The organism is Streptomyces sp. NPDC015171 (assembly GCF_043079545.1).
Classification (GTDB): domain Bacteria; phylum Actinomycetota; class Actinomycetes; order Streptomycetales; family Streptomycetaceae; genus Streptomyces.
Genome location: NZ_JBIBUO010000010.1, coordinates 171,760 through 287,102, shown reverse-complemented (window position 1 = coordinate 287,102; position 115,343 = coordinate 171,760). Strand labels below are relative to the sequence as shown.

Sequence of the window (115,343 nt, the reverse complement as noted above, 5' to 3'; positions counted from 1 at the left end):
CGCCTGTGTGCACGGCCCGGTGCGCGACCTGCCCGGTGCGCGCCGGCTGCTCGCCAGCGCCGAGCCCGCGGTGCGCCGGGCCCCGTACGAGGCCGTGGCCGCCGGGCGGTTCGGCCGTACGGTGGTGACGGCGCTTGAGCGGTTCGTCGCGGCCATGGCCGAGGAGCGGGTGCCCGCCGTGGCGCCCTGGCTCGTGTGCATCGGCGCCAACACCTCGATGCCGCGCGCCCTGTGGCAGCGGTCGGGCGGCTACGACGAGGAGTTCGGCACCACCTGGGGCTGCGAGGACCTGGAGCTCGGCCGGCGGCTCTGGTCGCTCGGCACCCGTATGCGGCTCGAACCGGGGGCCGCCTCGGTGCACCTGACCCATGAGCGGACCGACCGCTGGGAGCAGCACGCCCGCACCTTCGCCCGGTTCGCCGCCAAGCACCCCGAACCCGCCGTGCTGGCCCTCGACGCGCTGCTCGGCCCGTCCGGGGCCCCGGACCGCTATCTCGAAGCCCTGCGTTCCCTGGAAGGAAGCACCACCCCATGACCTCCCCCGTCCTCTCGTCCAGCGGCCCGGACACGGTGCCCGGCGGCCCCGGGGCGCCGGACCCCGGCGCCCTGCCGGCCTCCTCGCGGCAGGACTGGTGCTGGCACTGGGTGCGCAGCCACACGGAGGACTCGACCCCGCTCGAATCCCCTGAGGTCCTGCGGCTGCGCGGGCGCCTCGACACCGGGGCCCTGCGGGACGCCCTGGCCGAGATCGAGACGCGGCACGAGGCGCTGCGCCTGCACCTGGCGGGCGACGGGGGGCCCGCCGCCGACGCCGCCTGGCCGGGGCAGCGGCTGCGGGCCGCCCCGGGCGGCCTCGATGTCGTGCCGGTCCGCCCGGGTGACGAGGAGGCCGAGGTGACGCGGACGCTCGACCGGCGGCTCGATCCGACGGACCGGATGGCCCGTATGACGCTGCTGCGCTCGGCCGACGACGACCACGTCCTGGTGGGGCAGTTCCATCACCTCGTCATGGACGCGACCAGCCATGACGTGTTCCGCCGTGAACTCGCCGCCGGCTACGCGGCCCGGACCGGCGCCGCCGGCGGCACCCCGGCCGAGGGGCCCGCGCCGTTCGGCTATGTGGACATGATCCGCCGGGAAGGGTCCGCGCGGGCCGGCGAGGACCGCCGGGACCGGGCCGCCGCGGTCGCCCGTACCCTGCGCGCGCACGGCGCCGACCAGCCGCTGCCGGCCGGGCCCGGTGCGGAGGTGACCCACCGGGCGCGGTTCGCCGGGATACCGCTGGCACTCTCCGCCGAGCACGGCGAACGCCTGCTGCGGTGGTGCCGCGAGCAGCGGACCACCCCGCACAACGCGCTGCTGGCCCTGCTGGCCCGGGGGGTGGCCGAGGTGTACGAGCGGGACCGGCTCGTGGCATCGGTGTACATGCACGGCCGGACCACTCCCGCAGCGCGCGGGGCGGTCGGTCTGCTGTGCAATGTGCTGCCGGTGCCGCTGGACGTCGCGGGCGGGAGCCTGTCCGCTCTGGCCCGGCGCACGGGCGAGCGGGTGCTGGCGGCGTGGGACGGTGTCGACCTTCCGCTCAGCGCCGTGGCGGACCACGCGGCGGCGCGGACCGGGACGGAGGCGGTCTTCCGTACCGCCATGTCGCATCTGGAGTTCCGGATGACCGGCGGCGCCGGCCGCAGCGGCAGGGAGGCCGGGGCGCCGCTGCCGTTCGGCGCGGGGCTGTCGGCGGAGCACATGGCGTACGAACCGCCGGACCGCGGGCTGCGCTTCTCCGGCCGGCGCCAGGCCCTGCAGTGCGCGCGGACCCTCTACGCCGACGCCCATGTGACGGAAAACGGAGTCACCGGTTCACTCTGGTACGACGAGCAATACCACGACACCGTACGTCTCACCCGCGTGTCGGACATATTCCACGCGTACGTCGGTAACCTCCCTGTGAGCTGAGCGATTTCGCCCGCCCTTCCCGATTCGACGAACGCACCCTCCCTCAAACTCCCTTTACCCAAAGGACGTTGACTCGCCACCGGGCCGATGCAAGGATTCTGTCCGGGCCGCCGTCACCGGCCGGTCTAGACCATTTAAAGGATGGGAGACAGAAATGACGAAGGTCAGCTCCGTCAGCACCCTGCTCGCGAACGCCGAGAAGCTCAAGAAGCAGGCTGCCGCGAAGTAAGGCGATATCTCGCACATCATGCGCCGCCCGGAGGGATGCGACTTTCCGGGCGGCACATCCTTTGTTCGGGATGAGGGTATGCACCTGACATCGTTGACGGCCTATCAGCAGCGCATGTGGGAAGCGGAATGCGTGGTACGGGGCTACCCCATCCTGCATACGGGCATCACCCTGCAGGTCGAGGGCGCCCTGGACCCGGACCGGCTGGCCCGCGCCGTCGAGAACGCCTTCGGCCGCCATGAATTGCTGTGCACCGGCTTCCGGGCCGACGGCGATACGCTGCACACCGGGCCCGCGCCCGCGCACACGCTCCGCGTCCTGCACCACCCGGAGCTGTCCCTGTCCGCGCCGGATCAGGCCGCCGTACGCGAACGTGTCGAGGAACTCTCGGGCGAGCTGTTCCCGTTCACCGGCGAGGCGGCAGCTCGCGCGTTTCTCCTGCTGCCGGCCGGGGACCATGCCCTGCTCGTCCTGAGTTTCCACCGTCTGGTGATGGATCTGCATTCCCTTCACCAAGTGGTCACCGACATCACCGACGCCTATCGGACCGACGAGCCGTTGCCGCCCGCGCAGCCGTATTCCGAGCTGCTCGCGCGCCGAATGCGCCGGCGCACGGAGGACCTGGAATTCTGGCGCACGGAATTGACCGGATGCCCGGCGCCCTGGCTCGGGAACCTGCGGCCCGAGGACGACTGGACGCCCCGCGGTGCCGAGGTGCGCCGCACCCTGGGCGCCGAGTTCGCCTCCGTGGTGCGGGCCAACGCCCGCGCGGCCCGCTGCACCCCCGTGGTCCACGTCATCGCGGCGGCGGCCACGGCGGCGCTGTCGCTGTCGGGCACCGCCGATCTGACGGTCGCCACCATGGCGGACCGCCGGATGGCCTCCGACGCGGTGGGACCGCTGGCCCAGGCGCTGCTCACCCGCGTGGGCGGCGCGGCGCCGCACGGAGCGGAGGGCGTGCTCGCCCAGGTACGCCGGGGTCTGCGGGAGGGAATGGCGCATCAGGGCGTGGAGTTCGAGGAGATCGCCGCGATGCTGGCCGAGGAGATGGGGGTCGAGCGGGACGGCGTCGCACCCCTGACGGTCGGGGTGAGCCCCCGCCCCTGCGCGGTGTCCGCCGGAGCCGTGTCCTTCACCGAGTTCGACCCGTACCCCGAGGACGCCCGGATCCTGGTCGGCGGCGGCCAACTGGACGTGGACGTACGCCTCGACGACGACGAGCCGCTCCTGACCGTCCAGTACGACCAGGAGAGCTACACCCCCGAGTGGTGCGAGACGTTCGCGGACGAACTGCTGAAGGAACTGGAACGGCCCCCCGGCACCCGGCTCAGGAGCCGGCCCGGGACTCGTCGATGAACTCCTGCCCGAGCCGCACGACATCGGCCAGCCGCTCCTCGTTGAGCAGCGCGGTCATGAGGTGCACGTCGAGGTCCTCCACGTCCGGCAGCGCCGCCGCCGTGGCGGAGGCCATCCGGGCGGCGTCTATGGACTCCCCGCCGGCGTCGTAGAAGTTGCTGTCGCCGTCCGGCTGAACGCCGAACGTGGTGTGCCACGCCTGTGCCAGATGCGTCTCGAGGGCGTCGGCCGCATGGCCGGCGGGTTCCTGGAGCGGTGTCTCGTCTGCCATGGGCAGCAACATAGCCCAAGGCCTCGCGGAACGCTCCTTTCCTGTTCAGGGCGGGGGACCTTATCGTGGACGCCGCGACGCGGGAGGCCGGCCGGAACTCGCCGTGGGGGATCGGAGAAAGGGCGCATCATGGCGGTCTCGTTCAAGGAGCGTCTCGGCCTGCTGCGGGAGCGCGATCCCCGCCTGCTGTTCCTGGCCCAGGCCACCTCGGTGCTCGGCAGCAGCATGATGCCGGTGGCCCTGGCCTTCGCGATCCTCGACGCCCACGGGAACACCAGTGACGTGGGCTGGGTGATGGGTGCGCAGACCGCGCCGCTCATCGCGTTCCTGCTGCTGGGCGGCACCCTCGCGGACCGCTGGGGCCGCCGCGCGACCATGATCGGCAGCGATCTGGTGCGCGCGGTACTGGACGCCGCGGTGGTGGTCCTGCTGCTGACCGCCCAGCTGCCGCTGGCCGGATTCGTGGTGTTCGTGGTGCTGCGCTCCGTCGCCGCCTCCTTCTTCGTCCCCGCCCTCTACGGCTTCATCCCCGAGGTCGTCCCCGAGGAGCGGCTCCAGGAGGCCAACGCGCTCAACACGACGCTGAACTCCGTCGGCTCGCTGGCCGGGCCGGCGCTCGCGGGCCTCCTGGTCACGGTCACGGGGCCGCCCTGGGTCATCGTGATCGACGCGGCGACCTTCATGGTCAGCGCGCTGCTGCTGCTGGCCGTCCGGGTGCCGTCCGCGCCACGGGACGAGACCGAGCGGCAGACGCCCGTACGCCGGCAACTGCTGGAGGGCTGGCGCGAGTTCAGCTCGCGCACCTGGCTGTGGTCCCTGCTGCTGTACACGTCCCTGTCCACCGCGCTGGTGCTGTGCCCGGCGATGGTGCTCGGCGTGTCCCTGGTCGGTACCGAGCACGGGGCCTCGCAGTGGGGTCTCGTGCTGGCGGCCGAGGGCGCGGGCGCGGTGCTCGGCGGACTCGTGGCCCTGCGCCTGACCTTCACCAGGCCGCTGCTGGTCTCGGTGTTCTGCACCTTCGGCCTCGGCGCGTTCGCGGCGCTGATGGCCCTGGACGTACCGCTCGTCCTGCTCATGGCCGGTGCCGCCCTGTCCGGCGGCGGCTTCGCCCTGCTGCACGTGCTGTGGACCAGCAGCCTGCAGACCCAGGTGCCGGCCAAGGCCCTGTCCCGGGTCAGCGCCTACGACGGAGTGGCCACGGTCACCTCCATGACCGTCGGGTACTGGTGGGTCGGACCCGTGGCGGCGCGGACGGGACCCGAGGCGGTGCTGTGGGGCGGTGTGGTGTGGATCGTGCTGAGCGCGGCCGTCATGGCGGGGGTGCCGGACCTGCGCCGCGTGCGGCCGGACACCGGCGCCGGGGAGCCGGAACCGCAGCCGGTGGCCGGGCTGTCCCAGCGGTCCGAGTAGCCGGAGCGGTCGGAGCGGCCGGGCGGCGAGCGGAAAAAAATCCCCCCTGAACCGCGTCACCGCAGGTCAGAGGGGATTTTTCGGTGGAGCCTAGGGGAGTCGAACCCCTGACATCCGCCATGCAAAGACGGCGCTCTACCAACTGAGCTAAGGCCCCGGAAAGCAGCGACCGGCCGGAGAAAGCTGGTTCCGACGGCGCCGCAGACCAGAATACCGGGTCACCCCCCATATCCCGCAAAAAGATTGGGGGTCCCCGCCGATGACCACGCTCCGTAAGATGCTCGACGTGGTTCGCTACAGCGAACCGCGGTATTCAGGGGAAGCGATGGGGAGACGCAATGGACGCCGCACAGCAGGAAGCCACCGCCAGAGCGCGGGAGCTGCAGCGGAACTGGTACGGGGAGCCGTTGGGGGCGCTCTTCCGTAAGCTCATCGACGATCTCGGGCTGAACCAGGCACGGCTCGCGGCGGTTCTCGGCCTGTCCGCTCCGATGCTCTCGCAGCTGATGAGCGGCCAGCGCGCGAAGATCGGCAACCCGGCGGTGGTCCAGCGGGTGCAGCTGCTGCAGGAGCTGGCGGCCCAGGCCGCCGACGGCAGTGTCAGCGCCGCCGAGGCGACCGAGCGCATGGACGAGATCAAGAAGTCGCAGGGGGGCTCCGTGCTCAGCAACACCACCCAGACCACCAGCGGTTCGGGTGCGCCCACGGTCAAGCGCGTGGTCCGCGAGATCCAGTCGCTGCTGCGCTCGGTGGCCGCCGCGGGCGACATCATCGACGCCGCGGACACCCTCGCCCCGAGCCACCCCGAACTCGCCGAGTTCCTCCGTGTCTACGGCGCCGGCCGCACCTCCGACGCCGTCACGCACTACCAGTCCCACCAGAACTGACCCACGGGCCGGCCCACCGGAGGGGCCGGCCGGGGCGCGGCGGCGGGGGGGCCGCGCGAATCTCAGGGGCGTATCGCTCTTCTCCGGAGTGGGGCGTATCGCTCTTCTCCTGGGTAGGGAGGGGAGCGAGGGCCGGGAGGGACTGCGTCGGGCCAGGGGCTAGGGGGAGGAGCGGCGGCTGCCATGGGTGAGGTCTTCGCCGGCCGGTACGAGCTGGCCGACCCGATCGGACGCGGTGGGGTGGGCGCCGTGTGGCGTGCCTGGGACCATCGCCGACGGCGTTATGCGGCCGCCAAGGTCCTCCAGCAGCGGGACGCCCACTCCCTGCTCCGGTTCGTCCGGGAGCAGGGGCTGCGCATCGACCACCCGCATGTGCTCGCGCCGGCCAGCTGGGCCGCCGACGACGACAAGGTCCTGTTCACCATGGACCTGGTCGGCGGCGGCTCCCTGGTCCATCTGGTCGGCGACTACGGCCCCCTGCCGCCGGCCTTCGTGTGCACGCTGCTCGACCAGCTGCTGTCCGGGCTCGCCGCCGTCCACGCGGAGGGGGTCGTCCACCGGGACATCAAGCCCGCCAATGTGCTCCTCGAAGCCACCGGCACCGGCCGGCCGCGGCTCAGGCTGTCCGACTTCGGCATCGCCATGCGGCTCGGTGAGCCCCGGCTGACGGAGACCAACCTGGTGGTGGGCACGCCGGGTTACCTCGCCCCGGAACAGATGCTGGGCGCCGAGCCGGACTTCCCCGCCGACCTGTTCGCCGTGGGCCTGGTCGCCCTCTATCTCCTCGAAGGCGCCAAGCCCGACGCGAAGGCGCTCATCCAGTACTTCCTCGAACACGGGACGCCCGGGCCGCCCCAGGGCATTCCGGAACCGCTGTGGCAGGTCGTCGCCTCGCTGCTCCAGCCCGATCCGGCGGACCGTTTCCGCACCGCCACGGGGGCGCGCAAGGCGCTCGCCGCCGCCGCGGAACTCCTGCCGGAGCCGGGCCCCGACGACGAACTCATCGAGGTCTTCGACCAACTCGGGCCGCTCCCGCCGGGCTTCGGCCCCGACGGCCCCCTCCGGCGGGCCTCGGGCGTGGCCCCGGAGCTGCTCCCGGCCACCCCCGCGGAACCGGCCCCCGGCGGGTTCCCGGCGGTGCCAGGGGAGGGGCCGGGGGCGGACCCGCGGACGGGCACGGGCGGGACAGGCCCCCATACGGGCACGGGTACGGGTACGGACACAAGTAGGGGTACGGGTACGGGCTCGGGTTCCGGGCCGGGTGCGGGCCCCGGCGAGTCCACCGGCACCGGCTCCATGTCGGACACCGGAAGTTTCCGGCTGCCGCCGCCCGGGCAGCCCCTGTTCCCCGGCCCGCCGGCCTTCTCCGTCCCGCCCCAGCCCCCGAACCCCCTGGCGGGCCCGCTCCCGGGCCCGATGCCCGATCCGCTGCCGACCCCGCTGCCGCACCTGCCCGCCGACACCACCACCGCCGCGTACACCACCCGTGACCCGCACGGCCTTCCGTACACCCCGCTGCCGTCGGCGGCGCCGCCCGCTCCCGTCCCGGCGGCCCCGCCCGGAGCGCGCGGACGGGGCCGCCGGGCCCGCCGCGCCGCCCGCCGCCCGGGTCCCCCGGCCAAGGCCGCGATCCCGATCCTGCTGCTGGCGCTCGCCTGCTACGCGGTGGGTTTCTGGGCCCTGACCCGGGTCTGACCCCGACGACCCGGCCCGCCGCCGAAGCCGCCACCGACCCGCGGCCGAAGCCGTCACCGACCCTTCGGCCGCCCCGTCGGCGGACCCTTCGGCCGACCCGTCGGCCGCCCCGTCGGCCGGCCCGTCACCGAGCCCGCGCGTGTGCTCGCCGGGCCGCCGCCGTCCACCCGCCGAGGACCAGCAGCAGCGCGGTTCCCGAGCCGATGCCGGCGACGGCGACCAGCCTCATCGTCCGGCTGCCGCCCCCGCCCGCGCCCCCGGGGCCCCCGAAGCCGCCGGGGCCGCCGGCCCGCGTGGCCTCCCGGTCCTGCTCGGTGATCGTGAAGACGTCGTCCGGAACGGGCCGGCCGGCGTACCCGGGTCCGGCGTGCGCCCGCCCGTCCACCCGGACCCGCAGGGTGACCTCGAACGGCCCTTGCCCGAAGACGCCGGCCAGCTGGGCGCTGAGGTGCAGGACGAGGTAGTAGTCGCCGGCGAAGCGGACCGAGGTCACCCCGGCGGGGACGGCGTACCGGTTGGCGTACTCCACCGGCGGGAGCGCCGCGAGGGCCGCCGACTTCGCGGTGCCGGTGTAGCCGAGGGCGCTCTCGTCCACGTGGCCGCGGACGGGGTTGTAGAGGGACAGGCTCAGGGCGCCGCCGACATAGCCGTGGCCCGGGGCGGGGCCCAGATCGGCGGTGGCGTGCAGGCGCCGGCCCCAGTCGAGGGGCACCTTGTAGAACCGGGTCTCGCCGGGGGCGAGCGCGGTCCGCCAGACCCCCTGGCCCAGCGGGCGTGCCGCGGCGAACCCGGTGCCGCCCGAGCGGTCGCGGGGCCGGCCGGAGAGGGGTTCGGGGGCGGCGGAGTCCGGGGTCCGGGGCGCGGTGGTGGGCCCGGACCGGGCCAGGCCCGGCTCCGTGGCGGGCGCGATCTCCAGGTCCCACCGCCCGGCCGGGGCCGCCGCGCCGGAGCCCTCCGTGTCGAGCCGTTCGACGTACAGGTAGTAGGTGCCCCCGCCCTGGCACAGCGCCTTGCCGGTCTCGCGCTGCGCCAGGGCGGTCACCGGGCGCGGGCTGAGCCCGGCGCCGAAGCGGGCGGAGGCGTAGGAGCAGGAGGTGCCGTGCGCGTCCCGGAGCGAGACCCGGATGCCGTCGGTGGCGGAGACGGCGGCGTCCGCCGGCGGTACGGCGGTGACGGGGACGTACGCCGTGTCCGCGGCGGTCAGACGCAGGCGGTAGAAGAGGCGTCCGCCGGGCGGGAGGGAGCCGCGGTAGGTGCGGCCGGCGTCGAGCAGGGCGGCGTCCGCGGTGCCGGCCGTGCCCTGGACGGTGCGGGCACCGGGTGTGAAGGCGTACGACCCGGGCCGCGGTTCGGCGGTGGCCCCGGCCGGCCGGGCGAGGGCGGCGCAGAGTCCCAGCAGGACGATCAGGGCGCACCGGGCGCCGCCGAGCCGCCGCGTCCGTGCCGCCGTACCGCCTCGCCCCCGCACGCGCCCCACCCTCCGTCGTCGGACAACCGCACCGGACCGTGGGCCCGTGCCCGGGCCCCATCCTGCCCTGAGCGCCCTTGCGCCATCAGGGCAACGCGTACGGCCGTCCGAAACGCCCGGCTCGTCCGGCGCCGCCGCCGCACCGCCCGGCGGGCCCGGCTAGCGCACCCCGCGGAAGGCCGCAACACGAGGCGCGCGCGGGACCGGCGGGGGCCGCCCGGGCAACACAAAACCCCGGCCGCAGAGCGACCGGGGCCTGTTCAGTTTCGGTATCAGCCGGTACCGGGACTCACGAACCCGTGGGCACGGAGTCAGTCGCCTCCGTCCACAGGTCCTGCTCGGCGCGATCCGCCTGGATCTGCCGGTACACGAGGAGCCCGCCGATGGCGGCCAGTGCGACCAGGAGCAGCTTCTTCACCGCGCGACCTCGTCTTTCCTTGACGTAGGGGACCTCTGGCGCCCGACTATACACACCGACCGATATCGATCGGTGACCTGCGCCGGGGCCCAACTCCCGCCCCCGTCAGCGCAATAGGCCAGGTCAAAAGCGGTTCGGGCCGGAGGGTGACCGCGCCTCCACGGACGGTTACTTTGCTCCGTCTTCGCTCGCCCTCACCGGGATTGGGGACTTTTCGCCGGTCTTGCGCCCATTCGAGTGGTGTTCATCTGAACATCGCCGCGCCACGGCCGGAGGTCCACCACTTCGCGAACCTCATACACATCATGAGGAAAGTACGCAAATCGCCCAACCCGAAAGTGAGGGGCCATGACCAAGAACAAGGTCATGAAGCTGTGGACCGCCATCGTCACCGCCTTCCTCGCGCTGTGCACGGCGCTCGGATTCGCCTCCGCCGCGACCGCCGCTCCGGCCGGTCCCCGGACCGAGAGCCGCACCGGCACCGCGCTGCGCACGATCCCGACGGTCCCGGCGGCACACCACTGGGTCTGGTCCCAGGCCAGGGCACTGCCCCCCACGATGAAACAGCGGATCCGGGCCGAGGCCCACGGGAAGTCCCCCAGCTGCCGCCACCGCCCCCTCAACGAGAACGAGCCGCAGGTACCGGCACAGACCCGCGGCCAGTCGGAACCCCAGGCCCCCGGCCAGCACCCCACGGACTCCCTGGACTGCTGACCCCCGCGGCAGCTGTACCGCAACGTCTCGACTTCACGGCGACTTGCGTACGCACCAGTCGACACGGAAAGACCCCCGGCCGGGTACGGCCGGGGGTCTCGCGCTTTTCCGGCGGCGCCGCCCTCGTACGGCGGCGCCGCCGCCCCCTCTGCTCAAGCGGGTCGCCCCCTCTACTCCAGCGGGTCCCGCTCCGCCAGGACGATCGCCTGCGAGGGACACTTCTCGGCCGCCTCCCGTATCGCCTCGCGGACCCCCGGCTCCCCGGCGGCCTCCGCGCCGCCGGGGCGTACGACGCCGTAGCCGTCCTCGAACGCGAACACGTCCGGCGCCCGGTGCGCGCACTCGGCCGAGCCGTAGCACAGGGAGCGGTCGACGGAGACCTTCATACGTCCTCCAGCCGTCAGCGGTGACCTCCAGGGCGACCCTGCCCCGCCGGCCCCCCGGCGAACCGGCCCCGGGACCGCTACCGCCTGGAGCCCGCCGCCGAGAGCCAGTGCGCCACGCGGCGCACCGTGGGCTCGTCGAGCCGGTCGGCGAGGGCGCGGACCGCCTCGCCGTCCTCGGGACCCAGGTCGTACAGGCCCGCTTTGCCCAGACCGGCCAGCAGCACCTGGTGCCGGCGGTCCGTCATGCGCTCCGTGAGCCGGGCCGGCTCCGCGGCGCCGGGCGCGGCCCGCTCCGCGGCGGGCTCGGCGGACGGGGCCGACCCGCCGTCGAAGAGGTGCCAGTCGCCGCCCTCGGGCCCCCAGAGCGCGACCGTCCCCTCGCCCCCGCGCGCCCGGACGGTCCGGGTCATGTCCCCGACGGCGTACAGCACCGGGTCCCGGTGCGGGGACTCGGCGGCCACGGTCCAGGTGTCCCGGGCGGGGTCGTGGAACATCGCTACCCAGCGCGGATCACCGGGCGGTCGCGGGCTCCGGGGACGCTGCTTCTCCATCGCACTCACCCCTTCGGGAACGGCTGCCGGCCAGGGCGACCGTAGCTGACGACCCGTCAGATTTCCAGGGCGGCGGCGCGGTTCCGGCCCGGGCGGCAGCGCCGTTCCGTCCGGAGAAGCCCCTCTGCTTCTGGTCTCTTCGCGCCCGGCGTGGCACCCTGCCCGCGCCCGGCGCCGAACGGCGGGGCACGCGGTGTCGTCCCGCGAGAGGGAGGCCGGAGGATGAGCGGACGGGAATCGGCGGCGGCCGGAGCGGACCCGCGGGCGAAGGAGCTGCGCCTGCTGCACGGCGCCCGCGCCCGCAGCGCCCACGACCGCGCGGTCGCCGCGTGCCGGCACGCCGGCGTCGGCCAGGACGCGGCCGCGACCGTACCGAAGGACCCCGCGGGCCGCGCCGCCAACGCGCTGCGGCTGTCGGCCCGGTCGCTCACCGCGCTGGCCGGGAGCGCCCCGGACCCCGCGGCGGACGCCCGCTGCGCCCGCAACGCCGCGGCCACCGCGGCCCTGGCCGCGCAACTGGCCGCGACCCGGGACGAGAGCCCGGCCGCGGCGGCGGCTCTGCGCGCGGCGCTCACGGCGTCCCGGACCGCCGCGGCGGCGGCCGGCGGCGGCGCGCAGGGACGGGACGCGGCCCTGAACGCCGCGGCCGAGGAGGCCGAGGCGCGCGCCGTCGGCTCGGCCCGCGCGGCGGGCTGGTTCGACCGGGGCTTCTGATTTCCGAGGCTTCCGGAGGCTTCTGATTCCCGAGGCGTCCGGAGGCTTCCGTTTCCCGAGGCGTCCGGAGGCTTCCGTTTCCCGAGGCTTCTGAATTCTGGATTCCCGCCCGCCCGGCACCGGTCCCTCCCCTCGTGGGGACCGGTGCCGAACGGTGCGGGGCCGTCGACCCGCGTCGTGTCGGCGCAGCGGCGCGGGTCGAAGTAGAGGTCCGGATTCCGGCTGCGCGCGGGCTCACTGGCCGGGCGCGACAGAGGCCGGCGACTTTGACCGAGAACGTTCGGCGCCCTGGGCTGTCGCTCCGAGCGCTGAGCCGGTGGCCTGTCCGGACGGGTAGGTGATGGATCCGCTGACGGGTTCGGATCCTGCCATCTGTCGCCCTCGGCGAGGAGGTTCCGGTCTCCGGACCTCCCCTTATCCGCAGGTCAGGCGTATAGGGTGAGTTTTCCGGTCCGGACGTCCGCAGCGGGGGAAGTAAGGGGTGGAACCTTGAGTTCCGACTCAGGGGCACGCACAGCCTTCGCCGAGCGCCTCGCACTGCTGTACAAGGAGGCTGGAAATCCTCCCCTGAAGAGCGTCGCCGAGGCGGTCGTACGACTGCAGCGGGTGGACGAGCGCGGCCGGCCCGTGCGCGTCTCCGCGCAGCGGATCAGCGACTGGCGCCGGGCCAGGAACGTACCGGCGCAGTTCGCCGCCCTCGCCGCGGTCCTGCAGATCCTGATACCGGAGGCCCGGCGGCTGCGCCCCGCACCGGTCTCCACCGGGCTGTACGACCTCGCGCACTGGCAGCGGCTGTGGGAGCTGGCGCTGGCCGGCCCGGCCGCCGACCGGCCCGCCCCGCCCGAGGAGGAGAGCCGGCGGCCGCCCGCCCCGGCTCCGCCCGTCGCCGGCGGTGTGTGCCCCTACCGGGGGCTCGCCCCGTACCGGCACGAGGACGCGCGGTGGTTCTTCGGCCGCGAGCGGAGCACCAAGACCCTCGTCGGCCAGCTCAGCGCGGCCGAGCACGCGGGCGGCCTGATCATGCTGGTCGGCGCCTCCGGGGCCGGAAAGTCCTCCTTGCTGAACGCCGGACTGGTCCCCGCGATCCGCGCCGGCGCCCTGAGCACGGAGACGGCGGCCCCGGCCGACCCGGCGCAGGCCCGGCAGACGCCCGTCGCCCACCAGCCCCCGCAGCCCCCGCACACCCCGCAGCCCCCGCGACCGGCCCCGGCCGCCGACCCCGCCGACCCCGCCGATCCGGCCGCACCCGCACCCGCACCCACGCGCGCGCCCGCCACCGACCCCGTCCTCCAACTCGTCCCGGGTGCCGATCCGCTCGGTGAGCTGGTCCGCCGGATCCCGGAGCTGGCCGGGGTGGCCGCAGACGCGCGCGAGGCCGAACGGGAGGCATCGAAGAACCCGGCGCTGCCGGGCTGCGACGCCCCGCACCTCACCCGGGCCGTGCGCGAGGCGGTCGCGGCCTGGGCGGCCCGGGTCACGGTCCCGGGCACCCGGCCGGTGATCATCGTGGACCAGTTCGAGGAGGCGTTCACCCTCTGCGCCGCCGAAGCGGACCGGCGTACCTTCATCCAGCTCCTGCACGCCGCCAGCACCCCGCCCGCCGGCTCCTACGGGCCCGCCCCCGTCCAGGTCGTCCTCGGCATCCGCGCCGACTTCTACCAGCAGTGCCTCGGCTACCCGGAGCTGGCCGACGCCCTCCAGCACCGGCACATGGTGCTCGGCCCGCTGACCAGCGCCGAGCTGCGCGAGGCGGTGACCGGGCCGGCCAAGGCCGTGGGCCTCGAACTGGAGCCGGGGCTCGCCGAACTGATCGTGCGCGAGGTGAGCGCCGACGGACCGCGCGGCGCGCACGACGCGGGCGTGCTCCCCCTGCTGTCACACGCCCTGCTGGCCACCTGGCAGCGGCGGAAGGCCGGACGGCTGACCCTGGCCGGCTACCGCGCGGCCGGCGGCATCCAGGGCGCGGTGGCGGCGACCGCCGAACGCGCCTGGTCCGGCCTCGACCCGGCGGCCCGCACCGCCGCCCGGCTGCTGCTGCTGCGCCTGGTCAGGCTCGGCGAGGACACCCAGGCCACCCGCCGGCGCGGCACCCGGCGGCAGCTGGCCGAGGAGTCGACGGACCCGAACAAGACGCAGGAGTCGCTGGAGGCCCTGGTCCGGGCCCGCCTCGTGACGCTCGACGCGGACACCGTGGAGATCACCCACGAGGCGCTGCTGCACGCCTGGCCGCGGCTGCGGCACTGGATCGACGAGGGCCGGGGCGACCATCTGGTGCGCCAGCGGCTCGAGGAGGACAGCCGGGCCTGGGAGAGCACGGACCGGGACAGCTCGCTGCTGTACCGGGGGACCCGGCTGGAGAAGACGCGCAACTGGGCGCAGGAACTCGACGGCACCCAGCTGACCCGCAGCGCGGTGGAGTTCCTCGCCGCCTCGGACCGGCTGCGCAAGCGCACGGTGTGGCTGAGCCGGACCGCGGTGGCGCTGCTGGTCGTGCTGGCCGTCCTCGCCGCCGGCTCCGCGGTGATCGCCTGGAAGCAGCGCGACGACGCCGTGTTCGCGCAGGTGCTCGCCGAGGCCGACCGGGTCCAGCACTCGGATCCGTCCCTCGCCGCCCAGCTCGACCTGGTCGCGCACCGGCTGCGCCCCGACGACGAGGGCACCTACAGCCGCCTGATCTCGATCGTGAACACCCCGCTGGCCACCTCGCTGTCCGGCCACACCGGTGCCCTCTACCTCACCTCGTTCAGCCCCGACGGCAAGACCCTGGCCACGGCCAGCTACGACCGCACGGTACGGCTGTGGAACGTGTCCGACCCGCACCGCCCGACCCCGCTCGGCAAGCCGCTCACCGGTCACGGCAGCTGGGTGAGCAGCGCCGTCTTCAGTCCGGACGGGCGCGTCCTGGCCGACGCCGGGGACGACGGAACGGTCCGGCTCTGGGACGTCGGCGACCCCGCGCACGCCGTCCCGATCGGCAAACCGCTCACCGGCCACCAGGGCACGATCTACCTGGTCGCCTTCAGCCCCGACGGCAAGACGCTGGCCACGGCCGGCGAGGACCGCACGGTACGGCTGTGGGACGTGTCCGACCCGCGCCGGCCCGCCGAGCTGTCCACCCTGCGCGGGCACACCGCGGCGGTGCGCAGCGTGGCGTTCGGTCCGGACGGTCGGACCCTGGCGACAGCCGGCGACGACACCACGATCCGGCTGTGGGACCTGTCAGCGAGGCGCCGGCCCGAGCCGGTCAGGACACTGCGCGGGCACACGGACCTGGTGCACTCGGTGGCCTTCAGCCCCGACGGGCGCACCCTGGCCAGCGGCAGCGCGGACGACACCATCCGGCTCTGGGACGTCAGCGACCCGCGCCGGGCGGCCCTGATCGGCTCGCCGCTGACCGGCCACACCGGGCCGGTCTGGTCGGTGGCGTTCAGCCCGGACGGTGGCCGGCTGGCCGCCGCGAGCGCGGACAGCACGGCCAGCCTGTGGAACGTCAGCGACCCGCGGTCCCCGTCCCAGGTCGGCGAGCCGCTCACGGGCAGCAGCGGGGAGATGTACGCGCTGGGCTTCAGCCCGGACGGCCGTACCCTCGCCACCGGCAGCGGGGACGGCAAGATGCGCCTGTGGTCGGTGCCGACCTCGGACCTGATCGGCCGGACCGGGGCGTTCCGCCCGGACGGCCGGGTGCTGGCCACGGGCGCCCGGGACGGCAGGCTGCGGCTGTGGAACGTGGCGCGGCCGGACCGGCCGGTCGCGCTCGGCAAGCCGTTCATGCCCGCCGACGGCGACGAGCACTCGCTCGTCTTCTCCCCCGACGGCGGCACCCTCGCCGTGCTCACCGGCGTACGCAAGGTGTACCTGTGGAACGTCAGCGACCCCGCCCACCCGGTACCGGCCGGCCCGCCGCTGTCCCTGGGGACCCGTTTCATGGGCCCCGACGCGCTGGCCTACAGCCCGGACGGCCGCATCCTGGCCACCGCCAACGACGACCGCACCATCCGGCTCTGGGACGTCAGCGACCCCGCGCACGCCGCCCCGATCGGCAAACCGCTCGCCGGCCACCGGGGCTACATCAACGCCCTCGTCTTCAGCCCGGACGGCAAGACGCTGGCCAGCGGCAGCGCGGACAGCACGATCCGGCTGTGGGACGTCGCCGACCCCGCGCACACGGCTCCGCTCGGCGGGGCGCTCACCGAGCACTCCGGCCCCGTCAACACGCTCGCCTACAGCGCCGACGGGAACACCCTGGCCAGCGGCAGCGACGACGACACGGTCCGGCTGTGGAACGTCACCCGCCCGGCGGCGGCGAGCGCGCTGGGCGATCCGCTCACCGGTCACAGCGAGGCGGTCACCTCACTGACGTTCAGCGCCGGGGGGCGCACCCTGGCCAGCGGGGGCAACGACAACACGGTCCGGCTGTGGAACGTCACCGACCCGGACCGGGCGACCCCGATCGGCCAGTCGATGAGCCCCAACGCCAAGACCGGCAACTTCCTCGCCTTCAGCCCCAACAGCCAGGTACTCGGCGTCTCCAGCGGCGCGGACACGCTGCGCCTGTGGAGCCTGGACGCCGACGCCGCGATCCGGCACATCTGCGCGGTCACCCGGGGCGTCCTGACCCCGCAGCGCTGGCACGAGTACCTGCCCCGCCTCTCCTACGACCCTCCGTGTGGTCGATGATCGGCCAACCTGCCTGACATCTCGCCGACTTGCCCCCACGGAACCGGCAACCTTGTTACCCTTGGCCATAGCCCGATCGCTGGTGCATCCCCCGTCGCCAGCGGTCGGGTTCTGACGTTCGGCCCCGCTGTGGGCCCCGCTGCCCGCGTCAGGCGGCGAGGGCGTGACCCGGATGCAGGACCACCTTGGTGTATCCCTCGATCCGCTTGTCGAACTTCTCGTAGGCCGCCGGCGCGTCCTCCAGCGGCAGCTCGTGCGAGACCACGAAGCTGGGCCTGGCCCGCCCGGCGATGATCATGTCGCGCAGCTGGCGGTTGTACCGCTTCACGTTGCACTGGCCGGTGCCCATCTGCTGGCCCTTCTCGAACATCCGGCCGATGGAGACCAGCAGCTGGCCGTGCTTGGCGTGCTCGTCGGGACCGCCCGGGTCCGAGGGCACGTACAGCCCCGGCACACCGAGCATGCCGGTCGGCCGGACCGTCTCGACCAGCTCGTTGAGGACGATCGCGGGCTCCTCGTGGCTCGCGTCGTGCGCCTGGGCCTGGTACCCGACGGCGTCCACTCCCTTGTCGGTGCCCTCTCCGTCCGTCTGCTCCTTGATCTGCGCGGCCGGGTCGCCCTTGGTGAAGTCGATGGGGATCGCCCCGATCTCCTCCGCCTTGGCCAGCCGCTCGGGCACCCGGTCCACCGAGAACACCTTGGCGGCCCCGCGCAACAGCGCGGAGTAGGCGGCCATCAGGCCCACGGGTCCGGCGCCGTAGACGGCCACGCTCTCGCCGGGCGAGACCTGGGCCAGCTCACAGCCGTGGTACCCGGTCGGGAAGATGTCGGCGAGCAGCACGAAGTCGGTCTCGAACTCCTCGCCCGGCGGCAGCTTCAGGCAGTTGAAGTCGGCGAACGGCACCCGCAGCAGCTCGGCCTGGCCGCCCTCGTACGGGCCCATGGCCACATAGCCGTAGGCACCGCCCGCGAAGCCCGGGTTCACCGTCAGGCAGAACGCGGTCTTTCCGGCGAGGCAGTTCTTGCAGAACCCGCAGGCGACGTTGAACGGCATGACGACCCGGTCGCCCACCGACAAGGACGTCACACCGTCGCCGGTCTCCTCGATCACACCGAGGTTCTCGTGCCCGAAGACGATGCCCGCCTCGGCCGCCGTGCGGCCCTCGTACATATGCAGGTCGGACCCGCATATCGCGGTCGACGTGACCCGTACCAGCACATCGTTCGGGTGCTGGATGCGCGGATCGTCGACGTCCCGCACCATCACGCTGAACGGCTTCTCATACACGACGGCTTTCACCTCAGCCACCTCCGCATCGAGCGCTGGATGACGGCGGCGAGAGCGGCCGCGGCCGGGAGAACGCACAGGGAATGTGCTCGCCTCACCGCCGCTACTTCAAGAGAACGCCCGCCGCCGACCGATGTCAAAGGGCCTTTGGTCCCCTGCCCCTCGGCGACAGCGAAGGGCACGACAGGTGCCATCTGAGCCCTCCACAGCACTGGGTGTCAGCCGCCGCATGCGGCCTAGCCGAGGCTTGCTTCGACGCTCTCCCGCAGCCGCCCGGCCTACTCCTCCGGCTCCCACGCGCGGAGGAGGTCGAACAGACCCGCGTCTCCCTCGATCCGCACGGAGTTGGCCGGGATGCGGTCGTACACGAAGAGGACCAGCTCGCTGGCGGTGCCGCGAACGGAGACGCCGGCCGGGTCCGGGCCCTCGCCGGCAGCGGCGGCGGGCGTCGTGCCGGGCGCGGGGATACGGGTGGAGCGTGCGCCGTCGCCGTCGACCGTCAGGCGCCAGGAGCGGCCCTCGGTGGCGTGGAAGTCGAAGGCGATGGGCTTGTGCGGCCAGGCACCCGTCGTTGCGACGCAGGTGAACAGGAACTCCTCGACACCGTCGAGTGCCACCTCGACCGGCAGCGGCTCCGGGGCACCCACCGTGACCTGGGCGTCGTAGGTGTGCACCGCCATCTGCTGGAGCTGGTGCCGGGCGACGGCACCACAGGTCGGCGGCGACTGCGACGCACCCCACCACGTCCAGCAACCGCGATCCGGGCCGGCCTCCCGCAGCGCGTCCAGCAGCTCCTGCGTCGACGCGGCCAACCAGGCCGACTGCGCCTCACGCTCCCGAGGCGCGGCCGGGGCGCCCTCCGGGACGGACTTGGCCGGAGCGGCAGGACCTGCGGCGACGGTCGCGGCCCAGGCGCGGCGCCCCTCGCCGATGTGCTCCACCAGATCGAACAGCGTCCACTCCGGGCAGGTCGGCACCTGCACGTCGAGGCTGGGCGCGGAGGCTACCGCGGCGCGGAAGGCGGTCGACCGTTCGTCGATCAGTCGCAGCAGAACGGGGAACGCGAGTGTCGTCGTCACAGGGACTCCCTATCACCGCGTTCAGACAATCGGACAGTGATTTTCACAGCCGAGGCGGCGAGCGCGCGGCACCGGCCGGGCGGGCCCGAACGGTTGCTGTCAACCGGGGATGACAAAAGACCCCCGGTCCTGTGGACCGGGGGTCTTCTCGCTGGTGGGGCTAACAGGATTTGAACCTGTGGCCTCATCCTTATCAGGGATGCGCTCTAACCAACTGAGCTATAGCCCCGCCCGCGCTGTGCGGTGTATGTCCCGCGCGCTGACTCCTGAAGATTAGCGCACGACCACGTCAGTCCCAAAATCGGTTGTCGGGGCACCATCGGGCCGGTGACCGCCGAGGTCACTCGTCCTCGGCCAGGGTCAGCTCGATGCCGCCCACGAAGCCCGCGGAGAGGTTGTAGATGAACGCGCCGAGCGTCGCGAGCGCCGTGGCCAGGACCACGTCGATGACCGCGATGATCGTCGTGAACATCAGCACGTGGGGGAGGGAGAGGAACGCCTGGAGGTCGAAGCCGTTGGCCTCGTTCGAGCCGGTCGCCTCCGAGATCGTGCCGCCGACCGTCGAGAACACGCCCATCGCGTTCATGACCATCCACAGCACCGCCGCCGCCACGATCGTGCAGATGCCGAGCGCGATGGAGAGCAGGAAGCTGACCTTCATCACCGACCACGGGTCGGCCTTGGCCACCCGCAGCCGCGCCTTGCGGGTGCGCGGCGCCGTCCGCGCGCCGGTCCGCGGCTTGCGCGTCGCACCGGTGGGAGCCTGCGCCGGATAGGCCTGCGGCGGGTGGTACGGCCCGCCGGCCTGCTCCGGGTGCCGCTCGCCGGGGAGCGGCGACGCCGACCGCACCTCGCCGGCCGCGCCGGGGCCTCGGGTGTCCGTCACAGTCCCCCCCTGGGATCCAGACCTACGGGAAGAGTCCTTCTCGGACCCCTTCACCGGCTTCAGGTTGGTCGTGTGCGGGTCCGTCGTACTCCCCGCACCCGAGCCGTTCGCGGCGGAGCCACGGCCGCCGCCGTCCGTCTCCGTACCCGTGGAGGTACCGGCCGATCCGGCGCCCGTGGCTCCGCTCACGATGACTCACTCCTCGTGCTACTCGGCCGAGGGCGACTCACCCTCGTCCGTGCCGGCGGTCCCGGCACCCTCGGCGGGCTCGTCCACGGCGATGTCGCCGTCGACTTCCTCCGCCTCGCGCCCGGCCTCGGCGTTACGTGCGATACCGACCACGGCATCGCGCTTGCCCAGGTTGATCAGTTGGACGCCCATGGTGTCACGGCCCGTCTCCCTGACCTCGTTGACTCGCGTACGAATCACACCGCCGGAGAGGGTGATCGCGAGGATCTCGTCGTTCTCCTCGACAATCAGCGCGCCGACGAGCGAACCGCGGTCCTCCACGATCTTGGCGGCCTTGATACCGAGGCCGCCGCGGCCCTGGACGCGGTACTCGTCGACGGCGGTCCGCTTCGCGTACCCACCGTCGGTGGCAGTGAACACGAACGTACCGGGTCGAACAACATTCATCGAGAGAAGCTCGTCGCCCTCCCGGAAACTCATCCCCTTGACGCCCGAGGTGGCGCGGCCCATGGGGCGCAGGGTGTCGTCCGAGGCGGTGAACCGGATCGACTGGGCCTTCTTGCTGACCAGCACCAGGTCGTCGTCGGCGGAGACCAGCTCGGCGCCGATCAGCTCGTCGTCCGAACCGTCCTCGCGCTCGCGCAGATTGATCGCGATCACGCCGCCGGAGCGGGGCGAATCGTAATCCTTCAGAGGCGTCTTCTTGACCAGGCCGGCCTTGGTCGCGAGGACCAGGTACGGCGCCGCCTCGTAGTCGCGGATCGCGAGGATCTCGGCGATCGCCTCGTCCGGCTGGAAGGCGAGGAGGTTCGCGACGTGCTGGCCGCGCGCGTCCCGGCCGGCGTCCGGCAGCTCGTACGCCTTCGCCCGGTACACCCGGCCCTTGTTCGTGAAGAACAGCAGCCAGTGGTGGGTGGTGGAGACGAAGAAGTGGTCGACGATGTCGTCTTCCTTCAGCTTCGTACCCCGCACGCCCTTGCCGCCGCGCTTCTGCGCCCGGTAGTCGTCCGTCTTGGTCCGCTTGACGTAGCCGCCGCGCGAGACGGTGACCACGATGTCCTCCTCGGCGATCAGGTCCTCGATGGACATGTCACCGTCGTAGGGCACCAGCATGGTCTTGCGGTCGTCGCCGTACTTCTCGACGATCGCGGCCAGCTCCTCGCTGACGATCCCGCGCTGGCGGACCGGCGAGGCGAGGATCGCGTTGTACTCGGTGATCTTCGTCTGGAGCTCGTCGTGCTCCTGGACGATCTTCTGCCGCTCCAGGGCCGCGAGGCGCCGCAGCTGCATCTCGAGGATCGCGTTGGCCTGGATCTCGTCGATCTCCAGGAGGCCCATCAGGCCCGTACGCGCGATGTCGACGGTCTCACTGCGCCGGATCAGCGCGATGACCTCGTCGATGGCGTCCAGGGCCTTCAGCAGGCCGCGCAGGATGTGCGCGCGCTCCTCGGCCTTGCGCAGCCGGAAGCGGGTCCGGCGGACGATGACCTCGATCTGGTGCGTCACCCAGTGGCGGATGAACGCGTCGAGCGAGAGCGTGCGCGGCACGCCGTCGACCAGCGCCAGCATGTTGGCGCCGAAGTTCGTCTGCAGGTCGGTGTGCTTGTACAGGTTGTTCAGCACGACCTTGGCGACCGCGTCCCGCTTGAGGACGATCACCAGGCGCTGGCCCGTACGGGACGACGTCTCGTCGCGGACGTCCGCGATGCCGCCGATCTTGCCGTCCTTCACCAGGTCGGCGATCTTCTGCGCCAGGTTGTCGGGGTTCACCTGGTACGGCAGCTCGGTGACCACCAGGCACTGGCGGTTCTGGATCTCCTCGACCTCGACCACCGCGCGCATCGTGATGGAGCCGCGACCGGTGCGGTACGCCTCCTCGATGCCCTTGCGGCCGACGACGAGCGCACCGGTCGGGAAGTCCGGGCCCTTGATCCGCTCGATGAGCGCGTCGAGCAGCTCCTCGTGCGAGGCCTCGGGGTTCTCCAGGTACCACTGGGCGCCGGCGGCGACCTCGCGCAGGTTGTGCGGCGGGATGTTGGTCGCCATACCGACCGCGATACCGGCCGAGCCGTTGATCAGCAGGTTCGGGAAGCGGGACGGCAGGACGGTCGGCTCCTGCGAGCGGCCGTCGTAGTTGTCCGTGAAGTCGACGGTCTCCTCGTCGATGTCGCGGACCATCTCCATCGACAGCGGCGCCATCTTGCACTCGGTGTAGCGCATGGCCGCCGCCGGGTCGTTGCCCGGAGAGCCGAAGTTGCCGTTGGAGTCCACCAGCGGCATCCGCATCGACCACGGCTGGGCGAGGCGCACCAGCGCGTCGTAGATCGAGGAGTCGCCGTGCGGGTGGTAGTTGCCCATGACGTCGCCGACGACACGGGCGCACTTGTAGAAGCCGCGCTCGGGGCGGTAGCCGCCGTCGTACATCGCGTAGAGCACACGGCGGTGGACGGGCTTGAGGCCGTCCCGGACGTCGGGCAGCGCACGGGACACGATGACGGACATCGCGTAGTCCAGGTACGAACGCTGCATCTCCGTCTCGAGCCCGACGGGCTCGACACGCATGACGGTCTCGCCGCCCTCGGTCTCAGGGGTGACTGGAGTGTTCTCGTCGGCCATTGCTGGTGAAGATCCTTCCTGGTGCGGTCAGCTGAGACCGACTCAGATGTCGAGGAAGCGGACGTCCTTGGCGTTGCGCTGGATGAACTGGCGACGGGCCTCGACGTCCTCGCCCATCAGGACCGAGAACAGGTCGTCGGCCTGGGCGGCGTCGTCCAGGGTGACCTGGCCGAGGACGCGGTGCTCCTGGTCCATGGTGGTCACGCGCAGTTCCTCGGCGTTCATCTCGCCCAGACCCTTGAAGCGCTGGATCGAGTCCTCCTTGACGCGCTTTCCGCGCTGGCGGCCCATCTCCAGCAGGGCGTCCCGCTCGCGGTCGGAGTACGCGTACTCGACCTCGTCCCGGCCCCACTTGATCTTGTAGAGCGGGGGACGGGACAGGAACACGTGCCCGGCCTCGACCAGCGGCCGCATGAAGCGGAACAGGAAGGTCAGCAGCAGGGTGTTGATGTGCTGGCCGTCGACGTCGGCGTCCGCCATCAGGATGATCTTGTGATAGCGGAGCTTCTCGATGTCGAAGTCCTCGTGCACACCCGTGCCGAAGGCGGAGATCAGCGCCTGGATCTCCTGGTTCTGCAGGATCTTGTCGATCCGGGCCTTCTCGACGTTGAGGATCTTGCCGCGGATCGGGAGGATCGCCTGGTACTGCGGGTTGCGGCCGGACTTGGCCGAACCGCCGGCGGAGTCACCCTCGACGATGAAGATCTCGCACTTGATGGGGTCGTTGGACTGGCAGTCCGAGAGCTTGCCCGGCAGGGACGCCGACTCCAGCAGCCCCTTGCGGCGGGTCAGGTCACGGGCCTTGCGGGCCGCCACGCGCGCGGTGGCCGCCTGGATGCCCTTGCGGACGATGTCCGCGGCCTCGACCGGGTTGCGGTCGAGCCAGTCGTTGAGGTGCTCGTAGACCGCCTTCTGCACGAAGGTCTTGGCCTCCGTGTTGCCCAGCTTGGTCTTGGTCTGGCCCTCGAACTGCGGCTCGCTCAGCTTGACCGAGATGATCGCGGTCAGACCCTCGCGGATGTCGTCACCCGTGAGGTTGTCGTCCTTCTCGCGCAGCAGCTTCTTGTCGCGCGCGTACTTGTTGATCAGGCTCGTGAGGGCCGCGCGGAAGCCCTCCTCGTGCGTACCGCCCTCGTGCGTGTGGATGATGTTCGCGAACGAGTACACGCCCTCGGTGTAGCCGCTGTTCCACTGCATCGCGACCTCGAGGGACAGGCTCTTGTCCTTGTCCTCGGCCTCCAGGTCGATGACCGTGGGGTGCACCGCCTCTCCCTTGCGGGAGTTGAGGTACTTCACGAAGTCGACGATGCCGCCTTCGTAGTGGTACGTGACGGTCTTGACCTCGTCCTTCTCGTCCGCACCCGCCTCGTCCGCCCCGGCCGTGGCCTTCGCCGACTCGCGCTCGTCAGTGAGTTTGATCGTCAAACCCTTGTTGAGGAACGCCATCTCCTGGAAGCGCCGCGACAGCGTCTCGAAGGAGTACTCGGTGGTCTCGAAGATGTCGCCGTCGGCCCAGAAGGTGACCGAGGTGCCCGTCTCGTCCGTCGCCTCGTGCTGGACCAGCGGAGCCGTCGGGACGCCCATCTTGTACTCCTGCGTCCAGCGGTGGCCGTCGGTCTTCACCTCGACCGAGACCTTGCTGGAGAGGGCGTTCACGACGGAGACACCGACACCGTGCAGACCGCCGGAGACGGCGTAGCCGCCGCCGCCGAACTTGCCGCCCGCGTGCAGCACGGTCAGCACGACCTCCAGGGCCGGCTTGCCCTCGGAGGGCACGATGCCGACCGGGATGCCGCGGCCGTTGTCGACGACGCGCACGCCGCCGTCGGCGAGGATCGTCACGTCGATGGTGTCCGCGTAACCGGCCAGCGCCTCGTCGACCGAGTTGTCGACGACCTCGTACACCAGGTGGTGCAGACCGCGCTCGCCCGTGGAGCCGATGTACATGCCGGGCCGCTTGCGGACCGCGTCCAGCCCTTCGAGCACGGTGATGGCGCTGGCGTCGTAGGAGGCGGAGGCCGCTGCGGGCTCCGCTGCCTCGCCGTTCACGCCGGCGTCGGTGGACGGGATGTTCTCGTTGGGGTTGCCGGAATCGGCCACGAAGCGCCCTTTCTGGCACAGCACGAGCCGGGCTCGGCGGCAGGTTGCCGGAGCGGCTGCGGCATGTTGCGTTGGTAAGCCTTGATCAGCGTTGCTCAGCTTTTCCCGGGCGGTCCCCACATTGGGGCGGGATTGGCTTCCAGTCTACCGGTAGCGCTGACATCGATGGGGGTTTGCCGGTACCTGAGTCCCCATGTGCCGCCCTCAACCGGTCTCCGCCGGGTCCCGATATGTGGATGGGGGCTCCGAGGGGCTCACAGCGGCACTCAGCGCTTCGGGCCGTCAACCCTTGGCTACTGGGGGGTCAGAAGGCGATCCGGAGCCGTTCCGGCGGAGATCCACACCGGTGCACGCAGGTACGACGGCACGGCCGGGCCGGGGCCCGACGTGAGGTACGTCACCCGTAGGTATCGCCGGGCCCGGTGCTCCCCGGAGCCCGCAGCGGGCCGTAGCGGCGGGGCTGGCCGCCCGGATTGAGCACCTTGATCATCCGTACGCTGCCGTGCCCGAGATCCTCGTTGAGCCGGGCCACCAGCGTCGGCGCGAGCACCCGCAGCTGGGTCGCCCAGGCCGTCGAGTCGCAGCTCACGGTCAGCACCCGCTCGTCCTCGTCGTACCGCTGCGGGACACAGTGCTTGGCCAGGTCCTCGCCGACGATCTGCGGCCAGCGGCCCATCACGCCGCCGACCGCGGCCGGCGTCTCCCAGCCGCGCTCGTTGATCAGCCGGTTGATCGCCGCGCCCAGCGCCATCGGATCGCGGCCGTCGGCGCGCGCGCCGGAGCGCAGCCCGCCGCCGCGCCGCGCCTGCTTCTTCTGCCGCGCCGCGTCCCCACGCGCGCGTGCCTGCTCCTTCGCGGCCCGCAACGCCACGCGCGCGAGGTCGACACCGGAGGGCTCCTGCTTGCCGCGGGCGCCGTCCGGGCCGCTCTTCCTGCCGTTCGGGGCGGGTTCCTCGGTGCTCATACGCGCTCCACCGTCCCACCGGTCACCTCGTAGCGCGCGCCGGCCAGCACCTCGGGCACGTCGTCGTCCACGGCGGCGGTGACCAGCACCTGCTCGCCGGGCGCGACCAGCTCGGCCAGCCGCTCGCGGCGGCGGGCGTCCAGCTCGGCGAAGACGTCGTCCAGGACCAGCACCGGCTCGTTGCCCTCGGCGCGCAGCAGGTCGTACGAGGCGAGCCGCAGGGCGAGGGCGTAGGACCAGGACTCGCCGTGCGAGGCGTATCCCTTGGCGGGCAGCTGACCGAGTTTGAGCACCAGATCGTCCCGGTGCGGGCCCACGAGGGTGACGCCCCGCTCGATCTCCTGCTTGCGCGCCTCGCCGAGGGCGTCCATCAGCTGGGCGCAGAGGTCCTCGCGCGTGTGGGCCTCGCCGGGCGCGGACGGCTTGTACTCCAGCGCGAGGGGGCCGCCGCCGGGGGCCAGCTGCTCGTACGCCTTGTCGGCCAGCGGCTGCACGGCGGCGATCAGGTCCAGCCGCTGGGCGAGCAGCTCGGCACCCGCGCGCGCGAGGTGCTGGTCCCACACGTCGAGGGTGGACAGGTCCATGGACCGTCCGCCGTGCCGGCGGGCCAGCGCGGCCGTCTTCAGCAGGGTGTTGCGCTGCTTGAGGACCCGCTCGTAGTCGGAGCGCACACCGGCCATGCGCGGCGCCCGCGCGGTGATCAGCTCGTCCAGGAACCGCCGCCGCTCCCCGGGGTCGCCCTTCACCAGCGCGAGATCCTCGGGCGCGAACAGCACGGTCCGTACGATCCCCAGCACGTCCCGGGGCCTGACCTGCGAGGACCGGTTGATGCGGGCGCGGTTGGCCTTGCCCGGGTTCAGCTCCAGCTCGATCAGCTGCTGCCGGTCGCCCTGCCGGACCTGCGCCCGGACGATCGCCCGCTCGGCGCCCATGCGCACCAGGGGCGCGTCCGAGGCGACCCGGTGGCTGCCCAGGGTCGCCAGATAGCCGACCGCCTCCACGAGATTGGTCTTGCCCTGCCCGTTGGGGCCGACGAAGGCGGTGACGCCCGGGTCGAGCGGGACCTCGGCCCGGGCGTACGAGCGGAAGTCGGCCAGCGAAAGATGCGTGACGTGCATGGTCGTTCGCCGACCTCCCCCAGGGTTGTGGATCGCTGGGCGACCCTGTGGATTACTTCTTGGCTACGGCGTGGCCGCCGAACTGGTTGCGCAGCGCGGCGATCATCTTCATCTGCGGCGAGTCCTCCTGCCGGGAGGCGAACCGCGCGAAGAGCGACGCGGTGATCGCGGGCAGCGGCACCGCGTTGTCGATGGCGGCTTCCACAGTCCAGCGTCCCTCACCGGAGTCCTGTGCATAACCGCGCAGGCCGTCCAGGTGCTCGTCGTCGTCGAGGGCGTTGACCGCGAGGTCCAGCAGCCAGGAGCGGATCACGGTGCCCTCCTGCCAGGAGCGGAAGACCTCGCGGACGTTCTCCACGGAGTCGACCTTCTCCAGCAGCTCCCAGCCCTCGGCGTAGGCCTGCATCATGGCGTACTCGATGCCGTTGTGGACCATCTTGGCGAAATGGCCCGCGCCGACCTTGCCCGCGTGCACCGCGCCGAAGTCGCCCTCCGGCTTCAGCGCGTCGAAGACCGGCTGCACCTTGGCGACGCTCTCGGCGTCTCCGCCGTACATCAGCGCGTAGCCGTTCTCCAGGCCCCAGACGCCGCCGGAGACGCCGCAGTCGACGAAGCCTATGCCCTTGGCGGCCAACTGCTCCGCGTGCTTCTCGTCGTCCGTCCAGCGGGAGTTGCCGCCGTCCACGACCACGTCGCCGGGCTCCAGCAGCTCGGCCAGCTGGTCGACGGTCGACTGGGTGGGCTCGCCGGCCGGGACCATCACCCAGACCACGCGCGGACCGCTGAGCTTGCCCACAAGCTCTTCCAGGCTGTGGACATCCGCGACGTCCGCGTTGCGGTCGTATCCGATGACGGTGTGGCCCGCGCGGCGGATCCGCTCGCGCATGTTGCCGCCCATCTTGCCGAGGCCGACGAGACCGAGCTCCATCAGTTGTGTTCCTTAGGTCGCTGTGTGGCGTGAGAGGCACCTGAGTGCCGAGCCGAGCCTAAACCCGGACGCTCGTGCACAGCTGTGGGCATAGGCGCTCACCTGCGGAGACACCGGAGCTGTGGGCGGCGGTGCGGTCCTGGCACCGTCCACGGGCCCGGCGGGCGCAAGCCCGCCGGGCGGCAGTGCCCGGTATCCACACAGGACACCCGGCGCTGTCCACACCTGTGGAGAACGATCAGCCGCTGAGCCGCACCGGCATGATCAGGTACTTGTAGGCGTCGTCCGCCTCGGCGTCCAGCGCGGGCTTGCCGCTGAGCAGCGCCGGCTTGGTGGACGTGGTGAACGACAGCTGGGCCACCGGCGAGTCGATCGCGCTCAGGCCGTCCAGCAGGAAGGTCGGGTTGAAGGCGATCGAGATGTCGTCGCCCTCCAGCTGCGCGTCGACCCTTTCCACAGCCTGTGCGTCGTCGCTGGAACCGGCCTCCAGGATCAGCACGCCCTGCTCGAAGCTCAGCCGCACCGGGGTGTTCCGCTCGGCGACCAGGGCCACACGCTTGACCGCCTCCACGAACGGCGCGGTCTCGATCACGGCGACGGAGTTGAACTCGGTCGGGAACAGCGTCCGGTACTTCGGCAGGTCGCCCTCGAGCAGGCGCGTGGTCGTACGCCGGCCGGCGCCCTCGAAACCGATCAGCCCCTCACCGGCACCGGAGCCGGACAGCGCCAGCGTGACGGTGTCACCGGCCCCCAGCGACTTCGCGGTGTCCAGCAGCGTCTTGGCCGGGACCAGGGCGACGGCGGAGGCGTCCGGGTTCTCCGGCTTCCACAGGAACTCGCGGACCGCGAAGCGGTAGCGGTCGGTGGAGGCCAGCGTGACCGTGTCGCCCTCGATCTCGATGCGCACGCCGGTCAGCACCGGCAGCGTGTCGTCACGGCCGGCGGCGATGGCCACCTGGGAGACGGCGGCGGCGAAGACCTCGCCGGGGACGGTGCCCGTCGCGTTCGGCATCTGCGGCAGCGCCGGGTACTCCTCCACAGGCAGGGTGTGGAGGGTGAACCGCGAGGAGCCGCAGACCACGGTCGCCCGTACACCGTCTGTGGAGATCTCCACCGGACGGTTGGGGAGGGCGCGGGAGATGTCGGCGAGCAGCCGGCCGGAGACGAGGACGGTGCCGTCCTCCTCGACCTCGGCGTCGACGCTGACGCGAGCGGAGACCTCGTAGTCGAAGCTCGACAGGCTCAGCTGGCCGTCCTCGGCCTTGAGCAGCAGGCCGGCGAGGACAGGCGCCGGCGGACGGGCCGGGAGGCTGCGTGCTGCCCACGCCACTGCCTCCGCGAGTACGTCGCGTTCCACCCGGATCTTCACCGTAAGCCGCCTCCTGCTGTTGCTACTGAGTCCTCCGACTCGGTGTCGCCGCCCCCTGAGACGGGGAGGACACCGGGGACCAGTCTGACGCACCGCACTGACAGTAGGTGCCCGTCGGGGTCAAATCGGTCCGGGCGGCAGCCGGGCGCGAAACGGCGAGTTGTGCACAGGCCCCGCTTCAAAGCGATTCCCGGACTCTCTCTAGTCGGGAGTAGTAGTAGGGCCTGTGGATACCGTGGATAACCACGTTTTCCCAGCTCAGCGGGTGTTTTTTGTCCACCGGGCCTGTGGGTGAAGGCGGTGGACAACCCGGGCTGTCTGTGGAGAACAGAAAGTTCTGCACACGTCGCCCACAGGCTGAGGGCAGTTCTCCCCAGCTGTGTCCCCAGGAATACCCAGGTTTCCCACACCCCAATCCGGCAGCTTCCTGTGACGCCTTTCACTCGACGCGGTGATCCGGTGCGCCGGGTTGCCGAACAGTGGACAGCCATGTGGAGAAGCTGGGGATCGCTGGGGACAACTGCCCTCAGCCTGTGGGTTGTCGGTGGACAACTTCGTGCACAGCCTGTGGATCATCAGCTTGTCCACAGGCTGTGGAGATCGTTCGTCCACGATTCCACAGGCCCTTGAGCTGGGCGGAAGCCCAGGGACCAGCTTCCCTGTGGACACAGTTCGGGACAACTCCCCAGTCCCCAGGATGTGGACGGAAGAAAGTCAGCGAATCTGTGGAGAGTGGCCGTAACCAGGCAAGTAATCGAACACCGGATGACAGGGGAGAAACGGTCCACAGCCCGGTGCGCGGCCTCCGGGACGCCCGGAACGGCCGCTGAGCGCCGCGAAACGCCCGCCGGAGGGGACTCGGGGCGGGCCGGGATGGGCTTCCGGGGGCCGGGAGCCCATCCCCCCCGGGGGGCCTTCCTGGGACCGGGAGCTGACCCCGGACCGCCCTGGGGACGCCGGCTCCCGGACGGACCTGGGGGGCGGGGGCCGCGGATTCGGACGCGTGCCTGCGGGTTGGTGCACGGGGACGCACGGGTCCCCAGCAAGCGCACGGGTCCCGGAGGAACGCACGGGTCGCACGGGTCCTGGGGGAACCCACGGGCCCCAGGGAACGCCGGAGGGCGCCCCAGGGACGGTGTGGCTCCCTGAAGCGCCCTCCGCGCCGGCCTGCGGCCGGGCTCAGCCGTTCTTGATGCGGTTGGTCAGCTCGGTGACCTGGTTGTAGATCGAGCGCCGCTCGGCCATCAGCGCACGGATCTTGCGGTCGGCGTGCATGACGGTCGTGTGGTCACGGCCGCCGAACTGCGCGCCGATCTTCGGCAGCGACAGGTCCGTCAGCTCGCGGCACAGATACATGGCGATCTGCCGCGCGGTGACCAGCGCGCGCCCGCGCGAGGTGCCGCACAGGTCCTCCACCGTGAGACCGAAGTAGTCCGCGGTGGCCCCCATGATCGCCGTGGCCGTGATCTCCGGCGCGCTGTCCTCGCCGCCCGGGATCAGATCCTTCAGGACGATCTCGGTCAGGCCCAGGTCCACCGGCTGCCGGTTGAGCGAGGCGAACGCCGTCACCCGGATCAGCGCGCCCTCCAGCTCACGGATGTTCCGCGAGATCCGGGAGGCGATGAACTCCAGCACCTCCGGCGGCGCGTTCAGCTGCTCCTGCACCGCCTTCTTCCGCAGGATCGCGATGCGCGTCTCCAGCTCGGGCGGCTGGACGTCGGTGATCAGACCCCACTCGAAACGGTTCCGCAGCCGGTCCTCCAGCGTGACGAGCTGCTTGGGCGGCCGGTCGCTGGAGAGCACGATCTGCTTGTTGGCGTTGTGGAGCGTGTTGAACGTGTGGAAGAACTCCTCCTGCGTCGACTCCTTGTCCGCGAGGAACTGGATGTCGTCGACGAGCAGGATGTCCATCTCGCGGTAGCGCTTGCGGAAGCTGTCGCCCTTGCCGTCGCGGATGGAGTTGATGAACTCGTTGGTGAACTCCTCCGAGCTGACGTACCGCACCCGGGTGCCCGGGTAGAGGCTGCGCGCGTAGTGCCCGATGGCGTGCAGCAGATGCGTCTTGCCGAGGCCCGACTCCCCGTAGATGAACAGGGGGTTGTACGCCTTCGCCGGCGCCTCGGCGACCGCGACCGCCGCCGCGTGCGCGAACCGGTTGGAGGCGCCGATGACGAACGTGTCGAACAGGTACTTCGGGTTCAGCCGCGCCGTCGGCTCACCGGGTCCGCTCGCCGGCGCCGGCTGCGCGCCCAGCGGGCCCGGACCGCCCGCCGAGGGCATCTCCGGGCGTCCGGTACCGCCGCGGTGCGCCGGCGGTTCGGGCAGCTCACGGCGGACCGGGTCGCGCTGGTCGTACTCGGTCCGGGACGGGTCGTACTCGGGACGCGCCGACTCGTAGTCCGGGCGGGACGGTTCGTAGTCCCCGCGCGGGGACTCGTAATCGCCGCGCTGCCGCTCGTACGACGAGCGCTCCCGGTCCCGCTCGCGCTCGCGCTCCTGCGGTCGGTAGTCCTGGGACGGCGAGCCGTACGAGTCCGGGCCGTAGCCGTCCTGGGACGACGGCGAGGCGTACGGGTCGCGCTCGGGGAAGCCGAGCCGCGGCTGCTGCCAGCCGTAGTCGTCCTGCGTGCCGCGCGGCCAGGCACCGGGCTCCGGGCGCTGGTACTCGGACGGGTAGGCCGGCCGGACGGTCGGAAGCTGGTCCTGGCGCGACGGCGGGCGCTGCTCCTGGCGCGAGGGCGGGTGCTTGTCCTGCCGCGAGGGCGGGAGCTGCTCGGTGCCCGGGAGCTGTTCGGCGCCGCGGTGGCGGCCGTAGCCCTCGTACGGCCCGGAGGGCAGTTCCGGCTCCTCGTAGCGTCCCGTGGGCTGCTGCGCGGGGGGTGCCGACGGCGCCGGCGGTTCGCCCGCCGAGTCGTCCACGGTGATCGCGATCCGGATGGGCCGGCCGCACTCCCGGCTCAGGGTCTCGCTGACGATCGGTGCGAGACGGCCCTCCAGCACGTTCTTCGCGAATTCGTTCGGTACGGCGAGCAGGGCGGTGTCCGCGACCAGCGCGAGCGGCTGGCAGCGCCGGATCCAGTGCTCGTCCTTGCCCTCCACACCCTGCCCGCGACCCTCCCCGAGGAGCTGCTCGAGTACTCGTGGCCACACTGCGGCAAGATCGGCAGGTACGTCAGCCACAGGGCACGCTCTCTCACAGGTCCCACGAACGTGTGGTTCGGGAACGGGTCGGGATGAAATCCGGGTTCGGTGAGCGGGGCAATCCCGCTCGGGTGGGGACAAGGGAACGAATCGGAGTCCAGCCACGGTAGTCAGCGCGGCCGGTAGGGTTCAAGTTGTTGTCCCCAGCCTGTGGACAGTGTCTCTCGGCGACCGCCGGTTTGACCGGATGGCGTAGCCCCGCGTACCGTAACCAGGTCGAGTTGTCGATGGCTGCTGCCGCCTGCCTCCGATGGGCACACATCACTACAGGTGATGGGGAAGCGGTGCACTCGGGCGTGACGCGAGCTACTCGTGGGCGCACGGTGACAGCCAGGACGGCACCCGCCACACCGATTTGATTTCTGGAGCCCCCGAGTGAGCAAGCGCACCTTCCAGCCGAACAACCGTCGTCGCGCCAAGACCCACGGCTTCCGCCTGCGGATGCGCACCCGTGCCGGCCGCGCGATTCTGGCGTCCCGCCGCAGCAAGGGTCGCGCCAGCCTGTCCGCCTGATCCCGATCAGGTCATGACATCGTGCTGCCCACCGAGAACCGGCTGAGGCGGCGCGAGGACTTCGCGACCGCGGTACGACGAGGTCGTCGGGCCGGACGCCCGACCCTCGTCGTCCACCTTCGTAGCGGTGCCACGGACCCGCACGCGCCTGGGGAGAGCGCTCCCCCGACGCGTGCGGGTTTCGTCGTGAGCAAGGCTGTGGGTGGCGCGGTCGTGCGCAACACAGTGAAGCGCAGACTGCGCCATCTGATGCGTGACCGAGTCGCCCTCTTGCCCCCCGGTAGCCTGGTAGTCGTACGAGCGCTGCCCGGAGCGGGCGACGCAGACCATGCACAGCTGGCCCGAGACCTGGACGCCGCCATCGAGCGGCTACTGGGAGGGGGCGCGCGATGAAGTACCCGCTGCTGGCTCTGATCAAGCTGTACCAGTGGACGATCAGTCCACTACTGGGGCCGGTGTGCAAGTACTACCCGTCGTGCTCCCATTACGGCTACACGGCCATCGACCGGCATGGTGCGATCAAGGGAACGGCACTGACCGCCTGGCGCATCCTCCGGTGCAATCCGTGGTCGCTGGGCGGTGTGGACCATGTCCCGCCGCGCAAGCGTCCGCGGTGGCACGAAATGCTGCGCAACGCTTGGCGCGCACGCAGGGGCGGGCCCTCCGCCGCCGAACCGGCCACCGAAGCGAAGCCTGTCGCAGGGCCTCCTTCGAGCCCGGCCGCAGAGACCTCGTCCCATGCCCAAGGAGCATGATTAGTGGACACGATTGCCAGCCTTTTCAGCTTCATCACGACACCCGTCTCATGGGTCATCGTCCAGTTCCACTCGGTGTACGGCGCCATCTTCGGCCCCAACACCGGATGGGCCTGGGGCCTGTCCATCGTGTCCCTCGTGATCCTGATCCGTATCTGCCTGATCCCGCTCTTCGTGAAGCAGATCAAGGCGACCCGGGCCATGCAGACGCTGCAGCCCGAGATGAAGAAGATCCAGGAGCGCTACAAGAACGACAAGCAGCGCCAGTCCGAAGAGATGATGAAGCTGTACAAGGAGTCGGGCACCAACCCGCTCTCCTCGTGCCTTCCCATCCTGGCGCAGTCCCCGTTCTTCTTCGCCCTGTACCACGTGCTCAACGGCATCGCGTCGGGCACGAAGATCGGCGTCATCGACGATCAGCTGCTCGAGAGCGCGCGGAACGCGCACATCTTCGGCGCCCCGCTGGCCGCCAAGTTCTTCAGCAGCGAGAGCCAGATCACCGCGCTCGGTGCCTCGCTGACCGATGTCCGCATCGTGACGGCGATCATGATCGTCATGATGTCTGCGTCGCAGTTCTACACGCAGCGCCAGCTGATGACGAAGAACGTCGACACCACGGTGAAGACGCCGTTCATGCAGCAGCAGAAGATGCTGATGTACGTCTTCCCGGTCATGTTCGCCGTCTTCGGTGTGAACTTCCCGGTCGGTGTCCTCGTCTACTGGCTGACCACCAACGTGTGGACCATGGGCCAGCAGATGTACGTCATCCGCAACAACCCGACCCCGGGTTCCAAGGCTCAGGCCGCCTACCTGGAGCGCCTGGGCAAGCACGTCACGCAGCACGGCAAGGTCCGCCGGCGCAGCGAGAAGGCCATCGTCAAGGCGATCGTCACCAAGGGCCGTGACCGCAACGAGTTCGAGCGGAAGTTCGTCAACGCTCTGAACAAGGCGGGCCTCGCCGCGCAGGCCGACGGCACCGTGGCGAAGAGCACGGCCCAGGCCGCGACGCAGACCGAGGACGGTGTGACCGACACCACCGCGGCCGCCGCCGGCCGGCGCCAGCAGCCCAAGCGCCAGAGCAAGGCTCAGCGTCAGTCCGGCGGGACCAAGCAGGCGGACGACTCCCTGTCGCTGGAGAAGTCCGACGAGCCGCAGGACGCCAAGCCCGCCGCTGCCAAGCAGCCCCAGAAGCCCGGCTCCGGCACCCGCAGCAAGGCCCAGTCCGGCCAGCGCAAGGGTGGCCCGCAGCGGCCCAAGTCCCCGTCCAAGAAGTAAGAAGGAGCCCATCCCGTGACGGAAGGCACCACCTCCGCCGCTGCCGAGGGTGCAGACACCCTCACCCGCCTGGAGCAGGAAAGTGAGATCGCGGCGGACTACCTGGAGGGTCTGCTGGACATCGCCGACCTCGACGGCGACATCGACATGGACGTCGAGGCAGACCGTGCCGCCGTGTCGATCATCAGCGACAGCGGCGGCCGCGACCTGAACAAGCTGGTCGGCCGGGACGGCGAGGTGCTGGAGGCCCTTCAGGAGCTGACGCGCCTGGCGGTCCACCGGGAGACCGGCGACCGCAGCCGGCTGATGCTGGACATCGCGGGGTACCGGGCCAAGAAGCGGACCGAGCTCTCCGAGCTGGGCGCCAAGGCCGCGGCCGAGGTGAAGAGCACCGGCGAGCCCGTGAAGATGAAGCCGATGACCCCGTTCGAGCGCAAGGTCGTGCACGACGCGGTCAAGGCCGCGGGACTGCGCAGCGAGTCCGAGGGCGAAGAGCCCCAGCGCTTCGTCGTCGTGCTGCCCGCCTGATCGGCCTCACGTTCTACCGGCCCCGTCTGTTGAGCAGGCGGGGCCGAATTTTGTCAGCCTGGTAGTTCTGGTGGCCGGTGCGCGAGGCGCCGGCGCTGTACGGAAGGACGGTCCCCGTGACGGAGGCTGCGGAGCTTCCCCCCGCGCCCGAGCAGGCGCGGGAAGTGTTTGGTGATCGCTTCGCCGATGCGGTCCGCTATGCGGAACTGCTCGCCGATGCGGGTGTGCGGCGTGGCCTGATCGGCCCGCGGGAAGTCCCCCGCCTGTGGGAGCGACATCTGCTGAACTGCGCGGTGCTCTCCGAAGCCGTTCCGGAGGGAGTGACGGTCTGCGACGTCGGCTCCGGTGCCGGGCTGCCGGGCATCCCGCTGGCCCTGGTCCGCGGCGACCTGAACATCACCCTGCTGGAGCCTCTGCTGCGGCGCACCAACTTCCTCACCGAGGTCGTCGAGCTGCTCGGCCTCGACCATGTCACCGTCGTGCGTGGCCGTGCCGAGGAGGTCATGGGCAAGCTGCCGCCGGTCCATGTGGTGACCGCGCGGGCCGTGGCTCCGCTGGACCGTCTGGCCACCTGGGGCATCCCTCTGCTGCGGCCGTACGGCGAGATGCTCGCGCTCAAGGGAGACACCGCAGAGGAGGAGCTGAAGGCCGCGGCCACGGCCCTCAGCAAGCTCGGCGCGGTGGCGACGTCCATCCTGCATGTGGGTGAGGGCGTGGTCGATCCGCTGTCCACCGTGGTGCGGGTCGAGGTCGGGGAGAGCCCGGGCGGTGTGCGGTTCGCCGCGAAGCGTGCCAAGGCGGCTCGTACCGGCCGAGTCCGTCGTCGACGGTGAGTCGCTGGACGGGCGTCGCTGATCCGTCCTGACGACGAGACGTACTCCACACAAGCTTCCAAAACTACGCAAGCCGGAGTGTCGCGAAGGTCCGGTCGCAGCCGCTGTGCATCGTGTTTCACGTGAAACGTCGCTCACTGCTGCACGGCATCATCAGTCGTGGCCGCGCTGCGGCCGAACCTCGCGACCGGAAGCCTCTCGGTTCGCTGGGAGAGGATCGCGTTTTTCCGGCTCCGCCGTCCCCCTCAAGAGGCACGGAGTTGTCCACAGAGGTGGATTTCTCCACAGAACAACAGGCCTCACTGGTTCACGACCCCGAAGACATGGGAGGCTCTGTTCATTGCGAGCCTGAAGTCGAGGAGAGTGAATCCTTGCGGTCCGACGCCAACATCGCGGGACCGATGACCGATCCGGTCCCCGGTCCCCGTACCGAGTCGATGGGGGCGGATGTTTCACGTGAAACACCGCCTCCGATGGACGACACTCCCATCGGTCGTGCGGCCCAACTGGCGGTGGAGGCTCTCGGCCGCGCCGGCGAAGGTCTGCCACGACCGGAGCAGACCCGAGTCATCGTGGTCGCCAACCAGAAGGGTGGCGTGGGCAAGACGACGACGACCGTCAATCTTGCCGCTTCGCTGGCTCTGCACGGTGCCCGCGTCCTGGTCGTGGACCTCGACCCCCAGGGCAACGCATCCACGGCCCTCGGGATCGACCACCACGCGGAAGTGCCCTCCATCTACGACGTACTGGTGGAGAGCAAGCCTCTCGCCGAGGTCGTCCAGCCCGTCTCCGACGTCGAAGGTCTCTTCTGCGCCCCCGCCACCATCGATCTCGCCGGTGCGGAGATCGAGCTGGTGTCCCTGGTGGCCCGGGAGAGCCGGCTGCAGCGGGCCATTCAGGCATACGAGCAGCCGCTGGACTACATCCTCATCGACTGCCCGCCCTCGCTCGGCCTGCTGACGGTCAACGCGCTCGTCGCGGGCGCCGAGGTACTCATCCCGATCCAGTGCGAGTACTACGCGCTGGAGGGCCTCGGTCAGCTTCTGCGCAACGTCGACCTGGTGCGGGGCCACCTCAACCCCCACCTTCATGTGTCGACCATCCTGCTCACCATGTACGACGGCCGGACGCGTCTTGCCTCCCAGGTCGCGGAAGAGGTGCGCAGTCACTTCGGCGGCGAGGTGCTGCGGACGAGCATTCCCCGCTCCGTCCGTATCTCCGAGGCGCCGAGCTACGGACAGACGGTGCTGACTTACGATCCAGGATCGAGCGGCGCCCTCTCGTATCTTGAGGCGGCCCGAGAAATCGCGCTGAAGGGCATTGGCATCAGCTACGACGCGAGCCAGGCCCATATCGGCGCTCAGAACGACCCAAGCATGGTGGAGGGGATCCAGTGAGTGAGCGACGGAGGGGTCTGGGCCGTGGTCTCGGCGCACTGATTCCCGCTGCCCCGACCGAGAAGACTCCGGCTCCGACGACGATGGGGGGCGGAGCATCCATCTCCCCCGGAGCCGTCCCGGTGCTGACGACCGACCGTGGCGTGGCCGCGGCCAAGGTGGCCACGCTGCCGCCCGTGGTCCAGGAAGCCGAGGTGGTACCGGTCAGCCCGGCCGCCGAGGCGCCCGCGCCTCCGATGGGTGCCCACTTCGCCGAGATCCCGCTCGACGACATCACGCCGAACCCGCGTCAGCCGCGTGAGATCTTCGACGAGGACGCCCTCCAGGAGCTGGTCACCTCCATCCAGGAGGTCGGTCTTCTGCAGCCTGTCGTGGTGCGGCAGCTGGGACCCGCCCGCTATGAGCTGATCATGGGCGAGCGGCGGTGGCGTGCCTGTCGCGAGGCCGGCCTGGACGCCATCCCGGCCATCGTCCGGGCCACGGACGACGAGAAGCTTCTCCTGGACGCGCTGCTGGAGAACCTGCACCGCGCGCAGCTGAACCCGATCGAAGAGGCGGCTGCCTACGACCAGCTGCTGAAGGACTTCAACTGCACGCACGACCAGCTGGCCGACCGCATCGGGCGGTCCCGGCCGCAGGTCTCCAACACCCTGCGTCTGCTGAAGCTGTCCCCGACCGTCCAGAAGAGGGTGGCCGCCGGGGTGCTCTCGGCCGGCCATGCCCGCGCTCTGCTGGCCGTCGAGGACTCCGAGGAGCAGGACCGCCTGGCGCACCGGATCGTGGCCGAGGGGCTGTCGGTGCGGTCCGTGGAAGAGATCGTGACCCTCATGGGCTCACGGCCGCAGAAGTCCTCGCGCGCCCGGGGCCCCCGGGCCGGTTCCGTGCCTTCGCCGGCGCTGAACGAGCTGGCCACGCGGCTCTCGGACCGCTTCGAGACCCGGGTGAAGGTCGAGCTGGGGCAGAAGAAGGGCAAGATCACCGTCGAGTTCGCCTCCCCGGACGATCTCGAAAGGATCCTCAGCACGCTCGCTCCCGGCGAGAAGCTGGCCCTGCAGAAGAGCCTCCAGGACATCGAGGGCGAGGAACTGGAGGACTGATCCTCGGGCGATACCGCCCGTTGGTCCAGCAAGAGCGGGCCGTGTCCGGTGTGTACCGGAACACGGTCCGCTCTTTGCTTTGAGGCGGTATCGAGTGAATCCCATCGTGGATACGATGCGATCAGGTATGGCACATCCACTGGGCAGCATCTGCATCTGTGAGTGGGGAGACGGGGAGCCATGCGATCGATGAGCCGCACCGGACTGGTGAGTGCCTGCCTGAGCCTCGGAGCGGTCGGCGGATTCGTCGGCGGCCTGCTCAGGGAACGGAGCGCTCTGACAGCCGCTCGCGATGCGGCGGCCGAAGGAAGCGAGGATCAGCCTTCATGGGGCGTCGGCTCGTGCCGCTCACGCTGGACAACCTTCAGGACCTCCCCCACCGTTGTCGCTCGTGCGTCTTCTGGGAACTGGACCCTGTCAGCGGCGAAGCGGCGGTGAAGGCGGGCACCACCGCGCGGGAGAAGGAAGGCTGGATCTCCGCCGTCCTGCTGGACTGGGGGTCATGCGGCCGGGTGGTGTACGTCGATGACGTACCGGCGGGCTTTGTGCTCTACGCTCCGCCGGCCTATGTGCCTCGCTCGACGGCCTTCCCCACGAGCCCGGTCTCGCCGGACGCGGTCCAGCTGATGACGGCGTTCATCATGCCCGGCTATCAGGGACAGGGACTGGGTCGCGTGCTGGTCCAGGCGGTGGCCAAGGACCTGCTGCGCCGGGGATTCAAGGCGATCGAGGCGTTCGGTGACGCCCGTTGGGAGAGGCCCGCCTGTCTGCTGCCCGCCGACCATCTGCTCGCCGTGGGCTTCAAGACGGTCCGGCAGCACCCCGTGCATCCCCGGCTGCGGCTGGAGCTGCGCTCCACGCTGTCCTGGAAGGAAGACGTGGAGATGGCCCTCGACCGGCTCCTGGGCGCGGTCCAGAAAGAGCCTGTGCTGAGACCGCTCTAACTAAAGGGCCGACCCCCGAAGGGGTCGGCCCTTTCATGTTTCACGTGAAACATCACTCGGCGATGAACTCTTCGAGGTCACGGAGGAGCGCGGCCTTGGGCTTGGCGCCGACGATGGTCTTGGCAACCTCGCCGCCCTGGTAGACGTTCAGGGTCGGGATGGACATGACGCCGTACTTGGCGGCGGTGTCCGGGTTCTCGTCAATGTTGATCTTGACGATCTCGAGCTTGTCGGCGTGCTCGGCGGCGATCTGCTCCAGGGCCGGGGCGATCTGGCGGCACGGGCCGCACCAAGCCGCCCAGAAGTCCACGAGGACAGGCTTCTCGTTCTTGAGGACTTCCTGGTCGAAGTCGGCGTCGGTCACAATCTTCAGGTTGCCGGCCACGGTGGGCTCCTTATGCGGTGGGGCGGGGGGAGAGGGAGAAGGTCAGACGGCGGTCTTCTCGGGCTCCGCCTGCTCCTCGTCCGCCAGAGCGGCGAGGAAGCGCTCGGCGTCCAGAGCGGCGGAGCAGCCGGTGCCGGCCGCAGTGATCGCCTGACGGTAGGTGTGGTCGACCACGTCGCCGGCGGCGAAGACACCGGTCACGTTGGTGCGGGTGGACGGAGCGGCGACCTTGAGGTAGCCCTCCCCGTCCAGATCCAGCTGGCCCTTGAACAGCTCGGTGCGCGGGTCGTGGCCGATCGCGATGAACAGACCCGTCACGGGCAGCTCGGACAGCTCGCCGGTCTTGACGTTGCGCAGCTGCAGCCCGGAGAGCTTCTGGTCGCCCTGGACCGCCGCGACCTCGCTGTCCCAGACGAACTTGATCTTCGGGTCGTTGAAGGCGCGCTCCTGCATCGCCTTGGAGGCGCGCAGGGTGTTCCGGCGGTGGACGATCGTCACGGACTTGGCGAAGCGCGAGAGGAAGGTGGCCTCCTCCATCGCGGTGTCGCCACCGCCGATCACGGCGATGTCCTGGTCCTTGAAGAAGAACCCGTCACAGGTGGCGCACCACGAGACACCACGGCCGGAGAGCGCGTCCTCGTTCGGCAGGCCCAGCTTGCGGTGCTGAGAGCCGGTGGTGACGATGACGGCCTTGGCCCGGTGGACCGTGCCCGCGGTGTCGGTGACGGTCTTGATCTCGCCGGTCAGGTCGACGGAGACGATGTCGTCCGGGATCAGCTCGGCACCGAAGCGCTCGGCCTGGGCGCGCATGTTGTCCATGAGATCGGGGCCCATGATGCCGTCACGGAAGCCCGGGAAGTTCTCCACCTCGGTGGTGTTCATCAGCGCACCTCCCGCGGTCACGGCGCCTTCGAACACCAGGGGCTTCAGCGAAGCACGGGCGGTGTACAGCGCCGCCGTGTAGCCTGCGGGCCCGGAGCCGATGATGATCACGTTACGGACGTCGCTCACGGCTTGATTCCTCGTCTCTGGTCTGCTTCGGTCGACCGGGGGAAAGTCCCTTTCGGGACTCTCACCCCACCCAACGGATCCTACGGGGCGCGCATTCCCGGTGTGTCCGGGCACACGCACCCGTCGAAACGACTGTCGGAGCGGGGCGGCACGCTGGTGAGCCCGGCAGGGGCGGCCGGTCCGCACACCAAGATCATTCTTGTCTTACAATGGCAAATGTGTTCGAAATGAACCATGACCATGTAGGGGGAAGAATGCGATTCCGTCAGATGGGATCGGCGGCCGCGCTCGCTGCCGTGGTGGCCAGCAGTTCGCTCGTGTTCGCGGCCACGTCCGCGTCCGCGGCTCCTGCGCCGCGGGCGAACCAGGTGGCTGCCGCCAAGACCTGCCACATCACCAACATCTCCGGTGAGACGCTCAACGTGCGGGGCGGGGCGGGGACGAAGTATTCGGTCGTCGGCACCATCGCCGTCCGTGGCAAGGTGCCGTGCGGCAGCCTGGGTGAGGGCTCGGTCCGCGGCCAGAAGTACACGGCCTGCGGGGCAACGGATTCCGACTGGAAGACCGTCCGGATCGGCGGCCGTGACGGCTGGGTGGCGGCGGAGTGCGTCGCCCTCAGCATCTGAGTATCTGAGGTGAGAGGCCACGAGGCTCGCGGCTCGTGGCCTCTTGTTGTCGGCAGCCCCTCGGCCAAGCACCTTCAGGAGCGGGGGTAGGACTCCTTCAGGAGAACAGTGCCCGAAGCCGGGGAAGACTGACCGGTGCAGGCCGCGTCGACGACATAGGCCGTGACCCGGCTGCTGTCGCGAGTGTCGGGCACGACGATGAGGTAGGCGCTCTTACCGCCGTAGGTGCCCACCTTCGACGCCAGGGCGCGGTCGCTGCGGGGGATGACCCGCCGGACACAGTCGGGTACCGCGACCGCGGTCTGCATCAGCGTGTTGGCGTTCTCCGTGGCCTCTGGCGTGTCCCCTCCGGTGCCGGCGCCGGAGCGTGGCCGCTGACCGGTGTCTCCGCGCTTGGTGTCCTCGCCTGCGGCCAGCAGGTCCCGCACCTGGCTCTGCACACTGACACCGGAGAAGGCGCTGCTGGCCGGACTCGGCTTGCTGTGAGCCGTCGTGGTCGACGTCCCACTGCCGATCGCCTGGACGACCAGCGCCCCGGCCCCCAGTACGGCCGCGGTCAGAACACCGCCCAGGACAACGGTCCTGCGACGGCTGCGTCCGCTCTTCTTCCGGCCGGGTCCGGTTGCCCCCTGCGGGCGCCCGGCAGGGCGAGGGGCCGTCACCGGTGTTTCACGTGAAACATGACCGCGGTCGCCGTGGGAGTCGCCCGGCGGCGCCTCGGCGGCCAGAGCGGCATCGACACGAGCGGCCACATCGGCCGGCATGGGCTCCGCTTCGAGGCCGGATCCCAGCAGGCCGCGGATCTCCTCCAACGAGGCATGGACGTCCGCGCACGATGCGCACGAGTCGAGGTGCTGTCGTACGTCCCTGCTGCGGTCCGTGGAGAGAAGGCCTTCGGTGAGATCGGCGATCTCCTCGACGTCCGGGTGCCCGGCCGTGTCTGTCGTGGCAGTCACGCTCGTCCACCTCCGCCCTTCACTACGGCTGAATCGCTCGGTCCGGCGTTCTCACGGTCCTCTCCAGGAGATGCCGCTGCTGGTGGGACGGATGTCCTCTCCACCCGGTTCCGTCCCGCGGCGGGTTCTTTTCTGTCCCCGGAACCATCGGGTCGCAGGTGGGCCAGCAGGGGCAGCAGCCGCGCCCTGCCCCGGGCGCACCGGCTCTTCACCGTGCCCGTCGGTACATCGAGGATCCGGGCGGCCTCGGCCACCGGATAGGCCTGCATGTCCACAAGGACCAGGGCGGCGCGCTGCTCGTACGGCAGGGTGCCGAGGGCTTCGAGGAGCTGGCGGTGCACATCGTTGCGCTCGGCCGGCGCCGAGGCCGCCTCGTGCGGCTCGATGAGCTGCTCCAGCCGCTCCGCGTCATCGACCGGTGAGGTCTTGCGGGAGGCTGCCTTGCGGGCCCGGTCCAGGCAGGCGTTCACCGTGATCCGGTGCAGCCACGTGGTGACGGCCGACTGGCCTCGGAAGGTATGGGCGGCCCGGTAGGCGGACACCAGGGCGTCCTGGACCGCGTCAGCGGCCTCCTCACGATCCCCCAGCGTCCGCAGGGCGACCGCCCAGAGGCGATCCCGATGCCGACGCACGATCTCACCGAAGGCATGCGGGTCGCCTTCCGCGTGGCGAGCGAGCAGGTCCTTGTCGCTCACGCCGTCGTATCCGGCGCCCTCCGTCATCTGCCCCCTCCGGTCCGGGTGAGACGTCAGCCCGTGAACTTCACTTCGCCGATGGCCTGCTTCCACCCGGCACTGGCGTACAGGGTGGAGTCGTACCCCGAATTCGGCACGGCTGTCAGCCAGACGAGAACGTACTGCGTCTTGACCGGCTTGGTGACCTTCACGGTCGCCTTCGTGCCGGTCGTCGTGGCCTGGCCGATCTTGTCCATCGAGTCCAGCGACGCCGGCGTCAGCGAGTCCGCGGCGTACAGCTCGACCGTCGTGTGGTCACCGGCCCAGCGCAGGTCGATGGTGGCCGTGCTGAGCTTCTTGGCCGAGCCGAGGTCGTACACGATGCCCACGCCAGGCTTGATGGACGTGATCGTCGGACCCTGCTTGAAGCTCTTGGTCTTCCAGTACGTCGACGCGTCGCCGTCGTAGGTCTTGGGTTCGGCACCGGAGTTCTGGGGGTCGCCCTCGGCGACGAACTCCTGACCGTTGCGAATGGCTATCGGCTTCGGCTTCGCGTCGGGCTTCGCGGCGTTCTTGTCCCCGTCGTCCGTCTGGCCCTTGTGGGTGTCGTCCGACTTGCCGCTCCGGTCCATCAGGGCGTCGGCGAGCTGCCAGCTGCCCAGACCGAGGGCGGCGATGAGCAGCGCCGACACCGCCCACTTCAGCGCCTTGCCGGTGCGGCTCTGCAGCGGGGGCGGCGGGGCCGCGATCGGCTGGGCGGCCCCGGCACGGGGCGCCTGGCGGCCGTACGTGCCCTGCTGGTAGGTCGTGCGCTGGTACTCCGGCGGGGCCGTGAAGGCCGGCTCCGGCGGGCGGATGCGCGGCATCTCGCCGATCGCCTTCACCAGCTCCTCCGGCGTGGTGCAGGGAGCCTCGTGACGGGATGCCGTGGCGCCGTCGTTGACGAGGGCGCGCATGGCCAGCTCGGACAGGCCGCGGTGCACACCGGCCCGCACCTGGTCAGGGGCGATGAGGCCGATGGTCTTGGGGAGGCCGGACAGGCCGTAGGCGTCGCTCTCGTACGGCCAGCGCTGGGTCAGCGCCGCGTACAGCAGGGCGCCGATCGCCTCGGTGTCGGCACGCTGCGGGGTGTCGGAGGTGATGCCCCGCAGTGCCGCGTTCACGGCGAGGCCGCGGATGCGCCACTGGCCGGTGGAGGCGCGCAGCACGGCGTTCGGGTTCAGCCGCAGATGGGCGAGCCCTTCCCGGTGCGCGGCGGCCATGGCCGAGGCGATCTGACTGACCATCTGGTAGGCGTCGTGCGGCTCCAGCGGGCCGCCGGTGAGCAGGGTGGACAGCTCGGTGGCGTCGGGCAGCCATTCGTGGACGACGTAGACGAGGTCGTTCTCCTCGACGGCGTCGAGGACCTGGACGAACCGCGGATCGCCGAGCAGCGCCGAGGAACGGGCGGCGGCGAGGACGGAACGGGCCCGGGCGTGGTCCGCGGGCAGCACATGGACGCCGACGGCACGACGGAGTTTCTCGTCGACCGCACGCCAACTGCTGAATCCGTCCAGACGGGTGAGGCACTCCTCCAGCCGGTAGCGCCTGGCGAGCTTGTGACCGCTGTGCAGTTCTGGAGGTGAGGCCTTCCGTGCGGGCCCTTCGGTTGCGCCGCTCCCCTGTGCCTGGTCGCTGTCCGTGTCCCGCTCCGGGTTCTTGGCCACCCCGTCGGCCGTGGACTGGTCCGCCTTGGCGGTCAGCGGCTGCTCGCCGCTGTTGTCTGCCACGTCGACGGCAGCCGTGCTCCGTTCCGCCACCGTCGTCCCTGCCTCCCCATCCGTTGCACGCTGTCCGACGCCGAAACCAATTGTGCCCACAGTCTGCCGCTATGCACGACACACGACGGCGGACGATGGTTGTGCGCCTACCCCCGCCTCATCGCCCCAGACGCCCGCGGACCATTCCCACGAGCGAGTTGAGTTCCTCGATGCGCATCCTGCGGGCGGCCACGAAGAAGACACCGAAGAGGACGGCACCGCCGACGAGCAGCGCGGCGAAGGATCCGACGACGCCCTGGCCGAGGGTGTGCCCGATGCCGTAGCAGGCCGCGCCGCTGAGCAGGGCCGCCGGCACGGAGGCGAGGCCCAGCCGCGCGTACGTGCGCATCACCCGGGAGCCGTCCAGGTCCCCGCCCAGGCGCTTGCGCAGCCGGCGCCAGGCGACGCCCACGCCGATGGCGTAGGCGAGGCCGTAGGCGGCGGCCATGCCGACGACCGCCCAGCGGGCCGGCAGCAGGAAGTAGCACAGCGCCGCGGCACCGGCGTTGACCGCGGCCACGATGACCGTGTTGTAGAACGGCGTGCGGGTGTCCTCGTAGGCGTAGAAGGCACGCAGGACGACATACTGCACGGAGTACGGGATCAGGCCGAGGGCGAAGGCCATCAGCATGTAGCCCATGTTGACGGCCGAGCTGGTGCCGGCGGAGCCGAAGACCAGCGTGCACATCGGGATGCCGAGCGAGATGAAGCCGAAGGCGATGGGCACGATGGCGACCGCGGTGGTGCGCAGGCCCTGGGAGATGTCGTCGCGGACGGCACCCGAGTCGCCCTCGGCGGCGGAGCGGGAGATCCGGGGCAGCAGGGCGGCCATCAGGGACACGGTGATGATGGCCTGCGGCAGGCCCCAGATCAGCTGGGCGTTGGCGTAGGCGGCGAAGCTGGTGCCCGAGACGCCGGAATCCTTGCCCGCGGCGATGGACAGCTGGGTCACCACCAGGGCGCCCGCCTGGTTGGCGAGGACGAACAGGACCGTCCACTTGGCCAGCATCGCGGCCTTGCCCAGGCCGTGGCCCTTCCAGTCGAAGCGCAGCCTGATCCGGAAGCCGGTCTCGCGCAGATAGGGGATCATCGCCAGCGCCTGGACGACCAGGCCCAGCAGTACGCCGACGCCGAGCAGCCGCTGGCCCTCCAGCGGGATGGTTTCGACCTTCAGGTGGGAGTCGGCGGCGGTGCCGTACACCCAGATGAACATGCCGAGCGTCACGATGATGACGATGTTGTTCAGGACCGGGGTCCACATCATCGCGCCGAACTTCCCGCGCGCGTTGAGGATCTGGCCCATCACCACATGGACGCCCATGAAGAAGATCGAGGGCAGGAAGTAGCGGGTGAAGGTGACCGCGACCTCGTTCGCCGCCGGGTTGTTGGCCACGGGGTTGGCCAGCGCCCGCACCAGCAGTGGCGCGCCGAGCATGGCGAGCCCGGTCAGCGCGGCCAGGGCCACCATCACCAGGGTCAGCAGCCGGTTGGCGAACGCCTCGCCGCCGTCCTCGTCCTCCTTCATGGAGCGCACCAGCTGCGGTACGAACACGGAGTTCAGGCCGCCGCCGACGGTGAGGATGTAGATCATGGTCGGCAGCTGGTAGGCCACCTGGAAGGAGTCGGCGAGGAAGCCGAGGCCCAGCGCGGCGGCGATCAGCGCGGAGCGGACGAAACCGGTGAGCCGGGAGACCAGCGTGCCCGCCGCCATGACCGCACTGGACTTCAGCAGCCCGCCGGCTTTGCCGCCCTTCTTGGCGGGAGCGTCACCGGCCGTGGCGGTCTCCGGCGCGAAGGCCGCCTGCGGGCCGGAGGGCTCCGGAGCGGCGGCCGGCGACGGCACCGGGGACTGAGCCGGGTGCCCGGCGGCCAGCGGGCCCGCCTGGTACGCGGCACCGGCGTAGGGGCCCTGCTGCGGGTTCTGGCCGTACGGCTGCTGGTAGGGGCCGGCGAGGCCGTGGCCGCCGCCCGGCGCGACGGCCGGGGGGTCCATGGGCGCGGGCCCGCTGCTCTGCTGCTGGTCCTTGAAGAGATGAGCGAAGGCGTCCGGCTCGTGGTACTCCTCGCCGGAGTGCGAGACCAGGTCGTCCACACCCACGAACTGGGTGGTGCGCGGGTCGTCGCCGTAGGGCAGGTACGGGGCGGGAGCGCCCGGCTCCGGCGCGGGGGTCTGCGCCCACACCTGAGGGTCGGGGGCGTAGGGGGACTGGGCGGGCGGAGCGTAGAGCGGCTGCTGCGGGTCGTACGTGCCCGGGGGCGGCGGCGGGTGCGCGGCACGGTCGTACAGCGCCTCGGCGACCGGGTCCTGGGCCGCGAGATCCTGCGCCCGGTACGGGTCCTCCGCGTAGGCGTCCTGGAGATACATGTCCGCCGCGTGCTGCGGCGGCACCTGGCCGGGCTCGGGCGGCGGCTCGGGGTAGCCCGAGCCTGCCGCGCCCTGACCACGGTCACCGTCGTACGGCGCGTTCATGCTTACCCCACCTCATCGTCCCGGGCCCACCGGCCACGACATCGCTCAACGGTCCACTCTCTCACCCGTCCCGGACGGGTCGGCGCTTTCCGGTGCGGTGTCCGGCGCAGGGTCACTCGGCTGCTCCGGCTCGTCTGCCCCGGGGGCGGAGTCGGATTCTTCCGGGAGACGGTCTCCGGGGGCCTCGGGGTTCCCGGGTTCTTCCGGGCCCTGCCCCGCGGTGCCGGGGCCGTCGTCGCCGGACTGCCGGGCGGCGGCGCGCTTGCGCTGCGTGTACATCCGGAAGCCGGCCAGGACGAGGAGCAGGACACCGCCGCCGATGACCAGCATCACCGTGGGCGTGACCTCGGTGACCTTCACGTCGAAGGTCACGGGCTCGCCGTACTTCTGGCCGTCCTGGGTGTACAGCTGCGCGAGGACGGTGACCCGGCCGTTGGCGTTGGCCGAGGTGGTGAACTTCACCGACTGGCTGTGCCCGCCGGAGACCTCCACGGGCTGTTCGTAGTAGGCGTTGCCGCCGATCTTCAGGCGGGTCGGCTGGGTCGAGGTGAGACGCAGCACCAGATGGCCGACGGGCTGGACGAGGTTGTTCTGGACCGTGACCGGGATGGTGGCGCTGCGGCCGGAGAGCTTGGTCTCGGACTTGTCGATCAGGTCGACCTGCCGGGCCAGCTCGTCGAGCCATGCCTCCACGCCGCCCCGGTAGCTGTCCGCCTCACCGCCGCGTCCGCGCCACGACGTGGACATCTCCCGGTTTATGGCCCGGCCGAACGGCGTGACCACGCGGGACTGGTCGGTGAGGATCACCCGGAAGTTGTCGAGCTTGTCCTGGGTGCGGGCGATCTGCTCGAAGGCCGCCCTCGGCAGCTCCTGCCGGCGCAGGGAGGAGGGGTAGACGGACGTCGACGGGATGCGCGTGGTGGCGCCCGGGTCGGGCTTGTCCTCGGCCGCCGCGGTGAGGTCCTGCGGTTCCGCCCAGGTGCCGCCCTGGAGCGCCTTCAGCGCCGCCGCCATCGCCTGCGCCTGGCTCGCCGTGGGGATGCGCTGCGGGGCGACGACGATGCTGCGCTGCTTGTCCGTCTGCGTGTTCAGCTCCAGGCTCTGGGCCAGGAATCGCTGCACGGCGAGGGTGGCCGAGCCCGCCTTGGTCAGATCGCCCTCGAACGCCGTGGACAGCCGGGCGTCGGCGACCACCGCCGTGGTGCCGCCGCCGACCGGGCGGGCGGCGGACGGCGTGTACGGCAGTCCGGAGGTGTCCTGGAGGCTGTCGCTGCGGGCGATCACCCGGTCCGCCCCGGCGGAGGTCGCGACCTTCATGATCGACGGATCCACGGCGCCGTTCACGGGCCAGGCGAAGTCCGTGCTGGGTGTGACGTGCAGCACGGTCTTGACGGTCGTCGTGGCGACGTCGGTGGCGTCCTTGAGATGACTCAGCGACCCGGTGACGCTGGTGCCCCGGTGTGCCAGGGAGGCCAGGTCCGGGTCGGCGAAGGGCAGCGCGACGACCTCCTTGCCGGCCACCGCCTTCTGCAGCCCGGCCAGCCACTGCTTGGCGAGCGCCTGGTGCTCCCGAGAGCCGGGTGTGCTGGTGCCGTCGGGTCCCTGGATCCGGTAGTTGCCCACGGCCATCGCGTCGACCGAGGCCAGCAGGTCCGGGTCGATCACCCAGGTGACGTCGAGGTCCTTGCCCAGGTCCACCATCTGGGCCAGCCGGCCGCCGGGGGCCAGCTCCTTGGCCAGGTCGTCATCGCGGAACTCCGGCGTCTGCAGCTCGCCCGCGCCCGTCTTGGCCGTCATGTGGACCGTGGAGAGCAGCGGCCACAGGTACGTCGTCCTCGTCTTGGTGTCGGCGTCCGACGGCTGCCACGGCAGGAACGTCCGCTGGACGCCGAGCACGTGGTCCCACTGCTGGGCGGAGGTCTGGCCGGACAGGGCGACCGCGAACTCGTAGACCCCTTGCTCGCCGAGGTCGAGCTTGTCCATGGGGACGGAGATGCTGAAGTGCTCGGCGACGCCCGGGGCCAGCTTGTCGAAGTTCTCCTCGTACTTGTCGCCGACGTCGGAGCCGGAGACGGCCTGCGGTTCGTCGGAGTGCTGGGCCACGGAGTCGATGGCCGAGCGGCTGGTCAGCGGGGAGCCCACCCGCAGGCCCACATGCGCGTCGGTGACGGCCCGCCTGCCGGTGTTGGTCACCGTGCCGGACACGGTCAGCGTGTCGCCGTCCGTGGGGGCACTGGGGCTGAGCGAGTCCAGGGAGACGGACACCGTGCCGGAGGAGGCGGCCTGGGCCGGCGCGGCGGCGGGCAGCTGGAGCAGGCCGGCCAGCACGGGCGTCGCGGCGAGAAGTGCTCCCGCGCGGCGCAGCCACCGGCGGGCAGGTGAGGCACTGGTCCCCTGGAAGTCAGCCGCCTCGGCCACGCGCTCGCCCGTCCCTCGTCGTCGTCAGTGGTCGTCGGAATGTGCGTCCACGCATGGTAACGATGCGCGCTGAACGGAAGTGCCGCGGTCTCCTTCACAAGATCGAGGAACGGCCACGACCCGTCCCCTATATCCAGTATCGAGGGGAGAGCTGCCGTACGCCGCAAGAGCAGCGCTTGCGGGGGTATGCCGGGAGCCGTCCGCACGGGCTTGACGGGGGCGCTCCGGGCGGCGCGAGGCACGTACCCTTTTCTGTTGTGCCGAACCCCAACGAAGACACCCCCTCCGCTCTGAGCCAGGCGCAGCAGCGCGCAGTCACCGAACTACTGCGAGTGGCGCCCGTCGCCGACGATCTCGCCCGCCGATTCCAGGAAGCCGGGTTCTCGCTCGCCCTGGTCGGCGGGTCGGTCCGCGACGCGCTGCTCGGCCGGCTCGGCAACGACCTGGACTTCACCACCGACGCTCGTCCCGAGGACGTGCTGAAGATCGTCCGACCATGGGCGGACGCCCTCTGGGAGGTGGGCATCGCCTTCGGCACGGTCGGCGCGCACAAGGACGGTTACCAGATCGAGATCACGACCTACCGGTCGGAGGCGTACGACCGCACCTCGCGCAAGCCCGAGGTGTCGTACGGCGACTCGATCGAGGAGGATCTGGTCCGCCGGGACTTCACGGTCAACGCGATGGCCGTGGCGCTGCCGGAGAAGGAGTTCATCGATCCGCACGGCGGCCTGGGTGATCTCGCGGCGCGGGTGCTGCGGACACCGGGCACACCCGAGGAGTCCTTCTCGGACGACCCCCTGCGCATGATGCGGGCCGCCCGCTTCGCCGCTCAGCTGGACTTCGAGGTCGCCCCCGAGGTCGTCGCCGCCATGACGGACATGGCGGAACGCATCGAGATCGTCTCGGCGGAGCGGGTCCGGGACGAGCTGAACAAGCTGATCCTCGCCGCGCACCCCCGCGGGGGCCTGACCCTGCTCGTCGACACCGGGATCGCCTCCCATGTCCTGCCCGAGCTGCCGGCGCTCCGCCTGGAGAGCGACGAGCACCACCGGCACAAGGACGTCTACGAACACACGCTGATCGTCCTGGAACAGGCGATCGCGCTGGAGCAGGACGGCCCCGACCTCACGCTCCGCCTGGCCGCGCTGCTGCATGACATCGGCAAGCCGCGTACCCGCCGCTTCGAGACGGACGGCCGGGTCTCCTTCCACCACCACGAGGTGGTCGGCGCCAAGATGACCAAGAAGCGCATGACCGCCTTGAAGTACTCCAACGAGCTGGTGAAGGAGGTCTCGCGGCTGGTCGAACTCCACCTGCGCTTCCACGGCTACGGCACCGGGGAGTGGACGGACTCGGCTGTCCGCCGGTACGTCCGTGACGCCGGCCCGCTGCTGGACCGACTGCACAAGCTGACCCGCTCCGACTGCACCACGCGGAACAAGCGGAAGGCGGCGACGCTGTCCCGGGCCTACGACGGCCTGGAGGAGCGCATCGCCCAGCTGAAGGAGCAGGAGGAGCTGGACTCCATCCGCCCCGACCTCGACGGCAACCAGATCATGGAGATCCTGGGGGTCGGCCCGGGGCCGGCCGTCGGCAAGGCGTACAAGCACATGCTGGAGCTGCGCCTGGAGCACGGCCCGATGGAGCACGAGGCCGCGGTGGCGGCGCTGAAGGAATGGTGGGCCACGGAGAGCTGAGCCGGCCAGGCCGGATGTTTCACGTGAAACATCCGGCCCGGACGACGACACCAAGGGGCGATGTTTCACGTGAAACATCGCCCCTCGCTCTGTCCGGCCGGCCCTTACTCCGTCCCGCTGTTTCCCACGGTGATCTCGCCCGCGCGCCGACGTTCGAAGCGGGCCAGGGTCACGGCGATCACGCCGTAGAGGGTGGCGACGAGCACCACCAGTGCCGGCGAGCGGCCGTCCGGCGGAAGGATCAGGGCCGCCACGCCCGCCGCGCCGACGAAGGCGACATTGAAGAGGACGTCGTACACGGAGAAGATCCGGCCGCGGAACCCGTCGTCGACGCGGGCCTGGACGACCGTGTCCGTAGCGATCTTGGCGCCCTGGGTGATCAGCCCCAGGACGAAGGCCGCGATCATGAGCGGCCCGGTGGAGAACGGAAGGCCCAGGGCGGGCTCCAGCACCATGGCCGCACCGGAGCACACCACGATCCAGCGGCCCGGGCCGAGCCGTCCCACGGCCCAGGGCGTCACCGCGGCCGCCGCGAAGAATCCCGCGCCGGAGAGCGCCAGCGCCAGTCCGAGCAGCCGCAGCCCCTCCTCCGGGGTGTCGGCGAGGGCATAGCGGCAGAGCATGAGCAGCAGGACGAGGAGCGCGCCGTAGCAGAAGCGCATCAGCGTCATCGCGGCCAGCGCCCAGGCCGCCTCCCTGCGTCGGGGAGCCGTCAGATGCCGGACGGCCGCGAGCAGCTCGCGTGCCGTCTCGGCGAGCGCCGTGGCGAGCCGGGGCCGGGCGGGGTGCCGGTCGGGGCCGAGCAGGCCGGGAGGCAGGCGCAGGGACATCATGCTCGCGCAGAGATAGAGGAAGGCTCCGAGCAGCACCACTGCCGCGTCCGAGTCCGATGCCACGATCCGTACGCCGAAGGCCAGCCCCCCGCCCGCGGTCGCGGCCAGGGTGCCGGCCGTCGGGGAGAGCGAGTTGGCCACCACCAGGCGCTCGGTGTCGACGACTCGGGGCAGGGCGGCGGACAGCCCGGCGAGGACGAACCGGTTGACGGCGGTGACACACAGCGCGGAGACGTAGAAGAGCCAGTCGGGAGCGTGGCCGAGCATCAGTACGGCGGTGGCCGCGGCCAGCAGGGCACGCAGCAGATTGCCGTACACGAAGACCTGCCGGCGCCGCCAGCGGTCCAGCAGGACACCGGCGAACGGGCCGACCAGTGAGTAGGGGAGCAGCAGGACCGCCATCGCCGAGGCGATCGCGGCGGCCGAGGCCTGCTTCTCCGGGGAGAAGACGACGTACGCGGCGAGCGCGACCTGGTAGACGCCGTCGGCGCCCTGGGACAGGAGGCGGACGTACAGCAGGTGCCTGAAGTGCCGCAGGCGCGACAGCAGGCGCAGGTCACGTACGACGGGCATGGGCGACAGCCTCACATATGCGGAAGGTCCCCGGGTCGGGAAACCCGGGGACCTTCACTGCCCTGGCAGGAGCGTTCTCGTGCGAGCGGTGCGCGGCGCGTCAGCGCGCGCCGCGCCGGGTCGAGCTAGCGCTCGACGTCACCGCGGATGAACTTCTCGACGTTCTCGCGGGCCTCGTCGTCGAAGTACTGGACCGGCGGGGACTTCATGAAGTACGAGGAGGCCGACAGGATCGGGCCGCCGATGCCGCGGTCCTTGGCGATCTTCGCGGCGCGCAGGGCGTCGATGATGACACCCGCGGAGTTCGGGGAGTCCCAGACCTCGAGCTTGTACTCCAGGTTCAGCGGGACGTCACCGAAGGCGCGGCCCTCGAGGCGGACGTAGGCCCACTTGCGGTCGTCCAGCCACGCGACGTAGTCGGACGGGCCGATGTGGACGTTCTTCTCGCCGAGGTCCCGGTCGGGGATCTGGGAGGTGACGGCCTGCGTCTTGGAGATCTTCTTGGACTCCAGGCGCTCACGCTCGAGCATGTTCTTGAAGTCCATGTTGCCGCCGACGTTCAGCTGCATCGTGCGGTCCAGGATGACACCGCGGTCCTCGAACAGCTTCGCCATGACGCGGTGCGTGATGGTGGCGCCGACCTGGGACTTGATGTCGTCACCGACGATCGGCACACCGGCCTCGGTGAACTTGTCCGCCCACTCCTTGGTACCGGCGATGAAGACCGGGAGGGCGTTGACGAAGCCGACCTTGGCGTCGATGGCGCACTGGGCGTAGAACTTCGCCGCGTCCTCGGAACCGACGGGCAGGTAGCAGACCAGGACGTCGACCTGCTTGTCCTTGAGGATCTGGACGACGTCGACCGGCTCGGCGTCCGACTCCTCGATGGTCTCGCGGTAGTACTTGCCGAGACCGTCGAGGGTGTGGCCGCGCTGGACGGTCACACCGGAGTTCGGCACGTCGCAGATCTTGATGGTGTTGTTCTCGGAGGCGCCGATCGCGTCCGCGAGGTCGAGGCCGACCTTCTTCGCGTCGACATCGAAGGCGGCGACGAACTCGATGTCACGCACGTGGTAGTCGCCGAACTGCACGTGCATGAGGCCGGGCACCTTGGACGCCGCGTCGGCGTCCTTGTAGTACTCGACTCCCTGCACCAGCGACGCGGCGCAGTTGCCCACGCCGACGATGGCTACGCGAACCGAACCCATTCCGGTTGCTCCCTGTGTGTACGAGTGAGGCCCTGAGTTGGGTCTCACGAGGCGGTGTCGCCGGGCGGATCCGTCCGGGGGGTGTCCCCGGGACGGGGCAGGCCGCCCGTCGATCCAGTGGTGGTGTCCTGCTGAGCGGATTCCCCGGAAGCCGAACCTCTCAGGTCCCGTCCGGCCCGCTCGCTCTCGATCAGCTCGTTCAGCCAGCGCACTTCGCGCTCCACGGACTCCATTCCGTGGCGCTGGAGCTCGAGCGTGTAGTCGTCGAGGCGCTCCCGGGTGCGTGCCAGGGAGGCGCGCATCTTCTCCAGGCGCTCCTCCAGGCGGCTGCGCCGGCCCTCCAGGACGCGCATGCGCACATCGCGCGACGTCTGTCCGAAGAAGGCGAACCGCGCGGCGAAGTGCTCGTCCTCGTACGCGTCGGGTCCGGTCTGGGAGAGCAGTTCCTCGAAGTGGTCCTTGCCGTCCGCCGTCAGCCGATAGACGATCTTGGCGCGGCGTCCGGCGAGGGGGGCGGCGACTGCGTCGTCCGGGGTGTTCCCGGATTCCTCGATCAACCAGCCGTTGACGACCAGCGTCTTGAGGCAGGGGTAGAGCGTCCCGTAGCTGAACGCTCGGAACACACCCAGCGAGGTGTTCAGCCGTTTGCGCAGCTCGTAGCCGTGCATCGGGGACTCCCGCAGCAGGCCGAGCACGGCGAACTCAAGGATGCCGGAGCGCCGGCTCATCGTCGCCTCCTCTCGGTCCCGCAGGTCGTCCCGCAGGTCTCGCAGTGCCTGTCAGCGCCTTTATCTCGCGCTGATGTATCGACTCGATACATCACGACGATAGAACGGCCGTCCGCGAGCGACAAGAGGGACAGCGGTGAACGGGATCACATCACCGATTCGTTGCAGGCAAGTTGCCTGTTTTGGGGTGAACTTCGGGGCTCGGAGGGTTTTGGTGGTGCGTAGTCTGTGCGGCATGCACACCACCGGGAACCGCGTGACGCCTGGGGAGCGTCATGGTCCCCGGTGCAGTACGGGTGAATGCAGAACCGACCACATCCGTACTTCGGGGGGACCGGAAACCAGCCGCCGTTCCAGGCGCGCACGGGTGCGCCTGCCCGAGGAGTAATCGTTCGATGAGCGAGCACCGTCGCAAACCGCCGCCGCCGCAGGGAGGCGGACGTGCCGCGGCCCGACGCGGCCAGTCCGGCTCGTCCTCCGGCCGCCGTGCGGCACCGCGAGGCGCCACCGGATCTCCTGCCGACTCCTATGAGTCCAGTTCCCATGGGTCGGAGTCCGCTGGCCCGGGAGGTGAGGAGCGTTCCTACGGCGGCCGTGCCGAAGCCCGTCGTGCGGCGCAGAAGGGCAGCCGCCGCAGAGCGGCCGAGAACGCCGGTCCCGGCGGCCGGCGGGGCGGCCCGGGCGGGCCGTCCGGCCCCGGACGCGGCAAGGGCCGCGCGACGACGGCGCCCGGCAAGAAGAGGTTCATCGACTACCCCAGGGCCGGCAAGTACGGCTGGCGGCGCTGGATGCCGTCCTGGAAGCTGGCCAGCGGGCTGTTCATCGGCTTCGTCGGCAGCCTGGTGGCGATGGTCGGCGTCGGCTACGCGATGGTCTCGATCCCGAACGAGAACGACGCGGCCAAGTCGCAGAACAACGTCTACTACTGGGCCGACGGCAAGCAGATGGTGGCCACCGGCACCGGCGTGAACCGGCAGAACGTCAGCATCGACCAGATCCCCGAGGCGATGCGGTACGCGGTGATCTCCGCCGAGAACAAGTCCTTCTACCAGGACTCGGGTGTCGACCCCACGGGCATCGCGCGCGCCGTGGTGAACATGGCGCGCGGCGGCCAGACGCAGGGTGGCTCGACCATCACCCAGCAGTACGTGAAGAACACGTATCTGAGCCAGGAACAGTCGGTCAGCCGGAAGTTCAAGGAGATGTTCATCTCCATCAAGGTGGGGGCGAAGCTCAAGAAGAACCAGATCCTGCAGGGCTACCTCAACACCTCGTACTTCGGCCGGGGCGCGTACGGCATCCAGGCCGCGGCGCAGACCTACTACGGCAAGAACGCGGTCGACCTCCAGCCGAGCGAGTGCGCCGTCCTCGCGGCGCTGCTGAAGGGCCCGACGTACTACGACCCGGCGGGCAACCAGGACCTCGACAAGTCGGCGAGCCCGCAGGCCAACGAGAAGCGCTCCCAGGACCGCTGGCGCTGGATCCTCGGCGAGATGCACAAGGACAAGCGCCTCACCGACGCGCAGTACCAGAAGGCGATCGCGAAGTACCCCAGGCCCGACGGCCGCAAGGCGACCAGGGGCATGACCGGCCAGATCAGCTACCTGGCCGACACGGCGAAGAAGTACGTGCTCGCCCACTCCGACATCACGGAGGCGCAGTTCGACCGGGGCGGCTACCAGATCTACACGACGTTCGAGAAGAGCAAGGTCGACGCCCTGACCAAGGCCGTGAAGAACGTCCAGAAGGAGAACATCGACCCGAAACACCGTGATCTGGACAAGTACGTCCAGTTCGGTGCCGCGTCGGTGAAGCCCAAGGACGGGGCGATCGTGGCCCTCTACGGCGGCGACGGCTACGAGAACGGCCACTTCACCAACAACGCGGACACCTCCGGTGTACCCGTGGGTTCGACCTGGAAGCCGTTCGTGCTGGCCGCGGCCATGGAGTACGGCACCGTCAACTCCAAGAGCGGCGAGGGTGTCTCCCCGCTGAGCAAGTACAACGGCAACGACCACCTCAAGGTCCGGAAGCCGGATGGGTCGTACTACCTCAACAAGGACAACTCGTACTTCTTCCAGGAGAACGAGAGCAATCACCCCTGGGGCTACATCACTCTGCGCAAGGCGATGGAGCAATCCGTCAACACGCCGTTCGTGCAGCTCGGTGTCGATGTGGGCATGACGCACGTCCGGGACGTGGCCAAGAAGGCCGGCATCCTGGAACAGAGCATGTCGCAGGACCTCAACCCGTCCTTCGCCATCGGTACGTCCACGCCCAGTGCGATCCGCATGGCCGACGCCTACGCGACCTTCGCTGCGTCCGGCCAGCAGACGGACCCGTACTCCGTGACCGCGGTGAAGGCCAACGGCACCGACGAGCCCAGCTTCGCCAAGCCGAAGCCGAAGCTCACGACGGCGATGGACGCGAACATCGCCAACAACGTCACGGACGTCCTGCAGAACGTGATCCAGAACGGTACGGGCAAGAAGGCCCTGGCCCTCGGCCGTACGGCGGCGGGCAAGACCGGTACCACCGACGAGAACAAGTCGGCCTGGTTCGTCGGCTACACCCAGCAGCTGTCCACGTCGGTGGCGATGTTCCGCGAGAACCCCAAGGACCACAAGCTGCTGTCCATGAACGGCACGGCGGGCGTGGACTCCATCCATGGTGGTGACATCCCGACGCAGGTGTGGACCGAGTACATGCAGGCCGCGCTCAAGGGCAAGAACGACAACGGCTTCCCGAAGGCCACCGAGATCGGCTCGGTCCAGAACGAGGCGGGTGCCCCGACCCCGACCCCGAGCGCGACCATCAAGCCGAGCCCGACGCCGAGTGACACGCCGAGCCCGACGCCGACCGAGACGACCCCCTCCCCGACCCCGTCGGAGAGCGAGTCCTGCGACTTCGGCTGGGGCAACAACTGCAATGACGTCGGCGGTGGCACCGGTGGCATCGGAGGCACGGACACGGGCGGCAATACCGACGGAGGCACCACGCCGACGCCCACGGGTACGGAAACCACCGGACCCGGGACCACCCGGGGCAATGGCAACGGCACCGGCAACGGCACCGGAGGCTTCTTCGGAGGCGGGACCGGTTAGCCCGGCGATCCGACCGGTTGGCGACCATATCGCCCGCCAGGGGTGTTTCACGTGAAACATGGGCCGCCGCACCCACCAGGTGCGGCGGCCCTCGGTGTATTCCCAGACAGGTACGGCAGGATGTGCCCCATGCCCAGTGCAGAGATGACGCCCGCGAGCACGCACGCGCCCGAGCCCGTGCGGCCCGCCGCTGCGGAGCCGGTGCAGCCGACCCGGGAGGACGAGGTCGCCGCCGCCGGCAGTGAGCTGATCGGTGGCCCCCTGGGGCGCCGCGCCCTGCTCGGAACCTCCTGGTGGACGCCCGTACGGGTCGTGGCGCTCGTGGCGATCGGCATGTTCGCCCTCGGCCTCGTCCAGAAGGCGCCCTGCTACGACGGTGCCTGGTTCTTCGGCGCGAGCAGCCAGTACACGCACGCCTGCTACTCGGACATCCCGCACCTCTATCAGGGCCGCGGATTCGCCGACCATCTCGTGCCGTACTTCGACAAGCTCCCCGGGGACATGGACTACCTCGAATACCCGGTGCTCACCGGTGTGTTCATGGAGGTGGCGTCCTGGCTGACCCCGCACAGCGGCAGCATCCAGCACCAGGAGCAGTGGTACTGGTTCGTCAACGCCGGGATGCTGATGGTGTGCGCCGCCGTCATCGCCGTCTGCGTGGCCCGTACGCACCGCAGGCGCCCCTGGGACGGCCTGCTGGTCGCCCTGGCACCCGCCTTCGCGCTGACCGCGACCATCAACTGGGACCTGCTGGCGGTGGCGCTGACAGCCGCCGCGATGCTGATGTGGTCACGGGGCAGGGCGGTCGCCTTCGGTGTCCTGCTGGGGCTTGCCACGGCCGCCAAGCTGTATCCCGTCCTCTTGCTCGGCCCGCTGCTGGTGCTCTGCTGGCGGGCGGGCAAGTGGCGCGAGTTCTTCCAGGCCGCGGCCGGCGCGCTGGGCGCCTGGCTCGTGGTGAACCTGCCCGTGATGATCACGCACGACGCCTCAGGCTTCGGTATCCGCGAGGGCTGGGCGAAGTTCTACACCTTCAGCAAGGAGCGCGGTGTCGACTTCGGCTCCTTCTGGCTGATCTGGGCGCAGAACTCCAGCAACCCGCCCACCACCGGCTTCGTCAACAACGCGGCCACGGTCCTGGTGGTGCTGTGCTTCCTCGGCATCGCCGCGCTGACGTTCACCGCCCCGCGCCGGCCGCGCTTCGCGCAGCTGGCCTTCCTGATGGTGGCGGCCTTCGTCCTCACCAACAAGGTCTACTCGCCGCAGTACGTCCTGTGGCTGGTGCCGCTGGCGGTGCTCGCCCGGCCCAAGTGGCGGGACTTCCTGATCTGGCAGGCGTGCGAGGTGGCGTACTTCCTGGGCATCTGGCTGTACCTCGCCTACACGACCAGCGGAGACGCCCACAAGGGCCTGCCGACACAGGGCTACCACTGGGTGATCGCGGTGCATCTGCTGGGCACGCTGTACCTGTGTGCCGTGGTCGTACGGGACATCCTCATGCCCGAGCGGGACGTGGTGCGCCGGTCCGGTGACGACGATCCCTCCGGCGGGGTGCTCGACGGCGCTGAGGACGCGTTCGTCCTCGGTGCGGCCGCCCATCCGCCGCGGCACGCCGTCCACTTCGAGGGAGCTCAGGTGGACTGGGGACGGCCGGAGGCGCTGTCCTCCGACGAGCGTTCGCTCTGAGCGAACGCCCTCCTCGCGAACGCAGAAGGCCGTATCCGGCACCCCGGATACGGCCTTCTCGCTGTCCTGGCGGGACTCAGCGGTCCATGATGCGGTCGAACTGGGTGGTGGTGTGCCGCAGATGGGCCACCAGCTCGTCGCCCACCGTCGGCTCGGGGGCGTCCGAGGGCACGAACAGGATCGACACCTGCATGTGCGGCGGCTCGGCGAACCAGCGCTGCTTGCCGCCCCAGACGAACGGAGAAAGGTTCCGGTTGACCGTGGCGAGCCCGGCCCGTGCGACGCCCTTGGCGCGCGGCATGACGCCGTGCAGGGCCTTCGGGGCCTCCAGGCCCACCCCGTGCGACGTACCGCCCGCCACGACGACCAGGTAGCCGTCGGAGGCCGCCTTCTGCTGCCGGTAGCCGAACCGGTCGCCCTTCGCCACGCGCGTCACGTCCAGGACGGCACCGCGGTACTCGGTGGCGTCGTGGTCGCCCAGCCACAGCCGGGTGCCGATGCGGGCGCGGAACCGGGTCTGCGGGAACTGCTGCTGGAGCCGGGCCAGCTCGTCCGCCTTGAGGTGGCTGACGAACATCGTGTGCAGCGGCAGCCGGGCCGCGCGCAGCCGGTCCATCCAGCCGATGACCTCCTCGACGGCGTCCGAGCCGTCGGTGCGGTCCAGCGGCAGGTGGATGGCGAAGCCCTCCAGCCGGATGTTCTCTATGGCCTGGTGCAGCTGCGGCAGGTCCTGCTCGCTGATGCCGTGCCGCTTCATCGAGGACATCACCTCGATGACGACCCGGGCACCCACGAGGCCGTACACGCCGTCGATGGACGACACCGAGCGGACGACCCGGTCGGGCAGCGGCACCGGCTCCTCGCCGCGCCGGTACGGGGTCAGCACCAGCAGGTCACCGCTGAACCGGTCCTTGGTGCGTGCCGCCTCGTAGGTGGTGCCGACGGCGAGCAGGTCCGCACCGAGCCGCGTAGCCTCCTCCGAGAGGCGGTCGTGCCCGAAGCCGTAGCCGTTGCCCTTGCAGACCGGGACGAGTCCCGGGAACTGCTCCTGCACGTGCTTGTGGTGCGCCCGCCAGCGCGCGGTGTCGACGTAAAGCGTGAGCGCCATGGCCGGACCCGGAACCTTTCTCGTGGCTGCGGTAGATCAGAGGTGTGAGAGCTGTGAAGGCTATGGAATCAAACGCCCGCGCGGCTCAGCGACGCGACATGTAGATGTCGAGCGCCTTGTGGAGCAGCTTGTTGAGCGGGAAGTCCCATTCGCCGAGGTACTCGGCGGCCTGGCCGCCGGTGCCGACCTTGAACTGGATCAGGCCGAAGAGGTGGTCGGTCTCGTCCAGCGAGTCGGAGATGCCGCGCAGGTCGTAGACGGTGGCACCGAGCGCGTAGGCGTCGCGCAGCATCCGCCACTGCATCGCGTTCGACGGCCGGACCTCGCGGCCGATGTTGTCGGAGGCACCGTAGGAGTACCAGACGTGCCCGCCGACGATCAGCATCGTCGCCGCGGACAGGTTCACGCCGTTGTGACGGGCGAAGTACAGCCGCATGCGGTTGGGGTCCTCGGTGTTGAGGGCCGTCCACATGCGCTGGAAGTACGAGAGCGGGCGGGGCCGGAAGTGGTCGCGGACGGCCGTGATCTCGTACAGCCGCTGCCACTCGGCGAGGTCCTGGTAGCCGCCCTGGACGACCTCGACGCCGGCCTTCTCGGCCTTCTTGATGTTGCGGCGCCACAGCTGGTTGAAGTTCTTGTGGACCTCTTCCAGGGAGCGGTTCGCCAGCGGCACCTGGTAGACGTACCGGGGCTGCACATCGCCGAAGCCGGCGCCGCCGTCCTCGCCCTGCTGCCAGCCCATGCGGCGCAGCTTGTCGGCCACCTCGAAGGCGCGCGGCTCGATGAAGTCGGCCTCCAGGTCGCGCAGCCGCTTCACGTCCGGGTCCTGGATGCCTCTCTTGATGGTGTCCGCGTTCCACCGGCGGATGATCACCGGCGGACCCATCTTCACGGAGAAGGCGCCCTGCTGCTTCAGGTGCGCCAGCATCGGCTGGATCCAGTCGTCCAGGTTCGGCGCGTACCAGTTGATGACCGGGCCCTCGGGCAGATAGGCCAGGTAACGCTTGATCTTGGGCAGCTGGCGGTAGAGGACCATGCCCGCGCCGACCAGCTCGCCGGTGCGGTCGTCGAACCAGCCGAGGCTCTCCGAGCGCCACTCCGCCTTCACATCGGCCCAGGCCGGGACCTGCATGTGGCTCGCCGACGGCAGGCTCTGGATGTAGGCCAGATGCTGCTCGCGACTGATGGTCCTCAGGGTCAGGGTCATTCGGGGCGCTCCTCGGGCTGGTGTGTCCCCATGGGTACAGGGGCTCCGGCTCTCGCGCCGAAGCCTACTGCGCCTTTCGAGCGCCCCGACTGGGCGTACGGGCCTTGAACCCGGCGAGGTCAGCCGAAGAGCCCGCCGAACAGGCCGCCGTGGGCCATGCCGATCAGGAATCCGACCCCCGCGGCGCCGAGGCCCAGGATCAGCCCGAACCGCTCCCGCGTGGTCACCGAGATCCACTGGCCCCAGATGCCGGTGGCGAGCGCCACCAGGCCTGTCCACGAGGTCAGCAGGTGCAGGCTGTGGAAGAAGGACGTGATGAAGGAGAGCACGCCCAGGGCGAGCGTGATCGCCGTCAGAGCGTCCTGGAGCGGGCGGCTCTTGCCGTCCGTGGCGAAGAGGGAACCGGCGATGTTGGGATGCATTGCCTGTGCCATGGGCACCTCCTGCGGAAGGCGGCGCATAGTAGCGCCGCGCACACCCGATGTGTACAGATTGTGGGCCCTGGCGGGCGGATTTCAACCGGAAGCGGGTGTGCAGGTAGTCTGTACCGTCTGCACCGGTGTCTGCCCAGACCCATACAGGTCACACCACCGTCACACGGCCGGCTCCCTCGAGGGACCCCGATTGTCAGTGGTGGCCGATACCGTTGCGCACGCATAACAACCCTCCTGCCACGGAACGACCGTGGCCGCTGAGTCCAAAGGAGGTGGGTTCCACATGCGTCACTACGAGGTGATGGTCATCCTCGACCCCGATCTGGAGGAGCGCGCTGTCGCCCCCCTGATCGAGAACTTCCTCTCCGTCGTCCGCGAGGGCAACGGCAAGGTGGAGAAGGTCGACACCTGGGGCCGTCGTCGTCTCGCGTACGAGATCAAGAAGAAGCCCGAGGGCATCTACTCGGTCATCGACCTGCAGGCCGAGCCTGCGGTCGTGAAGGAGCTCGACCGCCAGATGAACCTGAACGAGTCGGTCCTCCGGACCAAGGTCCTCCGTCCCGAGACCCACTGAGCCTCCGGCTCAGCTGATCTCGGGATTCGAGTAGCAAGCAAGCAGCCAGAGCAAACCCGCCGAGAGGTTCCCCATGGCAGGCGAGACCGTCATCACGGTCGTCGGCAATCTTGTCGACGACCCCGAGCTGCGCTTCACCCCGTCCGGTGCGGCGGTCGCGAAGTTCCGCGTCGCGTCCACTCCCCGCACCTTCGACCGCCAGACGAACGAGTGGAAGGACGGCGAGAGCCTGTTCCTGACCTGCTCGGTCTGGCGTCAGGCGGCGGAGAACGTCGCCGAGTCGCTCCAGCGAGGCATGCGCGTCATCGTGCAGGGCCGGCTGAAGCAGCGGTCCTATGAGGACCGTGAGGGCGTCAAGCGCACGGTCTACGAGCTGGATGTCGAGGAAGTCGGCGCCAGCCTGCGCAACGCCACGGCCAAGGTCACCAAGACCGCCGGTGGCGCTCGCGGTGGCCAGGGTGGTTACGGCGGCGGTGGCGGCCAGGGTGGTGGCGGCTGGGGCGGAGGCTCCGGCGGCGGCCAGCAGGGCGGCGGCGCTCCGGCCGACGACCCCTGGGCGACCGGCGCTCCCGCCGGCGGCGGCCAGCAGGCCGGCGGCCAGCAGGGCGGCGGCGGCTGGGGCGGAGGCTCCGGCGGCGGTGGCGGCTACTCGGACGAACCCCCCTTCTAAGCCTTCGGGCCGAAGGCGGGTCGTACCCCAACTTCTTGATCACACAGGAGATACACCATGGCGAAGCCGCCTGTGCGCAAGCCGAAGAAGAAGGTCTGCGCTTTCTGCAAGGACAAGGTCACGTACGTGGACTACAAGGACACGAACATGCTGCGGAAGTTCATTTCCGACCGCGGCAAGATCCGTGCCCGCCGCGTGACCGGCAACTGCACGCAGCACCAGCGTGACGTCGCCACGGCCGTCAAGAACAGCCGTGAGATGGCGCTGCTGCCCTACACGTCCACCGCGCGATAAGGGAAGGGTGACCGACTAATGAAGATCATCCTCACCCACGAGGTCTCCGGCCTCGGTGCCGCGGGCGACGTCGTCGACGTCAAGGACGGCTACGCTCGCAACTACCTGATCCCGCGGAAGTTCGCTATCCGCTGGACCAAGGGCGGCGAGCAGGACGTGGCGCAGATCCGCCGCGCCCGCAAGATCCACGAGATCCAGACCATCGAGCAGGCCAACGCTGTGAAGGCCCAGCTCGAGGGTGTCAAGGTCCGTCTGGCCGTCCGCTCCGGCGACGCCGGTCGTCTCTTCGGTTCCGTCACCCCGGCCGACATCGCTTCCGCGATCAAGGCTTCCGGTGGCCCCGAGGTCGACAAGCGCCGCATCGAGCTGTCTGCCCCGATCAAGACCCTGGGCGCCCACGAGACGTCCGTGCGTCTGCACCCCGAGGTTGCCGCCAAGGTCAACATCGAGGTCGTCGCGGCCTGATCGCCGCGTGATCGCTGTGCTCGCTTGAGCCGGTGAAAGGGGCCGCACCCTTCGAGGGTGCGGCCCCTTTCGCATGCCCGAGGCGGCGCGCGTCGTCAGAGCGGGTTGATCGCCGCGGCATGTTTCACGTGAAACGGTCAGCGGGTCGCGCCCGTCACGATCCAGCGGCCGGAACGCGTCCGCAGCCACAACGTCCCCATGCGGATCGCCATCATCAGCGTCATCGCTGCCCAGAGCGCGGTCAGGCCACCGCCGAAGGTGGGGACGAGCAGGGCCGCCGGGGCGAACACAGCCAGGGTGACAACCATGGCCCCGGCCAGATACGGGCCATCGCCCGCGCCCATCAGCACCCCGTCCAGAACGTAGACGACCCCGCAGAGGGGCTGTGCCAGCGCCACCAGCAGCAGAGCGGGCAGGGCGGTGTCCTTCACCAGGGAGTCGCTGGTGAACAGCGGCAGGAAGAGCGGTCGTGCGGCCACCACGAGCACGCCGAGTACGACGCCGGCCGCGATGCCCCACTGGATCATGCGACGGCAGGCTTCGCGTGCCCCTCGGGCATCGTCCGCGCCGAGATAGCGGCCGATGATGGCCTGGCCCGCGATCGCTATCGCGTCGAGCGCGAAGGACAGCAGGCTCCACAGGGACAGGATGATCTGGTGCGCGGCGATGTCGGCGTCACCGAGACGTGCCGCGACCGCCGTGGCGATCATGAGGATCGCGCGCAGGGACAGGGTGCGGACCAGGAGGGGGACGCCGGCCTGGGCCGAGTCGCGGATGCCGGCGGCGTCCGGCCTGAGGGAGGCGCCGTGCCGTCGCGCCCCGCGTACGACCACGGTCAGATAGACGGCCGCCATCCCGCACTGCGCGATGACCGTGCCCCAGGCCGAACCGGCGATGCCCAGTCCCGCGCCGTAGACGAGTCCTACGTTGAGTACCGCGTTGGCGACGAAGCCCGCGATGGCGACATAGAGCGGGGTGCGGGTGTCCTGCAGGCCGCGCAGCACTCCGGTCGCGGCCAGCACGATCAGCATCGCCGGGATACCCAGCGCGGAGATGCGGAGATAGGTGATGGCGTAGGGGGCCGCGGTCGGGGAGGCGCCGAAGAGGTCCACGATGCCGGGGGCCAGGGGCAGGACGATGGCGATGACGGCACCGCCGAGCAGCAGGGCCAGCCAGATACCGTCCATGCCCTGGCGGATCGCCGCCGGGAGATCGCCGGCGCCGACCCGGCGGGCCACGGCGGCCGTGGTGGCATAGGCGAGAAAGACGAAGACGCTCACGGCGGTGGTGAGGAGTGCCGAGGCGATGCCGAGACCGGCGAGCTGAGCGGTTCCGAGATGGCCGACGATCGCACTGTCCGCCATGACGAAGAGAGGCTCGGCGACCAGAGCACCGAAGGCCGGTACGGCCAACGCGACGATTTCTCGGTCGTGCCGCCGGCGGGTGGCCTCGGGTATCTCTGGAGCCTGTGTCATGAGCATCAATGTAATCGTCCACAGGTAAGAGATGCAATGCAGTACTGATCCTTACTCTCGGTCTCGGGCCGTGTCCATTCGGGCGCCGTTCGAAGTGATCTTGGCCCGACTGGGAAAGTTTTTCTTCTGCACAGCCGGTGGATCACAAAGATGCAGGTCAAGAGCCTGACGCTGGGGAGATCGAGGGCTTGTTCACAGGGCTGTCCACCGGGTCGTGCACAGGTTTCGCCGAGTTCTCCACAGCATCGGGGCGGTCGTCCACATGGCCTGTGGATAACCAGATTGGCTGACGGTGCCGACGGGCCTACCGTGGTCCGGCGCCCGCTCCTTCCCGCGGCCCGGCAAGCGTCCTCGTTCCGGCCTGGGAATCGTCATAAATCCGACGTGCCAGAACCGGAGTTGGGCCCGTTATTTGTCAGTGTCGTGCCGTACAAAAGAGGACACGGCGAGGTCCGCCGGGCGGACGGGAGGAGGTGGCTCGGTGAGCATTTCCGAGCCCTTGGACGATCCGTGGGCCGATGCCGGACCCAGTGATCGTCTGCCGGCCTCCCGTCGGCGCGGTGACGGCGGCCGGGGTCGTGACGAGCAGCACGACCGGGGACGGGAGAGCGGCGGCTGGGACGGCGGCGGGTCGTCCTTCGAGCGGGTGCCGCCGCAGGACCTGGACGCCGAGCAGTCGGTGCTGGGCGGCATGCTGCTGTCCAAGGACGCCATCGCCGATGTCGTCGAGATCCTCAAGGGCCACGACTTCTACAAGCCCGCGCACGAGACGATCTACCAGGCCATCCTGGACGTCTACGCGAAGGGCGAGCCCGCCGACCCGATCACCATCGCCGCCGAACTCACCAAGCGCGGCGAGATCAACAAGGTCGGCGGCGCCGCCTATCTGCACAGCCTCGTCCAGACGGTGCCGACGGCGGCCAACGCCGAGTACTACGCCGAGATCGTCCACGAGCGGGCCGTCCTGCGTCGCCTCGTCGAAGCCGGCACGCGCATCACGCAGATGGGATACGCGGCCGACGGAGACGTCGACGAGATCGTCAACAGCGCCCAGGCCGAGATCTACGCCGTCACCGAGCAGCGCACCAGCGAGGACTACCTCCCGCTCGGCGACATCATGGAGGGCGCCCTCGACGAGATCGAGGCGATCGGCTCGCGCAGCGGCGAGATGACCGGTGTGCCCACCGGGTTCACCGACTTCGACTCCCTGACGAACGGCCTCCACCCCGGGCAGATGATCGTCATCGCGGCCCGTCCCGCCATGGGTAAGTCGACCCTCGCGCTGGACTTCGCGCGGGCCGCCTCCATCAAGAACAACCTGCCGAGCGTCATCTTCTCGCTCGAGATGGGCCGCAACGAGATCGCGATGCGTCTGCTGTCCGCCGAGGCCCGGGTCGCCCTCCACCACATGCGCTCCGGCACGATGACCGACGAGGACTGGACGCGGCTCGCCCGCCGTATGCCGGACGTCTCGGCCGCTCCGCTGTACATCGACGACTCCCCGAACCTGTCGATGATGGAGATCCGGGCCAAGTGCCGGCGCCTGAAGCAGCGCAACGACCTGAAGCTGGTCGTCATCGACTACCTCCAGCTGATGCAGTCCGGCGGCTCCAAGCGCGCCGAGAGCCGTCAGCAGGAGGTCTCGGACATGTCCCGTAACCTCAAGCTGCTCGCCAAGGAGCTGGAGGTCCCGGTCATCGCGCTCTCCCAGCTGAACCGAGGTCCCGAACAGCGCACGGACAAGAAGCCGATGGTCTCCGACCTGCGTGAGTCCGGCTCCATCGAGCAGGACGCCGACATGGTCATCCTGCTGCACCGCGAGGACGCGTACGAGAAGGAGTCCCCGCGCGCGGGCGAGGCCGACCTGATCGTCGCCAAGCACCGAAACGGTCCGACGGCCACCATCACGGTCGCGTTCCAGGGCCACTACTCGCGTTTCGTGGACATGGCCCAGACCTGAGACGGCCGGGGGACCCGGACGGTGGGGGAGCTCGCCGGCGGGTGAGCGGCCGCGGCGCGGGCCGCACACGTCCCTCGCGCTCGACCCGCACGGTCCTGGTCATGTGTGCACCGCAAATGGATTCGACGCCTGCCGCCGTAACCGGTGGACTGGGCGCATGACGACACCCCAGCAAGCGCTGCTCCCCGGCACCCGCCGTGCCCTGCTGCACCGGATCGCGGTCGCGCAGACCGATGGACGTGCCCCGTCGCTGGTCGCCGCCGTAGTCCGGGACGGGCAGGCCGTATGGCACGGGGCGCGGACCTCGGTGGACGGCCATGCACCGGACGACACCGTGCAGTACCGGATCGGGTCCATCACCAAGACGTTCACCGCCGTACTGGTGATGCGGCTGCGCGATGAGGGCTTGCTCGATCTCGGAGACCCCCTGGAGAAGCATCTGCCCGGCACCGGCGCGGGGGAGGCGACGATCGCCGAACTGCTCGCCCACACCGCGGGACTGGCGGCCGAATCGCCCGGGCCCTGGTGGGAACGGACGCCCGGCTCGCTGCGGCCCGAGCTGCGCGATGTGCTCGGGGAGCAGCCCCTGCTGCACCCCGTCGGCCGGCGGCACCACTACTCCAACCCTGGCTACACCGTGCTCGGTGCCCTGGTGGAGGAGTTGCGCGGCGCCCCCTGGGAGGAGGTGCTGCGCGGCGAGGTCCTGGAGCCGCTCGGCCTGCACCGGACCAGTGGCCAGCCCGAGCCCCCGCACGCGGGTGGCTGGGCGGTGCACCCGTGGGCCGACGCGATGCTGCCCGAGCCGTCGGAGGACCTGGGCCGGATGGCTCCGGCCGGTCAGCTCTGGTCGACCACCGGGGACCTGGCCCGGTTCGCCGCGTTCCTGGCTCGGGGCGACGACCGCGTCCTGAGCGCGGAATCGGTGCGGGAGATGTGCACTCCGGCGGCACCGGCCGAGGCCGCGGACGTGGTGGACGGGGTCACCTACGGCCTGGGCCTGCAGATCCAGCGCCGTGACGGCAGGCTGCTCGTCGGGCACTCCGGTTCGCTGCCGGGCTTCCTGGCGAACCTCACCATCAGCGTGGCGGACGACGTGGCCGCGGTGGTGCTCGCCAACTGCACCAGCGGACCGCTGCTGGGCGCCGTCGGCGCGGACCTCGTCCGGATCGTCGCCGAGGCGGAGCCCCGTATCCCCGAGCCCTGGCGGCCCCTGCGCGAGGTGGATCCGACGGTGCTGGACCTGGTGGGGCAGTGGTACTGGGGTACCCACGCCTTCGGTCTGCGTGCGACGGCCGACGGGCTTCTCGCACTGGCACCGCTGGCCGGCGGCGGTCGCAGGGCCCGCTTCCGGACGAACGGCGACGGCACCTGGACAGGGCTGGAGGGGTACTACGCCGGTGAGCTGCTGCGTCCCGTGCGGCGTCCGGACGGGACGCTGAGCCACCTCGACCTCGGCTCGTTCGTGTTCACACGGCAGCCGTACGATCCCCAGGCCCCGGTGCCCGGTGGCGTCGACCCGGAGGGGTGGCGGGGTATCGGCTAGCCCGCAGACGCGCCCGGGTGCGTTTCACGTGAAACACACCCGGGCGGTCAGAAGTTCAGCCGGTCAGAGCTTCAGCTTGAAGCCCTCGTGGGTGGCCGCGAAGCCCAGCCGCGCGTAGAAGCGGTGGGCGTCGGTGCGGGACTTGTCGGACGTCAGCTGCACCATCTGGCAGCCGAGTTGCCGGGACGTGTCGACCGCCCACTCGATCAGCCTGCCGCCCAGCCCGCTGCCCCGCTCATCGGCGTGGATGCGCACGGCCTCGATGAGCGCGCGGGTGGCCCCCTTGTGGGAGAGCCCGGGGATGATCGTGAGCTGGAGGGTGCCGATCACACGGCCGTCCCGCACGCCGACGACCACATGCTGGTTCGGGTCGGCGTCAAGACGCTCCCACGCGGCGCGGTACGGCGTCAGATCGTCGGGTGACTCACGCTGGGCACCGAGCGGGTCATCGGCGAGCATCGCGACGATGGCGGGCAGGTCGTCGACGGCTGCGGCGCGTATCTCAAGATCTCCCATGATCGCACCCTATGCGGGCACGCTCAGCGACTCCACCACTCTGACCAGCGGAGCCAGCTCGGTGTTCTTGGCGGCGTCGTCCAGGGCCTCACGCAGCGCGGTGTCATTGGTGGGCCGTGCCTCCTCCAGCAGGTGCAGGCCGGCCTCGGTGACGTTGGTGTAGATGCCGCGGCGGTCGGTGGGGCACAGGTAGCGCTCCAGCAGGCCGCGGTCCTCCAGCCGGGACACCAGGCGGGTGGTGGCGCTCTGGCTGAGGACGACCGCGTCGGCGACCTGCTTCATCTGCAGATGGCCGCCTTCGCCCGCGTGCTGTCGGCTGAGCACGTCGAGCAGGGAGTACTCGCGCACGCTCAGGTCGTGCTTGGCCTGGAGGGCGCGCTCGATGTGCGCCTCGATCCTTCCGTGCAGCGCAGATAGGGCGCACCAACCCTGGGCGAGAGCGGTGAGCGCGGGGTCCGTCGCTGTCATGGGCGTGTTCCTCCGTCCCGGAGTAGCTGTCACCAGAGTAGAGCACCGGCGCAATAGTCGGCGCTTGCACTTAGCCGGCGTCTGCAACTATTGTGAACGAACGCAAAGCGCTCCTGCAATCGTTTGGGAAGGTGCACCCCCACATGCCTCTCGCGCTTCTGGCCCTCGCGATCGGGGCCTTCGGAATCGGTACGACAGAATTCGTGATCATGGGTTTGCTGCCCGAGGTCGCGGGTGACTTCGGGGTCTCCATCCCCACCGCGGGTCTGCTCGTGACCGGCTACGCGCTCGGCGTGGTCCTCGGGGCCCCGCTGATGACCGTGCTCGGCACGAAGGTCCCGCGCAAGCGGATGCTGATGTTGCTGATGGGCCTGTTCATCGCCGGAAACCTGATCTCCGCGGTGGCCCCGGCCTTCGGGATCATGCTGCTCGGACGGGTGATCGCCTCCCTCGCCCACGGTGCCTTCTTCGGCATCGGCTCGGTCGTGGCGGCCGAGCTGGTCGCGCCGGACAAGAAGGCCGGTGCCATCGCCATGATGTTCACCGGGCTGACCGTCGCCAATGTCGTCGGCGTCCCGCTGGGCACGCTCATCGGACAGAACGTCGGCTGGCGCGTCACCTTCGGCATCGTCGCCGCCCTCGGTGTGGTCGGTCTCGCCGGCATCGCCAAGCTCGTCCCCGAACTGCCGCGGCCGGAGGGCGTACACCTGCGGCACGAACTGGCCGCCTTCAAGAACGCCCAGGTCCTGCTCGCCATGGCGATGACCGTCCTCGGCTTCGGCGGTGTCTTCGCGGCCATCACCTACATCGCGCCGATGATGACTCGCATCGCCGGGTTCGCCGACGGCTCGGTCACCTGGCTGCTGGTCCTGTTCGGCCTCGGCATGGTCGGCGGCAACCTCGTCGGCGGCAAGTTCGCCGACCGCGCCCTGATGCCGATGCTGTACGTCTCGCTCGGCGCCCTGGCCGTCGTCCTGGCGCTCTTCACCCTCACCGCCCACAACAAGATCGCGGCAGCGGTGACCATCGCCCTGATCGGCGCCCTGGGCTTCGCGACCGTACCGCCGCTGCAGAAGCGGGTCCTCGACCAGGCGCACGGCGCTCCGACGCTCGCGTCGGCCGTGAACATCGGCGCCTTCAACCTGGGCAACGCCCTGTCCGCCTGGCTCGGCGGCCTCGTGATCTCGGCAGGCTTCGGCTACACGGCCCCCAACTGGGTCGGCGCCGCCCTCGCCGCCGCCGCCCTGGTCCTCGCCCTCCTCTCCGCCGCCCTGGAGCGCCGCGACGGGGCGCACCGCACCGTGGCGGCAGCCGGGGCGCCCGCGGGGCAGCGGACGCCCGTCCACCACTGAGCCGCCCGCGGCTCGGGCAGTACCGAGCCGTCCGCCCCGGACGCCTCGGCTCCACAGACGTCCGGACCGAGGGCCCCTTTCCCGGTCCGGCAAGCACCCACCCCAGCACCATCCAAGGAGACACCTCCATGAGCACCACCGCCGTCACCCCGCTCACCACCGAGGACGCCGAGCTGCTCGTCGCCACGGGCCGCCGGGCGGCCGAGGAGGCCGGAGTCACCGTCAGCGTCACCGTGCTGGACGCCGGTGGCCACCTGCTCGCCTTCCGCCGGGACGACCGGGCCGTGCTGATCTCCGGTGAGACCAGCACCCGCAAGGCGTACACGGCCCTCCAGCTGAACGCGCCCACCGCCGACCTCGTCGACGCCGTCCAGCCCGGTGGCCTCTTCCACACGCTGCCCACGGCTCTCGACCGGCCCCTGCTGTTCATCGCGGGCGGCATCCCCGTCCACCGGGACGGCCGGCTGATCGGTGCGATCGGTGTCGGCGGCGGTGCGCCTGAGCAGGACCACGGCTTCGCCACCGCGGCCGTGCAGGCGCTCGCCTGAGCCCACGGCCCGGACCTCATGACGCCGGCCCCGCCGCGACGAGCGGCGGGGCCGGCGTGTGCCGTACGAGGGCTCAGCCCGCGGCGACCGTCAGCGGCGCGAACCGCCGGGTCCAGTCCCCCGGCAGCTCCGGGATGCCGTAGGTCATCACAGCGTTGAAGGCCACGGAGACCAGACCCCGCTCCTTCGCCCAGGCCAGCAGCTCCTCATGGCGCACGTCGATGTCGGTGCGCAGGGGACGGTCCGTACGGGCCGCCAGTGAGGCGATGAGGGCCTTGGCCGTCTCCGTGTCCCGGGCGATCAGCGGGCCGACGACATGGGTGTCCATGTTGGGCCACGCGGCCGTGTAGCCGATGAGCCGGCCGTCCTCCTCGGCCACCCGCAGCTGATCGGCGAAGGCGGGAAGCCGGGTGATGAGGGGCGTGCGGTCGGTACCGAACACCTCCTCGTCGAGACGGAGGATCGCCGGGAGGTCCTCCGCGGTGGCAGCGCGCGTGACGACCTCGGGCTCCGGGCCGCCGGGAGTGAAGCGGCCCGTCACCATCTCGGCCCGGCCCGTCACCTTGAAGCCCATCTCCTCGTAGAGGGGACGGCCGTACGGTGTCGCGTGCAGGGTCAGCGGAGTGGTCCCCATGGACGACACGACATGCCGCATCAAGCGGCGCCCGACGCCCTGGCGGGCATGACGTTCGGCCACCAGGACCATGCCGATGGCGCCCAGCTCCGGCCGCCCCCATGCGCCGTACTCCGTGACCACGCACGCGGCGACCAGGCCGCCCTCGGGGTCGTCGATGCCGAAGCCATTCCCGGCCGTGAGCAGCAGGCTCCACTTGTGTTCCTCACGGGGCCACCCCCGGTCTTCGGACAGATCGGCGCAGGCAGTGAGATCGCGAAGCGTCAGGCGGCGAATGGGCAGAGCGGCGGGGGAAGGAGTCGACACGCAGGTCAGGCTGTCCGACCGGCACCCCCGTCGTCCACCCGTTTCGGCGTGGACGCACGTGCTTTTGGCCAATCGTGTCCATCCGCACAGCCCGTGGACAGCTCCCGCTGTTTCACGTGAAACATCGGCAGCCCATTAGCCTCGGGGCCATGACGCGACTCCACCTCTTCGATCTCGACGGCACCTTGCTGCATGGAACCACCGCGCCGATGGAGATTTCCCGCCAGTTGGGCAGGGAGGCCGAGACGGTGGCACTGGAGCATGCGATCGCGGCGGGACGGATCGGTCCGCCGGAGTACGCGGCGCAGGTGTACGACCTGTGGACGGACCTGACCGAGGCGCATGTGCGGACCGCGTTCGAGTCGGCTCCCTGGCTGGCCCGGATCCGCGAGGTCTGGGCGGAGATCAGAGGCGCCGGAGAGTACTGCGCGGTGGTGTCGCTCTCCCCCTCGTTCTTCGTCGAGCGCCTCCTCGACTGGGGCGCTCACGCGGCGCATGGATCCCGGTTCCCGGCCGTGCCATTCACCGAGCCCGTCGACCCGTCCGGGGCGCTCAACGCCGCGGCCAAGGTGATCATCGCGGACCGGCTCTGTGCGGAGTTCGGTGTGGCACGAGCGGACTGCGTGGCGTACGGCGACTCCGCCTCGGACAAGGAGCTGTTCGCCGTCGTACCGGTTTCGGTGGCGGTCAATGCCGATACCCACCTGGCGGGACTCGCGACCCACTCCTACACGGGCCGGGATCTGTGGGATGCCTATGAATTGGTCGGATCAGCCCGGTAGTTGAAGGACGTCACCAAGCGCACCGTGCTGTCCCGGTGAGGAAGCAAGGGGGGACTTGTGTGCGCGGCAGCGGCCGGTAGGGTCGACCCCGGTTCACGTCCGGGATGGAGCGCAGGCATCCCGTGCGGGCCGAGAGCAGGGCAGCAGCCTAACGGGACAGAGAGAGCGAGGAACCGCGTTTCCGGGTTCGCGACCGTGGCAGCCGATCGGGATGAGAGGCTGCGAAGAGAACGCTACGGCTGGCCGCCCACCGGGGGAAAGCATGCGCCTTCCGAAAAGGAAGGTGCGCAGACCGACCGAAAGACGTTCGAGGCGAGGGCACACCATGGACGCTCCGACCACCACGTCGGGGGAGAACGACATGACGGGCGGGGGCGGCTGGTTCATGCCGCGCAAGGCGTCATCGACCCCGCCGCCGGACGATGACCAGGCAACACACACCGATTCCGCGCCTGGGCAAGGCGACCTCGGTGGCCACCAGGGAGACACGGACCCGTCGAGCGGTCCCGTGCGGCGACCGGCCCCGCCCGCGGAGGAGGGCTCTCCGGACGCCCTCCTCATCCGCGGCACGATGAGCGAGATCGGCCCGGTCGCCGACAAGGTCACCTCCTACTTCTACGCCCTCCTCTTCGTCCGCCACCCCGAACTGCGCTCCCTGTTCCCGGCCGCGATGGACACCCAGCGGGACCGCCTGCTGAAGGCGCTGCTCACGGCGGCCGAGCACCTGGACAACACCCCCGTCCTCGTCGACTATCTGCGGAACCTGGGCCGTGGACACCGCAAGTACGGGACGCGTGCCGAGCACTACCCGGCCGTGGGCGAATGCCTCATCGGTGCGTTGAGCAAGTACGCCGGGGCGGTCTGGAACGCGGAGACCGAGGCTGCCTGGGTGCGGGCCTACACGACGATCTCCCAGGTCATGATCGACGCGGCGGCGTCGGACGAACTGCGGGCACCGGCCTGGTGGCAGGCCGAGGTGGTCACGCACGATCTGCGGACCCCGGACGTCGCGGTCCTCACCGTCCGTCCCGACCAGCCCTATCCCTTCCTCGCGGGCCAGTACACGAGCGTGGAGACCCCGTGGTGGCCACGGGTGTGGCGGCACTACTCCTTCGCGTCGGCGCCCCGCTCGGACGGACTGCTGACGTTCCATGTGAAGGCCGTCCCGGCCGGCTGGGTGTCCAATGCGCTGGTGCACCGGGCACGGCCCGGGGACGTCATACGACTCGGCCCGCCGGCCGGCTCCATGACCGTCGACCACAGCTCCGACAGCGGACTGCTCTGCCTGGGCGGCGGCACCGGCATAGCGCCCATCAAGGCCCTGGTGGAGGATGTCGCCGAGCGCGGCGAACGCCGCCTGGTCGAGGTCTTCTACGGGGCCCGCACCGACCACGACCTGTACGACATCGACACCATGCTCAGGCTCCGGCAGAGCCACCCCTGGCTCTCCGTCCGGGCGGTCATCGACCAGCAGGCCCATCTCCAGCTCCCCGACGCCGTCCGTGCCTACGGCCCGTGGAACGAATACGACGCCTATCTCTCCGGACCGCCCGGAATGATCCGCAACGGCATCGACATGCTCCGGGACATCGGTGTCCCGTCGAGCCGCATACGGCACGACTCGGTGGAGGACCTGCTCGTCGGCGTGGACTGATCCCGTTCACCCGAGGTCGGGGGCGTGCATGGCGCGTACCCCCTCGATGTTCCCGTCCAGGTAATGGCGCAGGGACAGCGGGACGAGGTGGACCGAGGCGATGCCGACGCGGGTGAACGGGACACGGACGATCTCGTACTCACCGGCCGGCTCGTCCACTTCGGGGCCATGGCGCAGGGCCGGGTCCAGGGACTCCAGCCGGCACACGAAGAAGTGCTGCACCTTCACGCCGGTCGCGCCGCCGTCCTCGCCGATGTGCTCCACCGTGTCCACGAAGCACGGCACCACATCGGAGATCTTGGCGCCGAGCTCCTCGTACACCTCACGGTGCAGGGCGTCGACGACGGTCGAGTCCCCGGGTTCGACGCCGCCACCGGGCGTCACCCAGTAGGGATCGACACCGGGCTTGGTGCGCTTGATCAAGATCAGGTCGTCACCGTCCAGCAGAACGGCACGGGCGGTGCGCTTGACCACGGGTCGGACGGTCATGGGAGAAATGTGGCCCGACTGGTTCCACGTGAAACATCGCAAAGCGCCACGGTGCGAGCGCAGTGCGTGCTCCCCCGCGCAGCGGGCGTCACCACCAGGTCGTGGCGGCGGCCTGGAGCCACTCATGGGCCCGCGCGATCGGGGGCATCGCGAGCGTGCCGGTGCGTACCACCAGGAAGTAGGTGCGCAGCGGCGGGACCACGGGGTCGTGCAGGGTCACGACCGCGCCGTGGTCCAGGGCCGGGGCACACAGATAGCGGGGCAGCACCGCGAGTCCCGCCCCGGCGATCGCACAGGAGAGGGCGGCCCGCAGATCGGGGACGATGACCGTGCCCGTGGCGGCCGGGCGGGAGTCGAAGACGGAGGCCCAGTAGCGCGAGACGAACGGCAGCGACTCATGGACCTCGACGACGGGCAGATGCTCCAGGGCCGGGGCGCCCTTCAGCCGCACGGTGTCCGGGCCGATCCGCTCCGCCCAGCGCGGGGCCGCGACCAGCACATGCTCCTCGTCGCACAGCGGAGTGGCGGTGAGCAGGGCGCCGCGGGGCCGGGCCGTGCTGATGGCCAGGTCGTGGTGGCCGCAGGCCAGGCCCTCCAGCGCCTCCTCGGCCGTGCCGAAGGAGACGCGCAGCGCGAAGCCCTGGCCGTCGTCACCGATCAGCTCGGTGAGAGCGGGCAACGCGCGTTCGGCGGTGAACTCCGGGGGGCCCGCCAGATGCAGCGTCCGTATCGAGCATTCGTCGTCCTGGCCGTTCTCGGCTATCTCCACCAGGGCGTCGAGATGCGGTGCGGCTCTGTGGGCGAGTTCGTCGCCGATGGTCGTCGGGGTCACCCCGCGCGCCTGACGAAGAAAGAGGGGCCTGCCCAGCTGGCGTTCCAGCGTGCGGATCTGGGAGGTGACGGCGGGCTGGGACAGGCCGAGCAGAGCGGCGGCACGCGTGAAGGAACCGGCCCGGTGCACGGTGACGAAGGTCCGCAGCAAGGCCAGATCCATGGCGTGTCCTTCCCTGTTCCTGCCCCCCTCCGGCCCCCAGGCAGGCACCAACTATAAATAAGTCGATAGCCCTCTGTCGCTACTGTGATTGGACACTGACACAGAGTCAACTAGCCTTGTCCACGCGGTCTTTCCCACGTGAAAGGCCGTGGACGGTCCGAGCCACGAGGGGGGGAGGCTCGGACCGTCGGCTCAGTCGGCGGACGCGTCCAAGGCGCGCATGATGTCGGCGATCAGATCCTCGGGGTCCTCCGCGCCGACGGACATGCGGATGAAGCCCTCCGGCACGTCGTCCCCGCCCCAGCGGCGGCGGCGTTCGGCCGTGGACCGCACCCCGCCGAAGCTCGTCGCGTCCTCCACCAGGCGCAGGGCCGCGAGAAAACGCTCGGCACGCGCGCGCGTGGGCAGCGTGAAGGAGACGACACAGCCGTAGCGGCGCATCTGCTGCGCGGCGACCTTGTGCGAGGGGTCGTCGGGCAGGCCCGGGTAGCGCAGGCCGGACACCTCGGGGCGGTGACGCAACGCCTCCGCGACGGCGAGGGCGGTCGCGTCCTGCCGCTCGACGCGCAGCTGGAGCGTGGCGACGGACCGGTGGGCGAGCCAGGCCTCCATGGGCCCGGAGATCGCGCCGACGATCTTGCGCCAGCGGCGTACGGCGGCCATCGCCTCGCCATCGCGGCCGGCGACATAGCCCAGCAGCAGATCACCGTGCCCGGTGAGCTGCTTGGTGCCGCTGGCCACGGAGAAATCGGCCCCCAGCTCCAGCGGGCGCTGCCCGAGCGGGGTGGCGAGGGTGTTGTCGACGGCCACCAGGGCGCCCCGCGCGTGTGCCGCCTTCGCCAGCCGCCGGATGTCGCACACGTCGAGCCCGGGGTTGGACGGGGACTCGATCCACAGCAGCCGCGCTCCGTCGAGCAGCTCCAGCTGGGCGTCACCGCCGGTCGGCGCGGTGCGCACCTCGATGCCGTACGCCTCCAGCTGGGCGCCGACCAGCGGCAGGATCTGGTAGCCGTCGGACGGCAGGACGACCGCGTCCCCGGCGCGCAGCTGGGAGAACAGCACGGCGGAGATCGCCGCCATGCCGGAGGCGAACACCAGCGTCTCGACGTCCTCGCACCCGGGCGCCTCCAGCTCGCCCACGGCCCGTTCCAGCAGCGTCCAGGTCGGGTTGTCGTCGCGGCCGTACGCATACGGCCCGGAGACCTCGCCGGGCAGATGGAAGTGCGCCGCGAACACCGGGCCCGGCAGGGTCGGCTCGTGCTTGACCGGCTCGGGCAGACCCGCCCGGACCGCGCGCGTGCCGTCGCCGGTGCGGCCCCTGTCCTCCGTGCCCTCGCTCATGCGGCCCGTCCCTCCAGTTCCTCGCGTACCGCGGTGAGCAGACCGGCGCTCGCCGCCTCCACCATCTCAAGGCACTCCTCGAAGCCCTCCGAACCCCCGTAGTACGGATCCGGTACGTCGAGGTCGGCACCGGCTGCGGGGTCGTAGGAGCGGAGCAGGCGGATCTTGCGCGCGTCCTCCTCGGTGGGCGCGAGCCGGCGCAGCGCGCCGAGGTGGCCGGCGTCGAGGGCGATCACGAGGTCGAGACGCGCGAACCAGGACGGCTGGAACTGACGGGCGACGTGCTCGCTGTCGTAGCCGTGCTCCGCCAGGACCGAGACGGTGCGCGGGTCGGCCCTCTCGCCCTCGTGCCAGCTGCCGGTGCCGGCGCTGTCGGCCGCCACCGCGTTCTCGAGACCGGCCTCCGCCAGGCGCGCGCGGAAGACGGATTCGGCCATCGGGGAGCGGCAGATGTTGCCGGTGCACACGAAGCAGACGCGGTAGGTCATGGCGGGCTCAGTCCTCGTCGGGCAGGACGACGTGCAGCGCCCAGGAGACGACGGAGACGATCAGACCGCCGAGGACGGCCGTCCAGAAGCCCTCCACGTGGAAGCTCAGGTCGAGCTTTCCGCACACCCAGGAGGTCAGCAGCAGCATCAGCGCGTTCACGACCAGGGTGATCAGGCCCAGGGTCAGGATGAAGAGGGGGAAGGTGAGCACCTTCAGTATCGGCTTGACCAGCCAGTTCACCAGGCCGAAGACCAGCGCGACGACGATCAGCGTGCCCGCCTTCTTGGCGGTGTTGTCACCGGTCAGTGTGATCTTGTCGAGCAGCCACACGGCGACGGCCAGGGCGCCCGCGTTGGCGATCGTCTTGACTACGAAATTCTTCATGTGTCTGATCGTGGCAGACCCCGCCGCCACCGGTCCTGCCGGTGGCGGGCGGTGTGACGGCGAACAGCGCAACAGCGAGCGGCGAGGCGAGGGCGACGGCGGCGATGAAGGCATTCCGGCTGGACGAACTGGAGGCGGAACGCGCCGCCAACGAGGGTGCCTACCTGCAGTTCCTGCGCGAGCGGAACATGTCGGTCGGCCTGTACGCGCTCGATGCGGGCGAGCACGACCCGCAGAAGCCGCACAACCAGGACGAGGTGTACTTCGTGGTCAGCGGCCGGGCCGCCATCACGGTCGGCCTGGAGACGACCCAGGTGGCGCGGGGCAGCGTCGTGTACGTGCCCGCCGGTGTCGCGCACAAGTTCCACCACATCAGCGAGGATCTCAGGGTGCTCGTGGTGTTCTCTCCGCCCGAGGCGTGAGCCCGCACCCCAGGGTTCCCTAGGGGACAGGTCAGGGGAGGACGGGGGGTGCCAGGTCCCCGCCGGGGCCCTCCGCGGCTCTAGCATCGGGTGCGGAACGACAACAACGCACGAGACCGAAGGACGAGGCGATGCGGGAGATCTTCGCGGGGCTGCCGTGGTGGGTGAAGTGGGTCGCGGTGCCGGTCATCGCCCTGGTCGTGTTCGGCGGCCTGATACTGAGCGTGGCCCAGTTCGTGATCGGCCTGCTGTTCAAGGCACTGGTCTTCGTCGCCCTGGTCGGCGGACTGATCTATGTCGTGCGCAAGTTCAGGACGAGCTCCTCGTCACGCGGCGACTGGTGAGGCACCGGGGAACCGGTGACCGATGACGGGAGCGCCGGTTCCCTCGGGGGAGGGAAGTTTCTCCTGGAGCCGTCTGCACGCGGTGGCAGGCGGTTAGAGTCCGGAACGTTCCACGGGGTCCGGCCCCGTGGGTGGCGCAGATCCCCCCTCCGTGCGCTTTCCCCGCACGGGCTGCCCCCTCGCGCTTCGGGAGTACCCCTTGGCCACGGTTGACACCGCACCGGCAGAACTCCACGCACCCCCCGCCCCACCGCGCTCCTGCGCACCCCCTGCCCAGCGGCCGGTTTCCCCCCTGACCGTCCCCGGCCAGGTACGGGCGGCAGCGGCGGACCTCCCCGGCCCCCCGCACACCACGGACTTCCCCCGCCCTCCGCACACCGCGGACTTCCCCGGCCTTCCGTACCCCGCGGACCGCGACGGGCCGCCGCCCGCCACCGACCCGCCGGACGCCTCGCCCACCGCCACGCTCATCGGATCCGTCCAGCGTGCGATGCGCCTGCTGGAAGCCGTGGCCGGGCGCTCCTACGGCGCCCCGGCCAAACAACTCGCCCGCGAGACCGGCCTCGCCCTGCCCACGACGTACCACCTGCTGCGCACCCTGGTGTACGAGGGCTATCTGCGCCGGGAGAAAGGGCTGTTCTTCCTCGGGGAAGCGGCGGAGCGGCTGAGCCTCAGCGGAGCGCAGCAGAAACGTCGCAGCACGGTGGCGGACACGCTGGCACACTGGCGCGATTCCATCGGTGTGCCGGTGTACTACGCGATGTACCGGGACGGTGAGATCGAGGTCATGTGCGTCTCCGACTCCCGTCAGGCACCGGCCGTCGTGGAGTGGGCGGACTTCCGCGCGACCGGCCACGCGCACGCGATCGGGCAGTGTCTGCTCTCCCAGCTGGACGAGGAGGCGCGGCGCGACCACCTCGCCCGGTATCCCGCGCAGCCCATCACGCCGTACACCGTGCGGGACAACGACGCGCTGCTGCGGAGGCTGACCCGGCTGAGGCGCATGGAACCGGTGGTGGAGCGTCAGGAGTACGCCGTGGGAACGGTCTGCGCCGCGGTCCCGATCACGGTCGGCGCCACCGCCGCCACCATGGCCATCTCGCTGCCCGCCCAGGAGGCCGACCGGCTGCTGCCCGCGGCCCGTCGGCTGCAGGCGGAGATCGGGCGGCACCTGGGGTCGCTCACCCTCTCTATCAGTATCTGAAAACTTACTCCTTGTGATCTCCCGTGTACTTTCAGCAAGATTTGACCACGATGAGAGGGATCAATCCCGGCCAGTCGATGTCATATGACGGGGTAGAGAATGCGCGAGTCCGTACAGGCAGAGGTCATGATGAGTTTTCTCGTGTCGGAGGAGCTCTCCTTCCGCATTCCGGTGGAGTTGCGCTACGAGACCAGTGATCCCTATGCCGTGCGGCTCACTTTTCATCTGCCCGGTGACGCGCCTGTGACCTGGGCCTTCGGGCGGGAACTTTTGATCGACGGGGTCGGACGTCCGTGCGGGGAGGGGGATGTGCGCATCTCCCCCGCCGATTCCGAGGTGCTGGGCGAGGTGTTGATCCGGCTTCAGGTCGGCACCGACCAGGCCCTGTTCCGCTCGTCGACCCCGCCGCTCGTGGCCTTCCTCGACCGCACGGACAAGCTCGTGCCGCTCGGCCAGGAGACCGCGCTTGCCGACTTCGACGCCCATCTGGAGGAGGCCCTGGACCGCATCCTGGCCGAGGAGCAGAGCGCCGGCTGACGTCCCGGGGGACGGGGCGCCGGGCGCTCCGCCGTACTGCCCGAAATCATGCAGGAACGCTTCTGCGGAGGGCGCCGGGCCCGCCGGAGCCCGCCGTGCTCACCGCTTGCGCCGCCGGCCCCGGCCGCCGCGCGCCGGCGCGGGCAGCGCCCCGGACGCCGCCCCGGCGTCCGGGCCGGGGCGGTCGGCCGCCACGACCAGCGCGGCCAGCGCCGTCGTCACCGGGACCGAGGCGACCAGACCGATCGAGCCCACCAGCGTGCGCACGATCTCCTCGGCCACCAGCTCGCTGTTGGCCACGGTCCCGACGCTGCTCTGCGCGATCGAGAACAGCAGCAGCAACGGCAGCGCGGCACCGGCGTACGCCAGCACCAGGGTGTTGACCACGGACGCGATGTGGTCGCGGCCGATGCGGATGCCCGCCCGGTACAGCCCGCGCCAGCCCATCGACGGGTTGGCCTCGTGCAGCTCCCACACGGCCGACGTCTGGGTGACCGTCACATCGTCCAGGACACCGAGCGAACCGATGATGACGCCGGCCAGCAGCAGACCGCTCATGTCGATCGACGGATACAGCCCATGGATCAGACCGGTGCTGTCGTCCGTGTTGCCGGTCAGCGCGGCCCAGCCGATGAACAGCGAGCCGAGTACCCCGATCAGCACGAGGGAGATCAGCGTGCCGAGCACCGCCACCGAGGTCCGGGCCGACAGGCCGTGGCACATGTACAGGGCGATCAGCATGATGGCGCTCGCCCCGACCACGGCCACCAGCAGCGGGTTCGATCCCTGGAGGATCGCGGGCAGGATGAACAGCGTCAGCACCAGGAAGCTCACGGCCAGCGCGACCAGCGCCATGACACCGCGCAGCCGCCCCACCACGACGACGGCCACCGCGAAGATCCCCGCGAGCAGAGCCATGGGGAACTTCCGGTTCACATCGGTCACCGCGTACTGCAGTTCCTTCGGGGCCGAGGGTTCGTAGGCGACCACGACCTTCTCGCCCTGGTGCAGCTGGCGCGACTGGTCCGGCTGCACGATCTCCGTGAACGTACGGCCCTTGTCCTTGCCGGTGTCGACCCGGACGGTCGCCTTCTTGCAGTCTCCGTCGGCCTGTTGCTGGGCCGAGGTGCCCTCGGCGGTGGAGGTGTCGCCGGTCGGGGTGCCGCCGGAGGCGTTGACCGACTTGCAGCTGACCTCGACGACTTGGGTGACCGTTGCCTGCTGGGTCTGCCGGTCGAAGCCGACGCCGGTGCGCTTGTGGGACGGGGCCTCCCCGGGCCAGAGCACCACGAGGCCGACCAGGACCGCGGCGGTGAAGGGGACCAGTACCGCGGCGATGACCTTGCGCAGGTGCTTGGAGACAGGAGCCGCGGGACCGTGGCTGTGACTGTGACTGTGGCCGTGCCCGTGCCCAGGACCGGTGTCACGGCCGCCCGCCGGGGCTCCGTGGCCGTGTGCGCCGCCCTGTCCCGAGCCGTCTCGGCGGAGTGGCTCGGGTGGCTGCTGGGGATACTGCTCCATCCTGGTCACCGCCAGATCATCGCAAGAACGGCGGGGGCCCACTGTTCACCGCGCCACACATGACGCTAGCGTGGAGGCACCTTTGCACACGCGGGAGCTCGGAGCACCGGGCTGAGAGGGCGCTGACCTCCGTAGACGCGATGTTTCACGTGGAACGAACGATGTTCCACAGGAAACCTCGCCAGACGGAAGCCGCTGCGTCGACCGCTGAACCTGTTACCGGGTAATGCCGGCGTAGGGAGTAGGTCTCATGACCAACAAGGACGCACGCACGCCTGCCTCCGTCCAGGACGAGAAGTCCCAGGAGGCCGGGAAGTCCATCGGCTGGCACAAGGCGTATGTCGAGGGCTCGCGCCCCGACCTGCGGGTGCCGGTCCGTCAGGTGCATCTCACCAACGGGCAGTCGGTCACGCTGTACGACACCTCGGGCCCGTACACCGACCCTCTCGTCGAGACGGACGTCCGCAGGGGCCTGCTGCCGCTGCGGGAGAACTGGATCGTCGCCCGCGGCGACACGGAGGAGTACGCGGGCCGTCCGGTCCGCCCCGAGGACGACGGGATCAAGCACACCTCGCCGCGCGGCGGCCTGCGGAACCTGGACGCGGTCTTCCCCGGCCGCCCGCGTCAGCCGCGGCGGGGCCGGGGCGGGCAGGCGGTGACCCAGCTCGCGTACGCCCGCCGGGGCGAGATCACGCCCGAGATGGAGTTCGTGGCCGTCCGGGAGAACGTTCCGGCCGAGGTGGTGCGGGAGGAGATCGCGGCGGGCCGGGCCGTGCTGCCGGCCAATGTGAACCACCCGGAGATCGAACCGATGATCATCGGCAAGCGGTTCCTGGTGAAGGTGAACGCCAACATCGGCAACTCCGCGGTGACGTCCTCCATCGAGGAAGAGGTCGAGAAGATGACCTGGGCGACCCGCTGGGGCGCCGACACGGTCATGGACCTGTCCACCGGCCGCAACATCCACACCACCCGCGAGTGGGTGCTGCGCAACTCCCCCGTCCCCATCGGTACGGTGCCGCTCTACCAGGCGCTGGAGAAGGTCGACGGCAAGGCCGAGGAACTGACCTGGGAGATCTACAAGGACACCGTCATCGAGCAGGCCGAGCAGGGCGTGGACTACATGACCGTCCACGCGGGCGTCCGGCTGCCGTACGTCCCGCTCACCGCCAACCGCAAGACCGGCATCGTCTCGCGCGGCGGCTCGATCATGGCCGCATGGTGCCTGGCGCACCACAAGGAATCGTTCCTGTACGAGAACTTCGAAGAGCTGTGCGAGATCCTCGCCGCCTACGACGTCACGTACTCGCTGGGCGACGGTCTCAGGCCGGGGTCGATCGCGGACGCCAACGACGAGGCGCAGTTCGCGGAGCTGCGCACGCTCGGGGAACTCAACACGATCGCCAAGCGTTTCAACGTACAGACCATGATCGAGGGCCCGGGCCATGTCCCGATGCACAAGATCAAGGAGAACATCGACCTTCAGCAGGAGATCTGCGATGAAGCCCCGTTCTATACGCTCGGCCCGCTGACCACGGACATCGCGCCGGCCTACGACCACATCACCTCCGGTATCGGCGCCGCGATGATCGCCTGGTGGGGCACGGCGATGCTCTGCTACGTCACGCCCAAGGAGCACCTGGGCCTGCCCAACCGGGACGACGTCAAGACCGGCGTGATCACCTACAAGATCGCCGCGCACGCGGCGGACCTCGCCAAGGGGCACCCGGGTGCGCAGGAGTGGGACGACGCGCTGTCCGACGCCCGCTTCGAGTTCCGGTGGGAGGACCAGTTCAACCTCGCCCTGGACCCGGTGACGGCACGGGAGTTCCACGACGAGACCCTGCCGGCGGAGCCCGCCAAGACGGCCCACTTCTGCTCCATGTGCGGTCCGAAGTTCTGCAGCATGAAGATCTCGCAGGACATCCGGAGGGAGCACGGCGGCAGCCGGGCCGAGGTCGAGGAGGGCATGGCCCAGAAGTCGAAGGAGTTCGCGGAGGCCGGCAACCGGGTGTATCTGCCGATCGCCGACTGAACCACGTGCGGTGGACGCGCCGCGCCGGCCGGTGAGCCGGCGGACGCGGCGCGCGGGCTCGCGGCCGGCCGGGGTGGTGGCATCACCACACCGCCCGGCCGCTCGGCTCGCCGGGCGCGCTAGTCGGGCTGGTGCTCCGGGCCGCCGAAGTCCGGGCTGGTGTAGTCGGGGCTGGTGTAGCGCGGGCGGCCGGACGCGGTGCCGTCGTCGGGGCTGCTGAAGCCGGGGCGGTCGTAGCCCAGGCGCGGCATGCGGCCGGTCGATGGGGGTGGAGCCGGGTGAGGAACGGCCGGCGAGTCGGCCGCGGCCAGCGCCTCCCGGAGGAAGGGCAGAATGCCGCGCCCCAGCAGAGCGTCCCGCCAGGCATCTCTGGCCCTGGCCAGCTCTTCGCTCGCGGCGGCCTGTGTCCGGGCGTCCGCCGCGGTGCTGTTGCGCAGCGCGGTGAGCACCAGCCCGACGGCGGCCACGAGGATCGCCACCGCGGTGATGGCGCCGAACACCCAGCCGGTGGTGAGCAGGGTCCGGGCGAGCATCTCACCGGGGCTCAGCATCTTCAGGATGTAGCCGACGAGCAGGAAGATCGCCGCGGCCATCCCGGAGAGGACGGGGGCCAGGACGGCGATGACCGCGATGGCGCCCGCGCCGGTGCTCTCGGCGGCCTCGCCGAGGGTCGTGGCGAGATCCGCCGCAGCCGAACCGGGGCCGGCGGCATCGGAGTTGTCCGCGGCCGGCGGGACGGACAGCGCCGGATGGCGCAGCTCGTCACGGACCTGGACGTAGTGCTGGTACTCGGCCGCCGCGGCTGCCGTGATCAGGGCGGAGGCGTTGAGTGCCATGGTGCGCAGTTGCTCGGTGTTGAGCCGCTCGCCGACGGCGGCCAGTTCCGGTCGGTGTGGTGCGGAGCGCAGCGCCTCGTCGAGGAGCCGCTCGAATTCCAGGCGGTCCTCGCTCTGCAGATGCTGCGGAACGCTGTTCATGTGCATCCCCCGGTGCTCCGTAGGGCTTGGGGCTCGCACGCCGGCGAGCCGTCGGGCAGAAACGGAGGGGAGCCTGCTACGGATAAGCCGATGGTAGAGCCGTGACGGCGCGTGGTGACAGGGGATTGCCGGAAATTGCGTCCCGGCCTGCGCGAACGCCGCCGGAGGACGCCTGCCCCCGGAACGGTCAGTTATCCAGCGGGAGTTGCTGGACCAGCAGCTTTCCGGCCATGGTCACTCCGCCGTCCATGGCGATGGCGAGTCCGTCGGCGTAGACGTGCGGTCCCTCGACGACCGGACCCGTGCTCTCCTCGCCCTCCTCGGAGCCGACCTCGCCGAGCAGGTAGGGAATGGGGCTGTGCCCGTGAACGACCCGGGTGCCGCCGTACGTATCGAGGAGGGAGCGCACGGCGTCGGCGCCGCCCTCGTCCCGGAAGGAGAAGCGCTTGGTGAACTTGCGGAACAGGTCCCAGACCTCGTCGGCGTCGTTACGCGTCAGCGTCTCGCGGACGGTGTCGTTGACCGCCTCGATCGAGTCGCCGTAGTCGAGGTAGGCCGTGGTGTCGGAGTGGAGCAGCAGATACCCGTCGACCTCCTCGACGGCGTCGAGGCGGGCCATCCACTGCAGGTGGTGGTCCTGGAGCCGGTCCATGTCGGTCTTCTGGCCGCCGTTGAGCAGCCAGGCCGCCTGGAAGGTGGCGGTGCCCGCGCCGGAGTTGACGGGGGTGTCGCCGAAGCGCTTGGCGCCGAGCAGCAGCAGCTCGTGGTTGCCCATGAGGGCCTTGCAGTAGCCGCCGGCCGCGGCGGCCTCGGCGGACAGCCGCATGACCAGGTCGATGACGCCGATCCCGTCCGGGCCGCGGTCGGTGAAGTCGCCGAGGAACCACAGCCGGGTGGTGCCGGCGCACCACTGCCCCGAGTCGTCGATCAGCCCCTGCTCCCGCAGGGCGGCCTCCAGCTCGTCCAGATAGCCGTGCACGTCGCCAACGACGTAGAGCGGTCCAGGGCCGGTCGCGGGCTGCGGGACCGGAGCCGCGGGCGCGGCCTCGACGCGGACCTGGACGGTGTCACCGCGGTTGATGACGGGCAGGTCGCGCTGGGTGGGCGTGTAGCCCTCGGGGTACGCCTCGTCGGCGGCCGGGAGGGCGTCGCCGGGGTGGACGCTGCTGACGTACGGACCGGTCTCGTGGACGTACGCGGGTACCCGGAAGTCGCGCAGCGTCGCTGTCCGCTCCGCCTCGGGTCCCTGACCGGCCCCCTGAGTCATCAGACCCCTCCACCATCGCGCCGCATCTGCACCCCTTCGGACTGCCTGGTCGCAGCGGTCCGCGGTGTCGTGGGCCCATCATAGGAATGCGCGTAGCGCCGTGTGATGACCCAGGGGTGGTGAATCGGAACAAGACTCCAGTTCACTGCGGCTTTCGCCCCGTTTGGACCGGTGTTCGGCCGGCGGTCGACCGGCCGGACCGCGGTTCACCGCCCCCCGTGCCGCACCGGTCGTGCCCCGCACCGGCAGGTGCGGGGCACGGTGCTACGTGTCGTCCGGGGTCCGCGGCGGGCTGACCGTCGTGCGCGGGGGCCGCCGCTGGGAGGACGAGCGCACGATCAGCTCGGTCGGTATCACCTGCTCGACCGGGTGATCGGACTCGACGCCCTCGATGGCGTCGATGAGGAGCTGGACGACGGCGGTGCCGATGCGGCGCGGCTTGAGCGAGAGCGTGGTGATGGACGGCTCGGTGCTGGCGTACACGGTGGACTCGCTGCAGCACACCAGCAGCAGATCGTCCGGGACCCGGAGGCCGTAGCGCCGGGCGGCGGCGAGCAGGTCGGTGCCGTTGGGGTCGAAGAGACCGTAGACCGCGTCGGGCCGGTCGGGACGGGCGAGCAGCCGGTCGGCGGCGACGGCGCCCGCGCACGGGTCATGTGCGGGGTAGGACTCGAAGACCGGATCCTGGCCGACCCGTTCGCACCAGTGCAGGTACGCCGAGGTCGACAGGTGGGTGTACGTGTCCGTCGTGGTGCCCGTGAGCAGGCCGATGCGGCGGGCGCCGGCGTCGGCGAGGTGGTCGAGGATGCCGAGTACGGCGGCCTCGTGGTCGTTGTCCACCCAGGCGGTGACGGGGAGGGAGCCGACCGGGCGGCCGTCGGAGACGACCGGCAGCCCCTGTCGGACGAGTTCGCCGACGACCGGATCCTGGTCGGAGGGGTCGATGACGACCGTGCCGTCCAGGGCGACGTTGGACCATACGTCGTGGCGGGAGGTGGCGGGCAGGATGACCAGGGCGTAGCCGCGGGCCAGCGCGGCAGAGGTGGCGGCTCTGGCCATCTCGGCGAAGTAGGCGAACTCGGTGAAGGTGAAAGGTTCATCCCCGTACGTCGTGACGGTCAGGCCGATCAGGCCCGACTTGCCGGTACGGAGGGTTCGGGCGGCGGCGGACGGTCGGTATCCCAGGCGGTCGGCGACCTCGCGGACGTGGCGCCGGGTGGCATCCGGGAGCCGTCCCTTGCCGTTGAGGGCGTCGGACACGGTCGTGATGGAGACCCCGGCGGCGGCGGCGACGTCTCTGATGCCTGCCCGGCCCGGCCGGCTGCCTCGCCGTGAGGTTTCCGCGCGGCTCACCTGGTGCTTCCCTGCTGCTGTCATGGCGAGCCGATAGTAGGGCTCATGCGGTGGGGTAGTGCGGACGCATATGCACGCGTTGACAGGCACGTTTCTGCATGGTCGTAGAGGGTCAACTTCCTGCGAAAGCAAGGCAGTTGACTGATCCAATAGTAAGACGTGACTTGTCGACGCGTATGGGCCTGCCAAGTGCGCGAGGTCTCGAAGAGGTCTCAACTCACCTTCACGGGGGATGCGCGCCACGGCGTGAGCTACCGGCGCATAGATATATGTACAGCGCGCCCCCCGAAACGTGCGCCTTCGTGTGCTGATGCCCCTGATGCCGGTGGGAGACGTGAGGTTCGCCTCTTTCCTGGGCGCCGTCCGCACTCGCTACTGCTCCCGCACCTGTACGCAGTGGCGCCGAATCCTCATATGGTGAGGAGTATTGGATGCCGGTGGTGTCGACGGTCCGCCGGTGGTCGCGAGGAGGACTGCGGTGAGTGAGACGAGCCCCAAGCTGCGCGCCGAGCTGGAGGGTATCCCCACCTATAAGCCGGGCAAGCCCGCCGCGGCCGGCGGACCGGTCGCCTACAAGCTGTCCTCCAACGAGAACCCGTACCCGCCGCTGCCGGGTGTGCTGGAGAGCGTGGCCGCGGCGGCCGCCGACTTCAACCGCTACCCGGACATGGCCTGTACCGGGCTGCTGAACGAGCTGTCCGACCGCTTCGGCGTGCCGCTCGCCCATCTGGCCACCGGGACCGGCTCGGTGGGGGTCGCCCAGCAGCTGATCCAGGCCACCAGCGGCCCCGGTGACGAGGTGATCTACGCCTGGCGGTCGTTCGAGGCCTACCCGATCATCACGCAGATCAGCGGAGCCCGGTCGGTGAAGGTGCCGCTGACGCCGGGCGATGTGCACGACCTGGACGCGATGGCGGACGCGATCACCGACCGGACCCGGCTGATCTTCGTCTGCAACCCGAACAACCCGACCGGCACGGTGGTGCGGCGGGCCGAGCTGGAGCGGTTCCTCGACCGGGTGCCGGGGGATGTGCTGGTGGTGCTGGACGAGGCCTACCGGGAGTTCATCCGCGACCCCGAGGTGCCCGACGGCGTCGAGCTGTACCGGAAGCGGCCCAACGTCTGCGTCCTGCGGACCTTCTCCAAGGCGTACGGCCTGGCCGGGCTGCGCGTCGGTTTCGCGATCGGCCATGAGCCGGTGGCGGCGGCGCTGCGCAAGACGGCGGTGCCGTTCGGGGTGAGCCAGCTCGCGCAGGAAGCGGCGATCGCCTCGCTGCGGGCCGAGGACGAGCTGCTGGGCCGGGTCGGTTCGCTGGTGTGCGAGCGCACGCGCGTGGTCGACGCGCTGCGGGACCAGGGCTGGACGGTGCCGGAGACGCAGGCCAACTTCGTGTGGCTGCGGCTGGGGGAGCACACGGTCCCGTTCGCGCAGGCCTGTGAGGCGCACGGGGTGGTGATCCGGCCGTTCCCGGGCGAGGGTGTGCGGGTGACGATCGGCGAGGACGAGGCGAACGACATCTTCCTGAAGGTGGCGGAAGCGTTCCGCAAGGAGCTGTAGCTCCTCGGGGGAGTCAGTCCTCGATCAGTTCCACTCGGACGGGGTCGCCGTTCCGCACGGTCGCCAGGAGGCCGGCGTCCCCGTCCACGCTGCCGAGGACATTGCAGGGACTGGCGAGGCGGCATTCTCCCCCGAACTCCGTTCGGGGGAGCCCCCAGCCCTGCGAGATCGGCGTGGGGCCGTAGGGGAGGGCGAGCGCGTCGCCGTCCGTCCAGAAGACCACCGTGCCCGGTTCCACGACCTGACGGGCGTCCGTTTCACGTGAAACAGAGACGCCTGTGTCGAAATACACCTCCTCGCCCCATGTGCGCGCGGTCGAAGCGAGAGGCAGTGCCTTGGCGAGGGCCTGCCGTGTCGGGGTGTCCGCGTCGAGGGTCGCGGTGAGGTGGCCCGCGGGCCAGGAGATACGTATCTGCATGGCGCGCAATTCAACAATATGTTGAAGTCGCTGCCAAGGTCTTGACGTGCCGGCGAAGGGGGGACCCCCCTTCCGCGGCTGAAAATCAGTGCGTCATAATGGCTTGTGAATGTGAACGCGTTCACAAGCGCGTCCCGTTTGCTCCCATATGCGTGCAACAAAGGGGGCAAACCGCCGCTGTACCACGGCGTAGTAAGGAGAGTGACGACGTGGACCTGGCTTTGGCGCCGGAAACACTGGCGCGCTGGCAGTTCGGCATCACCACCGTCTACCACTTCCTGTTCGTCCCGCTGACGATCTCCCTGGCCGCCCTCACGGCCGGGCTGCAGACGGCCTGGGTGCGCACGGAGAAGGAGAAGTACCTCAGGGCGACGAAGTTCTGGGGCAAGCTCTTCCTGATCAACATCGCGATGGGCGTGGTCACCGGCATCGTGCAGGAGTTCCAGTTCGGCATGAACTGGTCGGACTACTCGCGCTTCGTCGGTGACATCTTCGGTGCCCCGCTCGCCTTCGAGGCGCTGATCGCGTTCTTCTTCGAGTCCACCTTCATCGGCCTGTGGATCTTCGGCTGGGACAAACTGCCCAAGAAGATCCATCTGGCCTGCATCTGGATGGTCTCGATCGGCACGATCCTGTCGGCGTACTTCATCCTCGCGGCCAACTCCTGGATGCAGCACCCGGTCGGCTACCGGATCAACAAGGCCAAGGGGCGTGCCGAGCTGACCGACTTCTGGGCCGTGCTGACCCAGAACACCGCCCTCTCCCAGGCCTTCCACACCCTGTCGGCGGCCTTCCTGACCGGTGGCGCCTTCATGGTGGGCATCTCCGCCTACCACCTGGCCCGCAAGAAGCACATCCGCGACATGAAGACCTCGCTGCGGCTCGGCCTGGTCACCGTGGCCATCGCCGGTCTGCTCACCGCCGTCAGCGGCGACACCCTCGGCAAGGTCATGTTCAAGCAGCAGCCGATGAAGATGGCTGCCGCCGAGGCGCTCTGGGACGGACAGAAGCCGGCCCCCTTCTCGATCTTCGCCTACGGCGATGTGGAGAAGGGCCACAACAGCGTGGCCATCGAGATCCCGGGCCTGCTGTCCTTCCTCGCCGACGACAACTTCACCTCCTACGTCCCCGGTATCAACGACGTCAACAAGGCCGAGCAGGAGAAGTTCGGGCCCGGCGACTACCGGCCCAACATCCCGGTCGCTTTCTGGGGCTTCCGCTGGATGATCGGCTTCGGCATGGCCTCCTTCGCGATCGGCCTGGCCGGACTCTGGCTGACCCGCAAGAAGTTCATGCTGCCGCAGCACCTGAGGGTCGGCGACGACGAGGTGCCGCACCTGGTGCTGTTCAAGAACAAGGCGCTCAGCCCGAGGCTCACCCCCTGGTACTGGCGCATCGCGACCTGGACCATGGCCTTCCCCCTGATCGCCAACTCCTGGGGCTGGATCTTCACCGAGATGGGCCGCCAGCCGTGGGTCGTCTACGGCGTCCTGCAGACACGCGACGCGGTCTCCCCCGGGGTCTCCCAGGGCGAGGTCCTCACCTCGATGATCGTCTTCACCACGCTGTACGCGATCCTCGCCGTGGTCGAGGTCAAGCTGCTCACGAAGTACGTCAAGGCCGGCCCGCCCGAACTGACCGAGGCCGACCTCAACCCGCCCACGAAGATCGGCGGCGACACACGTGACGCCGACAAGCCGATGGCCTTCTCGTACTAGGCCGGGGGAACAGTCATGGAACTTCACGACGTCTGGTTCGTCCTGATCGCCGTCCTCTGGACCGGCTACTTCTTCCTGGAGGGCTTCGACTTCGGAGTCGGCATCCTCACCAAGCTGCTGGCCCGCAACCGGCCCGAGCGCCGGGTACTGATCAACACCATCGGCCCGGTCTGGGACGGCAACGAGGTATGGCTGCTCAGCGCGGGCGGCGCCACCTTCGCCGCCTTCCCGGAGTGGTACGCCACCCTGTTCTCCGGGTTCTATCTGCCGCTGCTGCTCATCCTGGTCTGCCTGATCGTCCGGGGTGTCGCCTTCGAGTACCGGGCCAAGCGGCCGGAGGAGAACTGGCAGCGCAACTGGGAGACGGCGATCTTCTGGTGCTCCCTGCTCCCCGCGATCCTGTGGGGTGTCGCCTTCGGGAACATCGTGCGGGGCGTGAAGATCGACCAGCACTTCGAGTACGTCGGCGGTGTCTGGGATCTGCTCAACCCCTACGCCCTGCTCGGCGGTCTGGTGACGCTCACGCTGTTCACCTTCCACGGTGCGGTCTTCACCGCACTCAAGACCGTCGGGGAGATCCGGGTACGGGCACGGAGGCTGGCCGGGTGGGTCGGCCTGGTCGCGGCTGCCGCCGCGCTCGTGTTCCTGCTGTGGACGCAGGCCGACAGCGGCGACGGCAAGAGCCTGGTGGCCCTGATCGTGGCTGTCGTCGCGCTGGTGGCCGCCCTGGTGGCCAACCGGGCCGGGCGAGAGGGATGGGCGTTCGCGCTGTCCGGCGTCACCATCGTGGCCGCCGTGGCGATGCTCTTCCTGTCGCTCTTCCCGAACGTCATGCCGTCCACCCTGAACGAGGACTGGAGCCTGACGGTCACCAATGCCTCGTCGAGCCCGTACACCCTGAAGATCATGACGTGGTGCGCGGCGATCGCCACACCGCTCGTCATGGTCTACCAGGGGTGGACGTACTGGGTGTTCCGCAAGCGGATCGGTACGCAGCACATCGCCCCTGACGCTGCTGCGGGCACCGCGCACTAAGGCCGCCGAGGGTGTGTTTCACGTGAAACACACCCTCTGGACCGAAGGGCATGTTTCACGTGAAACCAATCGACCCACGCCTTCTGCGATACGCCCGCGCCACGCGCCTCTTCCTCGTGGCGGTCGTCGGGCTGGGGGCCATCGGTGCCGGGCTGGTCATCGCTCAGGCGATGCTCGTCGCCGAGGTCGTCGTCGGCGCGTTCCAGCACGGGCAGTCGGTGGCCGACCTGCGCACTCCCCTGCTGCTCTTGGCCGCCGTGGCCGTGGGACGGTCGGTTGTCGCGTGGCTCACCGAACGCGCGGCCCACCGTGCGAGCGCGGCCGTGAAGTCGGAGCTGCGCGGGCGGCTTCTCGACCGGGCGGCGGCGCTCGGTCCGGGGTGGCTGAGCGGGCAGCAGACCGGCTCGCTGGTCACCCTGGCCACGCGAGGAGTCGACGCGCTGGACGACTACTTCTCGCGGTATCTCCCCCAGCTGGGGCTCGCCGTGGTCGTGCCGGTCGCGGTGCTGGCGCGGATCGTCACCGAGGACTGGGTGTCGGCGGCGATCATCGTCGGCACCCTCCCGTTGATCCCGGTCTTCATGGTGCTGATCGGCTGGGCGACGCAGTCCCGGACGGACCGTCAGTGGCGGGTGCTGTCCCGGCTGTCCGGACACTTCCTGGACGTGGTCGCGGGCCTGCCCACGCTGAAGGTGTTCGGCCGGGCCAAGGCGCAGGCGGAGTCCATCCGGCGGATCACCGACGAGTACCGCCAGGCCACTCTGCGGACCCTGCGGATCGCCTTCCTCTCCTCGTTCGCCCTGGAGCTGCTGGCCACGCTCTCGGTCGCCCTGGTCGCCGTGACGATCGGCATGCGGCTCGTCCACGGCGACATGGATCTCTCCATCGGCCTGGTGATCCTGGTGCTGGCGCCCGAGGCCTATCTGCCGCTGCGGCAGGTGGGCGCGCAGTACCACGCGGCGGCGGAGGGCCTCGCCGCCGCGGAGGAGATCTTCACCGTGCTGGAGACGCCGGTGCCGGCGTCCGGTACGGGAGCCGTGCCGGCGGGTGCCGTGGCCTTCGAAGGGGTCGGCGTCCGCTATCCCGGGCGCTCCGCGGACGCGGTGGCCGATGTGTCGTTCACCGTGGAGCCCGGTGAGACCGTGGCGCTGGTCGGGCCGAGCGGGGCGGGCAAGTCGACGCTGCTGAGCGTGCTGCTCGGGTTCGTACGGCCCAGCGCCGGGCGGGTGCGGATCGGGGACGCCGATCTCACCGGCCTCGATCTGGCCGAGTGGCGGTCGCGGATCGCGTGGGTGCCGCAGCGGCCGCATCTGTACGCCGGGACGATCGCGGAGAACGTACGGCTGGCCCGTCCCGATGCCGACGACAGCGCGGTGCGGCGGGCGCTGCGGGACGCCGGGGCGTGGGAGTTCGTGGACGCGCTGCCCGAGGGTGCCGACACCGTGCTCGGCGAGGACGGGACGGGGCTCTCGGCGGGGCAGCGGCAGCGGCTCGCGCTGGCCCGGGCGTTCCTGGCGGACCGGCCGGTGCTGTTGCTGGACGAGCCGACGGCCGCCTTGGACGGCGCGACGGAGGCGGATGTCGTGGCGGCGGTGCGAAGGCTCGCCGCGGGGCGGACCGTGTTGCTCGTCGTGCACCGGCCCGCGTTGTTGGGGGTGGCTGACCGCGTGGTCCGGCTGGAGGAGGCCGAGCCCGCGCGGAACCCGGCTCCTGCGGGGTTCCGCCCCGTGGACCTCCGCCCGTCGGCCGCCCGACCCGGTGGACCGGAAGGAGATCCCGCGGCCTCGCGGGGCGGGCCGGCCGCCGGGCGCCGGAGCGCGCTGGGGCGGGTCCGGGAACTCGGGCGGGGCCGGCGGGGCCGGCTCGTGGGCGCGCTGGCGCTGGGGAGCCTGGCGCTGGGCAGTGCGGTGGGCCTGATGGCCACCTCCGGCTGGCTCATCTCGCGGGCCTCGCAGCAGCCGCCGGTGCTGTACCTGATGGTGGCCGTGACGGCCACGCGGGCCTTCGGGATCGGGCGGGCCTGCTTCCGGTACACCGAACGTCTGGTGTCGCACGACGCCGTTCTGCGGATGCTGGCCGACACCCGGGTCGCGGTGTACCGGCGGCTGGAGCGCCTCGCGCCCGCGGGGCTGCGCGGTGCCCGGCGCGGTGATCTGCTCACCCGGCTGGTCGCCGACGTGGACGCGTTCCAGGACTACTGGCTGCGCTGGCTGCTGCCCGCCGCGGTCGCCGTGGCCGTCTCCGCCGGTTCCGTCGGGTTCACGGCCTGGCTGCTGCCCGAGGCCGGCGCCGTCCTCGCGGCCGGCCTGCTGGCGGCCGGTGCCGGTGTCCCCCTGGTGACCGCGACCGCGGCCCGGCGGACCGAGCGGCGCCTGGCACCCGCCCGCGGGGAACTCGCGATCCGCGTGACCGACCTGCTCACCGGCACCGCCGAGCTGAGCGTCGCGGGAGCGCTGCCGGCCCGTACGGACGCGGTCCGGCGGGCCGACGGCACCCTCACCCGGATCGCCGCGCGCGCCGCCGCCGTCACCGGGCTCGGTGACGGACTGACCGCGCTGATCTCCGGCCTGACCGTCGCCGCCACCGCCGTGTGCGGTGCCCAGGCGGTGGCGGACGGCCGGCTGAGCGGCGTGGCGATGGCCGTCGTCGTCCTCACCCCGATGGCTGCCTTCGAGGCCGTACTGGGGCTGCCGCTCGCCGTGCGCTACCGGCAGCGGGTGCGGCGCAGCGCGGAGCGGGTCTACGAGGTCCTGGACGCTCCCGAGCCCGTGCGCGAGCCGCAGTCGCCCCGAAAGGCGCCCGCCTCGCCGTTCCCGGTCGTCGTCAAGGGCCTGGTCGCACGGCACGCCGGGCAGCGGCAGGAGGCGCTCGCCGAGCTGGATCTGGTGCTGGAGGAGGGGCGGCGGGTCGCCGTCGTCGGGGCGTCCGGTTCCGGCAAGACGACCCTGGCGCAGGTGCTGCTGCGCTTCCTGGATCCGCAGGCCGGCTCGTACACGCTCGCCGGTGTGGACGCGGGCGCGCTGGACGGGGACGACGTACGGCGGCTCGTCGGGCTGTGTGCGCAGGACGCGCATCTCTTCGACAGCTCGGTACGCGAGAACCTGCTGCTGGCCAGGAAGGACGCCACCGATGCCGACCTGCGCGGCGCGTTGGCCCGGGCACGGCTGCTGGACTGGGCGGACTCGCTGCCCGACGGCCTGGACACGCTCGTCGGCGAGCACGGGGCGCGGCTGTCCGGCGGGCAGCGGCAGCGGCTGGCGCTGGCCCGTGCGCTGCTGGCCGGCTTCCCCGTGCTCGTGCTCGACGAGCCCGCCGAGCACCTGGACCTGCCGACGGCCGACGCGCTGACCGCCGATCTGCTGGCCGCCACGGAGGGCCGTACGACGCTGCTGATCACCCATCGGCTGGCGGGGCTCGACGCGGTGGACGAGGTGGTCGTGCTCGATGCGGGCCGGGTGGTGCAGCGGGGCCCGTACGAGCGGCTGGTCGCCGAGGAGGGGCCGCTGCGGGAGATGGCCCGCCGGGAGGCCGAGTCGGAGTCGCTGGTGGGGGCGCGGTGAGGAGTCCTCGGCGGGAGCCGTGCGGCCGAGTTTCCCGGACATAGGGGACTTATTAGGCTCGTGGCATGGCTGCAGCACCTCCGCCCGAGCCCTCTTCGGCCGCCGAGCCCGCTTCGGCCGCCGGGCCAGCGCCGGCCGCCGAGGCCGCCCTGCGGATGCCGCAGTTGCTGGAGGCGATGCGGTGTGTCGGCAGCGGTCTGGAGCTGCATTCCACGCTGGACCGCATCTGCGAGACAGCGGCGGGGCTGGCCGGGGCCCGCTTCGCGGCGATCGGGGTCGTGGCCGAGGACGGTGACGGCCTGACCGACTTCGTCTACCACGGTGTGGGCGAGGCGACCGCCCGCCGTATCGGCCGGCTGCCGGACGGGCACAGGGGGCTGCTCGGCGCGCTCATCAGGGAACCGGAGCCGGTCCTGCTGGCCGATCTGCACCAGGACGCTCGGTCCTGCGGCTTCCCGGAGCACCATCCGCCGATGCGCAGCTTCCTCGGGGTCCCCATCCGGGTGCAGGGCGAGATCTTCGGCAACCTCTATCTGACCGAGAAGCGCGGTGGCGAGCCGTTCGACGACGACGATCTGACCATGGTCAGGGTGCTGGCCGCCGAGGCCGGGATCGCGGTCGGCAACGCGCGGCTGTACGAGGCGGCCAAGCAGCGGGAGCGGTGGATCGACGGGTCCGTGGCGGTGACCACCGCCCTGCTGTCGGGCGGGGACGCCGACGAGGCGCTGCAGGTCGTCGCGGAGCAGGCCCGCCGGCTGTCCGGCGCTGCGGCCGGAATCGTGCTGCTCCCGGCGGAGGAGGGCGGTCTCGAGGTGGTCGCCGTCGCCTCGGACGGCCCGGCCGGCCTGCTCGGCACGGTCGTCCCCGCGGAGAGCGCGATCGTCGCCGAACTGCTGGACGGCCAGGCGGTGTTCGTGGCGGACGCGGCCACCGACGCGCGGGCCCTCACACCGTACGCGGGCGGCTACGGGCCGACGATGCTGCTGCCGCTGCAGAGCGACGGCCGGGTGCTGGGCACGCTGGTCACCCCCCGGGCGCGCGGCAGCAGGCCGTACACGCGGGCGGAGCGCACGCTGGCCGTGCAGTTCGCCTCGCAGGCGGCGCTCGCGCTGATGATGGCGGAGGCGCAGCGGGACCGCGAGCGGCTCGCGGTGTACGAGGACCGGGACCGGATCGCCCGAGATCTGCACGACCTGGTCATCCAGCGGCTGTTCGCGACGGGCCTGATGCTGGAGAGCGCGCAGCGGCAGGCCAGGGTGCCCGAGGTGCGGGAGGGCGTCGGCAAGGCGGTGGACGAGCTGGAGGTCACCATCCAGGAGATCCGCACGGCGATCTTCGCGCTGCGGCAGGGACCGGCGGAGGCGCCGGCGGGGCTGCGCACCCGGGTGCTGCGGGAGATCAACATGGCCGCCGTACCGCTGGGATTCAAGCCCGCGCACCGGATCGTGGGGCCCCTCGACACGGCCGTCGGCGATCTCACCGGCAAGAACCTGATCGCGGCCCTGCGCGAGGCGCTGTCGAACGCCTTCCGGCACGCCGGGGCCTCCCGGATCGACGTCGTGGTCGACGCGGCCGTCACGCTGCCGGACGGGCGCCCGGGCGTACGGCTGACCGTCGCCGACGACGGCGTCGGCGTCCCCGAGGGCGGCCGGCGCAGCGGCCTGCGGAACCTGAAGCGGCGCGCCGAGTCCCTCGGCGGCGACAGCAGGCTCGGCCCGGGCATCGGGGAGCACGGCGGCGGTACGGCTGTGGTGTGGGAGGCGCCGTACTAGCGCGCCGCCTGGTGAGAGCGGTGCACCGCCGGCGGGTGTCCCTCGGCGCGCGGCGCGCGGGGCGACTACGGCACCCGGTTGGCGAGCAGCCGCTCGATGACCACCGCCACGCCGTCGTCGTTGTTCGCGACCGTACGGCCCGACGCGGCGGCGATGACGTCCGGGTGGGCGTTGCCCATGGCGTACGACCGGCCGGCCCAGGTCAGCATCTCGACGTCGTTGGGCATGTCCCCGAAGGCGACGACCTCCTCGTGCGAGATGCCGCGCTCGGCGCAGCACAGGGCGAGGGTGCTGGCCTTGGAGACGCCCGGGCCGCTGATCTCCAGCAGGGCGCTGGGGCTGGAGCGGGTGACGTTGGCGTGGTCGCCGATCGCCAGCCGGGCCAGGGTGAGAAAGGCGTCGGGGTCGAGGGAGGGGTGGTAGGCGAGGATCTTGAGGACGGGCTGGTCGGCGTCCGGGCCGTCCGGCGCGAGCAGCTTCTCGGCGGGCAGCAGGTTGTCGGGTATCTCCAGGTGCAGCTTGGGATAGTCCGGCTCCTGGTGGAAGCCGTACGTCTGCTCGATGGCGAACACCGCGTCCGGTGCCGCCTCGCGCAGCAGCCGGACGGCGCGCAGGGCGTTGTCCCGGGCCAGCTCGCGGACCTTCACGAACCGGTGGGCGCCGGGGCCGCCGTGCAGGTCGACCACGGCGGCGCCGTTGCCGCAGATCGCCAGGCCGTGGCCGTGGACGTGGTCGCTGACCACGTCCATCCAGCGGGCGGGCCGGCCGGTGACGAAGAAGACCTCGATCCCGGCCTCCTCCGCGGCGGCCAGCGCGGCGATGGTCCGCGGTGAGACGGACTTGTCGTCGCGCAGCAGAGTGCCGTCGAGGTCGGTGGCGATCAGCCGCGGGGGCAGGGCGGCGGCAGGGGTCCCGGGCTGTCTGGTCGCTGAGGTCACCCGGCCATTCTCGCGCAGCCGTCCGCACGGTCGTGCGGGGGCCCGCACGGATGAGACGCGGCCGGCGACACGGCCGGGGCAGCGGTGCCGGACGGGCCGGTCAGCCCAGCTGGGCGGGGGCCTCCATGGCGATCCGCTCGAAGACCTTCTCGTCGGCGGCGAAGTCGGAGTCCGGGATGGGCCAGTGGATCACGATCTCGGTGAAGCCCAGCTCCCGGTGGCGGCCCGCGAAGTCCACGAAGGCGTCCAGGGACGCGAGCGGCCGGGCGCGGTCCGGGGTGAAGCCGGTGAGCAGGACCTTCTCCAGCTCGCCCATGTCCCGCCCGGTGGCCTCGCACGCCTCGGACAGTTTGCCGATCTGCCCGCGCAGTGCCTCCACGGACTGCTCCGGCGTGCCGTTCTCGTACAGCTTCGGGTCGCCTGTGGTGACCCAGGCCTGGCCGTACCGCGCGGCGAGCCGGAGGCCGCGGGGGCCGGTGGCGGCGACCGCGAACGGCAGCCGGGGGCGCTGCACGCAGCCCGGTATGTTGCGGGCCTCGTCGGCCGAGTAGAACCGGCCCTCGTACGACACCGCGTCCTCGGTGAGCAGCCGGTCCAGCAGGGGCACGAACTCGGCGAGCCGGTCGGCGCGCTCGCGCGGGGTCCACGGCTCCTGGCCGAGGGCGGTGGCGTCGAAACCGGTGCCGCCGGCGCCGATGCCGAGGGTGATCCGGCCGCCGGAGATGTCGTCCAGGGAGATCAGCTCCTTGGCGAGGGTCACCGGGTGGCGGAAGTTCGGCGAGGTGACCAGCGTGCCGAGGCGGAGCCGGTCGGTGACGGCGGCGGCAGCCGTCAGCGTCGGGACCGCGCCGAACCAGGGGCCGTCGCGGAAGCTGCGCCAGGACAGGTGGTCGTAGGTGTACGCCGTGTGGAAGCCCAGCTCCTCGGCGCGCATCCAGGCCGCACGGCTGCCCTCGTGCCAGCGGCGGTACGGCAGGATCACGGTGCTCAGACGCAGACTCATGCGTTCGAGAGTAAGCGGCCGCACCGACAACGGACGAAGCCGCCACTGTCCGGGGCCGCCCGGCGCCGGGCGGTGAGCACCGCCGTCGGGCCCCGGGCCCTCAGCGGGGGCCGGGAAAGCGCAGGTAGCGCGGGGGTACGGCGGCCGTGAGCCAGACGCCGTTGGCGCTGACGTGGAACACGTGGCCGTCGCGGTGCATGGCGCCGGAGTCGACGCCGAGCACCACGGGACGGCCCCGGCGGGCGCCGACGCGGGTGGCGGTCTCCCGGTCGGCGGAGAGGTGGACGGCGTGCCGGGTCATGGGGCGCAGGCCCTCCGCGCGGATCGCGTCCAGGTACGCGGCGACCGTCCCGTGGTGGAGGTACGGCGGCGGGGTCACCGGGGGCAGGCCGAGGTCCACCTCGATGCTGTGCCCCTGGCTGGCGCGGATCCTGCCGCCGTCGATCACGAAGCGCCGTTTGTCGTTCGTGGCGACGACGTGGTCCAGCTCCTCGCGGGTGAACCGGAATCCGTGCTCCGTGGCCGCGGTGATCAGCGTGTCGATCTCCACCCAGCCGCCCGGGTCGGGTGCGAGCCCGATGCGCTCGGGCTGGTGCCGCAGGTGCCGGGAGAGATATTTCGACACCTTCACGGTGCGTCTTTCGTCCATGGGTCCAGCGTGCGGGAGAGACGCGGATCACGCAGGTTGTTTTTTTCCGCAGGTTTGATCCACAACCAAGTCGAGTTATCCACAGGGTAATTGGCGAAGTTGTGGACAACCGGCCCGCAGTTCAGGGTGTTTCGTGAACACCGGTGCGGTCATGGGGTGATGCGACTAGATGGCACAGATCCCCTGCCCGCAGATCGCGTTCGACGGCCGCGGCGACGAAGGCCGAAACGCGTCTGCCGCCAACCACCCTTCCCACGGAGTCGATCGGCGCGGCGACCGGTGGCACCGACCGGGCGCCAATGGTCGGCCGGTGCGGCTGCCGTGGGCGAGACGGGTGCGCCGGCGTCACGCGGCCAACGCATGCGGAAAACGCGGCGGTTCCGCGTCCACAGTTCGCCGGGCGAGGGGCGCGGACGGCGGACGCGTAGGACGGCATCGGCCGTGTGCGCGTCCCCAGACGGCCCGGACCGCCCCGGTGGCGTCCGAGGATGTACTCAGTGATGAACTCCAATGAGCGGAAGGTGGTGTTCCAGGCCCGCCCGCTCAACTCCCGCAGAGAGCTGCGGATCGGCGCCGGACCGGACGCAACTCGCCCGTCACCGGCGGCATGTGTGGGCCCGGGGCAGGGAGGTGGATACCCCCTGGCCCCCGCCCTCGCCCGCCTCCGTCGCCCCGCTCACAACTTCGGTTCCACCCGCGCCACCCTCCGCAGCAGCCCCGGCGCGAAGCGGGACAGCAGATGCGCCCCCCGCGCCTCGGGCGTCACCGGGGCCACCGCCCTGTTGTGGACCACCGCGTCCAGGATCGCGTCGGCCACCTTCTCCGGCGGGTAGTTGCGCAGCCCGTACAGGCGGGCCGAGCGCTGCTGGCGGCGCCGCTGTTCCGCCTCGTCGACGCCGGTGAAGCGGGCCGTGGAGGTGATGCTGGTGTTGACGAAGCCGGGGCAGATCGCGGTGACACCGATGCCCTGGGAGGCCAGCTCGGCGCGCAGGCACTCGGAGAGCATCAGCACGGCCGCCTTGGAGGTGCTGTAGGCGGGCAGCGCGCGCGAGGGCTGGTACGCGGCGGCGGACGCGATGTTGACGATGTGGCCGCCCTGGCCGCGCTCGGCCATCCGGGCCCCGAAGAGCCGGCAGCCGTGGATCACGCCCCACAGGTTCACGTCCAGCACCTTGCGCCAGTCCTCGGTCGTCGTGGCGAAGAAGGAGCCCGAAAGACCGATGCCCGCGTTGTTGACCAGCACGTCCAGCACGCCGTACTCGCGGTGGACCTTCTCCGCGAGCTTCTCCATGGCCTGCTCGTCGGAGACGTCCGCCGGCTCTGCCCAGGACTCCGGCGCCCCGACCAGCCGGGACAGCTCGGCGGTGCGGGCCGCCGCCTCGGCGTCGCGGTCGACGGCGATCACGCGCGCGCCGGCCTCCGCGAACGCGAACGCCGTGGCCCGGCCGATGCCGCTGCCCGCGCCGGTGACCAGCACCAGCTGCCCGCCGAACCGGTCCGCGTGGCGGCCGGTGGGGGCCGGGCCGGGACGGCCGCCCGCCACGGACGTCACGAACTCCTCGATCCAGGCGGCCAGCTGATCGGGGCGGGTGCGCGGGACCCAGTGCTTCGCCGGGAGCGTGCGGCGGGTCAGCTGCGGGACCCACCGGTCCAGGTCGTCGTACAGCCGCTCCGAGAGGAACGCGTCGCCCTGGGGCGTGATGAGCTGCACGGGCGCGTGCGCGTACGCGTCCGGGCGCGGCCTGCGCATCCGGGCGCGGACGTTGTCGCGGTAGAGCCAGGCACCGCGGGCCGCATCGGAGGGGAGGGAGGCCGTCGGGTAGTCGCCGCCGGGGACCTGTTCGACGCGCTCCAGGATCTTCGGCCAGCGTTTGCCGAGCGGGCCGCGCCAGGCGAGCTCCGGCAGGGCCGGGGTGTGCAGCAGGTAGACGTACCAGGATTTGGCGCCCTGGCCGAGCAGCTGGCCCACCCGGCGGGGCGTCGGACGCTTCACGCGCGCGTTGATCCAGTGCCCGAAGTGGTCGAGGGAGGGCCCGGAGATCGAGGTGAAGGAGGCGATACGGCCCTCCGTGCGCCCCACCGTGACGAACTCCCAGGACTGCACCGAGCCCCAGTCGTGCCCGACGAGGTGCACCGGCCGGTCCGGGCTGACCTCGTCCACGACGGCGAGGAAGTCGTCCGTGAGCTTGGCCAGGGTGAAGCCGCCGCGCAACGGCCGGGGCGCCGTGGACCCGCCGTGGCCCCGGACGTCGTAGAGGACCACGTGGAACCGTTCGGCGAGACGGGCCGCGACCTCGGACCAGACCTCCTTGCTGTCCGGATAGCCGTGCACCAGCACCACGGTCGGCTGTTCCGGATCGCCCAGCTCGGCCACGCACAGCTCGACCCCGCCGGTACGCACCCGGCGCTCACGCGCGCCTTCCAGTGTCACTTCTCCTCCGCCCAGCGCCGCACGTGCGGCAGATCGTCGTCCAGCCAGAACGCGCCCTCCTCGGGATCCCGGGAGTCCGTGACCACCAGGATCTCCTCGAACTTGGCGCCCGTGCCGCGGAAACCGAGATGCGGCTCGACCGCCCACAGGCCCGGTCGCGGCGGATGGTCCGAGAAGCGGTACGGCGACCACAGCGGCGACCAGCCCTCGCGGTGGCCGTGCAGCGCGTCGGCGACGAGGCCCTTGAGGGACTGCGTGCCGAACCCGAACAGATGGGGCGACCAGCGGCGCTGCCGCACCCGGTCCACCTTGTGGGCGATGACCCCGAAGGGATAGGCCCGGTGCCGGTTGGCGTAGCCCTGGCGCACCATGAGCCGGTCCACGTCCTGGTAGATCTCGCGCAGCGGGCGCCGCTCGCGCACCTCGCGCAGGATCAGCTCGCGGTGCGCCTCCAGGTCGGCCATCAGCCGGTCCTGCACCGGGTTCACGCCCAGCGAGCCCGAGTAGCCGATGTCCGCCGTGTATCCCTCGTACACCGGCGCCATGTCCAGGATGAAGGGCATCCCGGCCTCCAGGCGCCGGTCGGTCGGGAAGAACTGCAGCGGGACGCGGAAGTCCACGAACGCCGTGCGGTCCCCGAACCAGGCGAAGGGGAGATGGAACCAGTCCCGCACCCCGCGCTCGCGCAGCCACTCCCGCTGCATCCGCGCCGCCTCGCGCTCGCTCACGCCCGGCTCCAGGCGGGCCGCGACCGCCTCCGCGCATGCGTAGGCGAGGCGCTGCACCTGCCTGAATCCCCGCAGCTCCACGGAGAGTTCGCTGCTCACTGCCGTCGTCATGCCGCCCCGTCCCGTCGTCCCGACGACTACTTTGCCGTCCGGGCGACTCGTCCCGTCGACCGCCGTACTCGTGCGTAACTTGACACTGTGAATGTGACAGTTGTTAGAGGTGGCGTCAATAGGCGGGATCAAGGGCTGTGGACGACGGGCCGTACGACGCCTCGGGCCCACCCTGGGGCAGAGGTCCCCTAGGGCCCCGTAATACCTGGGGCTGAGGAGGAAACGGCTCTGAGGTCTGACGACGGGCGTGGTCCGGGTCACTACCGTCGAAGACGTGACTGTGATCGCGACCGAAAGCCTGAGCAAGCGGTTCCCCCGGGTGACCGCGCTCGACCGGCTGTCCGTGGACATCGGGCCCGGTGTGACCGGACTCGTCGGGGCCAACGGCGCCGGCAAGTCGACCCTGATCAAGATTCTGCTGGGGCTGTCCCCCGCCACGGAGGGCCGGGCCGAGGTGCTCGGCCTGGACGTCGCCACCAAGGGCGCCGCCATCCGCGAGCGCGTCGGGTACATGCCGGAGCACGACTGCCTGCCGCCCGACGTCTCGGCCACCGAGTTCGTCGTCCACATGGCACGCATGTCCGGCCTCCCGCCCGCCGCCGCCCGCGAGCGCACCGCCGACACCCTGCGCCATGTGGGGCTGTACGAGGAGCGCTACCGGCCCATCGGCGGCTACTCGACGGGCATGAAGCAGCGCGTGAAGCTGGCCCAGGCCCTGGTGCACGACCCGCAGCTGGTCTTCCTCGACGAGCCGACCAACGGCCTCGACCCGGTCGGCCGCGACGACATGCTCGGCCTGATCCGCCGCATCCACACCGACTTCGGCATCTCGGTCCTGGTCACCTCGCACCTGCTGGGCGAACTGGAGCGCACCTGCGACCACGTCGTCGTGGTCGACGGCGGCAAACTGCTGCGCTCCAGCTCCACCACCGACTTCACGCAGAACACGGCGACCCTCGCGATCGAGGTCACCGACAGCGACGAGCACCCCGACGGCACCCGCGCGGTCCGCGAGGCGCTCCACGCGCGCGGGGTCGACACGCACGACGGCAGCGGCCTCCCGGGCGCCGGGCACATCCTGCTGCTCACCGCGCAGGGCGAGGGGACGTACGACCTGGTGCGCGACATCGTCGCCGACCTGGGTCTCGGCCTGGTGCGCATGGAGCAGCGCCGGCACCACATCTCGGAGGTCTTCACGAGCGACGAAGAGCAGCGGAAGGAGGCCGTCGGCCATGGCGGTTGAGCATCCCGTAGCCGCACCGGCGGGCGACCAGACCCGCATCCACAACATCGGCTACCGCAACTACGACGGCCCGCGCCTGGGCCGCTCCTACGCGACCCGCTCGCTGTACTCGCAGTCCCTGCGCGGCGCCTACGGCCTCGGCCGCTCGGTCAAGTCCAAGGTGCTGCCGATGCTGCTGTTCGTGGTGATGTGCGTGCCGGCGGCCATCATGGTCGCCGTCGCGGTCGCCACGAAGGCCAAGGACCTGCCGGTCGACTACACGCGCTACGCGATCATCATGCAGGCCGTCATCAGCCTGTACATCGCCTCGCAGGCCCCGCAGTCCGTCTCGCGCGACCTGCGCTTCAAGACCGTGCCGCTGTACTTCTCGCGGCCGATCGAGACCGCCGACTACGTGCGGGCGAAGTACGCGGCGCTGGCCTCCGCGCTGTTCATCCTCACCGCGGCCCCGCTGCTCGTGCTCTACATCGGCGCGCTGCTGGCCAAGCTCGACTTCGCCGACCAGACCAAGGGATTCGCACAGGGACTCGTCTCCGTGACTCTGCTCTCGCTGCTCTTCGCCGGTATCGGACTCGTCATCGCCTCGGTGACCCCGCGGCGCGGGTTCGGCATCGCGGCCGTCATCGCCGTCATGACGATCTCCTACGGGGCGGTCTCCACGCTCCAGGCCATCGCCGAGACGCAGAACAGCACGGACGCCATCCCGTGGATCGGCCTCTTCTCGCCCGTCACGCTGATCGACGGAGTCCAGTCCGCGTTCCTGGGCGCCACCTCGGCCGCCCCCGGCGGGTCCGGACCCACGAACGGGGAGGGCGTCGTCTACGTCCTGGTCGTCCTGGGCCTCATCGCCGCGAGCTACGGCCTCCTGATGCGCCGCTACAAGAAGGTGGGACTGTGACCACGCCCAGCCCGTCGCCCGCCACCACCCTTCCAAGGAATGGGCCGCGCCCATGAGCACTCTCACCATCGACCACGTCTCCCGCTGGTTCGGCAACGTGGTCGCCGTCAACGACATCACGATGACCATCGGCCCCGGCGTCACCGGCCTGCTCGGTCCCAACGGCGCCGGGAAGTCCACCCTCATCAACATGATGGGCGGCTTCCTGGCCCCCTCCACCGGCACGGTCACCCTGGACGGCCGGCCGGTGTGGCGCAACGAGGACATCTACCGGCACATCGGCATCGTCCCCGAGCGCGAGGCGATGTACGACTTCCTCACCGGCCGCGAGTTCGTCGTCGCCAACGCCGAACTGCACGGGCTCGGCGCCAAGGCCGCCCAGCGCGCCCTCGCCACGGTCGAGATGGAGTACGCGCAGGACCGGAAGATCGCCACGTACTCCAAGGGCATGCGGCAGCGCGTGAAGATGGCGAGCGCCCTGGTGCACGAACCGTCGCTGCTCCTGCTGGACGAGCCGTTCAACGGCATGGACCCGCGCCAGCGCATGCAGCTGATGGACCTGCTGCGGAGGATGGGCGACGAGGGCCGCACGGTGCTGTTCTCGTCCCACATCCTCGAAGAGGTCGAGCAGCTCGCCTGGCACATCGAGGTCGTCGTCGCCGGACGGCACGCGGCCAGCGGCGACTTCCGCAAGATCCGCCGCCTGATGACCGACCGCCCGCACCGCTACCTGGTGCGCTCCAGCGACGACCGGGCCCTCGCGGCCGCGCTGATCGCCGACCCGTCGACATCCGGCATCGAGGTCGACCACGCGGAGGACGCCCTGCGCATCCAGGCCGTGGACTTCGGCCGCTTCACCGCCCTGCTGCCGAAGGTCGCCCGGGACCACGGCATCCGGCTGCTCACGGTCTCGCCGTCCGACGAGTCCCTGGAGTCCGTCTTCTCTTACCTGGTCGCGGCGTAGGAGGCCGAAGATGTACGACCCCACTGTCGCCCGACTCACGTACCGAGCCCTGCTCGGCCGCCGGCGGGCCCTCATCCTCGGCGCGCTGCCGCTGCTGCTGATCGTCATCTCCGTGGCCGTACGCGCCCTCACCGGAGCCGACGACCAGACGGCGGCCAACGTCCTCGGCGGCTTCGCGCTCGCCACCATGGTGCCGATCATCGGTGTCATCGCGGGCACGGGCGCCATCGGCCCCGAGATCGACGACGGCTCCGTCGTCTACCTGCTGTCCAAGCCGCTCAAGCGGCCCACGATCATCGTCACCAAGCTCATCGTCGCCATCGCCGTGACCATGGTCTTCTCGGCGGTGCCGACCCTGATCGCGGGTCTCATCCTGAACGGCAACGGCCAGCAGATCGCCGTCGCCTACACGGTGGCCGCGCTGGTCTCCTCCATCGCGTACTCGGCGCTCTTCCTGCTGCTGGGCACCGTCTCCCGGCACGCGGTGGTCTTCGGGCTGGTCTACGCCCTGGTCTGGGAGGCGCTGTTCGGCTCCCTGGTGTCGGGCGCGCGCACGCTGAGCGTCCAGCAGTGGTCGCTGGCCGTCGCCCACAAGGTCTCCGGCGGGGAGCTGGTGACCTCCGACGTCAGCCTGACGACGGGCACGGTGCTGCTGGTGGCGGTCACCGTCCTGGCCACCTGGTACGCCGGCCAGAAGCTGCGGTCGCTGACGCTGGCGGGCGAGGAGTAGGCCGCCGGGCCCGTCCGGCGGCTTTGACGGTCGGGGACTTCTGACGGGGACTTCACCCCGCCCTGGGCACACTGGGCGGAGCGGGACGGACGCTAGGAGGCCGGAGATGGCTGAGGAGATGCCGCACCAGCGGGAACGGATGCGGGCCGGTGCCGAGGCCGAGGACGACAGCGTCCTGGACGAGGCGTTCGTCCGGGCCGCCGAGACCTCCGAGCCGTCCGCCCGGGCCCGGATGCTCGCCGCGCGCTGGCGGGCCGAGGAGCCCGAGCCGCAGCCCTGGCGCTCCGACGAGCCGCCGGCCGGCTGGTTCTTCAGCAAGATACGGCGCCGCAGGTGGCGCCGCCGCTGACGCGCCCCGCGCCCGGCGGACGGCGGCGCCCCGCGCCCGGCGGACTTAATTCGGTGGCGGCCAACTCGGCTGTGCGGCACAGTGGTTGTGCCCCATCCGCCGGGGTCGTCCCGGCGTCACCGACCGGGAGTGGAGGTGGGCGATGTCCATGCACGGCAGTACGCCCAGCTCCCGACAGGGCAGCCCGAGGCCGGGTCCGGAGTAGATCGCTACCCCTCCGTGAAGCCACGGGAGCTGTCCGGGGCGGCCGCTTCGAGCACGCGATGTCGCTCTCGCGTGGGCCGCCCACCCGGAGGATTGGCCGAGAGGTAAGGCACCGGCTTGCTAAGCCGCGGTCGGGGGAGACCCCGCGCACGTTCGATCCGTGCATCCTCCGCAAGACATCACCACCGGAGTCCTGGCCGGAGTCCGGCCGGTGACCGCTCAGGCGCCCCGCGCGTCGGCGATCTTGTCCAGTTCGCGCATCGCCTCCGCGTGCGCGCTCATCGTGCGGTTCACGGTGCCCGCAGTGAAGAGGATCGCGCCGGCGAGGGACACCGGCACGGACAGGCCGAGGATCGCCAGCACCTTCGGCCAGTCGCGTTCGTTCGCGCAGTAGTCGCCGTTGCGGACGCCCTCGTTGGCGGTGCCACGGTCCGTCAGGAGACGGGACTCGCACTGGACGGGGTACTGGTCGTCCGGCTTGCGTTCCGCCTCGTACGGCGTGAGCAGCAGGACGGCGCACCAGGTCCACAGCAGCCCCGCCACGGCCAGCAGGCCGATGCCCCAGGCGCGTATCCGGGCGGCGCGGTCGCGGAAGTCGAGGTCGTATTCGCGTGATCGCATGGCCGCCGAATGTAGCAATGCCCCGGACGGCCGGTGCGCTCAGCCCAGCAACCGCTCCAGCACGGTCGCGATGCCGTCCTCCTCGTTGGACGACGTGACCTCGTCGGCCACCGCCTTCAGCTCCGCGTGCGCGTTGGCCATCGCCACGCTGTGGGAGGCCCAGGCGAACATCGGGATGTCGTTGGGCATGTCACCGAAGGCGATCGTGTCGGCGGCCTTCAGACCCAGCCGACGGGCCGCCAGGGAGAGACCCGTGGCCTTGGACAGGCCCAGGGGCAGCAGCTCGACGATGCCCTCGCCCGCCATGGCCACCGTGACGAAGCCGCCGGCCGCCTGCCGGGCCGTCTCGGCCAGCTCGTCGTCGCCCATCGTCGGATGCTGTATGTAGATCTTGTTGAGCGGCGCCGTCCAGAGGTCGGAGGCGTCCGAGAACGGGGTCGCGGGCAGCGTGCCGGTGACCGCGTAGCCCGGACCCACCAGCACCTCGCCGTCGAGCCCGTCCCTGCTGGCCGCCAGGTACAGCGGACCCACCTCGGCCTCGATCTTGGCCAGGGCCACGCCCGCCAGCTGCCGGTCCAGGGTGACCGAGGTCAGCAGGCGGTGCGCACCGGCGTCGTAGACCTGCGCGCCCTGGCCGCAGACCGCGAGGCCCGTGTAGCCGAGGTCGTCCAGGATGTGCCGGGTCCACGGGACCGCGCGGCCGGTGACGACGATGTGGGCCGCGCCCGCCGCGGTGGCCGCGGCGAGCGCGTCACGGGTGCGCTGCGAGATCGACTCGTCGGAGCGCAGCAACGTTCCGTCGAGATCGGTGGCGACGAGCCCGTAGGGAAAACTCACCGGGACACCGGCTCCAGGACCTCACGTCCGCCCAGGTAGGGACGCAGCACCTCGGGCACCCGGACGGAGCCGTCGGCCAGCTGGTGGTTCTCCAGGATCGCCACGATCGTGCGCGGTACGGCGCAGAGCGTGCCGTTGAGGGTGGCCAGCGGCTTGACCTGCTTGCCGTCGCGGACCCGGATGGACAGCCGGCGGGACTGGAACTCGGTGCAGTCCGAGGTCGAGGTCAGCTCGCGGTACTTGCCCTGGGTCGGGATCCACGCCTCGCAGTCGAACTTACGGGCGGCCGAGGAGCCGAGGTCGGCGGAGGCGACGTCGATGACGCGGAACGGCAGCTCCAGCGAGGTCAGCCACTGCTTCTCCCACTCCAGCAGGCGCCGGTGCTCGGCCTGCGAGTCGTCGGGATCGACGTACGTGAACATCTCGACCTTGTCGAACTGGTGCACGCGGAAGATGCCGCGGGTGTCCTTGCCGTGCGAGCCGGCCTCGCGGCGGAAGCACGGGGAGAAGCCGGCGTAGCGCAGCGGCAGCCGGTCCGCGTCGATGATCTCGTCCATGTGGTAGGCCGCCAGCGGGACCTCGGAGGTGCCGACCAGGTAGAGGTCGTCCTTGTCGAGGTGGTAGACGTCCTGCGCGGCCTGGCCCAGGAAGCCGGTGCCGGCCATGGACTGCGGGCGCACCAGCGCGGGGGTGAGCATCGGCGTGAAGCCGGCCTCGGTGGCCTGCGCGATCGCCGCGTTCACCAGGGCCAGCTCCAGCAGGGCGCCGACACCGGTGAGGAAGTAGAAACGGGAGCCGGAGACCTTGGCGCCGCGCTCCACGTCGATCGCGCCGAGGATCTGGCCCAGCTCCAGGTGGTCCTTGGGCTCGAAGCCCTCGGCGCCGAAGTCGCGGATGGTGCCGTGCGTCTCCAGCGTGACGAAGTCCTCCTCGCCGCCGACGGGCACGTCGGGGTGGACGAGGTTGCCGAGCCGGAGCAGCAGCTCCTGGGTCTCGGCGTCGGCCGCGTCGCGCTCGGCGTCGGCGGCCTTGACGTCGGCCTTCAGCTGCTCGGCGCGCTTGAGCAGCTCGGCCTTCTCGTCGGCGCCGGCCTTGGGGATCAGCTTGCCGAGCTGCTTCTGCTCGGCGCGCAGTTCGTCGAAGCGGACGCCGGAGGACCTGCGCCGCTCGTCGGCAGACAGGAGGGAGTCGACGAGCGCGACGTCCTCTCCACGGGCACGCTGGGACGCGCGCACACGGTCAGGGTCCTCACGGAGCAGGCGAAGGTCAATCACGGGCCCAAGGCTACCGGTGCGGGTCGCGGCTCACTAATCACTATTCAAGGGTGTTCTGAATCGCGGCTTACGTTCCGTTATGCGTTAATTGCCGCCCGTGTTCCCCGCTGTCGAGCCCTCGCGTCAAGCCGAAAGTGTCTCACTCCCTGGGACGAGGCACCCCTCAGGCGCCCGGTTGACCGGATTCCCTTGTGGAGGACGGCATTTGGCGGCCGGGTTGTCCACAGAAATCCACACCCCTCGAAGAGTTATCCACAGGCTGTGTGGAAGGTCTGTGGACTTCGGAATTGATCACTCCGGAAACCTTGATCAGGCGAAAGAATTCCCGGTTCAAACGCCATCGACACCCACTTTCGGGTGGAAAACGGTCGCCCCATAAGATGAACCAAAGGAAACGGATGGACGACGGGTGACCCAGGGGAGAGTGGACCCGGCAGGGGCCTCCAGGGCGATTTGTCGACCCGATCACCCCGCCCTGTCGACTTGTCCCCAGGTCGAGAAGGGCACCTGTGGATAACTCCTGTGGATAACGTTCGTATGCAGGTATGACCGGACGCGTACGACGGATCAGAACCGGCCGTCCTGGCAGCGCGCCACCCATTCGGCCGCCGCCATGAACTCCTCGTCCGACGTCCCGGCCGGGATCGGACGCGCCCCGCCGGGCGCGATGTCCGCACGCGGATACGAACCGAGGAAGCGCGCCTGGAGGCAGATCCGCCGCAGCCCCATCAGCGCCTCCGCCATCCGCCGGTCGGAGATATGGCCCTCGGCGTCGATGCAGAAGCAGTAGTTGCCGATGCCGGCGCCGGTCGGCCGGGACTGGAGCAGCATGAGGTTGATGCCGCGCGAGGCGAACTCGCCGAGCAGATCGCGCAGGGCGCCCGGGTGGTCGTCCCGCTGCCACAGCACCACCGAGGTCTTGTCGGCGCCGGTGGGCGCGGCGGGCCGGGCCGGGCGGCCGACCAGGACGAACCGGGTCTGCGCGTTCTCCGCGTCATGGATGCCGGTCTCCAGCGCCTGGAGTCCGTACCGGGCGGCGGCGAACTCGCCCGCGAAGGCGGCGTCGTAGCGGCCCTCCTGGACCAGGCGGGCGGCGTCCGCGTTCGAGGCGGCCGACTCCCAGAGGGCGTCCGGGAGATGCGCGCGCAGCCAGTTGCGCACCTGCGGCTGGGCCGCGGGGTGGGCGGAGACCGTCTTGATGTCGGCGAGCGTGGTGCCCGGCCGGACCAGCAGCGCGAAGGTGATCGACAGCAGCACCTCGCGGTAGATCATCAGCGGTTCGCCCGCGACCAGTTCGTCCAGGGTGGTGGTGATGCCGCCCTCGACGGAGTTCTCGATCGGCACGAACGCGGCCTCGGCCTCGCCGGCCCGCACCGCGTCCAGCGCGGACTGCACCGACACGTACGGGATCAGCTCCCGGGTGGCCGCCTCCGGAAGCGTGCGCAGGGCGACCTCGGTGAAGGTGCCCTCCGGGCCGAGATAGGCATAACTCGCTGGCATGTCCTCACCCTAATGGCCGCCCGGCCGCCCGGCGCGGGTGTCTCACGAGAGCCACCCGACCGGGTGGTTTCAAGAGGAATCGTCGCCCATACAGGGGCCTCTCGCGTACGGGGGTCACCCCTCCAGCAGCCGCTGTCCCACGTACTCGCCCCGCGCCGCGCCGCCCGGCACCGCGAACAGGCCGCTCGCCTCGTGCCGGATGTACTTCGACAGCGCGTCGCCCCGGTCGAGCTTGCGCTGCACGGGTACGAAGCCGCGCAGCGGGTCCGCCTGCCAGCAGATGAAGAGGAGACCGGCGTCGGGCGTGCCGTCCGCGCCGATGCCGTCGTGATAGGAGAAGGGGCGCCGCAGCATGGCCGCGCCGCCGTTCTGGTCGGGCCGGGTGATCCGGGCGTGCGCGGAGAGCGGGACGACGTACGCGCCCTCGGCGTCGGCCTTCTCCAGGTCCATGGCGGTCGTCTCGGTGCCCCCGGACAGCGGCGCCCCATCGGCCTTCCGGCGCCCGATGACCTGCTCCTGGGCGGAGAGCGACAGCCGCTCCCAGTCGTCGAGGAGCATGCGGATCCGGCGTACGACGGCGTAGGAGCCGTTCGCCATCCATCCGGGCTCGCCCGAGGCGGGCAGGAAGATCCGCTGGTCGAAGTCGGCGTCGGCCGGCTTCGGATTGCGGGTGCCGTCGAGCTGGCCCATGAGGTTGCGGGCCGTCATGGGGCGGGCGGTGGTGCCGGGACTGCGGTTGAAGCCGTTCATCTGCCAGCGCACCCGCGCGGCCGAGCCCGCGTCCCGCTGGATCGCGCGCAGGGCGTGGAAGGCGACGAGGGCGTCGTCCGCCCCGATCTGCACCCACAGATCGCCGTTGCTGCGGGCCTTGTCGAGCTGGTCGGACGAGAAGTCGGGCAGCGGATCGAGCGCGGCGGGCCGCTGCTTCTCCAGGCCGGTCCGCCCGAAGAAGCTGTGCCCGAAGCCGAAGGTGATCGTCAGCGAGGACGGGCCCGCGTCCCGGGCCACATCGGTGTCGGCGTGCGGCGCGGCCTCCCCGGCCATCAGCCGCTCGGCCGTCGCCGACCAGCGGCGCAGCAGGGCCGCCGCCTCCTTGCGGCCCGCGCCCGCCGCCAGATCGAAGGCGACGAGATGGCCGCACGCCTGGAGGCCCTCGGTGATGCCGGGCTGATGTTTCCCGTGAAACATCGCCCGGCCGGCGCCGACCGAGGTGAGCGGGGTGGCCCCGGCGGGCGCGGCGGCGTACCCCACGGCCGCGCCGGCCGCGCCGAGCGCGAGCCCGGTGGCGCCGGCGGTGCCGAGCAGGGCACGCCGCGAGATGCCGCCCGCGCCGGACGCGGGCTCCGCCGCCGGCGCCTCGGGCGCAGGGCCCCGCGAGGGCGTACGGGCCTGGGAGAGGGACTGGTCGGGCATGTGCGGTTCAGCCGATCTGCGCGTTCTTGGAGACGGTCACCTGGTCGATGTCGGAGGTGCGGACC

At 70.7% G+C, this 115,343-nt stretch carries 100 protein-coding genes, 3 tRNA genes and 1 riboswitch (2 of these 104 only partly in view); of the genes, 48 read left to right on the top strand and 55 right to left on the bottom strand.

Annotated elements, in window-relative coordinates:
* The 3 genes from ACF073_RS26925 to ACF073_RS26915 form a co-directional block, all read left to right on the top strand.
* Positions 1–535, top strand: partial view of a glycosyltransferase family 2 protein gene (locus ACF073_RS26925; protein WP_392073949.1) — the 3' portion only. It extends 362 nt beyond the left edge of the window; only the last 535 of its 897 coding nucleotides appear in the window; its start codon lies beyond the left edge, outside the window; its stop codon occupies positions 533–535.
* On the top strand, positions 532–1,953 hold the full coding sequence (locus ACF073_RS26920; protein ID WP_392073948.1) for a condensation domain-containing protein: 1,422 nt from the start codon (positions 532–534) through the stop codon (positions 1,951–1,953). Before ACF073_RS26925 ends, ACF073_RS26920 begins: the two co-directional genes overlap by 4 nt.
* Positions 1,954–2,260: 307 nt before the next feature.
* Complete coding sequence (locus ACF073_RS26915) at positions 2,261–3,538, top strand: condensation domain-containing protein (RefSeq protein ID WP_392073947.1); 1,278 nt, start codon at positions 2,261–2,263, stop codon at positions 3,536–3,538.
* On the opposite strand, the gene ACF073_RS26910 is transcribed toward ACF073_RS26915, so the two are convergent.
* Positions 3,510–3,809 (bottom strand): phosphopantetheine-binding protein, encoded by a 300-nt coding sequence (locus tag ACF073_RS26910; protein ID WP_392073946.1) that lies wholly within the window; start codon positions 3,807–3,809, stop codon positions 3,510–3,512. The genes ACF073_RS26915 and ACF073_RS26910 overlap by 29 nt on opposite strands.
* Positions 3,810–3,938: 129 nt before the next feature.
* Here ACF073_RS26910 and ACF073_RS26905 point away from each other — a divergent pair, with 129 nt between their 5' ends.
* Positions 3,939–5,219: an MFS transporter gene (locus ACF073_RS26905; RefSeq protein WP_392073945.1), complete on the top strand. Its 1,281-nt coding sequence runs from the start codon at positions 3,939–3,941 to the stop codon at positions 5,217–5,219.
* Positions 5,220–5,303: 84 nt separating this feature from the next.
* Here the strand turns inward: ACF073_RS26905 and ACF073_RS26900 are convergent.
* Positions 5,304–5,376: transfer RNA gene (locus ACF073_RS26900), tRNA-Ala, on the bottom strand.
* Positions 5,377–5,557: 181 nt separating this feature from the next.
* On the opposite strand from ACF073_RS26900, the gene ACF073_RS26895 reads away from it, so the two are divergent.
* Positions 5,558–6,106, top strand: coding sequence for a helix-turn-helix domain-containing protein (locus tag ACF073_RS26895; protein ID WP_392073944.1), 549 nt, complete (start codon positions 5,558–5,560; stop codon positions 6,104–6,106).
* A 183-nt stretch (positions 6,107–6,289) separates the two neighbouring features.
* On the top strand, positions 6,290–7,801 hold the full coding sequence (locus tag ACF073_RS26890) for a serine/threonine-protein kinase (protein WP_392073943.1): 1,512 nt from the start codon (positions 6,290–6,292) through the stop codon (positions 7,799–7,801).
* A 124-nt stretch (positions 7,802–7,925) separates the two neighbouring features.
* Here ACF073_RS26890 and ACF073_RS26885 read toward each other — a convergent pair whose 3' ends face one another.
* Together ACF073_RS26885 and ACF073_RS26880 are read right to left on the bottom strand one after the other, a co-directional pair.
* Positions 7,926–9,269 (bottom strand): hypothetical protein, encoded by a 1,344-nt coding sequence (locus tag ACF073_RS26885; RefSeq protein WP_392073942.1) that lies wholly within the window; start codon positions 9,267–9,269, stop codon positions 7,926–7,928.
* A 289-nt stretch (positions 9,270–9,558) separates the two neighbouring features.
* Complete coding sequence (locus tag ACF073_RS26880) at positions 9,559–9,687, bottom strand: DLW-39 family protein (protein ID WP_003999697.1); 129 nt, start codon at positions 9,685–9,687, stop codon at positions 9,559–9,561.
* Between the two features lie 348 nt (positions 9,688–10,035).
* Here ACF073_RS26880 and ACF073_RS26875 point away from each other — a divergent pair, with 348 nt between their 5' ends.
* On the top strand, positions 10,036–10,401 hold the full coding sequence (locus ACF073_RS26875; protein WP_392073941.1) for a DUF6344 domain-containing protein: 366 nt from the start codon (positions 10,036–10,038) through the stop codon (positions 10,399–10,401).
* A 170-nt stretch (positions 10,402–10,571) separates the two neighbouring features.
* Here ACF073_RS26875 and ACF073_RS26870 read toward each other — a convergent pair whose 3' ends face one another.
* Together ACF073_RS26870 and ACF073_RS26865 are read right to left on the bottom strand one after the other, a co-directional pair.
* Positions 10,572–10,787, bottom strand: coding sequence for a ferredoxin (locus ACF073_RS26870; protein ID WP_392073940.1), 216 nt, complete (start codon positions 10,785–10,787; stop codon positions 10,572–10,574).
* A 77-nt stretch (positions 10,788–10,864) separates the two neighbouring features.
* Positions 10,865–11,338, bottom strand: a complete 474-nt coding sequence (locus tag ACF073_RS26865; RefSeq protein WP_392073939.1) for a hypothetical protein — start codon at positions 11,336–11,338, stop codon at positions 10,865–10,867.
* A 222-nt stretch (positions 11,339–11,560) separates the two neighbouring features.
* Here ACF073_RS26865 and ACF073_RS26860 point away from each other — a divergent pair, with 222 nt between their 5' ends.
* Positions 11,561–12,052, top strand: a complete 492-nt coding sequence (locus tag ACF073_RS26860) for a hypothetical protein (protein WP_392073938.1) — start codon at positions 11,561–11,563, stop codon at positions 12,050–12,052.
* Positions 12,053–12,541: 489 nt separating this feature from the next.
* Positions 12,542–16,729, top strand: a complete 4,188-nt coding sequence (locus ACF073_RS26855) for a hypothetical protein (RefSeq protein WP_392073937.1) — start codon at positions 12,542–12,544, stop codon at positions 16,727–16,729.
* 148 nt (positions 16,730–16,877) lie between these two features.
* On the opposite strand, the gene ACF073_RS26850 is transcribed toward ACF073_RS26855, so the two are convergent.
* The 11 genes from ACF073_RS26850 to dnaA all read right to left on the bottom strand — a co-directional run bounded on the left by ACF073_RS26850 (position 16,878) and on the right by dnaA (position 32,446).
* Positions 16,878–18,029 carry a glutathione-independent formaldehyde dehydrogenase gene (locus tag ACF073_RS26850; protein WP_392073936.1) on the bottom strand — a complete coding sequence of 384 codons (1,152 nt, stop codon included), beginning with the start codon at positions 18,027–18,029 and terminating at the stop codon, positions 16,878–16,880.
* Positions 18,030–18,295: 266 nt separating this feature from the next.
* Positions 18,296–19,096 (bottom strand): maleylpyruvate isomerase family mycothiol-dependent enzyme, encoded by an 801-nt coding sequence (locus ACF073_RS26845; RefSeq protein ID WP_392073935.1) that lies wholly within the window; start codon positions 19,094–19,096, stop codon positions 18,296–18,298.
* 152 nt (positions 19,097–19,248) lie between these two features.
* A tRNA-Ile gene (locus ACF073_RS26840) sits at positions 19,249–19,325 on the bottom strand.
* A 111-nt stretch (positions 19,326–19,436) separates the two neighbouring features.
* Entirely contained in the window at positions 19,437–20,171 is a 735-nt protein-coding gene (locus ACF073_RS26835) for a DUF3566 domain-containing protein (RefSeq protein ID WP_392073934.1), read from the bottom strand.
* A gap of 18 nt (positions 20,172–20,189) precedes the next feature.
* Complete coding sequence (gene gyrA / locus ACF073_RS26830) at positions 20,190–22,787, bottom strand: DNA gyrase subunit A (RefSeq protein WP_392073933.1); 2,598 nt, start codon at positions 22,785–22,787, stop codon at positions 20,190–20,192.
* A gap of 42 nt (positions 22,788–22,829) precedes the next feature.
* Positions 22,830–24,911: a DNA topoisomerase (ATP-hydrolyzing) subunit B gene (gene gyrB / locus ACF073_RS26825; RefSeq protein ID WP_392073932.1), complete on the bottom strand. Its 2,082-nt coding sequence runs from the start codon at positions 24,909–24,911 to the stop codon at positions 22,830–22,832.
* Between the two features lie 373 nt (positions 24,912–25,284).
* Complete coding sequence (locus tag ACF073_RS26820) at positions 25,285–25,851, bottom strand: DUF721 domain-containing protein (RefSeq protein ID WP_392073931.1); 567 nt, start codon at positions 25,849–25,851, stop codon at positions 25,285–25,287.
* Complete coding sequence (recF, locus tag ACF073_RS26815) at positions 25,848–26,969, bottom strand: DNA replication/repair protein RecF (protein ID WP_392073930.1); 1,122 nt, start codon at positions 26,967–26,969, stop codon at positions 25,848–25,850. Before recF ends, ACF073_RS26820 begins: the two co-directional genes overlap by 4 nt.
* Before the next feature lie 52 nt (positions 26,970–27,021).
* Complete coding sequence (gene gnd, locus ACF073_RS26810) at positions 27,022–27,897, bottom strand: phosphogluconate dehydrogenase (NAD(+)-dependent, decarboxylating) (RefSeq protein ID WP_392073929.1); 876 nt, start codon at positions 27,895–27,897, stop codon at positions 27,022–27,024.
* Between the two features lie 238 nt (positions 27,898–28,135).
* A complete protein-coding gene (dnaN, locus tag ACF073_RS26805; protein WP_392073928.1) occupies positions 28,136–29,266 on the bottom strand; it encodes a DNA polymerase III subunit beta in 1,131 nt (376 codons plus the stop codon).
* A gap of 1,179 nt (positions 29,267–30,445) precedes the next feature.
* Positions 30,446–32,446, bottom strand: coding sequence for a chromosomal replication initiator protein DnaA (gene dnaA / locus ACF073_RS26800; RefSeq protein ID WP_392073927.1), 2,001 nt, complete (start codon positions 32,444–32,446; stop codon positions 30,446–30,448).
* A gap of 396 nt (positions 32,447–32,842) precedes the next feature.
* Between dnaA and rpmH the strand changes: the two genes are divergently transcribed.
* The 9 genes from rpmH (at position 32,843) to ACF073_RS26755 (ending at position 39,809) form a co-directional block, all read left to right on the top strand.
* Entirely contained in the window at positions 32,843–32,980 is a 138-nt protein-coding gene (gene rpmH / locus ACF073_RS26795; RefSeq protein WP_006348049.1) for a 50S ribosomal protein L34, read from the top strand.
* A gap of 21 nt (positions 32,981–33,001) precedes the next feature.
* Entirely contained in the window at positions 33,002–33,373 is a 372-nt protein-coding gene (gene rnpA, locus ACF073_RS26790; RefSeq protein WP_392073926.1) for a ribonuclease P protein component, read from the top strand.
* Positions 33,370–33,735 (top strand): membrane protein insertion efficiency factor YidD, encoded by a 366-nt coding sequence (gene yidD, locus ACF073_RS26785; protein WP_392073925.1) that lies wholly within the window; start codon positions 33,370–33,372, stop codon positions 33,733–33,735. Before rnpA ends, yidD begins: the two co-directional genes overlap by 4 nt.
* Positions 33,736–33,738: 3 nt before the next feature.
* On the top strand, positions 33,739–35,010 hold the full coding sequence (yidC, locus tag ACF073_RS26780) for a membrane protein insertase YidC (RefSeq protein ID WP_392073924.1): 1,272 nt from the start codon (positions 33,739–33,741) through the stop codon (positions 35,008–35,010).
* A 15-nt stretch (positions 35,011–35,025) separates the two neighbouring features.
* Positions 35,026–35,538, top strand: a complete 513-nt coding sequence (locus ACF073_RS26775) for a protein jag (protein ID WP_392073923.1) — start codon at positions 35,026–35,028, stop codon at positions 35,536–35,538.
* 116 nt (positions 35,539–35,654) lie between these two features.
* Complete coding sequence (gene rsmG / locus ACF073_RS26770; RefSeq protein ID WP_392073922.1) at positions 35,655–36,371, top strand: 16S rRNA (guanine(527)-N(7))-methyltransferase RsmG; 717 nt, start codon at positions 35,655–35,657, stop codon at positions 36,369–36,371.
* Positions 36,372–36,694: 323 nt separating this feature from the next.
* On the top strand, positions 36,695–37,768 hold the full coding sequence (locus ACF073_RS26765) for a ParA family protein (protein WP_392074021.1): 1,074 nt from the start codon (positions 36,695–36,697) through the stop codon (positions 37,766–37,768).
* The gene (locus tag ACF073_RS26760) at positions 37,765–38,865 is read left to right on the top strand and encodes a ParB/RepB/Spo0J family partition protein (protein WP_392073921.1); all 1,101 of its coding nucleotides are present in this window, start codon (positions 37,765–37,767) and stop codon (positions 38,863–38,865) included. Before ACF073_RS26765 ends, ACF073_RS26760 begins: the two co-directional genes overlap by 4 nt.
* Positions 38,866–39,191: 326 nt before the next feature.
* The gene (locus ACF073_RS26755) at positions 39,192–39,809 is read left to right on the top strand and encodes a GNAT family N-acetyltransferase (RefSeq protein ID WP_392073920.1); all 618 of its coding nucleotides are present in this window, start codon (positions 39,192–39,194) and stop codon (positions 39,807–39,809) included.
* A gap of 52 nt (positions 39,810–39,861) precedes the next feature.
* Here ACF073_RS26755 and trxA read toward each other — a convergent pair whose 3' ends face one another.
* Positions 39,862–40,194 (bottom strand): thioredoxin, encoded by a 333-nt coding sequence (trxA, locus tag ACF073_RS26750; RefSeq protein ID WP_392073919.1) that lies wholly within the window; start codon positions 40,192–40,194, stop codon positions 39,862–39,864.
* Positions 40,195–40,236: 42 nt separating this feature from the next.
* Positions 40,237–41,205, bottom strand: a complete 969-nt coding sequence (gene trxB, locus ACF073_RS26745; RefSeq protein ID WP_392073918.1) for a thioredoxin-disulfide reductase — start codon at positions 41,203–41,205, stop codon at positions 40,237–40,239.
* Between the two features lie 218 nt (positions 41,206–41,423).
* Between trxB and ACF073_RS26740 the strand changes: the two genes are divergently transcribed.
* A complete protein-coding gene (locus ACF073_RS26740; RefSeq protein ID WP_392073917.1) occupies positions 41,424–41,831 on the top strand; it encodes an SH3 domain-containing protein in 408 nt (135 codons plus the stop codon).
* Positions 41,832–41,905: 74 nt separating this feature from the next.
* Here the strand turns inward: ACF073_RS26740 and ACF073_RS26735 are convergent, their stop codons facing one another.
* The 5 genes from ACF073_RS26735 to ACF073_RS26715 form a co-directional block, all read right to left on the bottom strand.
* On the bottom strand, positions 41,906–42,787 hold the full coding sequence (locus ACF073_RS26735) for a hypothetical protein (protein WP_392073916.1): 882 nt from the start codon (positions 42,785–42,787) through the stop codon (positions 41,906–41,908).
* Entirely contained in the window at positions 42,784–43,509 is a 726-nt protein-coding gene (gene sigM / locus ACF073_RS26730) for an RNA polymerase sigma factor SigM (RefSeq protein ID WP_392073915.1), read from the bottom strand. Before sigM ends, ACF073_RS26735 begins: the two co-directional genes overlap by 4 nt.
* 26 nt (positions 43,510–43,535) lie before the next feature.
* Complete coding sequence (locus ACF073_RS26725; RefSeq protein ID WP_392073914.1) at positions 43,536–45,260, bottom strand: protein kinase family protein; 1,725 nt, start codon at positions 45,258–45,260, stop codon at positions 43,536–43,538.
* 118 nt (positions 45,261–45,378) lie between these two features.
* Positions 45,379–47,730, bottom strand: coding sequence for a murein biosynthesis integral membrane protein MurJ (gene murJ / locus ACF073_RS26720; RefSeq protein ID WP_392073913.1), 2,352 nt, complete (start codon positions 47,728–47,730; stop codon positions 45,379–45,381).
* A 45-nt stretch (positions 47,731–47,775) separates the two neighbouring features.
* Positions 47,776–50,148, bottom strand: coding sequence for a DUF6049 family protein (locus ACF073_RS26715; RefSeq protein WP_392073912.1), 2,373 nt, complete (start codon positions 50,146–50,148; stop codon positions 47,776–47,778).
* 257 nt (positions 50,149–50,405) lie between these two features.
* Between ACF073_RS26715 and ACF073_RS26710 the strand changes: the two genes are divergently transcribed.
* The gene (locus tag ACF073_RS26710; RefSeq protein ID WP_392073911.1) at positions 50,406–51,848 is read left to right on the top strand and encodes a CCA tRNA nucleotidyltransferase; all 1,443 of its coding nucleotides are present in this window, start codon (positions 50,406–50,408) and stop codon (positions 51,846–51,848) included.
* 104 nt (positions 51,849–51,952) lie between these two features.
* Here ACF073_RS26710 and ACF073_RS26705 read toward each other — a convergent pair whose 3' ends face one another.
* From ACF073_RS26705 to ACF073_RS26695, 3 genes are all read right to left on the bottom strand, one after another.
* A complete protein-coding gene (locus tag ACF073_RS26705; protein WP_392073910.1) occupies positions 51,953–53,254 on the bottom strand; it encodes an MFS transporter in 1,302 nt (433 codons plus the stop codon).
* Positions 53,255–53,379: 125 nt separating this feature from the next.
* Positions 53,380–54,462, bottom strand: coding sequence for an inositol-3-phosphate synthase (locus ACF073_RS26700; RefSeq protein WP_392073909.1), 1,083 nt, complete (start codon positions 54,460–54,462; stop codon positions 53,380–53,382).
* A 44-nt stretch (positions 54,463–54,506) separates the two neighbouring features.
* Positions 54,507–55,190: a helix-turn-helix transcriptional regulator gene (locus tag ACF073_RS26695; RefSeq protein ID WP_392073908.1), complete on the bottom strand. Its 684-nt coding sequence runs from the start codon at positions 55,188–55,190 to the stop codon at positions 54,507–54,509.
* A 395-nt stretch (positions 55,191–55,585) separates the two neighbouring features.
* Here ACF073_RS26695 and ACF073_RS26690 point away from each other — a divergent pair, with 395 nt between their 5' ends.
* Both ACF073_RS26690 and ACF073_RS26685 read left to right on the top strand, forming a co-directional pair.
* Positions 55,586–58,294: a transglycosylase domain-containing protein gene (locus ACF073_RS26690; protein WP_392073907.1), complete on the top strand. Its 2,709-nt coding sequence runs from the start codon at positions 55,586–55,588 to the stop codon at positions 58,292–58,294.
* Positions 58,295–58,414: 120 nt separating this feature from the next.
* On the top strand, positions 58,415–59,977 hold the full coding sequence (locus ACF073_RS26685; RefSeq protein WP_392073906.1) for a glycosyltransferase family 87 protein: 1,563 nt from the start codon (positions 58,415–58,417) through the stop codon (positions 59,975–59,977).
* Positions 59,978–60,053: 76 nt separating this feature from the next.
* Here the strand turns inward: ACF073_RS26685 and ACF073_RS26680 are convergent, their stop codons facing one another.
* The 3 genes from ACF073_RS26680 to ACF073_RS26670 form a co-directional block, all read right to left on the bottom strand.
* Positions 60,054–61,085, bottom strand: a complete 1,032-nt coding sequence (locus tag ACF073_RS26680; RefSeq protein ID WP_392073905.1) for an alanine racemase — start codon at positions 61,083–61,085, stop codon at positions 60,054–60,056.
* Positions 61,086–61,170: 85 nt separating this feature from the next.
* Positions 61,171–62,292, bottom strand: coding sequence for a lipid II:glycine glycyltransferase FemX (locus ACF073_RS26675; protein ID WP_392073904.1), 1,122 nt, complete (start codon positions 62,290–62,292; stop codon positions 61,171–61,173).
* 119 nt (positions 62,293–62,411) lie between these two features.
* The gene (locus ACF073_RS26670; RefSeq protein WP_392073903.1) at positions 62,412–62,726 is read right to left on the bottom strand and encodes a hypothetical protein; all 315 of its coding nucleotides are present in this window, start codon (positions 62,724–62,726) and stop codon (positions 62,412–62,414) included.
* Between the two features lie 283 nt (positions 62,727–63,009).
* On the opposite strand from ACF073_RS26670, the gene rpsF reads away from it, so the two are divergent.
* The 4 genes from rpsF to rplI all read left to right on the top strand — a co-directional run bounded on the left by rpsF (position 63,010) and on the right by rplI (position 64,729).
* Positions 63,010–63,300, top strand: a complete 291-nt coding sequence (rpsF, locus tag ACF073_RS26665) for a 30S ribosomal protein S6 (RefSeq protein WP_003956532.1) — start codon at positions 63,010–63,012, stop codon at positions 63,298–63,300.
* Positions 63,301–63,373: 73 nt separating this feature from the next.
* Complete coding sequence (locus ACF073_RS26660) at positions 63,374–63,970, top strand: single-stranded DNA-binding protein (protein WP_392073902.1); 597 nt, start codon at positions 63,374–63,376, stop codon at positions 63,968–63,970.
* A 57-nt stretch (positions 63,971–64,027) separates the two neighbouring features.
* Positions 64,028–64,264, top strand: a complete 237-nt coding sequence (gene rpsR, locus ACF073_RS26655; protein WP_003949403.1) for a 30S ribosomal protein S18 — start codon at positions 64,028–64,030, stop codon at positions 64,262–64,264.
* An 18-nt stretch (positions 64,265–64,282) separates the two neighbouring features.
* On the top strand, positions 64,283–64,729 hold the full coding sequence (gene rplI, locus ACF073_RS26650) for a 50S ribosomal protein L9 (RefSeq protein ID WP_392073901.1): 447 nt from the start codon (positions 64,283–64,285) through the stop codon (positions 64,727–64,729).
* Between the two features lie 137 nt (positions 64,730–64,866).
* Here rplI and ACF073_RS26645 read toward each other — a convergent pair whose 3' ends face one another.
* Complete coding sequence (locus ACF073_RS26645; RefSeq protein ID WP_392073900.1) at positions 64,867–66,204, bottom strand: MATE family efflux transporter; 1,338 nt, start codon at positions 66,202–66,204, stop codon at positions 64,867–64,869.
* 481 nt (positions 66,205–66,685) lie between these two features.
* Here ACF073_RS26645 and dnaB point away from each other — a divergent pair, with 481 nt between their 5' ends.
* Both dnaB and ACF073_RS26635 read left to right on the top strand, forming a co-directional pair.
* Complete coding sequence (dnaB, locus tag ACF073_RS26640; protein WP_392073899.1) at positions 66,686–68,164, top strand: replicative DNA helicase; 1,479 nt, start codon at positions 66,686–66,688, stop codon at positions 68,162–68,164.
* A gap of 157 nt (positions 68,165–68,321) precedes the next feature.
* Entirely contained in the window at positions 68,322–69,707 is a 1,386-nt protein-coding gene (locus ACF073_RS26635; protein ID WP_392073898.1) for a serine hydrolase domain-containing protein, read from the top strand.
* A 63-nt stretch (positions 69,708–69,770) separates the two neighbouring features.
* Here the strand turns inward: ACF073_RS26635 and ACF073_RS26630 are convergent, their stop codons facing one another.
* A complete protein-coding gene (locus tag ACF073_RS26630) occupies positions 69,771–70,223 on the bottom strand; it encodes a GNAT family N-acetyltransferase (RefSeq protein ID WP_392073897.1) in 453 nt (150 codons plus the stop codon).
* Positions 70,224–70,232: 9 nt separating this feature from the next.
* A complete protein-coding gene (locus ACF073_RS26625; RefSeq protein WP_392073896.1) occupies positions 70,233–70,691 on the bottom strand; it encodes a MarR family winged helix-turn-helix transcriptional regulator in 459 nt (152 codons plus the stop codon).
* 143 nt (positions 70,692–70,834) lie between these two features.
* On the opposite strand from ACF073_RS26625, the gene ACF073_RS26620 reads away from it, so the two are divergent.
* Positions 70,835–72,043 carry an MFS transporter gene (locus ACF073_RS26620; RefSeq protein WP_392073895.1) on the top strand — a complete coding sequence of 403 codons (1,209 nt, stop codon included), beginning with the start codon at positions 70,835–70,837 and terminating at the stop codon, positions 72,041–72,043.
* Between the two features lie 128 nt (positions 72,044–72,171).
* Entirely contained in the window at positions 72,172–72,591 is a 420-nt protein-coding gene (locus tag ACF073_RS26615) for a heme-binding protein (protein ID WP_392073894.1), read from the top strand.
* Positions 72,592–72,664: 73 nt separating this feature from the next.
* Here ACF073_RS26615 and ACF073_RS26610 read toward each other — a convergent pair whose 3' ends face one another.
* Complete coding sequence (locus ACF073_RS26610) at positions 72,665–73,531, bottom strand: GNAT family N-acetyltransferase (protein ID WP_392073893.1); 867 nt, start codon at positions 73,529–73,531, stop codon at positions 72,665–72,667.
* A gap of 149 nt (positions 73,532–73,680) precedes the next feature.
* On the opposite strand from ACF073_RS26610, the gene ACF073_RS26605 reads away from it, so the two are divergent.
* Positions 73,681–74,313, top strand: a complete 633-nt coding sequence (locus ACF073_RS26605; protein ID WP_392073892.1) for an HAD family hydrolase — start codon at positions 73,681–73,683, stop codon at positions 74,311–74,313.
* A gap of 325 nt (positions 74,314–74,638) precedes the next feature.
* The gene (locus ACF073_RS26600; protein ID WP_392073891.1) at positions 74,639–75,967 is read left to right on the top strand and encodes a globin domain-containing protein; all 1,329 of its coding nucleotides are present in this window, start codon (positions 74,639–74,641) and stop codon (positions 75,965–75,967) included.
* A 6-nt stretch (positions 75,968–75,973) separates the two neighbouring features.
* On the opposite strand, the gene ACF073_RS26595 is transcribed toward ACF073_RS26600, so the two are convergent.
* From ACF073_RS26595 to ACF073_RS26575, 5 genes are all read right to left on the bottom strand, one after another.
* Positions 75,974–76,456 (bottom strand): NUDIX domain-containing protein, encoded by a 483-nt coding sequence (locus ACF073_RS26595; protein ID WP_392073890.1) that lies wholly within the window; start codon positions 76,454–76,456, stop codon positions 75,974–75,976.
* A gap of 88 nt (positions 76,457–76,544) precedes the next feature.
* Positions 76,545–77,450, bottom strand: coding sequence for a LysR family transcriptional regulator (locus tag ACF073_RS26590; protein WP_392073889.1), 906 nt, complete (start codon positions 77,448–77,450; stop codon positions 76,545–76,547).
* A gap of 192 nt (positions 77,451–77,642) precedes the next feature.
* Complete coding sequence (locus ACF073_RS26585; RefSeq protein ID WP_392073888.1) at positions 77,643–78,791, bottom strand: cystathionine gamma-lyase; 1,149 nt, start codon at positions 78,789–78,791, stop codon at positions 77,643–77,645.
* Entirely contained in the window at positions 78,788–79,279 is a 492-nt protein-coding gene (locus ACF073_RS26580) for a low molecular weight protein-tyrosine-phosphatase (protein WP_392073887.1), read from the bottom strand. The genes ACF073_RS26585 and ACF073_RS26580 overlap by 4 nt, the downstream gene beginning before the upstream one ends.
* A gap of 7 nt (positions 79,280–79,286) precedes the next feature.
* A complete protein-coding gene (locus ACF073_RS26575) occupies positions 79,287–79,664 on the bottom strand; it encodes a phage holin family protein (RefSeq protein ID WP_392073886.1) in 378 nt (125 codons plus the stop codon).
* Positions 79,665–79,768: 104 nt separating this feature from the next.
* Here ACF073_RS26575 and ACF073_RS26570 point away from each other — a divergent pair, with 104 nt between their 5' ends.
* The 4 genes from ACF073_RS26570 to ACF073_RS26555 all read left to right on the top strand — a co-directional run bounded on the left by ACF073_RS26570 (position 79,769) and on the right by ACF073_RS26555 (position 82,171).
* Positions 79,769–80,086 (top strand): cupin domain-containing protein, encoded by a 318-nt coding sequence (locus tag ACF073_RS26570; RefSeq protein ID WP_392074020.1) that lies wholly within the window; start codon positions 79,769–79,771, stop codon positions 80,084–80,086.
* A 131-nt stretch (positions 80,087–80,217) separates the two neighbouring features.
* Positions 80,218–80,430 (top strand): DUF5326 family protein, encoded by a 213-nt coding sequence (locus ACF073_RS26565; protein ID WP_392073885.1) that lies wholly within the window; start codon positions 80,218–80,220, stop codon positions 80,428–80,430.
* A 199-nt stretch (positions 80,431–80,629) separates the two neighbouring features.
* Positions 80,630–81,634, top strand: a complete 1,005-nt coding sequence (locus tag ACF073_RS26560) for an IclR family transcriptional regulator (protein ID WP_392073884.1) — start codon at positions 80,630–80,632, stop codon at positions 81,632–81,634.
* Positions 81,635–81,733: 99 nt separating this feature from the next.
* Entirely contained in the window at positions 81,734–82,171 is a 438-nt protein-coding gene (locus ACF073_RS26555; RefSeq protein WP_392073883.1) for an SsgA family sporulation/cell division regulator, read from the top strand.
* 99 nt (positions 82,172–82,270) lie between these two features.
* On the opposite strand, the gene ACF073_RS26550 is transcribed toward ACF073_RS26555, so the two are convergent.
* Positions 82,271–83,692, bottom strand: coding sequence for a YibE/F family protein (locus tag ACF073_RS26550; protein ID WP_392074019.1), 1,422 nt, complete (start codon positions 83,690–83,692; stop codon positions 82,271–82,273).
* 80 nt (positions 83,693–83,772) lie between these two features.
* A riboswitch (TPP riboswitch) is annotated at positions 83,773–83,950 on the top strand.
* On the opposite strand from ACF073_RS26550, the gene thiC reads away from it, so the two are divergent.
* Positions 83,943–85,727, top strand: coding sequence for a phosphomethylpyrimidine synthase ThiC (gene thiC, locus ACF073_RS26545; RefSeq protein WP_392073882.1), 1,785 nt, complete (start codon positions 83,943–83,945; stop codon positions 85,725–85,727). (Overlaps the previous riboswitch by 8 nt.)
* A gap of 119 nt (positions 85,728–85,846) precedes the next feature.
* Here the strand turns inward: thiC and ACF073_RS26540 are convergent, their stop codons facing one another.
* From ACF073_RS26540 to ACF073_RS26530, 3 genes are all read right to left on the bottom strand, one after another.
* A complete protein-coding gene (locus tag ACF073_RS26540; RefSeq protein ID WP_392073881.1) occupies positions 85,847–86,710 on the bottom strand; it encodes a hypothetical protein in 864 nt (287 codons plus the stop codon).
* A 181-nt stretch (positions 86,711–86,891) separates the two neighbouring features.
* Entirely contained in the window at positions 86,892–87,971 is a 1,080-nt protein-coding gene (locus ACF073_RS26535) for a metallophosphoesterase (protein WP_392073880.1), read from the bottom strand.
* A 264-nt stretch (positions 87,972–88,235) separates the two neighbouring features.
* Positions 88,236–89,348, bottom strand: a complete 1,113-nt coding sequence (locus ACF073_RS26530; RefSeq protein WP_392073879.1) for a LacI family DNA-binding transcriptional regulator — start codon at positions 89,346–89,348, stop codon at positions 88,236–88,238.
* Positions 89,349–89,802: 454 nt separating this feature from the next.
* On the opposite strand from ACF073_RS26530, the gene hisC reads away from it, so the two are divergent.
* Positions 89,803–90,882, top strand: coding sequence for a histidinol-phosphate transaminase (gene hisC, locus ACF073_RS26525; RefSeq protein WP_392073878.1), 1,080 nt, complete (start codon positions 89,803–89,805; stop codon positions 90,880–90,882).
* A gap of 13 nt (positions 90,883–90,895) precedes the next feature.
* Here hisC and ACF073_RS26520 read toward each other — a convergent pair whose 3' ends face one another.
* Positions 90,896–91,300, bottom strand: coding sequence for a cyclophilin-like fold protein (locus ACF073_RS26520; RefSeq protein WP_392073877.1), 405 nt, complete (start codon positions 91,298–91,300; stop codon positions 90,896–90,898).
* A 209-nt stretch (positions 91,301–91,509) separates the two neighbouring features.
* Here ACF073_RS26520 and ACF073_RS26515 point away from each other — a divergent pair, with 209 nt between their 5' ends.
* The 4 genes from ACF073_RS26515 (at position 91,510) to ACF073_RS26500 (ending at position 99,385) form a co-directional block, all read left to right on the top strand.
* Positions 91,510–93,018: a cytochrome ubiquinol oxidase subunit I gene (locus tag ACF073_RS26515; RefSeq protein WP_392073876.1), complete on the top strand. Its 1,509-nt coding sequence runs from the start codon at positions 91,510–91,512 to the stop codon at positions 93,016–93,018.
* Positions 93,019–93,033: 15 nt separating this feature from the next.
* Complete coding sequence (gene cydB, locus ACF073_RS26510; RefSeq protein ID WP_392073875.1) at positions 93,034–94,053, top strand: cytochrome d ubiquinol oxidase subunit II; 1,020 nt, start codon at positions 93,034–93,036, stop codon at positions 94,051–94,053.
* Between the two features lie 50 nt (positions 94,054–94,103).
* On the top strand, positions 94,104–97,613 hold the full coding sequence (gene cydD, locus ACF073_RS26505; RefSeq protein WP_392073874.1) for a thiol reductant ABC exporter subunit CydD: 3,510 nt from the start codon (positions 94,104–94,106) through the stop codon (positions 97,611–97,613).
* A gap of 65 nt (positions 97,614–97,678) precedes the next feature.
* A complete protein-coding gene (locus tag ACF073_RS26500) occupies positions 97,679–99,385 on the top strand; it encodes a GAF domain-containing protein (protein WP_392073873.1) in 1,707 nt (568 codons plus the stop codon).
* A 65-nt stretch (positions 99,386–99,450) separates the two neighbouring features.
* Here ACF073_RS26500 and ACF073_RS26495 read toward each other — a convergent pair whose 3' ends face one another.
* From ACF073_RS26495 to ACF073_RS26475, 5 genes are all read right to left on the bottom strand, one after another.
* Positions 99,451–100,323 (bottom strand): Cof-type HAD-IIB family hydrolase, encoded by an 873-nt coding sequence (locus ACF073_RS26495; protein ID WP_392073872.1) that lies wholly within the window; start codon positions 100,321–100,323, stop codon positions 99,451–99,453.
* Between the two features lie 100 nt (positions 100,324–100,423).
* Entirely contained in the window at positions 100,424–101,326 is a 903-nt protein-coding gene (locus tag ACF073_RS26490; RefSeq protein ID WP_392073871.1) for an LLM class flavin-dependent oxidoreductase, read from the bottom strand.
* Positions 101,327–101,426: 100 nt separating this feature from the next.
* Positions 101,427–101,975: an RNA 2'-phosphotransferase gene (locus tag ACF073_RS26485; RefSeq protein WP_392073870.1), complete on the bottom strand. Its 549-nt coding sequence runs from the start codon at positions 101,973–101,975 to the stop codon at positions 101,427–101,429.
* Between the two features lie 676 nt (positions 101,976–102,651).
* Positions 102,652–104,406: an SDR family oxidoreductase gene (locus ACF073_RS26480; protein WP_392073869.1), complete on the bottom strand. Its 1,755-nt coding sequence runs from the start codon at positions 104,404–104,406 to the stop codon at positions 102,652–102,654.
* On the bottom strand, positions 104,403–105,245 hold the full coding sequence (locus ACF073_RS26475) for a M24 family metallopeptidase (protein ID WP_392073868.1): 843 nt from the start codon (positions 105,243–105,245) through the stop codon (positions 104,403–104,405). Before ACF073_RS26475 ends, ACF073_RS26480 begins: the two co-directional genes overlap by 4 nt.
* Before the next feature lie 280 nt (positions 105,246–105,525).
* Here ACF073_RS26475 and ACF073_RS26470 point away from each other — a divergent pair, with 280 nt between their 5' ends.
* The 6 genes from ACF073_RS26470 (at position 105,526) to ACF073_RS26445 (ending at position 109,805) form a co-directional block, all read left to right on the top strand.
* On the top strand, positions 105,526–106,488 hold the full coding sequence (locus ACF073_RS26470; RefSeq protein ID WP_392074018.1) for an ABC transporter ATP-binding protein: 963 nt from the start codon (positions 105,526–105,528) through the stop codon (positions 106,486–106,488).
* Positions 106,478–107,386, top strand: coding sequence for an ABC transporter permease (locus ACF073_RS26465; RefSeq protein ID WP_392073867.1), 909 nt, complete (start codon positions 106,478–106,480; stop codon positions 107,384–107,386). Before ACF073_RS26470 ends, ACF073_RS26465 begins: the two co-directional genes overlap by 11 nt.
* Positions 107,387–107,438: 52 nt before the next feature.
* Positions 107,439–108,350, top strand: a complete 912-nt coding sequence (locus ACF073_RS26460; RefSeq protein ID WP_392073866.1) for an ABC transporter ATP-binding protein — start codon at positions 107,439–107,441, stop codon at positions 108,348–108,350.
* Positions 108,351–108,360: 10 nt separating this feature from the next.
* Positions 108,361–109,080, top strand: a complete 720-nt coding sequence (locus ACF073_RS26455) for an ABC transporter permease subunit (RefSeq protein ID WP_392073865.1) — start codon at positions 108,361–108,363, stop codon at positions 109,078–109,080.
* A 106-nt stretch (positions 109,081–109,186) separates the two neighbouring features.
* On the top strand, positions 109,187–109,429 hold the full coding sequence (locus tag ACF073_RS26450; protein ID WP_392073864.1) for a hypothetical protein: 243 nt from the start codon (positions 109,187–109,189) through the stop codon (positions 109,427–109,429).
* Positions 109,430–109,720: 291 nt separating this feature from the next.
* Positions 109,721–109,805, top strand: a tRNA-Ser gene (locus tag ACF073_RS26445).
* 47 nt (positions 109,806–109,852) lie between these two features.
* Here the strand turns inward: ACF073_RS26445 and ACF073_RS26440 are convergent.
* From ACF073_RS26440 to ACF073_RS26415, 6 genes are all read right to left on the bottom strand, one after another.
* Positions 109,853–110,254: a hypothetical protein gene (locus ACF073_RS26440; protein WP_392073863.1), complete on the bottom strand. Its 402-nt coding sequence runs from the start codon at positions 110,252–110,254 to the stop codon at positions 109,853–109,855.
* Between the two features lie 39 nt (positions 110,255–110,293).
* On the bottom strand, positions 110,294–111,091 hold the full coding sequence (locus tag ACF073_RS26435) for an HAD family hydrolase (protein WP_392073862.1): 798 nt from the start codon (positions 111,089–111,091) through the stop codon (positions 110,294–110,296).
* The gene (gene serS, locus ACF073_RS26430; RefSeq protein WP_392073861.1) at positions 111,088–112,365 is read right to left on the bottom strand and encodes a serine--tRNA ligase; all 1,278 of its coding nucleotides are present in this window, start codon (positions 112,363–112,365) and stop codon (positions 111,088–111,090) included. Before serS ends, ACF073_RS26435 begins: the two co-directional genes overlap by 4 nt.
* 567 nt (positions 112,366–112,932) lie before the next feature.
* Complete coding sequence (gene pheA / locus ACF073_RS26425) at positions 112,933–113,865, bottom strand: prephenate dehydratase (RefSeq protein WP_392073860.1); 933 nt, start codon at positions 113,863–113,865, stop codon at positions 112,933–112,935.
* 114 nt (positions 113,866–113,979) lie between these two features.
* Positions 113,980–115,278: an iron uptake transporter deferrochelatase/peroxidase subunit gene (efeB, locus tag ACF073_RS26420; protein WP_392073859.1), complete on the bottom strand. Its 1,299-nt coding sequence runs from the start codon at positions 115,276–115,278 to the stop codon at positions 113,980–113,982.
* Between the two features lie 7 nt (positions 115,279–115,285).
* Positions 115,286–115,343: the 3' portion of a copper resistance CopC/CopD family protein gene (locus tag ACF073_RS26415; protein WP_392073858.1), read on the bottom strand. 1,916 nt of this gene lie beyond the right edge of the window; only the last 58 of its 1,974 coding nucleotides appear in the window; its start codon lies off the right edge, out of view — the gene reads right to left on this strand; it ends in the stop codon at positions 115,286–115,288.

Bases quoted from the DNA above. Each gene is read 5' to 3' on its own strand.
- ACF073_RS26625 (WP_392073896.1), bottom strand. From the start codon at position 70,691: ATGACAGCGACGGACCCCGCGCTCACCGCTCTCGCCCAGGGTTGGTGC.
- recF (WP_392073930.1), bottom strand. From the start codon at position 26,969: ATGCACGTCACGCATCTTTCGCTGGCCGACTTCCGCTCGTACGCCCGG.
- ACF073_RS26460 (WP_392073866.1), top strand. From the start codon at position 107,439: ATGAGCACTCTCACCATCGACCACGTCTCCCGCTGGTTCGGCAACGTG.
- ACF073_RS26465 (WP_392073867.1), top strand. From the start codon at position 106,478: ATGGCGGTTGAGCATCCCGTAGCCGCACCGGCGGGCGACCAGACCCGC.
- ACF073_RS26700 (WP_392073909.1), bottom strand. From the start codon at position 54,462: ATGGGTTCGGTTCGCGTAGCCATCGTCGGCGTGGGCAACTGCGCCGCG.
- ACF073_RS26675 (WP_392073904.1), bottom strand. From the start codon at position 62,292: ATGACCCTGACCCTGAGGACCATCAGTCGCGAGCAGCATCTGGCCTAC.
- ACF073_RS26570 (WP_392074020.1), top strand. From the start codon at position 79,769: ATGAAGGCATTCCGGCTGGACGAACTGGAGGCGGAACGCGCCGCCAAC.
- thiC (WP_392073882.1), top strand. From the start codon at position 83,943: ATGACCAACAAGGACGCACGCACGCCTGCCTCCGTCCAGGACGAGAAG.
- ACF073_RS26550 (WP_392074019.1), bottom strand. From the start codon at position 83,692: ATGGAGCAGTATCCCCAGCAGCCACCCGAGCCACTCCGCCGAGACGGC.
- ACF073_RS26820 (WP_392073931.1), bottom strand. From the start codon at position 25,851: ATGAGCACCGAGGAACCCGCCCCGAACGGCAGGAAGAGCGGCCCGGAC.
- ACF073_RS26455 (WP_392073865.1), top strand. From the start codon at position 108,361: ATGTACGACCCCACTGTCGCCCGACTCACGTACCGAGCCCTGCTCGGC.
- ACF073_RS26860 (WP_392073938.1), top strand. From the start codon at position 11,561: ATGAGCGGACGGGAATCGGCGGCGGCCGGAGCGGACCCGCGGGCGAAG.
- ACF073_RS26875 (WP_392073941.1), top strand. From the start codon at position 10,036: ATGACCAAGAACAAGGTCATGAAGCTGTGGACCGCCATCGTCACCGCC.
- ACF073_RS26870 (WP_392073940.1), bottom strand. From the start codon at position 10,787: ATGAAGGTCTCCGTCGACCGCTCCCTGTGCTACGGCTCGGCCGAGTGC.
- ACF073_RS26530 (WP_392073879.1), bottom strand. From the start codon at position 89,348: ATGACAGCAGCAGGGAAGCACCAGGTGAGCCGCGCGGAAACCTCACGG.
- ACF073_RS26450 (WP_392073864.1), top strand. From the start codon at position 109,187: ATGGCTGAGGAGATGCCGCACCAGCGGGAACGGATGCGGGCCGGTGCC.
- ACF073_RS26555 (WP_392073883.1), top strand. From the start codon at position 81,734: ATGCGCGAGTCCGTACAGGCAGAGGTCATGATGAGTTTTCTCGTGTCG.
- ACF073_RS26615 (WP_392073894.1), top strand. From the start codon at position 72,172: ATGAGCACCACCGCCGTCACCCCGCTCACCACCGAGGACGCCGAGCTG.
- ACF073_RS26600 (WP_392073891.1), top strand. From the start codon at position 74,639: ATGGACGCTCCGACCACCACGTCGGGGGAGAACGACATGACGGGCGGG.
- ACF073_RS26630 (WP_392073897.1), bottom strand. From the start codon at position 70,223: ATGGGAGATCTTGAGATACGCGCCGCAGCCGTCGACGACCTGCCCGCC.
- ACF073_RS26685 (WP_392073906.1), top strand. From the start codon at position 58,415: ATGTGCCCCATGCCCAGTGCAGAGATGACGCCCGCGAGCACGCACGCG.
- ACF073_RS26920 (WP_392073948.1), top strand. From the start codon at position 532: ATGACCTCCCCCGTCCTCTCGTCCAGCGGCCCGGACACGGTGCCCGGC.
- rpsR (WP_003949403.1), top strand. From the start codon at position 64,028: ATGGCGAAGCCGCCTGTGCGCAAGCCGAAGAAGAAGGTCTGCGCTTTC.
- ACF073_RS26670 (WP_392073903.1), bottom strand. From the start codon at position 62,726: ATGGCACAGGCAATGCATCCCAACATCGCCGGTTCCCTCTTCGCCACG.
- ACF073_RS26490 (WP_392073871.1), bottom strand. From the start codon at position 101,326: ATGAGTCTGCGTCTGAGCACCGTGATCCTGCCGTACCGCCGCTGGCAC.
- ACF073_RS26865 (WP_392073939.1), bottom strand. From the start codon at position 11,338: ATGGAGAAGCAGCGTCCCCGGAGCCCGCGACCGCCCGGTGATCCGCGC.
- rpsF (WP_003956532.1), top strand. From the start codon at position 63,010: ATGCGTCACTACGAGGTGATGGTCATCCTCGACCCCGATCTGGAGGAG.
- ACF073_RS26905 (WP_392073945.1), top strand. From the start codon at position 3,939: ATGGCGGTCTCGTTCAAGGAGCGTCTCGGCCTGCTGCGGGAGCGCGAT.
- ACF073_RS26755 (WP_392073920.1), top strand. From the start codon at position 39,192: ATGGGGCGTCGGCTCGTGCCGCTCACGCTGGACAACCTTCAGGACCTC.
- ACF073_RS26590 (WP_392073889.1), bottom strand. From the start codon at position 77,450: ATGGATCTGGCCTTGCTGCGGACCTTCGTCACCGTGCACCGGGCCGGT.
- cydB (WP_392073875.1), top strand. From the start codon at position 93,034: ATGGAACTTCACGACGTCTGGTTCGTCCTGATCGCCGTCCTCTGGACC.
- ACF073_RS26535 (WP_392073880.1), bottom strand. From the start codon at position 87,971: ATGACTCAGGGGGCCGGTCAGGGACCCGAGGCGGAGCGGACAGCGACG.
- sigM (WP_392073915.1), bottom strand. From the start codon at position 43,509: ATGACGGAGGGCGCCGGATACGACGGCGTGAGCGACAAGGACCTGCTC.
- ACF073_RS26500 (WP_392073873.1), top strand. From the start codon at position 97,679: ATGGCTGCAGCACCTCCGCCCGAGCCCTCTTCGGCCGCCGAGCCCGCT.
- rplI (WP_392073901.1), top strand. From the start codon at position 64,283: ATGAAGATCATCCTCACCCACGAGGTCTCCGGCCTCGGTGCCGCGGGC.
- ACF073_RS26915 (WP_392073947.1), top strand. From the start codon at position 2,261: ATGCACCTGACATCGTTGACGGCCTATCAGCAGCGCATGTGGGAAGCG.
- ACF073_RS26520 (WP_392073877.1), bottom strand. From the start codon at position 91,300: ATGCAGATACGTATCTCCTGGCCCGCGGGCCACCTCACCGCGACCCTC.
- ACF073_RS26580 (WP_392073887.1), bottom strand. From the start codon at position 79,279: ATGACCTACCGCGTCTGCTTCGTGTGCACCGGCAACATCTGCCGCTCC.
- ACF073_RS26485 (WP_392073870.1), bottom strand. From the start codon at position 101,975: ATGGACGAAAGACGCACCGTGAAGGTGTCGAAATATCTCTCCCGGCAC.
- ACF073_RS26595 (WP_392073890.1), bottom strand. From the start codon at position 76,456: ATGACCGTCCGACCCGTGGTCAAGCGCACCGCCCGTGCCGTTCTGCTG.
- ACF073_RS26475 (WP_392073868.1), bottom strand. From the start codon at position 105,245: ATGACGACGGCAGTGAGCAGCGAACTCTCCGTGGAGCTGCGGGGATTC.
- ACF073_RS26585 (WP_392073888.1), bottom strand. From the start codon at position 78,791: ATGAGCGAGGGCACGGAGGACAGGGGCCGCACCGGCGACGGCACGCGC.
- pheA (WP_392073860.1), bottom strand. From the start codon at position 113,865: ATGCCAGCGAGTTATGCCTATCTCGGCCCGGAGGGCACCTTCACCGAG.
- gnd (WP_392073929.1), bottom strand. From the start codon at position 27,897: ATGGAGCTCGGTCTCGTCGGCCTCGGCAAGATGGGCGGCAACATGCGC.
- ACF073_RS26635 (WP_392073898.1), top strand. From the start codon at position 68,322: ATGACGACACCCCAGCAAGCGCTGCTCCCCGGCACCCGCCGTGCCCTG.
- ACF073_RS26440 (WP_392073863.1), bottom strand. From the start codon at position 110,254: ATGCGATCACGCGAATACGACCTCGACTTCCGCGACCGCGCCGCCCGG.
- ACF073_RS26910 (WP_392073946.1), bottom strand. From the start codon at position 3,809: ATGGCAGACGAGACACCGCTCCAGGAACCCGCCGGCCATGCGGCCGAC.
- ACF073_RS26695 (WP_392073908.1), bottom strand. From the start codon at position 55,190: ATGAGCCGGCGCTCCGGCATCCTTGAGTTCGCCGTGCTCGGCCTGCTG.
- ACF073_RS26645 (WP_392073900.1), bottom strand. From the start codon at position 66,204: ATGACACAGGCTCCAGAGATACCCGAGGCCACCCGCCGGCGGCACGAC.
- ACF073_RS26705 (WP_392073910.1), bottom strand. From the start codon at position 53,254: ATGCCCGTCGTACGTGACCTGCGCCTGCTGTCGCGCCTGCGGCACTTC.
- ACF073_RS26680 (WP_392073905.1), bottom strand. From the start codon at position 61,085: ATGGCGCTCACGCTTTACGTCGACACCGCGCGCTGGCGGGCGCACCAC.
- ACF073_RS26620 (WP_392073895.1), top strand. From the start codon at position 70,835: ATGCCTCTCGCGCTTCTGGCCCTCGCGATCGGGGCCTTCGGAATCGGT.
- cydD (WP_392073874.1), top strand. From the start codon at position 94,104: ATGTTTCACGTGAAACCAATCGACCCACGCCTTCTGCGATACGCCCGC.
- ACF073_RS26540 (WP_392073881.1), bottom strand. From the start codon at position 86,710: ATGCACATGAACAGCGTTCCGCAGCATCTGCAGAGCGAGGACCGCCTG.
- efeB (WP_392073859.1), bottom strand. From the start codon at position 115,278: ATGCCCGACCAGTCCCTCTCCCAGGCCCGTACGCCCTCGCGGGGCCCT.
- ACF073_RS26895 (WP_392073944.1), top strand. From the start codon at position 5,558: ATGGACGCCGCACAGCAGGAAGCCACCGCCAGAGCGCGGGAGCTGCAG.
- ACF073_RS26690 (WP_392073907.1), top strand. From the start codon at position 55,586: ATGAGCGAGCACCGTCGCAAACCGCCGCCGCCGCAGGGAGGCGGACGT.
- ACF073_RS26660 (WP_392073902.1), top strand. From the start codon at position 63,374: ATGGCAGGCGAGACCGTCATCACGGTCGTCGGCAATCTTGTCGACGAC.
- ACF073_RS26765 (WP_392074021.1), top strand. From the start codon at position 36,695: ATGGGAGGCTCTGTTCATTGCGAGCCTGAAGTCGAGGAGAGTGAATCC.
- ACF073_RS26605 (WP_392073892.1), top strand. From the start codon at position 73,681: ATGACGCGACTCCACCTCTTCGATCTCGACGGCACCTTGCTGCATGGA.
- gyrA (WP_392073933.1), bottom strand. From the start codon at position 22,787: ATGGCCGACGAGAACACTCCAGTCACCCCTGAGACCGAGGGCGGCGAG.
- ACF073_RS26565 (WP_392073885.1), top strand. From the start codon at position 80,218: ATGCGGGAGATCTTCGCGGGGCTGCCGTGGTGGGTGAAGTGGGTCGCG.
- yidD (WP_392073925.1), top strand. From the start codon at position 33,370: ATGAAGTACCCGCTGCTGGCTCTGATCAAGCTGTACCAGTGGACGATC.
- ACF073_RS26575 (WP_392073886.1), bottom strand. From the start codon at position 79,664: ATGAAGAATTTCGTAGTCAAGACGATCGCCAACGCGGGCGCCCTGGCC.
- ACF073_RS26890 (WP_392073943.1), top strand. From the start codon at position 6,290: ATGGGTGAGGTCTTCGCCGGCCGGTACGAGCTGGCCGACCCGATCGGA.
- murJ (WP_392073913.1), bottom strand. From the start codon at position 47,730: ATGAACGCGCCGTACGACGGTGACCGTGGTCAGGGCGCGGCAGGCTCG.